The organism is Microbacterium sp. NPDC058345 (assembly GCF_042723855.1).
In the GTDB taxonomy this organism is placed as follows: domain Bacteria; phylum Actinomycetota; class Actinomycetes; order Actinomycetales; family Microbacteriaceae; genus Microbacterium.
This window is the reverse complement of record NZ_JBHXIG010000001.1, coordinates 332027-447369: the sequence shown is the minus strand read 5'-3', so window position 1 is coordinate 447369 and position 115343 is coordinate 332027. Positions and strand designations below refer to the sequence as shown.

The 115343-nt window shown below is 68.4% G+C and carries 99 protein-coding genes and 1 pseudogene (2 of these 100 running past the window's edge); 61 read left to right on the top strand and 39 right to left on the bottom strand.

Going from position 1 to position 115343, the window contains the following annotated elements; genetic code table 11:
• On the bottom strand, positions 1 to 951 hold the 5' portion of the coding sequence (locus ACFWH5_RS02245) for a heparan-alpha-glucosaminide N-acetyltransferase domain-containing protein (protein WP_378831285.1). 318 nt of this gene lie to the left of the window's left edge; 951 of the gene's 1269 nt are visible here — the first part of the coding sequence; the start codon lies at positions 949 to 951; its stop codon lies off the left edge, out of view.
• A 53-nt stretch (positions 952 to 1004) separates the two neighbouring features.
• A complete protein-coding gene (locus tag ACFWH5_RS02240) occupies positions 1005 to 2486 on the bottom strand; it encodes a sugar transferase (RefSeq protein WP_378831283.1) in 1482 nt (493 codons plus the stop codon).
• A gap of 348 nt (positions 2487 to 2834) precedes the next feature.
• Here ACFWH5_RS02240 and ACFWH5_RS02235 point away from each other — a divergent pair, with 348 nt between their 5' ends.
• Positions 2835 to 4223: an O-antigen ligase family protein gene (locus tag ACFWH5_RS02235; protein WP_378831280.1), complete on the top strand. Its 1389-nt coding sequence runs from the start codon at positions 2835 to 2837 to the stop codon at positions 4221 to 4223.
• Here the strand turns inward: ACFWH5_RS02235 and ACFWH5_RS02230 are convergent.
• Both ACFWH5_RS02230 and ACFWH5_RS02225 read right to left on the bottom strand, forming a co-directional pair.
• Positions 4130 to 5593, bottom strand: coding sequence for a lipopolysaccharide biosynthesis protein (locus ACFWH5_RS02230; protein WP_378831278.1), 1464 nt, complete (start codon positions 5591 to 5593; stop codon positions 4130 to 4132). The two genes, ACFWH5_RS02235 and ACFWH5_RS02230, sit on opposite strands and share 94 nt — an antisense overlap.
• Positions 5586 to 6806: a polysaccharide pyruvyl transferase family protein gene (locus tag ACFWH5_RS02225; protein ID WP_378831276.1), complete on the bottom strand. Its 1221-nt coding sequence runs from the start codon at positions 6804 to 6806 to the stop codon at positions 5586 to 5588. Before ACFWH5_RS02225 ends, ACFWH5_RS02230 begins: the two co-directional genes overlap by 8 nt.
• Before the next feature lie 102 nt (positions 6807 to 6908).
• On the opposite strand from ACFWH5_RS02225, the gene ACFWH5_RS02220 reads away from it, so the two are divergent.
• Positions 6909 to 7919 (top strand): Stealth CR1 domain-containing protein, encoded by a 1011-nt coding sequence (locus tag ACFWH5_RS02220; RefSeq protein WP_378831274.1) that lies wholly within the window; start codon positions 6909 to 6911, stop codon positions 7917 to 7919.
• A complete protein-coding gene (locus ACFWH5_RS02215; protein WP_378831271.1) occupies positions 7916 to 9043 on the top strand; it encodes a glycosyltransferase in 1128 nt (375 codons plus the stop codon). Before ACFWH5_RS02220 ends, ACFWH5_RS02215 begins: the two co-directional genes overlap by 4 nt.
• 45 nt (positions 9044 to 9088) lie before the next feature.
• Here ACFWH5_RS02215 and ACFWH5_RS02210 read toward each other — a convergent pair whose 3' ends face one another.
• From ACFWH5_RS02210 to lepB, 6 genes are all read right to left on the bottom strand, one after another.
• On the bottom strand, positions 9089 to 10273 hold the full coding sequence (locus tag ACFWH5_RS02210) for a glycosyltransferase (RefSeq protein ID WP_378831269.1): 1185 nt from the start codon (positions 10271 to 10273) through the stop codon (positions 9089 to 9091).
• A gap of 1038 nt (positions 10274 to 11311) precedes the next feature.
• Positions 11312 to 12439, bottom strand: a complete 1128-nt coding sequence (locus ACFWH5_RS02205; RefSeq protein ID WP_378831267.1) for a glycosyltransferase — start codon at positions 12437 to 12439, stop codon at positions 11312 to 11314.
• Positions 12439 to 13749 carry a UDP-glucose dehydrogenase family protein gene (locus tag ACFWH5_RS02200; RefSeq protein WP_378831265.1) on the bottom strand — a complete coding sequence of 437 codons (1311 nt, stop codon included), beginning with the start codon at positions 13747 to 13749 and terminating at the stop codon, positions 12439 to 12441. The genes ACFWH5_RS02205 and ACFWH5_RS02200 overlap by 1 nt, the downstream gene beginning before the upstream one ends.
• A 102-nt stretch (positions 13750 to 13851) precedes the next feature.
• Complete coding sequence (locus ACFWH5_RS02195) at positions 13852 to 14916, bottom strand: MauE/DoxX family redox-associated membrane protein (protein ID WP_378831263.1); 1065 nt, start codon at positions 14914 to 14916, stop codon at positions 13852 to 13854.
• A 15-nt stretch (positions 14917 to 14931) separates the two neighbouring features.
• Positions 14932 to 15654 carry a hypothetical protein gene (locus ACFWH5_RS02190; RefSeq protein ID WP_378831262.1) on the bottom strand — a complete coding sequence of 241 codons (723 nt, stop codon included), beginning with the start codon at positions 15652 to 15654 and terminating at the stop codon, positions 14932 to 14934.
• Between the two features lie 172 nt (positions 15655 to 15826).
• The gene (lepB, locus tag ACFWH5_RS02185) at positions 15827 to 16540 is read right to left on the bottom strand and encodes a signal peptidase I (protein ID WP_378831261.1); all 714 of its coding nucleotides are present in this window, start codon (positions 16538 to 16540) and stop codon (positions 15827 to 15829) included.
• Positions 16541 to 16637: 97 nt separating this feature from the next.
• Between lepB and ACFWH5_RS02180 the strand changes: the two genes are divergently transcribed.
• Positions 16638 to 18170 carry a polysaccharide biosynthesis tyrosine autokinase gene (locus ACFWH5_RS02180; protein WP_378831259.1) on the top strand — a complete coding sequence of 511 codons (1533 nt, stop codon included), beginning with the start codon at positions 16638 to 16640 and terminating at the stop codon, positions 18168 to 18170.
• Entirely contained in the window at positions 18167 to 19210 is a 1044-nt protein-coding gene (locus ACFWH5_RS02175) for a hypothetical protein (protein ID WP_378831256.1), read from the top strand. Before ACFWH5_RS02180 ends, ACFWH5_RS02175 begins: the two co-directional genes overlap by 4 nt.
• 11 nt (positions 19211 to 19221) lie before the next feature.
• Here ACFWH5_RS02175 and ACFWH5_RS02170 read toward each other — a convergent pair whose 3' ends face one another.
• Positions 19222 to 20118, bottom strand: a complete 897-nt coding sequence (locus ACFWH5_RS02170; RefSeq protein ID WP_378831254.1) for a helix-turn-helix domain-containing protein — start codon at positions 20116 to 20118, stop codon at positions 19222 to 19224.
• A 75-nt stretch (positions 20119 to 20193) separates the two neighbouring features.
• Here ACFWH5_RS02170 and ACFWH5_RS02165 point away from each other — a divergent pair, with 75 nt between their 5' ends.
• Positions 20194 to 20481 (top strand): PqqD family protein, encoded by a 288-nt coding sequence (locus tag ACFWH5_RS02165; RefSeq protein WP_378831251.1) that lies wholly within the window; start codon positions 20194 to 20196, stop codon positions 20479 to 20481.
• 71 nt (positions 20482 to 20552) lie between these two features.
• A complete protein-coding gene (locus tag ACFWH5_RS02160; protein WP_378831249.1) occupies positions 20553 to 21455 on the top strand; it encodes a hypothetical protein in 903 nt (300 codons plus the stop codon).
• An 18-nt stretch (positions 21456 to 21473) separates the two neighbouring features.
• On the opposite strand, the gene ACFWH5_RS02155 is transcribed toward ACFWH5_RS02160, so the two are convergent.
• From ACFWH5_RS02155 to ACFWH5_RS02135, 5 genes are read right to left on the bottom strand one after another with little or no spacing between them, the layout of a single operon-like run.
• Positions 21474 to 22247, bottom strand: coding sequence for a low molecular weight phosphatase family protein (locus ACFWH5_RS02155; RefSeq protein WP_378831247.1), 774 nt, complete (start codon positions 22245 to 22247; stop codon positions 21474 to 21476).
• 26 nt (positions 22248 to 22273) lie between these two features.
• Positions 22274 to 23296 carry a UDP-glucose 4-epimerase GalE gene (galE, locus tag ACFWH5_RS02150; RefSeq protein WP_378831244.1) on the bottom strand — a complete coding sequence of 341 codons (1023 nt, stop codon included), beginning with the start codon at positions 23294 to 23296 and terminating at the stop codon, positions 22274 to 22276.
• Positions 23297 to 23343: 47 nt separating this feature from the next.
• The gene (locus ACFWH5_RS02145) at positions 23344 to 25119 is read right to left on the bottom strand and encodes a DUF4012 domain-containing protein (protein ID WP_378831242.1); all 1776 of its coding nucleotides are present in this window, start codon (positions 25117 to 25119) and stop codon (positions 23344 to 23346) included.
• A complete protein-coding gene (locus ACFWH5_RS02140) occupies positions 25116 to 26015 on the bottom strand; it encodes a hypothetical protein (RefSeq protein ID WP_378831240.1) in 900 nt (299 codons plus the stop codon). The genes ACFWH5_RS02145 and ACFWH5_RS02140 overlap by 4 nt, the downstream gene beginning before the upstream one ends.
• A 6-nt stretch (positions 26016 to 26021) precedes the next feature.
• Entirely contained in the window at positions 26022 to 27446 is a 1425-nt protein-coding gene (locus ACFWH5_RS02135; protein WP_378831238.1) for a polysaccharide biosynthesis tyrosine autokinase, read from the bottom strand.
• 69 nt (positions 27447 to 27515) lie between these two features.
• On the opposite strand from ACFWH5_RS02135, the gene ACFWH5_RS02130 reads away from it, so the two are divergent.
• The 9 genes from ACFWH5_RS02130 (at position 27516) to ACFWH5_RS02090 (ending at position 36798) form a co-directional block, all read left to right on the top strand.
• A complete protein-coding gene (locus ACFWH5_RS02130) occupies positions 27516 to 28259 on the top strand; it encodes a type II CAAX prenyl endopeptidase Rce1 family protein (protein WP_378831236.1) in 744 nt (247 codons plus the stop codon).
• Positions 28260 to 28389: 130 nt separating this feature from the next.
• The gene (locus tag ACFWH5_RS02125; protein ID WP_378831235.1) at positions 28390 to 28950 is read left to right on the top strand and encodes a hypothetical protein; all 561 of its coding nucleotides are present in this window, start codon (positions 28390 to 28392) and stop codon (positions 28948 to 28950) included.
• A 205-nt stretch (positions 28951 to 29155) separates the two neighbouring features.
• Positions 29156 to 29689: a CPBP family intramembrane glutamic endopeptidase gene (locus ACFWH5_RS02120; protein ID WP_378831233.1), complete on the top strand. Its 534-nt coding sequence runs from the start codon at positions 29156 to 29158 to the stop codon at positions 29687 to 29689.
• Between the two features lie 148 nt (positions 29690 to 29837).
• Positions 29838 to 31682, top strand: coding sequence for a polysaccharide biosynthesis protein (locus ACFWH5_RS02115; protein WP_378831231.1), 1845 nt, complete (start codon positions 29838 to 29840; stop codon positions 31680 to 31682).
• The gene (locus ACFWH5_RS02110; protein ID WP_378831229.1) at positions 31679 to 32809 is read left to right on the top strand and encodes a DegT/DnrJ/EryC1/StrS family aminotransferase; all 1131 of its coding nucleotides are present in this window, start codon (positions 31679 to 31681) and stop codon (positions 32807 to 32809) included. The genes ACFWH5_RS02115 and ACFWH5_RS02110 overlap by 4 nt, the downstream gene beginning before the upstream one ends.
• A gap of 1 nt (position 32810) precedes the next feature.
• A complete protein-coding gene (locus ACFWH5_RS02105; RefSeq protein ID WP_378831227.1) occupies positions 32811 to 33431 on the top strand; it encodes a sugar transferase in 621 nt (206 codons plus the stop codon).
• Complete coding sequence (locus ACFWH5_RS02100; protein ID WP_378831224.1) at positions 33424 to 34095, top strand: acetyltransferase; 672 nt, start codon at positions 33424 to 33426, stop codon at positions 34093 to 34095. Before ACFWH5_RS02105 ends, ACFWH5_RS02100 begins: the two co-directional genes overlap by 8 nt.
• Entirely contained in the window at positions 34085 to 35272 is a 1188-nt protein-coding gene (locus tag ACFWH5_RS02095) for a glycosyltransferase family 4 protein (RefSeq protein ID WP_378831222.1), read from the top strand. Before ACFWH5_RS02100 ends, ACFWH5_RS02095 begins: the two co-directional genes overlap by 11 nt.
• A 203-nt stretch (positions 35273 to 35475) precedes the next feature.
• Positions 35476 to 36798 carry an O-antigen ligase family protein gene (locus tag ACFWH5_RS02090; protein WP_378831219.1) on the top strand — a complete coding sequence of 441 codons (1323 nt, stop codon included), beginning with the start codon at positions 35476 to 35478 and terminating at the stop codon, positions 36796 to 36798.
• A 399-nt stretch (positions 36799 to 37197) separates the two neighbouring features.
• Here the strand turns inward: ACFWH5_RS02090 and ACFWH5_RS02085 are convergent, their stop codons facing one another.
• Together ACFWH5_RS02085 and ACFWH5_RS02080 are read right to left on the bottom strand one after the other, a co-directional pair.
• Complete coding sequence (locus ACFWH5_RS02085) at positions 37198 to 37713, bottom strand: hypothetical protein (RefSeq protein ID WP_378831218.1); 516 nt, start codon at positions 37711 to 37713, stop codon at positions 37198 to 37200.
• A 668-nt stretch (positions 37714 to 38381) separates the two neighbouring features.
• The gene (locus tag ACFWH5_RS02080; protein WP_378831215.1) at positions 38382 to 39536 is read right to left on the bottom strand and encodes a glycosyltransferase; all 1155 of its coding nucleotides are present in this window, start codon (positions 39534 to 39536) and stop codon (positions 38382 to 38384) included.
• Between the two features lie 318 nt (positions 39537 to 39854).
• Here ACFWH5_RS02080 and ACFWH5_RS02075 point away from each other — a divergent pair, with 318 nt between their 5' ends.
• Positions 39855 to 41126 (top strand): oligosaccharide flippase family protein, encoded by a 1272-nt coding sequence (locus tag ACFWH5_RS02075; protein WP_378831213.1) that lies wholly within the window; start codon positions 39855 to 39857, stop codon positions 41124 to 41126.
• 196 nt (positions 41127 to 41322) lie between these two features.
• Here ACFWH5_RS02075 and ACFWH5_RS02070 read toward each other — a convergent pair whose 3' ends face one another.
• The 3 genes and pseudogenes from ACFWH5_RS02070 to ACFWH5_RS02060 all read right to left on the bottom strand — a co-directional run bounded on the left by ACFWH5_RS02070 (position 41323) and on the right by ACFWH5_RS02060 (position 43390).
• Entirely contained in the window at positions 41323 to 42021 is a 699-nt protein-coding gene (locus ACFWH5_RS02070; RefSeq protein ID WP_378831211.1) for a cell wall-binding repeat-containing protein, read from the bottom strand.
• A 411-nt stretch (positions 42022 to 42432) separates the two neighbouring features.
• Positions 42433 to 42810: pseudogene (locus ACFWH5_RS02065) on the bottom strand (low molecular weight phosphatase family protein); the annotation flags it as partial.
• 91 nt (positions 42811 to 42901) lie between these two features.
• On the bottom strand, positions 42902 to 43390 hold the full coding sequence (locus ACFWH5_RS02060) for a VanZ family protein (protein WP_378831210.1): 489 nt from the start codon (positions 43388 to 43390) through the stop codon (positions 42902 to 42904).
• A gap of 139 nt (positions 43391 to 43529) precedes the next feature.
• Here ACFWH5_RS02060 and ACFWH5_RS02055 point away from each other — a divergent pair, with 139 nt between their 5' ends.
• A complete protein-coding gene (locus ACFWH5_RS02055; protein WP_378831207.1) occupies positions 43530 to 44171 on the top strand; it encodes a response regulator in 642 nt (213 codons plus the stop codon).
• Positions 44168 to 45355 (top strand): sensor histidine kinase, encoded by a 1188-nt coding sequence (locus ACFWH5_RS02050; protein WP_378831204.1) that lies wholly within the window; start codon positions 44168 to 44170, stop codon positions 45353 to 45355. Before ACFWH5_RS02055 ends, ACFWH5_RS02050 begins: the two co-directional genes overlap by 4 nt.
• 113 nt (positions 45356 to 45468) lie before the next feature.
• Here the strand turns inward: ACFWH5_RS02050 and ACFWH5_RS02045 are convergent, their stop codons facing one another.
• The 3 genes from ACFWH5_RS02045 to ACFWH5_RS02035 are packed head-to-tail and all read right to left on the bottom strand — an operon-like array spanning position 45469 to position 47564.
• Positions 45469 to 46149 carry a low molecular weight phosphatase family protein gene (locus tag ACFWH5_RS02045; RefSeq protein WP_378831202.1) on the bottom strand — a complete coding sequence of 227 codons (681 nt, stop codon included), beginning with the start codon at positions 46147 to 46149 and terminating at the stop codon, positions 45469 to 45471.
• Positions 46146 to 46616 carry a VanZ family protein gene (locus ACFWH5_RS02040; protein ID WP_378831199.1) on the bottom strand — a complete coding sequence of 157 codons (471 nt, stop codon included), beginning with the start codon at positions 46614 to 46616 and terminating at the stop codon, positions 46146 to 46148. The genes ACFWH5_RS02045 and ACFWH5_RS02040 overlap by 4 nt, the downstream gene beginning before the upstream one ends.
• Before the next feature lie 9 nt (positions 46617 to 46625).
• Positions 46626 to 47564, bottom strand: a complete 939-nt coding sequence (locus tag ACFWH5_RS02035; RefSeq protein WP_378831198.1) for a Ppx/GppA phosphatase family protein — start codon at positions 47562 to 47564, stop codon at positions 46626 to 46628.
• 56 nt (positions 47565 to 47620) lie between these two features.
• Here ACFWH5_RS02035 and coaA point away from each other — a divergent pair, with 56 nt between their 5' ends.
• The 12 genes from coaA (at position 47621) to ACFWH5_RS01975 (ending at position 58498) form a co-directional block, all read left to right on the top strand.
• The gene (gene coaA, locus ACFWH5_RS02030; protein WP_378831196.1) at positions 47621 to 48562 is read left to right on the top strand and encodes a type I pantothenate kinase; all 942 of its coding nucleotides are present in this window, start codon (positions 47621 to 47623) and stop codon (positions 48560 to 48562) included.
• Between the two features lie 268 nt (positions 48563 to 48830).
• Positions 48831 to 50675, top strand: coding sequence for a glutamine--fructose-6-phosphate transaminase (isomerizing) (gene glmS, locus ACFWH5_RS02025; RefSeq protein WP_378831193.1), 1845 nt, complete (start codon positions 48831 to 48833; stop codon positions 50673 to 50675).
• Positions 50676 to 50835: 160 nt separating this feature from the next.
• Positions 50836 to 51201 carry a holo-ACP synthase gene (locus ACFWH5_RS02020; RefSeq protein WP_378831191.1) on the top strand — a complete coding sequence of 122 codons (366 nt, stop codon included), beginning with the start codon at positions 50836 to 50838 and terminating at the stop codon, positions 51199 to 51201.
• Positions 51198 to 52298 (top strand): alanine racemase, encoded by a 1101-nt coding sequence (alr, locus tag ACFWH5_RS02015; RefSeq protein WP_378831188.1) that lies wholly within the window; start codon positions 51198 to 51200, stop codon positions 52296 to 52298. The genes ACFWH5_RS02020 and alr overlap by 4 nt, the downstream gene beginning before the upstream one ends.
• Complete coding sequence (gene tsaE, locus ACFWH5_RS02010; RefSeq protein WP_378831186.1) at positions 52295 to 52774, top strand: tRNA (adenosine(37)-N6)-threonylcarbamoyltransferase complex ATPase subunit type 1 TsaE; 480 nt, start codon at positions 52295 to 52297, stop codon at positions 52772 to 52774. The genes alr and tsaE overlap by 4 nt, the downstream gene beginning before the upstream one ends.
• Positions 52775 to 52904: 130 nt before the next feature.
• A complete protein-coding gene (locus ACFWH5_RS02005; RefSeq protein WP_378831183.1) occupies positions 52905 to 53435 on the top strand; it encodes a hypothetical protein in 531 nt (176 codons plus the stop codon).
• 111 nt (positions 53436 to 53546) lie between these two features.
• Positions 53547 to 54134 (top strand): tRNA (adenosine(37)-N6)-threonylcarbamoyltransferase complex dimerization subunit type 1 TsaB, encoded by a 588-nt coding sequence (gene tsaB, locus ACFWH5_RS02000; RefSeq protein WP_378831182.1) that lies wholly within the window; start codon positions 53547 to 53549, stop codon positions 54132 to 54134.
• Positions 54131 to 54712: a ribosomal protein S18-alanine N-acetyltransferase gene (rimI, locus tag ACFWH5_RS01995; protein WP_378831181.1), complete on the top strand. Its 582-nt coding sequence runs from the start codon at positions 54131 to 54133 to the stop codon at positions 54710 to 54712. The genes tsaB and rimI overlap by 4 nt, the downstream gene beginning before the upstream one ends.
• The gene (tsaD, locus tag ACFWH5_RS01990) at positions 54709 to 55797 is read left to right on the top strand and encodes a tRNA (adenosine(37)-N6)-threonylcarbamoyltransferase complex transferase subunit TsaD (RefSeq protein ID WP_378831178.1); all 1089 of its coding nucleotides are present in this window, start codon (positions 54709 to 54711) and stop codon (positions 55795 to 55797) included. The genes rimI and tsaD overlap by 4 nt, the downstream gene beginning before the upstream one ends.
• A complete protein-coding gene (locus ACFWH5_RS01985) occupies positions 55794 to 56234 on the top strand; it encodes a hypothetical protein (RefSeq protein ID WP_378831175.1) in 441 nt (146 codons plus the stop codon). The genes tsaD and ACFWH5_RS01985 overlap by 4 nt, the downstream gene beginning before the upstream one ends.
• Positions 56235 to 56237: 3 nt before the next feature.
• A complete protein-coding gene (locus tag ACFWH5_RS01980; RefSeq protein WP_378831173.1) occupies positions 56238 to 57344 on the top strand; it encodes a hypothetical protein in 1107 nt (368 codons plus the stop codon).
• Between the two features lie 11 nt (positions 57345 to 57355).
• Positions 57356 to 58498 (top strand): hypothetical protein, encoded by a 1143-nt coding sequence (locus tag ACFWH5_RS01975; protein WP_378831170.1) that lies wholly within the window; start codon positions 57356 to 57358, stop codon positions 58496 to 58498.
• Here ACFWH5_RS01975 and ACFWH5_RS01970 read toward each other — a convergent pair whose 3' ends face one another.
• Positions 58499 to 59695 carry an SAM-dependent methyltransferase gene (locus tag ACFWH5_RS01970; protein ID WP_378831168.1) on the bottom strand — a complete coding sequence of 399 codons (1197 nt, stop codon included), beginning with the start codon at positions 59693 to 59695 and terminating at the stop codon, positions 58499 to 58501. It abuts the gene before it with no gap.
• A 227-nt stretch (positions 59696 to 59922) separates the two neighbouring features.
• Here ACFWH5_RS01970 and groES point away from each other — a divergent pair, with 227 nt between their 5' ends.
• From groES to ACFWH5_RS01945, 5 genes are all read left to right on the top strand, one after another.
• On the top strand, positions 59923 to 60219 hold the full coding sequence (gene groES, locus ACFWH5_RS01965) for a co-chaperone GroES (protein WP_378831166.1): 297 nt from the start codon (positions 59923 to 59925) through the stop codon (positions 60217 to 60219).
• Positions 60220 to 60426: 207 nt separating this feature from the next.
• Positions 60427 to 61545, top strand: a complete 1119-nt coding sequence (locus tag ACFWH5_RS01960) for a hypothetical protein (protein ID WP_378831163.1) — start codon at positions 60427 to 60429, stop codon at positions 61543 to 61545.
• A 94-nt stretch (positions 61546 to 61639) separates the two neighbouring features.
• The gene (locus tag ACFWH5_RS01955) at positions 61640 to 61867 is read left to right on the top strand and encodes a hypothetical protein (RefSeq protein WP_378831162.1); all 228 of its coding nucleotides are present in this window, start codon (positions 61640 to 61642) and stop codon (positions 61865 to 61867) included.
• A gap of 28 nt (positions 61868 to 61895) precedes the next feature.
• Positions 61896 to 63770, top strand: a complete 1875-nt coding sequence (locus ACFWH5_RS01950; RefSeq protein WP_378831159.1) for a dynamin family protein — start codon at positions 61896 to 61898, stop codon at positions 63768 to 63770.
• Complete coding sequence (locus ACFWH5_RS01945; RefSeq protein WP_378831157.1) at positions 63770 to 65395, top strand: dynamin family protein; 1626 nt, start codon at positions 63770 to 63772, stop codon at positions 65393 to 65395. Before ACFWH5_RS01950 ends, ACFWH5_RS01945 begins: the two co-directional genes overlap by 1 nt.
• Positions 65396 to 65858: 463 nt before the next feature.
• On the opposite strand, the gene ACFWH5_RS01940 is transcribed toward ACFWH5_RS01945, so the two are convergent.
• The 3 genes from ACFWH5_RS01940 to ACFWH5_RS01930 form a co-directional block, all read right to left on the bottom strand.
• Positions 65859 to 66725, bottom strand: coding sequence for an IniB N-terminal domain-containing protein (locus ACFWH5_RS01940; protein ID WP_378831155.1), 867 nt, complete (start codon positions 66723 to 66725; stop codon positions 65859 to 65861).
• Positions 66726 to 66855: 130 nt separating this feature from the next.
• Entirely contained in the window at positions 66856 to 69387 is a 2532-nt protein-coding gene (locus ACFWH5_RS01935) for a LuxR C-terminal-related transcriptional regulator (RefSeq protein WP_378831153.1), read from the bottom strand.
• A gap of 18 nt (positions 69388 to 69405) precedes the next feature.
• Entirely contained in the window at positions 69406 to 71337 is a 1932-nt protein-coding gene (locus ACFWH5_RS01930) for an Hsp70 family protein (RefSeq protein WP_378831151.1), read from the bottom strand.
• A 148-nt stretch (positions 71338 to 71485) separates the two neighbouring features.
• Between ACFWH5_RS01930 and rarD the strand changes: the two genes are divergently transcribed.
• Both rarD and ACFWH5_RS01920 read left to right on the top strand, forming a co-directional pair.
• Positions 71486 to 72442 (top strand): EamA family transporter RarD, encoded by a 957-nt coding sequence (gene rarD, locus ACFWH5_RS01925; protein WP_378831148.1) that lies wholly within the window; start codon positions 71486 to 71488, stop codon positions 72440 to 72442.
• Positions 72443 to 72604: 162 nt separating this feature from the next.
• Positions 72605 to 73861: an ABC transporter substrate-binding protein gene (locus ACFWH5_RS01920; RefSeq protein ID WP_378831146.1), complete on the top strand. Its 1257-nt coding sequence runs from the start codon at positions 72605 to 72607 to the stop codon at positions 73859 to 73861.
• Between the two features lie 260 nt (positions 73862 to 74121).
• Here ACFWH5_RS01920 and ACFWH5_RS01915 read toward each other — a convergent pair whose 3' ends face one another.
• Genes ACFWH5_RS01915 through ACFWH5_RS01900 form a run of 4 tightly spaced genes read right to left on the bottom strand, consistent with a single transcriptional unit; the run spans position 74122 to position 78171 of the window.
• Positions 74122 to 74865 (bottom strand): ABC transporter ATP-binding protein, encoded by a 744-nt coding sequence (locus tag ACFWH5_RS01915; RefSeq protein WP_378831143.1) that lies wholly within the window; start codon positions 74863 to 74865, stop codon positions 74122 to 74124.
• On the bottom strand, positions 74862 to 75833 hold the full coding sequence (locus ACFWH5_RS01910) for an ABC transporter ATP-binding protein (RefSeq protein ID WP_378831140.1): 972 nt from the start codon (positions 75831 to 75833) through the stop codon (positions 74862 to 74864). The genes ACFWH5_RS01915 and ACFWH5_RS01910 overlap by 4 nt, the downstream gene beginning before the upstream one ends.
• 10 nt (positions 75834 to 75843) lie before the next feature.
• Positions 75844 to 76821, bottom strand: coding sequence for a branched-chain amino acid ABC transporter permease (locus ACFWH5_RS01905; protein ID WP_378831138.1), 978 nt, complete (start codon positions 76819 to 76821; stop codon positions 75844 to 75846).
• A gap of 3 nt (positions 76822 to 76824) precedes the next feature.
• A complete protein-coding gene (locus ACFWH5_RS01900) occupies positions 76825 to 78171 on the bottom strand; it encodes a branched-chain amino acid ABC transporter permease (RefSeq protein ID WP_378831135.1) in 1347 nt (448 codons plus the stop codon).
• A 233-nt stretch (positions 78172 to 78404) separates the two neighbouring features.
• On the opposite strand from ACFWH5_RS01900, the gene guaB reads away from it, so the two are divergent.
• From guaB to ACFWH5_RS01860, 8 genes are all read left to right on the top strand, one after another.
• On the top strand, positions 78405 to 79907 hold the full coding sequence (gene guaB, locus ACFWH5_RS01895) for an IMP dehydrogenase (protein WP_378831133.1): 1503 nt from the start codon (positions 78405 to 78407) through the stop codon (positions 79905 to 79907).
• A 195-nt stretch (positions 79908 to 80102) separates the two neighbouring features.
• Complete coding sequence (locus ACFWH5_RS01890; protein ID WP_378831131.1) at positions 80103 to 80378, top strand: DUF2277 domain-containing protein; 276 nt, start codon at positions 80103 to 80105, stop codon at positions 80376 to 80378.
• 210 nt (positions 80379 to 80588) lie between these two features.
• Positions 80589 to 81959 carry an MFS transporter gene (locus ACFWH5_RS01885; RefSeq protein WP_378831129.1) on the top strand — a complete coding sequence of 457 codons (1371 nt, stop codon included), beginning with the start codon at positions 80589 to 80591 and terminating at the stop codon, positions 81957 to 81959.
• A complete protein-coding gene (locus ACFWH5_RS01880; RefSeq protein WP_378831127.1) occupies positions 81956 to 83413 on the top strand; it encodes a pyridoxal phosphate-dependent decarboxylase family protein in 1458 nt (485 codons plus the stop codon). Before ACFWH5_RS01885 ends, ACFWH5_RS01880 begins: the two co-directional genes overlap by 4 nt.
• A 125-nt stretch (positions 83414 to 83538) precedes the next feature.
• Positions 83539 to 85227: an ABC-F family ATP-binding cassette domain-containing protein gene (locus tag ACFWH5_RS01875; protein WP_378831125.1), complete on the top strand. Its 1689-nt coding sequence runs from the start codon at positions 83539 to 83541 to the stop codon at positions 85225 to 85227.
• Between the two features lie 52 nt (positions 85228 to 85279).
• On the top strand, positions 85280 to 86398 hold the full coding sequence (locus tag ACFWH5_RS01870) for a GuaB3 family IMP dehydrogenase-related protein (RefSeq protein ID WP_378833504.1): 1119 nt from the start codon (positions 85280 to 85282) through the stop codon (positions 86396 to 86398).
• Positions 86395 to 87195: an SURF1 family protein gene (locus ACFWH5_RS01865; protein ID WP_378831122.1), complete on the top strand. Its 801-nt coding sequence runs from the start codon at positions 86395 to 86397 to the stop codon at positions 87193 to 87195. The genes ACFWH5_RS01870 and ACFWH5_RS01865 overlap by 4 nt, the downstream gene beginning before the upstream one ends.
• Before the next feature lie 202 nt (positions 87196 to 87397).
• The gene (locus tag ACFWH5_RS01860; protein ID WP_378831120.1) at positions 87398 to 92065 is read left to right on the top strand and encodes an ExeM/NucH family extracellular endonuclease; all 4668 of its coding nucleotides are present in this window, start codon (positions 87398 to 87400) and stop codon (positions 92063 to 92065) included.
• A gap of 112 nt (positions 92066 to 92177) precedes the next feature.
• Here the strand turns inward: ACFWH5_RS01860 and ACFWH5_RS01855 are convergent, their stop codons facing one another.
• The gene (locus ACFWH5_RS01855; RefSeq protein ID WP_378831119.1) at positions 92178 to 92810 is read right to left on the bottom strand and encodes a glyoxalase; all 633 of its coding nucleotides are present in this window, start codon (positions 92808 to 92810) and stop codon (positions 92178 to 92180) included.
• A gap of 124 nt (positions 92811 to 92934) precedes the next feature.
• Here ACFWH5_RS01855 and ACFWH5_RS01850 point away from each other — a divergent pair, with 124 nt between their 5' ends.
• The 5 genes from ACFWH5_RS01850 (at position 92935) to ACFWH5_RS01830 (ending at position 98394) form a co-directional block, all read left to right on the top strand.
• Complete coding sequence (locus ACFWH5_RS01850; protein ID WP_378831116.1) at positions 92935 to 93429, top strand: DUF3817 domain-containing protein; 495 nt, start codon at positions 92935 to 92937, stop codon at positions 93427 to 93429.
• Complete coding sequence (guaA, locus tag ACFWH5_RS01845) at positions 93426 to 95012, top strand: glutamine-hydrolyzing GMP synthase (protein ID WP_378831115.1); 1587 nt, start codon at positions 93426 to 93428, stop codon at positions 95010 to 95012. The genes ACFWH5_RS01850 and guaA overlap by 4 nt, the downstream gene beginning before the upstream one ends.
• Positions 95003 to 96472 (top strand): glycosyltransferase, encoded by a 1470-nt coding sequence (locus ACFWH5_RS01840; RefSeq protein WP_378831113.1) that lies wholly within the window; start codon positions 95003 to 95005, stop codon positions 96470 to 96472. Before guaA ends, ACFWH5_RS01840 begins: the two co-directional genes overlap by 10 nt.
• Before the next feature lie 219 nt (positions 96473 to 96691).
• On the top strand, positions 96692 to 97117 hold the full coding sequence (locus ACFWH5_RS01835) for a YciI family protein (protein ID WP_378831110.1): 426 nt from the start codon (positions 96692 to 96694) through the stop codon (positions 97115 to 97117).
• Positions 97118 to 97119: 2 nt separating this feature from the next.
• The gene (locus ACFWH5_RS01830) at positions 97120 to 98394 is read left to right on the top strand and encodes an RNA polymerase sigma factor (protein WP_378831109.1); all 1275 of its coding nucleotides are present in this window, start codon (positions 97120 to 97122) and stop codon (positions 98392 to 98394) included.
• A gap of 70 nt (positions 98395 to 98464) precedes the next feature.
• Here the strand turns inward: ACFWH5_RS01830 and ACFWH5_RS01825 are convergent, their stop codons facing one another.
• Positions 98465 to 98737: a GlsB/YeaQ/YmgE family stress response membrane protein gene (locus ACFWH5_RS01825; protein WP_378744951.1), complete on the bottom strand. Its 273-nt coding sequence runs from the start codon at positions 98735 to 98737 to the stop codon at positions 98465 to 98467.
• Positions 98738 to 98916: 179 nt separating this feature from the next.
• Complete coding sequence (locus tag ACFWH5_RS01820; RefSeq protein ID WP_378831107.1) at positions 98917 to 99852, bottom strand: Bax inhibitor-1/YccA family protein; 936 nt, start codon at positions 99850 to 99852, stop codon at positions 98917 to 98919.
• Between the two features lie 87 nt (positions 99853 to 99939).
• Here ACFWH5_RS01820 and ACFWH5_RS01815 point away from each other — a divergent pair, with 87 nt between their 5' ends.
• Entirely contained in the window at positions 99940 to 100926 is a 987-nt protein-coding gene (locus tag ACFWH5_RS01815) for a glycerophosphodiester phosphodiesterase family protein (RefSeq protein ID WP_378831105.1), read from the top strand.
• Between the two features lie 107 nt (positions 100927 to 101033).
• Positions 101034 to 103928, top strand: coding sequence for a lamin tail domain-containing protein (locus ACFWH5_RS01810; protein ID WP_378831103.1), 2895 nt, complete (start codon positions 101034 to 101036; stop codon positions 103926 to 103928).
• A 56-nt stretch (positions 103929 to 103984) separates the two neighbouring features.
• Here ACFWH5_RS01810 and ACFWH5_RS01805 read toward each other — a convergent pair whose 3' ends face one another.
• A complete protein-coding gene (locus ACFWH5_RS01805) occupies positions 103985 to 104386 on the bottom strand; it encodes a pyridoxamine 5'-phosphate oxidase family protein (RefSeq protein ID WP_378831100.1) in 402 nt (133 codons plus the stop codon).
• A gap of 62 nt (positions 104387 to 104448) precedes the next feature.
• Positions 104449 to 104841 (bottom strand): YccF domain-containing protein, encoded by a 393-nt coding sequence (locus ACFWH5_RS01800; RefSeq protein ID WP_378831098.1) that lies wholly within the window; start codon positions 104839 to 104841, stop codon positions 104449 to 104451.
• 31 nt (positions 104842 to 104872) lie between these two features.
• Between ACFWH5_RS01800 and ACFWH5_RS01795 the strand changes: the two genes are divergently transcribed.
• The 5 genes from ACFWH5_RS01795 to ligD all read left to right on the top strand — a co-directional run bounded on the left by ACFWH5_RS01795 (position 104873) and on the right by ligD (position 111805).
• Positions 104873 to 105874, top strand: coding sequence for an ABC transporter ATP-binding protein (locus ACFWH5_RS01795; protein WP_378831096.1), 1002 nt, complete (start codon positions 104873 to 104875; stop codon positions 105872 to 105874).
• Positions 105871 to 106899, top strand: coding sequence for an ABC transporter permease (locus tag ACFWH5_RS01790; RefSeq protein WP_378831093.1), 1029 nt, complete (start codon positions 105871 to 105873; stop codon positions 106897 to 106899). Before ACFWH5_RS01795 ends, ACFWH5_RS01790 begins: the two co-directional genes overlap by 4 nt.
• 54 nt (positions 106900 to 106953) lie before the next feature.
• Positions 106954 to 109413: an ATP-dependent helicase gene (locus tag ACFWH5_RS01785; RefSeq protein WP_378831091.1), complete on the top strand. Its 2460-nt coding sequence runs from the start codon at positions 106954 to 106956 to the stop codon at positions 109411 to 109413.
• 79 nt (positions 109414 to 109492) lie between these two features.
• Positions 109493 to 110674: an SseB family protein gene (locus tag ACFWH5_RS01780; protein ID WP_378831088.1), complete on the top strand. Its 1182-nt coding sequence runs from the start codon at positions 109493 to 109495 to the stop codon at positions 110672 to 110674.
• 69 nt (positions 110675 to 110743) lie between these two features.
• Complete coding sequence (ligD, locus tag ACFWH5_RS01775) at positions 110744 to 111805, top strand: non-homologous end-joining DNA ligase (protein WP_378831087.1); 1062 nt, start codon at positions 110744 to 110746, stop codon at positions 111803 to 111805.
• 9 nt (positions 111806 to 111814) lie between these two features.
• Here ligD and ACFWH5_RS01770 read toward each other — a convergent pair whose 3' ends face one another.
• Positions 111815 to 112849: an ATP-dependent DNA ligase gene (locus tag ACFWH5_RS01770; RefSeq protein ID WP_378831085.1), complete on the bottom strand. Its 1035-nt coding sequence runs from the start codon at positions 112847 to 112849 to the stop codon at positions 111815 to 111817.
• A gap of 111 nt (positions 112850 to 112960) precedes the next feature.
• Between ACFWH5_RS01770 and arsB the strand changes: the two genes are divergently transcribed.
• From arsB to ACFWH5_RS01755, 3 genes are read left to right on the top strand one after another with little or no spacing between them, the layout of a single operon-like run.
• On the top strand, positions 112961 to 114058 hold the full coding sequence (arsB, locus tag ACFWH5_RS01765) for an ACR3 family arsenite efflux transporter (protein ID WP_378833502.1): 1098 nt from the start codon (positions 112961 to 112963) through the stop codon (positions 114056 to 114058).
• Positions 114055 to 114459 carry an arsenate reductase ArsC gene (locus tag ACFWH5_RS01760; RefSeq protein WP_378831082.1) on the top strand — a complete coding sequence of 135 codons (405 nt, stop codon included), beginning with the start codon at positions 114055 to 114057 and terminating at the stop codon, positions 114457 to 114459. Before arsB ends, ACFWH5_RS01760 begins: the two co-directional genes overlap by 4 nt.
• Before the next feature lie 57 nt (positions 114460 to 114516).
• Positions 114517 to 115008 carry a hypothetical protein gene (locus ACFWH5_RS01755; RefSeq protein ID WP_378831081.1) on the top strand — a complete coding sequence of 164 codons (492 nt, stop codon included), beginning with the start codon at positions 114517 to 114519 and terminating at the stop codon, positions 115006 to 115008.
• 34 nt (positions 115009 to 115042) lie between these two features.
• Here the strand turns inward: ACFWH5_RS01755 and ACFWH5_RS01750 are convergent, their stop codons facing one another.
• Positions 115043 to 115343, bottom strand: partial view of a CatB-related O-acetyltransferase gene (locus ACFWH5_RS01750; protein ID WP_378831079.1) — the end only. It continues 341 nt past the right edge of the window; 301 of the gene's 642 nt are visible here — the last part of the coding sequence; the start codon falls outside the window, past its right edge; its stop codon occupies positions 115043 to 115045.

Genomic DNA, 115343 nt, shown 5'->3' with positions numbered 1-115343 from the left:
CAGGCGATGCGGGCGCGTGTCGAACACTGCCACCAGCAATCCGATGACGAAGCACGCTCCGGCGATGGTGCGCAGCATGTCGGCGGGATTGCCGCTGTGCGGGGTGGGAACGAGCAGCATCCACAGGTCGGCGCCCAGAGGCGCCCCGAACCCTGAACTGAGCATGCGCTCGCCGACGTCCGGAAGCCCGAACCATCCCGGTCGCATGCGGACGATGCGTCCGCCGACGGTCACGAGCAGATAGACCGCGAGGCCGGCGACGGCGAGCCGGGTGCAGACCGATCGCAGTGTGCCATCGGCGCGTGCCTTGAGCAGCAGGCGCGCGATGAGGATGCCGGCGAGCATGTACGCCACCCAGGTGATCGCGGGGTAGTGGCCGGTGATGAGGAGGTCGCGCAGCCCCCGCGCGGCAGCGACCGCGGGATCGGTCGCCGGCAGCTGCGGCGTGGCGGCGAGGGTCGCGCGCAGGTGCGCATTGAGCGCGCCGCCGAACATCCAGAGTGCGCCCGCGATCGTCGCGACCGCCCATGACGGCAGCAGCAGCGCGGGGGCGGCGATGATCATCGCGACGCCATAGAACGTGAGGACGACGCTGATCGGCCCGTCGAGCGGAAGCAGCAGCGTGCCGATCAGCGAGATGAGGATGCCGCGGACGGCGATGCGCAACAGCATCCGTCTGGTCGACGTGTCGCGCATACTGCGGGTGAGCAGTACCAGGCTGACCCCGCCGAGCACCGCGAACGTCGTGGCCGAGGTGCTGCTGACGGTGGCGCCGACCAGTTTGCCGAGCAGCCTGTCGATCGTCGACGCGCTGGCGTCTGAGCCGAGCGGAACGATGAGGTGGGCGGCCATCATGCCGACGATCGCGACGAAGCGCGCGAGGTCGACGCCGACGATCCGCGATGTCATCGGCGGTGCAGCGCTCGACGGTGAGCGGTCCGGAGCGGTCATGGCCCCATCATTCCACGGCGGGGCGGATGCGCTGCGAAGCCGACGAAGCGTGATCAGTGGGCGCCCGATGGTTTGACGATCGCGGCCGCGGTGCGAGCGACGACCACGACGTCACTCGTGATCGACCAATTCTCCACGTAGTACAGGTCGAGGCGGATCGCATCCTCCCAGGAGAGGTCGGAACGCCCGCTCACCTGCCAGAGGCCGGTGATCCCCGGTTTCATGAACAGGCGCCGGTGCGCGTCGTCGTCATAGAGCGCGACCTCGGCGGCGCGCTGCGGACGCGGACCGACCAGGCTCATGGTGCCCATCAACGCGTTGAAGAACTGCGGCAGCTCATCGAGCGAGTACCGGCGGATGAACCGTCCCACCGGGGTGATGCGTGGGTCGTCGTTCACCTTGAAAAGCGGCTTGTCGGAGCTGCCCTGCTGGTCGAGCAGTGACTGCAGGTGGTCGTCGGCACCGACCACCATGGAGCGGAACTTGAACATCTTGAACGGCTTGCCGTGCAGGCCGATCCGCTCCTGACTGTAGAAGACCGGGCCCCTGCTCGTGCCCTTGACGGCGAGTGCCACCGCCAGCATGACGGGGGAGAAGAGGATGATCAGACCGAGTGAGCCGATGATGTCGAAAGCGCGCTTGGCGATGCGCTGGCGACCTTCGAACCGCGGATACTCCACGTGGATCAGCGGCAGCCCGGCGACCGGACGCGTGTGGATGCGGGGGCCGGCGATGTCGGTCAGCGCCGGCGCGACGATCAGTCCGATGCGCTTCTGGTCGAGCGCCCAGCCGAACTGCCGGGTGCGCTTCGGGGTGATCGCGTCGGACGTCGAGAGGATGACGGCGTCGACGTTGTGCGAGTCGATGATGTCGAGCACGTCGTCGAAGTCGCCGAGGACGGGCACGTCGTCGAGGATCGGATCCCGGCTGCCGTGGGTGGTGACCGCGCCGACGATGCGGATGCCGGACCGCGGTTCGCGGGTGATGTTGTCGACGATGTGCTCAGCCTTGTGGCGATCGCCGATGACGATCGCCCTCTGCAGGAAGCGGCCGGCCGTGCGCTGCTTCCGCAACCACCGGCGCCAGGCCCAGCGTGTGGCGACCAGTAGAGCGAGCCCGGTCGGCAGCGCGATGAGCAGGTAGAAGCGGCCGAACTGGATCTGGAACAGGAGCGCGAGGATGGCGAGAGTGCCGAAGACACGCATCGTCGCATCGAGGATGCGCCGGTACTCGGCCGTGCCGCCGTCGAGGACCGACGCGTCGCGGGTGCCGAAGATCTGCAGCGAGAACAGCCACCCGACGACGAAGAGGAGCGACGTGACGACGTACCCGATCTCGAAATCGAAGATGCGATCGCCGATGGTGAGCGGCTCGTTGTTGAACCCGTATCGCAGCAGGTGGGCGCCGAAGACCGCCGTGATGACGACCAGGGTATCTGTGATCGCGAGCCGTCGAGCGTATCGACGTCGGTGAACCTCGACCCGCGTGGTCGTCGGCGACGAGGGTATGCGCGTCCTACTCGCGTTCAGCACCATCCGGTCGCCGCCCTCCCAACGGCTGCCGACATCAACGTTGCAGAGGTACCGACCCGGCTCCCCCTCAGGACCGGGCACGGAATGACATCGACCGGGGAGTATCCGTCTCCTGTACTCCCACAACCTGGACATTCTCGCACGTGAACACGCCCCATACACGCATGACCGTTGCCATGGCGGCGGCACCGGTCAGAAACACTTCCGCCGGTATGCTGAGACGACTCCTGCGGACGCGGCCGCGGGACGTCTGATCGTCTTGCTGCACCGATTCCTCCGAAACTGCAATCCGCGCGATCGAGAGAGCGTTCTGAGGGGGACAGCAGTAATGAGTCCACGGGGGCAACCAGATTGACAGGGTTCTTCGCGATCTCGATATACGGCGTCCTCGGCGCGATCCCACTGATGTCGCCGGTTCGGCGGGCCCGGCAGATCACGGTCGTCTCGACGCTGCTCATCTTCCTGCTCGTACATACTGAGGTCGAGTACTCCGCCGCGGCACTCCTCATCGCATTCGCTGTGAACGCTTTACTGGCGATACGCCTGGGCGAGGTGGCGGCTGTACCCCTGTTCGTCGCAGCGGCCCTCGTCTGGACCGCGCTCAGACAGTGGTTCGCAGCACCGAGCGTCGATGAGCTCGGCGTGCAAATGGTCACGGTGGCCGTGATGCTGCTGCTGGCCGGGAATGTGCGCCGACTTGGCAAAGATGTGATCTGGAGCCTGCAGGTGACGGTCGCAGTGACCGTCGTATTGCAGCTGACCTTCGCTGTTGGTGAACGGTTCTTCGGCCTGAACGCGCCCTGGCCGCGACGCGACGGCGTCACCTTCAACATCGTCGGATCGAACAATCTTTGGGAGGGTCTGGGCGGCCGCGCCATGGGCTCGCTGGGATGGGCCATCACGCTGGGCCAGGTGGCCGCACTGTGCGCGATCCTGTCGGTCTGGTTCTTCGCGCGTTCGAAGCGGTGGTCGTGGATGGTCGCCGCATTCTCTGCGGTCTTCGTCGTGCTGCTCAGCGGCACACGCACCGGGCTGCTGATGATCGCTGCTGCTGGCGCGGTGGCGCTGGTCTCGCGACTGAAAAATCTGTGGATCACGGTACTGCTCACGCTGGCGACCCTCACTGTCGTTGCCGCGGGACCGCTGTTCTTTGGCGACGTTTTCGGTTTCGGAGCTGACAGCGAGGGCACTCGGTCTGTTGAGCATCGACGGCTGGTCTCAGGATCCATACCCGACCTGCTCACACAACCGTCGGGTGCTGTACTGTTCGGGCACGGCTACGACGAAGTGCCCTCGCTGCTCACGGAAGGCATCATCCAAGGGGCGCCGGGTGTCCCCGTCACCGACAATGAGATCATTCGTACGCTGGCCGGCTTAGGAATCGTGGGGGCGGCGCTTTGGGGGGCGGCATTCGTCGTCGCCTTCATCCGCGGACACGTCGTGGTTCGCGCCCTGGCCGTGGCGCTGCTCATCGGTGCTGCCTCATACGACTCTCTGACGTGGCGGTCGCTGCTGGCGCTCTCGGTCGTGATTCTCTCGATGAATGTGAGTGGCGCTTCGACTCGCGACGCTGAGGACGCGCGGGGTGCGGAGGTCGGCCAGTACGGACGGTCAGGCGAGGACGGGCGGCCAGGCGGGGAAGAGAATCAGGCCTTCCGTCCGCCACGCATGACCCCCAGCGCGTCTTCCGTCAGGGAGATGAACACGCGCGCGTGGACCACGCGCAGAACGATCAGGTAAACCCCGAGCAGCAGTGGTGCTCCGATCGCGAGCCGAACCCCGGGGTTCGCTGGGAGAAGGAAGAGCGCCGCGTATGCGGCTCCTCCCCACGCCGATGCATGTGCGGGCGCAGCGAGAGCCAGAAGCTGTGCCCGATAGCTGCTACCGGCGAGCGCCTTCTGGATCCAGAAGATGACAGGAGTCAGCACGATGCCCGCGATCGTGTATCCCAGAGCGACGCCGAAGGCGCCGAAGGACAGCCCCGCGATCATGCCGCCGACCTGCACCACTGCCGCGACGATCATGAAGCGGAGCTGCATGTCGGCCCGGCCGAATCCGAGCATCGTCGGGGCATTGAGCACGGTGATCGATTGCCGCGCGCCGGTTATCGCGAGTACGGCCATGATCGGCGCCGCCGGAAGCCATTCGGTTCCCAGTATGACGAGGATCGTGTCGTGAGAGCTCACCGCTATCAGCGTCATGAGCGGGAATGTGATGGCGGCAATCGCCCTGGTGCTCCGCAGGAGCACGGTCGAGACCCTCGCGGGGTCTTCGCGGTCGCGCGAGACCGAGGGGAAGATGACGCGGCTCACTGTCTGGCCGACCATCTGTACTGGCATCAGAAGGACGCGGTATGCGAGCGAGTAATGACCCACAGCGGTTTCGCCGAGGTATCTGGCGATCAGCACGGTGTCGATGTTCCGCGTTCCGAAACTGAGTATGGAGCCGGCGAAGACGCGAACACTGAATCCGATGATCTCCCGGAGCCGGGTGAACCGCGCGTTGGGGCGAGGAGGACGGGCTACGCACAGCAGCGATATCGACAGACAGACGTCCGTGACGAGGAGCTGTACCACGATCGCCCAGTAGTCGGCGCCGAGCACGGCGGCTACCACGCCGGCTATGCCGCCGAGCAGCGCGCTGCCCACCTCGATGAAGGCCAGGGCCCGGAAGTGGAATCGGCGGACCAGGAGCATGCGCGGAACGACCTGCATCCCCTTCAGCAGGAGACCCAGTCCGAGCACCGGAAGGACAAGCGTCAGCTCGCTCGTGTTCAGGAAGTCGGCCAGCGGGACCGCTACCGGCCATGTGGCGAGGGCAAGGCAGAGCGCGACCACGACGTTGAGAGTCATGGACGCACCCAAGAGGTCCCTGTCGACCCCTTTGCGGCTGATCAGAGACGCCGACACCCCTTGATCAAGGATGAGCGTGGTGAACGCGATGTACACGGTGGCCTGCGCGACGATGCCGTAGCTGTTCGGTCCGAGAAGCCTGGCCAGCACGAGCGAGAACAGAATGACGACGATCTGTTTGCCGGCGAGCGCGACCCCGTTCCACTTGACGTTGCTCAGGCCGTTCCCGGGAGAGCCGGCGTCATAGGTGTCAGACATCTGCGTGGTGCGCCAGGTGCAGGGCGGGCAGCAGCGCGGCATCTCGAGCGGCCTTGAGTCGGGGCTCATCGAGGGTCGCCCGTCCGGGGTCGGCCGTGATGTCGGCGACGGCCGCGGACATCCATGCAGACGTTGCGTCTTCGATCGGAACGACGAACCTGCCCAGCCCCAGACCGACGAAAAGTTCTTGCGTCTTGAACTCATAGGCCACCGCGATCACCGGCACACCGGTGAGGATGGCGAGGATCGCAAGATGCATCCGGGTTGTCACGACGAAGCGGCAACGGCGCAGCTCGGAAATCAGTTGTTCCGGTGTGTGGAACGCCGTGTCGACCCGCACCGGCAACCCATCGAAGACCTGCTGTGCGTAGTCGGAGTCGTCGACATAACCGGGAAGTCCCTGGCACGTGGAAAGAGCCACCACCTCATGCCCCGTGTTCGCGGCTGTCTGCGCGGCCGTTCGCATCGCGTCCACATAGCGGGATGGCTCATAAGGGCGGTCGTCAGCTCCTCGGTGCGGCCAATCGCGGACGGAAATGAGAACACGGCTGCGCGTGTGCGACGGAGTTTCGACGCCAGGATCGATCGCGAAAGCCACATCGGGTGCAGTGAATGAACGCTCGGCGTCTCCTCCCTGCCGCAACCAGGCGTCCCGGGATCGCTCGTCGCGGAAGTAGGCGGCTTCCACGGTCGGCACGATCCGGCGGATGGATCTCCGGGCGCGTTCGCTCTCGAACGGCCCCACGGATTGGGTCCACAGGATCACTTGCTTGCCCAGGCGCTTCGCGAGTTCCAGTTCGATCGCACGATGGGAAAAGTCGTAGTGATCGACGAGGTAGGTACCTCCGGTGCTGATCACCAGGTCGGCGTCACAGAGTGCTCGGTATGCCCGCGCCGCCTGGGTCCGGCGAAACAGAGGCAACTGCAACAGCGCTTCAGCGAAGGAGCCCTTCGCAAGTCGCTCGGCGAAACCCCTTCGGAGCCGCGAGAAGGCCCGGGAGATCTTCATGAAGCGACGCGGAGGGGCGACCGAAATCTGCTGAAGCACGTTCCAGTGCGGGTAGAGCGAAGCGGTCCGAGCGGCGTTGGAGTCAAGCAATGTGATGTCCACTGCGCGGGCGATGTCCTGGCGGGTGAGCGAGGCGTGGATGCCAGCGAATATCGCAGCGTCACCCGTGTTGGAGACGACAGCGTTCGTGACGACGACTTTCATGAGCCCACCGATCCGGGGTAGTGCTACGCGGGTAGTTGGAGCTCATCCGGCTCCTCTCGATCGTAACGGGCAACGGAAGGCACCGCGGTACAGTTGAGCCATATGAGCGAGCCGATCGATTTCGTCGTGACCTGGGTCAACGACCTCGATGCGGAATGGCAGCGCAGACGCTCGATCGCAAGCGGCAGCGCAAGCGCATCTGTTTCCGACAGCTCCGATATCCGATACCGCGACTGGGGATTGCTGCGCTATTGGTTCCGTTCGGTGGAGAAGTACTGCGCGTGGGTCCGCACGATTCATCTGGTCACGGACACTCGACTTCCGGAGTGGCTCGTGTCCGAACATCCGAAGCTGAATATCGTCGACGGTCGCGCTCTCAAGGGTCGGGACGTTGAGACCTTCAGTTCGAGGTCAATCGAATCGCAGCTTCACCGAATCGAAGGCCTGTCAGAGCAGTACGTCTACTTCAACGACGATTTCTTCATCGGGCGTCCGCTTTCGCCGGACTTCTTCTTCCGCCATGGCCTGCCGTACGGCGTGAACGCCCCGACGATCCTCGCCGACGGCGATCTCCGCGCCCATGCGATGCTCTATGCGTCGGGCCTCATCAATCGGCACTTCAGCCGCAAGCAGTACCTTCGCACGGCGCTGCGTCGATCCCTGCGCCCCGCTTCAGGCGCGATGCTGCTTCGCATGCCCCTCTTCTTCGCTTGCAGCAGCATTCCGCCGGTGACGGATACCCACGTGGGAATCCCTTTGTTGAAGTCTGTCGTGGAAGAAGCGTATGGAGCTGAACCTGCGGCGATCGAACAGGCGCGTCGCACAGTGTTCCGGTCGCGTGACGAGACCGCACCCATTTACTACGCGACAATGTGGCATCTCGCCTCGGGCAAGTACTTCGCCCGTTCCAAGAGCGCGATCGGAGCATACTACTCACTGGCGAGTTCCTCGTTGCCCGAGATCGTCGCCGCGATAGGCGGAGAGAGCCATGCGCAGTTCTGCTTGAACGACGGCGACGTCAGCGACGTCGATGAAACGCGTGCCGCGATCGTCGCGGCATTCGACGCCAAGCTGCCGAGTCCGAGCACGTTCGAGAAGGAGGCGGGCGAGTGACGACGGGCTCGCGCCGTGTGCTGGTCTGGAGATGGGGCTGGCTGGCACCCTCGGAGACATTCATCCGCAGTCAGTTCGACGCATATGCCTCTTGGACGCCCATCGCGCTCGGCGCGGAGCGGGTGGCGTCGGCTAGTGCGCGTCCTGAAGACCGCGTGCTGTTCGGCTCTTCCCCCGCTGACCGAGTACTCAAGGTCGTTTTCAGGCTGTGGGACTGGAGCCCACGCCTCAAGAGGGCGATCCGCTCGATCGACCCCGACCTCATCCATGCTCATTTCGGCGGCGACGCCTCGCGCGTTCGACGGGTCGCACGGCAGCTCCGTAAGCCGCTCATCGTCACCCTTCACGGCGCAGACGTGACAGCGAGGCCTAGCAAGCGCGGAATGCGGGGGATGCGGAATCGACATCGGTTGACGAAGGTCTTCCGAGATGCAGACCTGCTGATCGCCGTCTCCGAGCACATCGCCCAGGCGGCTCGAGAGCTGGGAGCTGACGGGAGGAAGCTGGTCGTCCTGCCCATCGGCGTGCCCTGGAGTCCAGCACCCTCCGTCGCGACACGAAGCGGCATTCTCTTCGTCGGACGTTTCGTCGAGAAGAAGGGGATTGCGGATCTCGTCGCGGCATACGCCAGACTTCCCGCGGACCTCAAGCGCGAGCATCCCCTCCGACTGGTGGGAGCAGGACCGCTCGAGGCTGAGATCGCAGAGCGGGCCCGCCACGACGACGTCGATATCGAGATGCCGGGGTTCGTTCCGCAGGAGGTGATCGCGACGCTTCTCGCCGAATCTGCGGTGTTGGCGGTTCCCTCCCACATGGCCGCGGACGGTGATACGGAAGGGCTTCCCACCGTCGTCTTCGAAGCTGCGCGCGCAAGCATCCCGATCGTGGGGTACGCTCACGCCGGCATTCCCGAAGCCGTTCAGCACGAGGTGACCGGCCTGTTGGCACCGGAGAGAGACGTGGCCACACTCGCCCGCTATCTGGAGCGGGTGCTCCGGGATCCTCAGTACGCATGCGCTCTCGGATCGGCGGGGAGGAAGAGGTTCGAGCGCGAATTCGTGGTGGACTCTCGCACGGCAGCTCTTGAGAAGCACTACGACGGCTTGATCATCCGAAACATTTGACGAGCACGTTCTCGGCTCGAGGGGTCACTTTCTCCGAGAGACTCCTCATGCCGAAGAAGGCCGGATCTCCGAATCCGGCGACGTCTGCCGCTGGTAGACGGCGTCCAAACGCTTCACGAACGTCTCGAAGCGGAAGGCCGAGGGGTCGCGAAGAGCATTAGGCTCCGCCGTGGCCAAAGCCCTTGACACGGCTCGCGTGACCGAAGACGGCTCGGCCGGGTCGTACAGCTCATGCTTCTCGGCAAGTTCCGCCATCTCGCGGGCGCCCCCCAGATGCGGAACGACGAGCGTCAATCCGAGAGCCGCTGCCTCAACCACGGCGAGCGGGGCATTCTCGAGCCACGTGGACGGATAGACGAGGGCTTGGTGCTTCCCCAGGACGTCGCCTATGTCCTGATGGCGCACGTGGCCATGAAGAGCGAGGTCAACGTATCGGCTCCTGCCGGCGAAGTCGACGAGCTCATTCCGCTGCGGGCCGTCGCCGTACACGTCGATGCGGCACTGGAACTCTCGGCGCTCGAGGAGTTGCACGAACGTCAACAGACCCTTCGCCGGAGTCAGCCGCCCCAGGAAGGCCAACCCGCTTCGTTGAACCGAGGTCGTTGTCGGGCTGACTGAGATCGGGTTCCGCAGTACATGGACGGGGATGACGATCCCTGCGTGACGAAAAGCGGTCGCAATCAGCTCGCTCGGAGAGATGATCGCATCGATGGCTCGCTCGAGGTGACGCACTCGATACGCGTACACGTGCTGCGCAAGCTTCAAGATCGAATGGGCCCACGAACGACGATCGAACTTGTGGAACCAGCGAAAGCGCGGTCGTTGGACGTCATACGAGATCGGCCGCGAACGCGCGAAATGCTGGAACCCGCTGTTCGGGCAGATGAGATGGAAATCATGCGCGGTGAACACGACTCGGGCTGAAGGATGCTCGCGCTTATGGTCCCTGATCGCCGCGAGCGCGCTCGGTGAAAGATAGTGGTAATAGTTCTGCAGGTGGATCAAGTGCGGCTGCGCACGGCGCAGTGCCTCCCGGATCTCGCGGTAGTTGCGGCGCGAGTAGACGTACGACAGCGGCGTGCGTCTGGGCGTGGCGGTCATCACGGTCACGTCGTGACCCAGCTGTCGTGCGGCCCGGACCGTCGCATCGAAAACGATCTCGGCGCCCCCGCCGTTCAAGGCCGTTCCGTCAGTGTCAGCCAGATGAAAGCTGCGCAGTGGTCCGGTCATGCGGAAGCGATGGCCGTTCGACGTTCGAGGAGCATGCGGACGACATCATCGTGCCATCGTCCCGCCCTGTGTTCGATCAATCGCACGCCCTCCAGGCATTCGTAGGAGAACCGCTCTTCGTCCATCTCCAGCGCTTCACGCGCCGCGAGGACGGCACCGGCCGTGTCGCCCCGGGGGAACGTACGCATGCCGACGCTGTCGGGGGAGAGGTAGGTCATCAGGCCGACACGACCGGCGACGCCGAACGCGCCGCGCGACAGCACCTCCTGAGCGAGCAGGCAGGCCGCCTCGCTTCGCGACGGAATCACGAAGACGTCTCCCGGTCCGATCCACGTGGAGTTCCGCGGGCCGTCGACAAGCCACGGTGCGAGGTCTCGTCGAAGCCGATTCTCGTAGCGGGTGTCCTCGCTGAAACCGCTGCCGATGGCCACTTCGCATTCGTAGCCGAGCTCGGTCAGCGGGCCGAAGATGTCGGGCAGAAGATCGAGACCTTTCTCGCGATCCGGCCTCCCGTAGGCCTTCACCTTCCGAGTGCGTCTGATGTGGCCGTCGGGGTAGTCGGCGAGCCGCGTCAGCGGAGCCTCCAAACTGAGCCAGCTGGGTGTGCGCGCGTCGGCCCTCAATGCGACCAGACCCGGCTCGACGACGATCGCTTCGTCGAAGCGACGCAAGAGCTGCTTCGTGGCCAAGGCGCGCACCGGGTCGGACGGGTAGTTGTGCACGATCGCCACGGTGCGGACGCGATGTCCGCGATCGCGAAGCATACGGCTCGTCCGAAGCGTAGCGGGCATGCCCGAGTTCGCGTTCGACACCATGACAACGGCCGATCGCGAAGGAATCGAGCGGACGAAGTGGTCAAGGTCCGGATGACGGACGACACCGCCCGGGATCTCGACCTTCCGCTGTCCCTCGGGGGGCATGACAAGGTGAATGTTCTCGTTGGACTGGACCCGGCGCAGCAGGTCTTCGAGTACCACCTGTCCGCCTCCACGCTCCCTCTTCGGGTCGAACAACAACAGCGCGGCGTCGGTCTGCGGCTCAACCACGGAGCACCTCCGTACGAAGCGACGATCCCAGAAAGTCGCTGATGCGCTCCGCGAAGTGTCTTTCGCTGAAGCGCGACGTTCGCAGTCGATCGAAGGCGGGGAGAGCGGCCGCACGCTCGATCGCGCCGGCGAGATCCGACACGGCGGTTGAATCTGCCGCGATTCCGCTCACGCCATCTTCGAAGGTTTCGATCTGGCCACCGATCGGACCGCTGACGACAGGAGTGCCCACCGCCTGCGCCTCCACGGGGACGATGCCGAAGTCCTCGACGGCGGGAAACACGAAAACCCTCGCCTGCTGCATCAAGGAATAGAGCATCTCATCGGACGGTGAGACGACGATATGGACCGGTACACTCGCTGTCTGCGCGATGGCGCGCAGTCGCTCCTCTTCCGGTCCGCGACCTGCGAGAACCACGGGAAGTCCCGCCGCCTCCCCTGCCGCTACGACCAGTTCGAGACGCTTATAGGGGATGAACCGCGAGGCCCCCAGTACGAAGAGTTTCGGCAGGCCGTCGAGAATGCGACGTTCGTCATCCCGGGTGACCAGCGTGCGCCAATCGCTCTGCGAGAGGATGCGATCCACGGCGACGGGAGGATGGATGACGGTGGCTTCGCGTTCCCAGGCGCGCTCCACCCGATCGCGCACGAATTCGCTGTTGACAGCGATGGCCGTCGCCTCCCGCGCTCGCTGACGGTCTATACGCCGAAACGCGGGTGAGATTGCGCGGACAGCAGCGCTAGCGCCACGCTCGTCGAGTTCCGGGTTCCAGATGTAGCGTGCGGGAGTGTGCGCGTAGACGAACTTCGGGACTTCGCGCGTGATCAGCGTCGCATGATGTGCGAAAAGGTGAGAACTGATCAGCATCCAGTCGTACTGCTGGGACGCTTGCAGCCGTCGCCATGCACTCACCATGAAGGGGAGCGCGAGCGCCTTGTGACGACGAAGTGGCGTGCGAGCGATCCAGGTCTCCCGAACCGGCCGCCCGGGAAAGCGGTGCGGCGCGTCATTCCAGAGACACTGGATGTCGGCGTCCGGGAATGTTCGCGCCATGGCTTCGAGAACGTTCTCAGACCCACCCGTCGGCGCGATCCACTCGTGGACGAGCAGACCGGCCATCAGGGGCGCCCCATCCCGACGTACTTCCACCCGGCGGCGCGCCAGGCGTCGGCGTCGAGCCCGTTCCGACCGTCGACGATGACGCGACCACGCGTGAGAGACGATGCGTGCTCGGGTGAGAGGTGGCGCCGATACTCGTCCCACTCTGTCACCATGACGATCGCATCCGCGTTGCGGATGGTCACGTCTCGATCCGCCTCATAGGTCAATTGGGGGTGGATGCGCCGCGCGTTCTCGATTGCCTGCGGGTCGGTCACAACCACGTCGGCACCCAGACCGTTCAGCTGCACGGCGACATCGAGCGCTGGGGAGTCACGCACGTCATCGCTGTGCGGTTTGAATGCGGCGCCGAGCATCGCGACCTTCTTGCCGAACACGCTGCCGCCGAGTCCGTCGACGACGAGCTGCACCGCGCGATCTCGTCGACGGAGATTGATCGCGTCGACTTCGCGCAGGAAGTTCACCGATTCGCGGCGGCCGAGTTCTTCGGCGCGGGCTGCGAACGCGCGGATGTCTTTGGGTAAGCAGCCGCCACCGAACCCGATCCCCGCGCCGAGGAACTTGCGGCCGATGCGCGCGTCGTGGCCGATCGCGTCGGCGAGCTGCGTGACGTCGGCGCCGGTGACTTCAGCGATCTCGGCCATCGCATTGATGAAGGAGATCTTCGTGGCGAGGAAGGCGTTCGCCGCCACCTTCACCAGTTCGGCCGTTGCGTAATCGGTGACGATGAACGGTGTTCTCTTGTCGACCGCGGGGCGGTACACCTCTCGCAGTATGTCAGCAGCGCGTTCGCCCTCGAGCCCGGCGGGAACACCGGCGACCAGGCGGTCGGGATCGATGGTGTCCTGCACCGCCCAGCCTTCGCGGAGGAACTCTGGGTTCCACACGAGAGTCGCGCCGGTCGCGGACACGCGCGGCGCGAGCTCTGCGGTAGTGCCGACGGGAACGGTCGACTTGCCAGCGACGACATCGCCGGGTGCGAGATACGGGAGGAGAGAGTCGACCGCCGTGTTGACGTAGGTGAGATCGGCAGCGTAGCCACCCGCTTGCTGCGGGGTGCCGACGCCGATGAAGTGCACGGCCGCGCCGGCCGCGGCCGCAATACTTGTTGTGAAGGTGAGTCGGCCCGACGCAAGGCCCTCGGAGAGCAAGTCCTGCAGGCCGGGTTCGAAGAAGGGCGCCTCACCCCGGGTGAGCGATGCGATCTTGCGCGGGTCGACGTCGATGCCGACGACCTCATGACCGATCGAGGCCATCGCCGCGGCGTGCACAGCCCCTAGATAGCCGCAGCCGACGACCGACAGACGCATACCTTTCCCTCCCCATGAACATGCTGACTCAATCATGGCCTATCGGCGTGACCCGTTTCGACGAGGCGGGTGTACGCGTTCGATGTTGGTGAAGTGCCGCCTTCAGCGGTGGGCGACGACGATACTCTGCACCAGTCCGGCTATCTCCTCGACGCCATACGCGATCGGTGAGGCGACTATCGGCTGCTGGTGACCACCGAGAAGCACCGCGGCGGGACTGCGCTGTACGCCGAGCGCCGAGAGTGCGGCTCGGGAGCCGAAGCGTGCAAGCGGCGCGAGGTGTGGGTAGGCCGCAGCGAGAGGGTCCGGGTCGGACGAGGTTGCGATTCGTATCTCGATGCCCGGGATGGCTCGCTGCCATGACGGCACGGCTTCGGCCACGGCTCGACAGTTCCCGCAGTCCACGCTGAGAAAGACGAGCAGGGTCGGGCGCCCGTTACCGAGATCCGAGAGCACGCGAGGCTGACCCAGATCGGTGACCAGCTCCGCCTGCGGAATCGGGTCTCCCAGCGACACCTCTCCGGGCCGGGCCGGGTCGATGCCCAGAGCGATCGACATCGGTGAGAGCGGTGCGGGGCGCGAGAGCGGGGTGGGCCGCGCTGGCCGGGGCATCGCGTGGGTACGGCGGGCGAGAATCAATGCCCGCACGAGCACGGCGATCGCGGTGAGAGACCAGGCGAGCGAGAGCGCCAAGAGGATCACGCCATCGAGCTGGACCAGGTGGACGATGAAAGGTGCAGAGCCGCTTGCAAGCAGTACGATCGAGACGGATGCAGCGAGCAGGATGATGTTCCGGAGCACAGACCAGTGCGTGACCCGGGTCTCAGCGGACAAGACCCCGAAGCAACCGCAGTCGACATCGTCGCCGCGCAATAGGGCGCCGATCAGCAGCACGGTGAAGGTGCCGAGCATGATCACCGTCAGCAAACCGGCTACTTGACGGGCGACACCGGGCAACACAATTAGACCGAGTGAAAGCGCCACCTCTGCACACGGTACGATCCGAGCGATCCCGAGGCGCAGGAACGGTGCGGGCACGCGCAGAGCGGCCATCGCCGCCAGCGTGTTCGACGAGTGACGGAACTTGCTGACCCCGGACAGCATGAGTGCGAACGCCACGAGCCCCGTCGAGAACGCGAGGGCGTACTCGACGGGGCTCGTAGTCATTGAAAGCGAACCAGCTTACGGCTGGGCAGGCAGGGTCTGACCCGGGCAGAGCTGCACGGTGATCTCGAGCGCGCTAACCAGCGGCGCGAGAATGATGCCGAGGTCACCGAGGTCGACGAGCGAGCCGAGGTTCGTGTCGACGGAAATCAGGTTGAGGTCAGCCGAGTTCGGAGCGCCTGCACCCGTGCTCGGGTTGTCCGACCCGTTCAGCGCGAGGGAAGCGGCACCCGTCACGCCGAGGTCGACGGCGTCCTGCGAAAGCTGAATCGTCGTGGACTGGCCGACGGTGAGCGGCTGCACCAGTTCGACGATGGCGGACGAGTTGCCGTTCACAGAAACGAGGCCGAGGACATCAGCGTCGATGACGTCGTCGAGGAGCGCGAGGTCGATGAGCCCCGGTGCCGTCGACAGGGTGAACTGCGTGCCCTGCGGAACCGTGCCCTCAACGGCAGTGATCGTGAAGCCGCGGCTCTCGAACGGCGTGAGTCCGATTCCGGCAAGCAGGGTCTGAACGGTGTTGGCCACGGCGCCGCCAACGCCGGGAACGCCGGCAATCAGGCCCAGCAGGCCGTCCAGGTCGTAGTTACCCACGCAGCTCGGAGCAACGCCGACGTCGAACTGGGTCGCGGTCGACGCAGCAGCCATCGGGGTCGCCGCGGCGACGGCGATGACGGGCAGCGACCAGGCGGCGCCCTTGACGAGCGTGCGGCGCGAAAGTTCGTTCTTTTCGATGGTCATGGTTCTCCTGGGGAGTTCGTGGCTTGCGCCGGCGAAGAAGAGGGGCGCTGCCTGGGGGCAGCGTGTCGGATGACATCTCTGAGATTGGCCGACCGGCCGCGCGTCGCACCGATCCGCGTCGTCAGGTGATCGAAGCGCGACGCGAAATGATCGATGGCGCGGCGACTCGGTCTCAGAGCCCCGTCCAGCGCCCGAGCGGCCAGAGGATCGCCGCGGCCTTGCCCACGATCTGGTCGCGCTTCACCCAGCGCCAGCATCCGCTCGTATCCGCTCCCTCCGAGCGGCACGCTACGGCGCCGTCGGCCGATGCAGAGCGGTGATCGCCCAGCACCAGATACGACCCCTCGGGAACCGTGACCTCGGGCAGGCAACGCGAAGAGGCCTGAGTGGTCGTGCAGTCGAGTATTCCTTCGGTGAACGGCAGATCCTCGAAGACGTAGGGCTCGTCGAGCGGCTGCCCGTCGACGAGCAGTCGGCCGTCGCTGGAACAGCATGAGACAGTCTGGCCGGGCCCGGCGATCACTCTCTTGATGAGCGTGTGCTGGCCGGAGGGCCCGAACCCGGTCACCTCGCCCAGCCAGCGGGCGGCGCTCTTCAGCGGTCCGTCGTCCTTCGATCCGTTCGGTCCCCACGTCTCGTCGGCGTCGAACACCACGATGTCGCCCGTCGCCGGCTGCGAGCCCACGTATGCGAGACGATTGACCAGCACGCGGTCACCCGGCTGCAGTGTCTGCTCCATCGATCCCGAGGGCACGTGGTAAGGCTTCGCGACGAACGAGAGCAGCAGCCCCACCACGACGAACGCCAACACGACGTGGAACCACGCGCTCCCGGTGATGCGCCGCCAGAGTGGACGCGGAGCGGCAACGGCATCTGCGGAGGTCACCGTTCCATCCTGCCTCACGGCTCCTCCCCGCTACGGCGCGGTCTGCGATCATCCGGCTGATAGATTCGGGGGATTGCTGCGGTGGCGAGACTGAGGGGTGCACACGCACATGGAGCTGAGGGACTATCTGCGCATCTTCCGTGCGCACTGGCTGGGCATGGCGCTCATCGTCGCGGGTGCCATCCTCGTCGCCTTCGGATGGACCCTCGTGCAGCCCAAGGTGTACACCGCCGATGCGACGGCGATCGTGCGGGCTGCGGGTACCGAGGATCTCGGCATGGTGTCTCTCGGCAACAACATCGCCAATCAGCGGGTGAAGACCTATGTAGAACTCGGTGAATCGCGGGCGGTCGCGAATCGGGTGATCACGGAGCTCGGTCTGAAGCAGTCGCCTGAGGCGCTGGTCGGACAGGTGTCCGTCACGAACCCGCTCGACACGACGTCGCTCCAGGTCACGGCCGATGCCGCCTCTCCCGAGCAGGCACGCGACATCGCCGAGGCCTGGGTGCGCGCCATCTCGGCAGAGGTGAATCTCATCGAGACCGACGACGCCGCGACGCCCGGGGCGGTGTTCCTGCGCCCCGTCGACTCCGCCCGACTGCCCGGCAGCCCGTCCTCGCCGAACACCCGGCTCGCGCTCGCGATCGGCGGCCTCGTCGGCTTCGCGCTCGCCATCGGATACGGCCTGCTGCGCTACACGCTCGACCGCCGCATCCGCTCCGTCGACTCCGTCGAGCGAGAGACCGGCGTCGCCGTCGTCGGCACCGTTCCCGAAGAGAAGACCTTCACCGCCGACAACAGGCTCATCCCGTTCGACGGCGGCAATTCGGCGAACAGCGTCAATGCTCATCTCTTCCCGATCGCCGAGGCGATGCGCGAGCTGCGCACGAACATCCAGTTCATGGACGTCGACAACCCGCCGCGGGTGCTGGTGGTCACCAGCCCCCTTCCCGGTGACGGCAAGTCGACCACCGCGTCGAACCTGGCCATCACGCTGGCCTCGAGCGGCCAGAAGGTGGCGCTCATCGACGGCGACCTGCGTCGGCCCATGGTCGACACCGTCTTCGGCCTGCCCAAGGGTGCCGGCCTGTCGGACGTGCTGGCCGGTCGGGCAGAGCTTGCCGATGTCGCGCACCGGGTAGGAGCCAACGGCCGGCTGCTCGTGATCGGCGCGGGCAAGATCCCGCCGAATCCCAGCGAGGTGCTCGGCTCCACGCGCATGAAGGAGCTGCTCGAGGCGATCTCCCGCGAAGCCATCGTCATCATCGACGCTCCGCCGCTGATCCCGGTGACCGACGCCGCCGTGCTCGCACACAGCACCGATGGCGCGATCGTCGTCGCGACGGTCGGCAAGACCACCTATGAGGTGCTCGGCAAGGCGCTCGGAAACCTCGATCGGGCAGGTGCCAGGGCGCTGGGCATCGTTCTCAACCGCGTACCGCGCCGCGGCAGCGGTGCCGCGTACTACGGCTACCAGTACCACGGCGACTACTACCGCGCTGAGGAGCCGGAGGAGGAGCAGGCGGCGTCCGCCGGGATCGCTGACTTCATGGGACGTCTGGCGAAGCACGAGGCGTCTGAGACCGACGAGAACCTTCCGCGACGCCGCACCACCCACCGATCGTCGTGACGGACTTCCTCGACGTCGACGTGCTCGGCCTGCGCACGCGAATCGAGTTCGGCGAAGACCTCGATGCGACGCAGCGCCGTCGAGCGCACGACGCCTGGTCTGGGGCACGGCGCCTCGACCACGGCATTCCCGACCTGACCCACCCGCTGACGGCGGGTGCCGACTTCGACCGCGCCATGGAACGACTGACGGTGGATGTCACGCTGTCCGCGCTGGAACGGCTGCGGGGCCGTGCGCTCATGTTCCACGCCGCCGGCGTCGCCGACCCGGCTGGACACGTGGCCGCCTTCGTCGGGCCGTCGGGGCGGGGGAAGACGACTCTCAGCCGCGAGCTCGGACGGCATGGCGCCTACGTCTCCGACGAGACGATCGCCGTCGATGACGAGCTGCGCGTGCAGCCCTACCGAAAGCCGCTGTCGGTCGTGCGCGAGGCACGGCCGAAGGAGCAGGTGTCGCCGATGGCGGCGGGCCTGCGCGACCTTCCGGATGCGGAGCTGTCGCTCACGGCTCTCATGCTGATGGACCGTGATGCGGCGCTGCCTGCGCCGGAGGTCGTGGACGTGCCGCTCGCAGAGGCCCTTCCCGAGCTCGTCGCGCAGATGAGCTACCTGCGCGACCAGGATCTGCCTTTGCAGACGCTCGCCGCGCTCTGCGACGCCGTGGGCGGGGTGCGCAGGCTGCGCTACGCCGACGCGTCGACGGTTGCCGCCCTTCTGCCACAGCTGTCCACGCCGCGCCCTTCCGTCAGCGAATGGGAGCCGGCACCCGAGGCGACGACGACCGGGCCGTACGACGTCTCGTGCGTTGACGACGCGATCGTCAGCGACCGATTCGTGATCGCGATGGCGCAGGCCACTCTGCATGTTCTCGACGGCATCGCACCGACCGTCTGGCTGGCAGCGGGGCAGGGCCGCGACCTCGACGGCATCGTCGACGCGGTCATCGACGAGTACGGCGAGCCGCCGCAGGGGAACGCGCGCGCACTCGTCGTCCAGGCGATCGACGAGCTGATCGCAGCCGGGGTGCTTCGACGGCGTTGAGTGCTCAGGCGTCACTCGGGTGCGCCGGCGGGCAGCTTGCGCAGTTCCCTCGGTGACGGCGACCCCTCCGCCTGCAGCGCTCGTCGCAGCTGCAGGGCGGACGTGAACCCGGCGTAGCGCGCCACCTCGTCGACCGTGAGACCGGCGTAGAGGGGATTGCGCAGCATCGATTCGGCTAGCTCGACGCGCATGCGGCGAAGCATGTCTGCGGGGGTGACTCCGGCGCGGGCGAAGGCGCGCTGCAGCTGGCGTGGCGAGATGTGCAGCTCCGCCGCGAGCTGCGTGGTCGAGAACCCTGGATCCTCTCGGCGCATCAGCATCACCGAGCGGGCGCGTTCGATCAGTGCGCTCGGTCGCTGAGCGGTCTCGACGGAGTGCTGCTCCACGAGCGAGCCGAAGGTCATCTCCGCCAGCAGCCGCTCGACGGCGTACCGCGACATGGACGAGCCCTCATCGCCGTGCCGCACCACCGCCTGCGCGAACGTGCGGAAGCCGACGGTCAGCGGCGAGGCGTACAGCACCGTGGCATCCGGCGTGCCGCCTTCGGTGAACTCCTGCAGCAGCAGTTCGGGCACCCACACGGCCAGTGCTTCCGCACCTGCTTCCCACTCGAGAGTGCGATCGGCGTGCGGGGGAAGGAAGAGACCCATCGGTGCAGCCTGGCCCGCGACGGCGGTCTCGGCGGTCGGCACCACACGCCCTTCGGCGGGGAAGACGACGACGGCGCTGTGCGATGTCGGCGACGGACGAGTGGTCGAAGCCTTCGGCGCCCAGCGCCACGAGGTGTCGCGAACACGGTGGTACGTCACGGTGATCGAGCGGAAGGAGCGCGTGGCGACGAGCCCTGCAACGTGGGTGGGGATGCCCAGGTGTGCAGAGAGCAGGGCGGTGACGCTCGAACGTGACATAGATGAAGGTGTGCGGGCGGTGGAACCGCGGCATCCGTCGCAGGCGGGCGGCGAATACTCGCTAGGCTACCAATCGTGAGTGGGTGGGGGAACACGGCTGTGCGCATCGCCGACGATGTCGCCTGGACCTCGGGTGGCTCCCGTGTGGTCGCGATGGATCTGGCGACACCGGGCGCGGCGCCCTTCGTGCTCGAGACCAGCGCCGCGGTCATCTGGGAGGAGATCGCCGCAGACGGACCGATCCGCACGCGTGAGCTGCTGGACAGGCTGTCGGCGGCGTTCGAGATCGATGAGGATGAGATTCGTGCTGATGTCGAGGCGCTGCTCTCGGATCTGGTCACCCGCGGGCTGCTGGCCGCATGAGGACCGCGCCTGTGGACGGCGGCGCGCCGTCGATGGCGTCGGCACGAGTATTCGCGCAAGGAGGGGATGCGGTGGAGAGTCGATCGGCGAAGTTCTCGCTCAGCGAGGCGAACGAGCTCGCGCACGCCCTGCTCGCGCAGATCGGCCGGGACACCGGCATCCGCACCCTTTCCATCAAGGGACTGGTCGCCGACCGGTACCGGCTGCGCCGGCCGCGCGTCGCCGCGGACGCCGACGTCATGGTCGACCCGGCCCGCTTCGATGAGTTCTGCGCCCTGCTGAACGAGCGGGGCTGGCACCTGCGCGTCGAGCGCGAGGTGCCGTCTCTTCTCGGGCCGCACTCGGTGACGTTCATCAGAGACGACTGGCCGAATGACATCGACGCGCATGTGCGCTTCCCCGGGTTCTTCGCCGATGATCAGGCGGTGTTCGACCGGCTCTGGCGCACACGCGGCGAGATGGAGGTTGCGCACGTGGAGGTGAACGTGCCTTCGCGTGGTGCGAGCGCCGTGATCGCCGCGCTGCACGCCGTGCGCTATTCGCGATCGCTGCGACACGCGGGCGAGTTCGAACAGGTCGCGCACCTGCTCGAGCATGACTTCTCCGCCGAGGACCGCGACGAGTTCGTGGACGTCGCCCGGGTGGGCCGCGCACAATGGGTGCTGCGCGAACTGTTCGAGCGGATCGGCCACCCGTTCGAGGTCGACGTCGACGCGCGCCGTCAGCGGCTGTGGAGCACCAATCGCGCCACCGTCGAAGACGGCGCGGCCGTCTCCTGGCTGAACTCGCTCGCCGCCGCCCCGTGGCACCGCAAGCCCGCCGTGCTCGTGCGCGCCGTGTGGATCTCGCGCGCGGAGATTCCCCGCAACGACGCCGAGCGGATGCCGACGGTCGGTGAGGCGTGGGCGCATCGGATGCTGCGCTGGCGGCGCGGCACCGTCTCGCTGATGCAGTACGCCCTTCGGAGGCGCTGACCGCGCGCGCTCGGGGTGTCAGCCCTGCAGCGCGATTCGCACCACACGCTCGACCTGCGCGAGCGCGGGGATCAGCTGCGCTTCCGACTGCGCGTAGACCTCGGCCGACCGACGATAAGGATCGATGACGTCCTCGTCGTCGACCGCTCGTGGAGCCACACCACGCTGGTCGGAGACGAGACGCACCAGCGCGCTGAACCGCGAGCGCGGATTGCCGGCGTCCTTCGCCGCCTCGTGCAGTGCGCCGTCATCGAGTGTGGCGGCGAGGCGAGCGAACTCGCGCAGGGTGAAGGTGCGGTGCAGGCGGCGGGGGACGAGCTGCACGGCCGTGGTGCTGTGCTGCGCGCTCATGGTCAGCACGAGGTCGGCGTCCTGCAGCAGCGACTCGGTGAGCAGGCGCGCCTTGTGGCCGCCCGCGCGTACCGGGGGAACGCCGTTGCGCTCGGCCAGCTCGCGCGCCAGGGTCGGCATGCCGTGCCCCACCAGCGCCTGCGTGCCGGCGCTGTGCACCCGCAGATCCAGGTCGGCGAGCCGCGTGGCGAGCACGGTCTCGGCGAGCGGTGAACGGCAGATGTTCCCGGTGCACACAGTGAGAATGTTCGGTTGCACGTCGGGCAGCTCTTCCGTGCTCTCGGCGAACAGTGAGCGGACCGAGAACGGTGAGGCGGAGGTCGACGTCTTCTCGGGTTCCGCCGGCGTCCGGTCGCCGAGGTCGTGCCCCGGTTGCGGGGATGCGACGTCGGTGTGCCGCTGCCGGCGCTCGCGGCGTGTCCGCGCGAGCGCAGCGTCCATCTCGATCCTCCCCAGCAACGCCGACCTCAGGCCCCGGCGAACCCGTTCGGGTTCTGCGACTGCCAGGTCCATGAGTCGCGGCAGGCGTCGTCCAGCGAGCGCGTGGTGCGCCAGTCCAGCCGCTCATTCGCCTTCGCGGGGTCGGCGACGAGGGTCGCGAGGTCGCCGGCGCGCGGGGCCACGATCTCGTACGGGATCTGCTTGCCGCTGGCGTCGGTGTACGCCTTGACCACCTCGAGCACGCTGTATCCCTCGCCCGATCCCAGGTTGTACGCCTCGACGCCGGGCTGCAGGTGGTGCAGGGCGGCGACATGTCCTTCGGCGAGATCCATCACGTGGATGTAGTCCCGCACGCCCGTACCGTCAGCGGTCGGGTACTGGTCGCCGAACACGGCGAGCTTCTCGCGACGGCCCACGGCCACCTGGGCGACGAAGGGCATGAGGTTGTTCGGGATGCCGGAGGGGTCCTCGCCGATCTCACCGGACGGATGCGCGCCCACCGGGTTGAAGTAACGCAGCAGCACGGCCTCCAGCTCGGGCCACGAGCGCTGCACGTCGGTGATGATCTGCTCGATCATCGCCTTCGTCCAGCCGTAGGGGTTGGTGACGCCGCATCCGACGGGCTGCGTCTCGTCCAGACGCTCGACGCCGGCCGCCGGCGTGCCGTACACGGTGGCCGACGAGCTGAAGACCAGCTTGCGCACGTCCTTGTCGCGCATGATGTCGAGCAGGTTCAGCGTCGAGTTGAGATTGGTGCGGTAGTACCGCGACGGCTGCGCCACCGACTCGCCGACGGCCTTGAGCCCGGCGAAGTGCACGACCGCGTCGAACTCGAGATCGGCGAGCGCAGCATCCGCCGCCGCACGATCGGCGAGGTCGGCTTCGACGACCTGCACGGTCTTGCCGGTGAGCTTCTCGACCCGCCGCAGCGCCTCAGGACTGCTGTTCGAGAAGTCGTCGAGCACGATGACGTCGTCACCGCGCTCCAGCAGCACGAGAGCGACATGGGACCCGATGTACCCGGCACCGCCGGTGAGAAGTACGCGCACGGTACGAGATTATCGGGACGAGTCTGGGAACGCGGCGAGGCGGGCCGTCACTGCTCGCAGGTCGCGACGACTGAGGTCTCGCCGAATGCCGGCGTCAGCTGAGCGATGACCTCTTCGGGGGTGGCGTTGGGCAGCGACACGGTGAGCGACGCGGTCGTCGCGTCGCCTGGCGCGAGATCGGTTGAGAAGCTGAGCACCCGGTAATCACCGTCACGCCCGCTGCCGAACCCGAGGTCGTTCGACAGCTCCGATTCCAGCAGGTTGGCGCCGACGGGCAGGTAGATGAAGGTCACGACGCGCAGGGTGGCGGCGGGCACGCCGTAGTTGCCGCCGACGATCGCGCCGGGCAGGCTCGTGGCGGCGTCTGCCGGGGCGTTGTTCTTCAGGGTCAGGGTGAGAGTGGCCTGCGATGTCACCTGATCGCGCCCGCAGCGGTTCCAGGTGAGCTGCGGGTCGACATCGAGGTAGTAGCCCAGCTTCGAACCCGTGCCGTCGTTGAGGTAGACGCCGAATCGGGCGGCCTCATCGTCTGTGACGGGCAACTGGCCCGCGAGGGTGGTCTCGGCGAGCACGCGCTGCTCGTCTTCGTGCGAGCTCCACATGAGCAGGCGGCGCTCGTCGGCGGCATGGCCGAGTGCGGCGAGCACGCTCGCGGGCGACGCTTGGCCGCTCATCAGCGTGTCGAAGACGGTGGCCGCGGCGAGAGCGAACACGGCGTTCTGCGCTTCGGGGTCGTCGTAGTTCAGATAGACATCGTTCAGCAGCACCTGCACGGCATTGTCTGAGGTCAAGGTCTCGCCGGTCGGCAGCCGGATCGGTCCGGTCGCGTCGAGCAGGTACGACAGCGCCACCGGATCGAGCGAGATCACGGCGTCGGCATCGGTGCCGTGCGCCAGCTCCCACATGTCGCGCGCCATCGGCGCAGCCTGGGTGAAGTCGGGCAGCACCGTAGTGCCTGAGAACCACACCGCCGGGCGGTCGCCGTAGAGAGCCTGCTTGTCGGGCTCGAGTTCCCGCACCGGAGTGGTGAACCGGCTGATCCCGGCTGTGCCCTGCTCGGCGAGGCTCACTTTGCCGTTCTCGGCGGTGAGCACGGCAGTGGCCCCCGGCATTCCGCCGAGGGAGCGCAGCTCTGCCGGGTTCTGGAACAGCAGCAGCCAGGTGCGCTTCTCTTCGCTGCCGAGCATGGTCGGCAGCAGCCGGGCAGTGCGCTGCAGGGTGTCGATGGCGCTCGCCGCCTCTTCGACCTGCTCGGTGGCGGGCTCGATGATCGCCCGCAGCGGCCGCAGCAGCACGGTCGTGTCGATGGCGTTCATAGCGGCGGATGCCGATGCCATGCCCGCGGCCGCTTGATCGGCAGCGGGCTGTATCGACGTGAACGCCGACAGATCGATGCCGCCGTCGGCGATCCGGAACGCGTTGAGATCCACGGTCGCGAGCACATCCGACAGGGGAGTCAGGGTCGTGGTGCTGATCTCGTCGAGCGTCTCGGTGAGCGTCGACACAGCGTCGAGCTGCGGTCCGATCCAGGGAAGTCGCGCTCCTGCCGACCAGATCGGATCACTGGTGATCTCGCGTGCCGCCTGTGCGTCCGCGCGAATCTCGCGGATCGCGACCGCTGCGGCATCGGGGTCGTCGATGGCCGACGCCAACAGGTCGATCTGTGCCCGGGCCGACTGCAGATAGCCGGCGACGTATGTGGCGCGGAAGACGATCCACATGGCGCCTGCGAGCGCGGCGATGAGGATCACGGCCAGCGTCCATCCGACGATGGTTCCGATCGTCCGGGCGCGCTGAGGTGAGATCGCAGTCGGCGAGATCACGGAGCGCTCACCTCGACGATGCTGTCGCCCGCCCACACGACGATGGCGCCCGCCGTCGGCGCCATCGCGATCGGCTGCGTGGCATCGACGTTCTCGGCGCATCCGAGGTCGCTGCTCTCACCCGACGAGAACCGGGTGACCGCGAGGCCCGCGCACTCGGCGGTGACGTGGCCGACGACCAGATCACCGGAATCGATCGTGAGCGCTCTGACCGCAGGGGTCGGCTGCACGGCCCACGTACTCTCGGTCAGCAGCCACGCCTGGTCGTCGCAGATGAGCGCGACGACATCACCTGACGCGCGCAGGCCGCGGGGGGTCGCGCAGGGCGCAGCGAGATCGCCGGCGCGGGTGTGCACGAGGGCCGGATCGTCGAGGGTGATGTAGCGTGAGCGCTCGAGGCTGCCGTCGTACGAGGTCCATTCCGCTCCCGCGCTGAAGGTGCGCAGCGACGCGGCGGTGCACTCGTCGTCCACGCTGGCGACCAGCTCGGCACCGTCGGGATACGCATCGACGGATGCGATCTGCCGCATCTCGACATCGCTCGGCACGACGTCGACCCAAGCGCCCTGAGCGTCGAGGCGCTGAAGCAGCGGAGCGTCGCCGCCGCATGATCCGGCGGTCGCACGCCAGCCGCTCGAGCCCGCGAATGACAGGAACCGCTCGGCCGCCCGATCCTGCACTGCCGGGGTCGCGGTCGCGGTCGGCGTCGGCTTCGGCGTGACGGTCGGGGTCACCGTCGTCTGCGGCGTGAGGCTGACGATCGGCTGCGGGGTCGAGGCTGACTGCGGGGCCCGTGAGCTCGTCAGCGCCATCACGCTCAGCGTCGCGACGACGACCGCGAGCACGACGATGACGACGGTGAGGGCGACCCTACGGCCGGTGCTGGTGGGCGGCATGCAGGGTCACGCCCTGCCCTCGACGTTCGCGCTGCGCCTGCGGCGACGCGGCTCTTCGTCGGGCTCGTCGCCGTATCGCTGCTCGCCGTAGCCGTATCCGTAGCCGTAGGTGGCCGCGTCGGCGCCGCGGGTGGGAACCTTGGTGATGACAATGCCGGCCTGCTTGGCGTCGACGTTCTCGAGGGCCGACATGGCGGCCGCCAGCTGCTGCTTCGTCGTCTCGCCTGCGGCGACGACGGTGATGACGCGGCTGGTCGCGCGCGACAGTACTGCGGCGTCGGTGACGGGCAGCAGCGGGGGCGAGTCGCAGATGACGACATCGAAATCACGCTCCAGCGCCGCGAGCAGCTGACTCATCTGCGGCGAACCCAGCAGCTCGCTCGGATTCGGCGGGATGCGGCCGGCGGCAAGCACGTACAGGCTGCGCTGACCCCAGGGCAGCATCACATCGCCGAGCCGCACGTTGCCGATCAGCACGTCCGACAGGCCGACGGCGCCGTCGATGCCGCAGTAGTCGGCCACCTTCGGTTTGCGCAGATCGGCGTCGAGCAGGGCGACCTTCTTGCCGGCATCGGCGAGCGCGATGGCGAGGTTGATGGCGGTGCTGCTCTTGCCCTCAGACGGCATGGATGAGGTGACGGTGAAGCTGTGCTTGCCGTCGAAGTCGACGAACTGCAGGTTCGTGCGCAGCGAGCGGAAGGCTTCGGCGCGCGGGCTGAGCGGGTCGACGTTGATGATCAGCGGCCGCTGCTTCCACTTGGCATCGAAGGGGATCGCACCGAGCACCGCGGTCTCGGTGATGTGCTCGACGTCGCGCTTGGTGCGCACCTTGGTGTCGAGCACCGTGAGCAGCATCGCGATGCCGATGCCGGCCGCGAGGCCGAGCAGCAATCCGAGCACGAGATTGATCGGCACGTTGGGGCTGGCGGCTTGCGACGGCGGCAGCGCGTTCTCGACCCGGGTCAGGCGCACCGGGCTGGTTTCCTGCCCCTCAAGCGTGTCGAGGCTTTCGACGGTCTCGGTGAGGCTGCCCGCGATGGCGTTCGAGATCTCGGCCGCCTGCGCGGGGTCGGGGTCGGTCACGGTGATCGTGATGAGGTTCGTGCCGGTCTCGACGGTGGCTTTGACCCTTGCCGCTTGCGAATCCGCGGTCGTGTCGAGACCGAGTTCGGTGATGATCGGATCGATGACCACCGGCGTGGTCGCGAGCGCGGCGTAGGTCGCGACGCGCGACTGGGTGAACGTCTGGCCCTGCTGCAGTTCGGCGACCGAGTCGCTGGACTGGGTCGACACGTACACGGTGCTCGAGGCGTTGTACAGCGGTGTGCGGGTGAGCGACCAGACGGCGGCAGCCCCGACGCCGACGAGAGTGGTGATCACGATGAGCACGGCATATTTGCGCAGAACGTGAAGGTAATCGCGAAGTTCCATGAGCTCCCTGTCGAGGTTCTCTCAATCCTGCCACACGGGCCGGTTCGCCCTTCGCGGTAGCGTGAAGGCGTGACAGCCGGCACCGTTCCCACCGATCAGCCGCCCCGTCGCGCTCGCCAGCGCCACGACTGGCGCGACGGTGGGCGCACCGTCAAAGCATGGGACGAATCGGTGCTCGCCATCGCACTCGTCTCGCTGGGCATCTCTCTTCTGGTCGCCGCGGCGATCCGCGCCTCCGACTCCGCATTGATCTCGGCGCTTGTGGCGGATGGAGTCGTGCTCATCGGAATGCTGACCGCCGTCGTCATCGCCTTCCTGCGTGCACGGCCGAAGCCGCTGCTGCGCATCCGCGGAGTCGACGTCGTCTACGGTCTCGGATTCGGGCTGATCCTGAGAATGGTGCAGGGCTGGCTGGAGGTCGCTGCCGGTGCCTCCGGAGCCCTTCCCGCTGCGCCGTATGAAGGCGCGTGGGCGTTCGCCGGCTTGGGAGCACTTTCCCTCGCAGGGCCGCTCATCGAAGAGGTCTTCCTTCGCGGCGTGCTGCTGGTGACCGCCTACTCGGTGGTGCGGCGCATGACGAGCGCGGCACCCGCCATGATCACCGCTCTGTTGCTCAGCGCCACGGCGTCAGCCGTCGTGCACGCCTGGACCGGTGGTACGGCATGGGAAGCCTGGCTGACGCCGTTGATCGTCGCGCTGTCGTGCGGTGCGCTGGTGATGATGACGGGGCGAATCTGGGGGGCAGTCTTCGTGCATCTTGTGTTCAGCGCGACCCACGCGGTACTCGCGTTCGCGGGAGCTCAGTGGGGTTGACAGTACGTGAATGTTGCTCGTGAGTCGCCTTCATGCGTCATCTGTGCAAGACTTTGAGCCAGACATGGGGGTGCGCGCGCGCTCGTTGGGGATCGGACACCGGGCGCTCGAGCCTCCCGGACTGTGAGGGATGAACGTGAAGAAGACAATGACGAGTCTTGCGCTCGCCGGCATTCTTGTGCTCGGCGGCGCTTCGGCAGCCATCGCTGACCCCAACTACCCCGTCGACGAGCCCGACATCGTGGCCAGCGACACCACTCCAGCTGTCGGCCAGCCGGTCACGCTCACCGTCACCGTTCCCGATGGCGTGACAGAGGTCACGTTCTCGATCACCGGTGCGCCGGCAGGCTCCACGCTCGCATCGACCGTGTTCGCCGCCGCTGGCACCGTTGACCTCTCGGTCGACAAGGCTGTCACCGACAACACCGCCTCGGCCGTGTTCACCCCCGCGGCTGCCGGCGAGTACCGCGTGGTCGTGACCGGCGAGGGTATGGATCCTCTTTACATCGACGTGGTCGTCGGCGCGACAAGCGGCGGCGGCACCCAGACCGATGACGACGGGCTCGCCGTGACCGGCGGCAACGTGCCCGTCGGCGTGATTTGGGCGGGCGTCGGCGCGATCGGCCTCGGCGGCATCGCCGTCGCGGCTGCCGCCGTACGCCGTCGCTCCAACAGCAGCAGCAACAACTGATCGCCGGGCGATCTCGCTGACGCAGAAGACGCCGCCTTTCCCGGAACATCCCCCGGGAAGGGCGGCGTCTTCTTTGCGTCTGCCGGGTGTGTACTCCAGGCCATGGACCGCCGTGCTGCTAGCTGCGGCGGCCGCTGTTGCGAGCGTGCTACTGGGAGGGCTTGCTTCCAGCGCAGCCGTTGACGGGATCGGCGGGGCCCTTCTCGTGGCGGTCGCAATCATCGCGCCGATGCTCGCCGCCGCGTTGATCATCCCCGCCATCGCGGGCTCAGCGCGATTGTTCGCCGCCCTCGGACTGGCACCCGTGCGAGTCCTCGACCTGCTCATCGGCACCTGCCTTGCTCTGGTGATGCGAGCTGCTGTGGAGCTCGTCGCCCCGACAGTTGCGACCGGAGCCGGGTGGCTCGCTGATGAAATGCTCGTCTCGCTCATCGTTGCCGTGCTCGTCTCTCCCGTCGTGGAAGAGCTGCTCTTCCGCGGCGTGCTGCAGCGCGCACTCGCCGACGGGCTGCGAAAATCAGGGCCGCTCGTGGCGGCGGTCGCATCGATCGTCGCGACGACCGCGGCTTTTACAGCTGCGCACGCGATGACGGGAACCGTTCAGTACGTGACGATCGTCGCAACAGTCGCCGTCGGCACAGGCTGCGGCATCATGACGGCATGGACCGGTCGGCTCGGCGCAGCGATCACAGCGCACCTGTTCTACAACGCGATCGGTGCAGCGTTGATGCTCGGATGACCGTACGTGTCGCTGACAGTCACTATGCTGGTGAATGATTTGCCTGGTATTTCAGCGTGCATGACGAGGGGTCAGCGCACGTCAGGGCGCGCCCCGAAGCGTGCCCGTGAGGGGGCACGCCACGGCGTGACCAGAGACGGTTGATGGTATGGAAGCAGAGCTGAGGCGCGAGAGACTGACTCCCGCGCAGTGGCGCGGGCGGGTGGCAGCGATCGCTGCCGACTGTGCGGCTTGGATCGTCGGGGTGGTTGCCGCGGTGCTGCTTCGATTCGAGTTCGTGTTGACGCCGCTCGGATGGGGTGCGACTCTGGCTCTCGCTCTCATTGCGGCGGGTCTGCAGACCGTGCTCGGCGCGCTCCTCGTTCGTCTGCGCGGGCGGCTGCGCTACGGATCGTTCGACGAGGTGCGCGATCTGACGCTGCTGGTGGTGATCGAGACCATTGTCCTCTCGGCATTCGTCGTGATTTTCGGACCGGTGTTCGGCGTTCCGCGCGGGACCATGTTCCTGGCGTTCCCCGTCGCCCTTCTAGTCATGTTCGGTGTGAGGTACACCTCGAGGTTGTTTCGCGACCGATCGGTCAAGCACCATCACACCGCGGCGCCAGCTCTGATCGTCGGTGCTGGTGCGCTCGGCGACATGGTGTTGCGCGCCATCTCCATCGATTCCGCCTCGCCGATCCGACCGGTCGGCGTCCTCGACGACGACCCGGCGAAGAAGAACCTGCGTCTTCGAGGGGTTCCGGTGCTCGGCAAGACCAGCCACATCGCCGATGTTGCTGCACGCACCGGTGCGAAGGTGCTGGTGATTGCGATCGCGCGTGCCGATGGTGCCCTGCTGCGCAGCCTGACCGACCGGGCACTGAAGGCGGGGCTTCGAGTGTCGGTGACGCCGTCGCTCGGCAGCCTGATGTCAGGCGAGCAGTCGGCCGCCGACCTGCGAGACATCAGCATCGAAGATCTGATCGGACGCACGCCGGTGGACACGAATGTCGAGCTCATCGCGGGCTACGTCACCGGCAAGCGAGTGCTGGTCACCGGTGCCGGCGGCTCGATCGGTTCAGAGCTCTGCCGGCAGCTGTCGAAGTTCGGGCCGAGCGAGCTGATCATGCTCGACCGCGACGAGACTGGCCTTCAGGCCGCGCAGCTGGGTACCGCCGGTCACGGCCTGCTGGACTCTCGAGACGTCGTGCTGGCTGACATCCGAGAGCCTGAAAGCCTGAACGCGATTTTCGCCGACCGCCGCCCCGAGGTCGTCTTCCACGCGGCAGCTCTCAAGCATTTGCCGATGCTCGAGCAGTATCCGGATGAGGCGTGGAAGACGAACGTTCTCGGCACGCTCAATGTGCTCAACGCAGCGCGTTCCGTGGGCGTAGAGACGTTCGTGAACATCTCGACCGACAAGGCGGCGAATCCGACGAGCGTGCTGGGTCACTCCAAGCGCGTTGCCGAAAAGCTCACCGCATGGGCGGGGGAGGAGACAGGAAAGCGCTACCTGTCGGTGCGGTTCGGGAACGTCATCGGCAGCCGTGGCTCGATGCTGCCGACCTTTAAGGCGCTGATCGAAGCGGGCGGCCCGGTCACAGTCACTCACCCCGAGGTGACCCGATACTTCATGACCATTCCCGAGGCATGCCAACTCGTCGTGCAGGCCGGCGGGATCGGGCGGCCGGGGGAGATCTTGATCCTCGACATGGGGCAGCCCGTGTCGATTCTGGATGTCGCCAAGCGGATGATTGCGATGTCGGGCAAGGCGATCGAGGTTGTGTTCACCGGCCTGCGCCCAGGCGAGAAACTGCACGAAGAACTCGTGGGCAGTCGAGAGCACCTCGAGAGACCGTTTCATCCGAAGGTGTCGCACACCCGCGCTGAATCGATTCCGCCAGAACGGCTCGACAAGGCGGGGTGGAAGGCACGCATGTTCGCCGAGCCCAGGAACAACGACACTGCGATCGTCGAACGGCTCGACCTTGGGAAGGCGGAGAATCCGCGGTGAGCGAACGCATCTACATGTCATCGCCCGATGTCGGGCAGCTGGAAGAGGAGGCGGTCGTCGCTGCCATGCGTTCGGGCTGGATCGCCCCGCTGGGCCCAGACGTCGACGCGTTCGAACGTGAGCTCGCGCAGCGGGTCGGAGTAGCGCACGGTGTGGCGCTGAGCTCCGGAACGGCGGCTCTGCACCTTGGATTGCTGACGTTGGGCGTCGGCCCGGGTGACGTGGTGATCACTTCGACGATGACGTTTGCGGCCACGGCGAACGCGATCACTTATACCGGTGCCGAGCCGTACTTCATCGATGCCGACATCGCCACCGGCAACATGGACCCGGCGTTGCTGCGTCAAGCCCTCGTGACCCTGCGCAAGGCGGGCGAGAAGGTTGCGGCGATCGTGCCCGTGGATCTGCTCGGCAAGGCCGTCGACTACACGAGCATCCTGGCCATCGCCGAAGAGTTCGGTGTGCCCGTGCTCGCCGATGCTGCGGAGTCGCTGGGGGCGACCCATAAGGGCAAGGCCACAGGCAGCTTCGGTCGCGCGTCGATCGTGTCGTTCAACGGCAACAAGATCATGACCACGTCGGGCGGCGGGATGCTGCTCACCGACGACGCCGATTTCGCAGCCCACGTGCGCTACCTGGCCACACAAGCCCGCCAACCTGTCGTTCACTACGAGCACACAGACATCGGCTACAACTACCGCATGAGCAACCTCCTAGCTGCGCTCGGCCGCGCGCAGCTCTCCCGGCTCGATGAGATGATCGCCCGGCGACGGGAGATGCGTGAGCTGTACAAGAACCTCTTCGCGGAGGTCGACGGAGTCCAGCTCTTTGGGGCCAACGGCGACGAACAGGACAACGTTTGGCTGACCTCTATCCTGGTGGATCCGTCTATCGCGGGATGGCGGACGCATGGACTCGCGGCGGCGCTGGCAGCACAGAATATCGAGAGCCGCCCATTGTGGAAGCCGATGCACAAACAGCCGGTCTTTGCTGGATACCGACGGATGGTCAACGGCGCTTCCGAGCGTCTGTTCAATTGGGGCCTTACTCTTCCCAGCGGGTCCGCGCTCAATGTTCATCAGCGCGAGCGCGTATCGCGGGCCATCCGCGAGTTCTTGAGTCGATAACATGACCCACGATTTTCGACCCTACGATGCGGTGAAGCGCGTGCTGGACATTGTCAGCGCGAGTGTGGCGCTCATCGTGTTTTCGCCTGTGATCGTGGGTGTTGGTCTACTCGTGCTCGTAAGGCTTGGTCGTCCCGTGGTGTTCTCGCAGCAGCGACCTGGTAAAGGTGGCCGCCTATTCACGCTGCGGAAGTTTCGAACGATGCGCGACGTCGATGAGGCGAGGGGTCGGGTGAGTGATGAACAGCGGCTGTCGCCATTCGGACGTGCGCTGAGATCGACCAGTCTCGATGAGCTCCCTTCGCTGTGGAATGTGCTTCGTGGCGACATGAGCATGATTGGACCGCGTCCGTTACTCGTTGAGTACCTCTCTCGTTACAGCTTGGAGCAGGCGCGCCGGCATGAGGTGCGGCCAGGCATAACCGGGCTTGCCCAGGCGAGCGGCCGTAACGCCCTCGGGTGGGACGACAAGTTCGAACTGGACGTGCGCTATGTCGACCAAAGAAGCCTGTTCCTTGATGCTCGCATCCTCCTGGCCACTGTGAAAGCGGTTTTCACGCGCGAGGGAATCTCTCACGGCGGCCACGCGACTATGCACAAATATGGTGAAGAGCGTGACTGACGAGATCGTAGTAGTGGGTGCTGGTGGGTTTGGGCGGGAGACGCTCGATGTCCTGCAGGCAGTTATTTCGGCGGGGGCGACGCACCGGTTACTGGGCGTGATCGACAACGGACCCCGGGATGTTGATCGTCAGCTCCTCGCCCAACGTGGGATCACTTACTTGGGCTCCGAGGAGCAGTGGATTCGTCAGGCCACAGGAACCGAGCGCTTCATCGTAGCAATCGGCGACCCCTGCGTGCGGGAGACTGTAGCGGGGCGCTTCATCACCGCCGGCTTGCGACCTATCTCGGTGGTGCATCCGCGCGCAAGTGTCGGATCGCAAGGGACTCACGGAGCAGGTCTTGTAGTTGCCGCCGGGGCCGTGATCTCAACGAACGTTACTCTCGGAGACCATGTCCACCTGAATCCAGGTTGCATCATCGGCCACGACGCCGCACTTGAGGATTTTGTCTCGGTCAATCCTGGAGCGATCGTCTCCGGCAATGTGACGATCGAGAAGGGTGCACTTGTCGGGGCCGGCTCGGTAGTGCTCCAAGGGCTTCGGATCGCGTCGCGCTCCACAATCGGTGCCTCCGCCTGCGTAACTAAGCACGTCGTCGAAGTCGGCTCGACCGTAGTCGGGATACCGGCCCGACGGCACGAGAAGGACTCGAGTGTCCAGTAGGGGTCATCGGGTCCGACTGTGCTTCGTCGTTACGAGCGATGTCACGGCGGGTGCGTTCCTACGCGGCTACGTGACCGAGCTCGTGCGCTCCGGCATCTCGGTGGATCTCGTGTGCTCACCCGGGCCCGGGCTGGATCAATTTCGAAACGTTTCGGGGGTGACGCTGCATCCGCGAAGTATGAACAGAGAGCCCTCGCCGATCTCTGATCTTCGGGCCTTTCTCGGGCTCGTTGTACTGTTCGTTCGACTCCGACCGCATGCGATTGTGTACGCAACGCCTAAGGCAAGTTTGTTGGCTTCGTGCGCTGGTTTCCTCGCGGGCATTCGCGTGCGAATCTACGAACTTTGGGGTCTTCGCCTGGAGACCGCCAAAGGTGTCCAGCGGCCGATTCTCTTTCTGCTTGAGCGATTAACGATGCGCCTCTCAACGAGTGTTGTCGCAAACAGCAAGAGCTTGCTCTACCGTGCCCGTGGATTGCGCCTCATGTCCGCTGAGGACGGAGAAGTTCTAGGCCCAGGCTCTTCGCACGGCATCGATACTGACTTCTTCTCCTCGTCGGCGTCCAGGCCGGGGGTGGACTCGGAAACGGCTAAGTTCCTCTCGTCTTCTCGCGGATTCACGATTGGATACGTTGGCCGACTGCATCCCGATAAGGGCGTCGACTTGCTCATCCAAGCGATAAGAACTGTGAAGGAACGCGGTGTCGCGATACGAGCACTTCTCGTTGGCGGCGATGAGGGCGCCCAACTGCCGGACTTATCTGGGCTCGATGTCCATCTGGTTGGGCAGGTGAGGGACGTCCGCCCTTATGTTGCGGAGATGGATCTCCTAGTCTTGATGAGCTTGCGCGAAGGGTTCCCAAACGTCGTCTTAGAAGCGGCGGGCATGGGGATTCCCGCCATCGTCGCGGACAGCACAGGCGCGAAGGATGCCGTCGTAGATGGGGTCACCGGCTATATCGTGCCAGCCGCCGGCCAGGCGGAGTTGGAGGATCGGATCATGCGCCTCGAGAACGATTCAGCCGAACTCGATCAGCTCGGAAAGCAAGCACGGATGCGCGCCGTCGAAGAGTTCTCCGCCTCGCATATCTGTCGGCTGCATGTCCAGCACTACCTGGCCCAGATATGCAGGTCCTCCCCGAACGCTGCTCGGAAAGCACTCTGGCACTCCGAGTGACCTGGCGGTGGTGTAAGCGTCGTTGAGCAGAACCGTGCGGGGTGCAGGGCCACGACGGTTCATGCGCGTAACGCTACGAGACGTCCTGGGCAACACTGCGTTGCTTGAGAGCCGGACGTGGAACCTAGCGGTCGCGCGTCAGAATGATGTGTTGCCCAGAGCCGGCAGAGGTCTGACCGATGATAAGACCGTAAGCTTGGAACATGCTCCTCAGCCGTTTGGCCGCCCTGCTGCTTGTGCTGAGCGTCTCCATCGGGCAACGCGTCCACTGGCTCGTCGATGGCAACCCTATCAACGTGTTTGCGATCGCTTTCGTAGCTGTAGCTGCGATTCTGTGGGCTCGTGATTCCTTCGTTCTGCACCCGGCCAAGCAATACCGGGCGGTCGCACTGAATACAGTAGGGCCACTCCTCGCGCTACTTATCGCGCTCCCCTTCTTCGGTGTAATGACAGGCTGGTACAACGTCACGATCCTGTATGGCTGGATGGTCGTGGCAGTGCCCCTTGCCATACTCTCTCTCGGCCGCGCAGCGCGTCTACACGGATTGCGCCTAGATCGCGTAGCTTTCGTGCTGATTCTTGCACACGGACTCTACGGATTGGGTCAGACCCTTGTCCGACTCGGCGTTGTCTCAGAGAGTGTGTGGCCCGCCCAGCAATGGGATATCGCGGCGCAGGCTGCCATCAATGAGGCGTATGTGGTCGTGGGGCGCTCGACAGGACTGTTCCTTAACGCGAACGCCTTTGGATTCTGGTCCTGCGGAGCGGTGCTGGTTGGCGCCGTTATGCTCGTTGGCTGGCGTCGAAGCTTGTCGGTGACGCTCGGCATTGTCGGGATCCTCGGTAGCCAGTCGCGCACGGCATGGGTATGTCTCGCGATGCTGCTCGTGATACTCGGGTTCGTGATGTTGCGTCACGCACGAGTCGGTCTTCGGGTGCTCTTTGCCGTCGTTTCGGGTGCGCCGATCGCTTTAGTGACGTGGATGTCGGGCGGTTTCGCAAATCTCTTCGAGACCAGCCTCGTCGAGCGGTTGGTCAGTGGGGTTGGCGTGCTTAGCGTCGGTGTCGAAGCCGACACGAATCTCGCGGCGAGGGTGGACTCATGGAGCGCAGCCGTTGAATTTGCTGGTCAGTACCCTCTGGGCACGCTCGGTCCTCCGCAAGCGCTTTTCGGGTATTCCTTGGATAACCAGTTTGTGAGCTTCTTTCTGCAGGGCGGTGTCCTATTAGTGGGTGCTTACGTACTTGCGTTGTTCTCACCTATCGTGCTGGCTCGACGGGGTGTCCCGCGTGCCGGAGCGCTGGGAGTCGCGGCCGCGCTCTTCGCTCTGACTTCTTTCACTATGTTGCCATTCGAGTCGTCCGCTTCGGCTGTCTTCTGGCTTCTCGCAGGGGCCGCGTTCTCGACAACGCCCGACGCCCAGACCGACCGCCACACAGCGGCGCCTTCGAACGGCGGGGTTCTGTCCGCTAACGCCCCCGCTGCGGGACGGAGTGGAACGCGCAAAGGTCTTCACGCCACATAGCTGGGCACGACACGCGGTGCTGCGTGTTAGGCGAGACACGAGCTGAGGACTGCTCCCACCACGTGGCGACGCGACCGCCGGCAGAATACCGAGCGCTTTGACTGGCTCACCACAGGTACAGCGTCGAGACTCTTGCTCGCGGTCTTGTGCCACATGGCTTGAGCGGGGACCGGAGATCGATGTTCAGTCCGCCGCGAGTGGGAATGACGAGGGCCTGCAACGACCCCGTAGACGAGTACGCTTTCAGGATTACCACGGCGCCGATGGCTCCAACGTGGAGTTGGTCAGGTGCTCTGTTCCCGCGCGCTTTTATGCCTGCCGTTGCGCGACCGCAGCGCCCGTCACTGACCTGGGGCCGTCTACCGAACCGAGGGTGACTCCCCGCTCCTAGTCGCCTAGCTACCGCGACTGTAGGAGGGAAACCAGCGCCGCGTGTGTGTCAACTAGGATCACTGACTTGGAGATTTGCGCCATGCTAAGGTCGCGTACTTCTTCTCGCGACGTCTCGCGCATGTCGTAGGCGTAGGTGATGATGTCGGCGAACCGAGCTGGTCCTTGTTTGTAATAGACGGAATCAGCCGGGAACCTGTCGGCGTGCCCGGAGTACGTGGCCAGGCCGGAGGCCAGGTATTCCCGAACTTTCAGCGAGCAGGCTTCTTTCATGCCCTTCCGATCAAGGGCGAACGACGCTAACCCAACCCAGGAACGGGCAACGAGTTCCGCGATGGCGTTCTGGTCTAAGTGTCCGTGGATTCTGATTCGGGGATCCTTGTTCGCCCGCTCGCGGTCCGGTTCGCCGACGTCCCCGACCAGGTGAAGGATGAAGTCGGCGTCGGTGGTCTGGGCGTCGTCCAGAAGGCGATCAAGTCCGTGCCAAGGGACGAAGGAGCTCGCGATGAAGATCAACTCAGGCACTGAGCCACGGTGATCAGCAGCGAGAGGATGTTGGGAGGGGTCGACCCCATTCGGAAAGGTTAGAGAGGGGATTTGTGCGCCAGTTCGCGCCAACTCGTATGTGCTTATCTCTGAAGTGACGCCAGCGAGGGCCGCTGCAGCGGGAATGTTTCGCCGAGCTGCCAGCCACTCGAAGAGGACGCGTAGTCGGCGTCGGTAACCTGCGTCGAGCATCAATTCAGGAATCTCGAATGTGTGGTGTACTGAAACGACTGGAGTTGAGATCTCTCGAAGTGTCTTTGCGCGCGCCAGGTCTGACGTTGTGTAGCGCAGTAGCACCGTGTCGTACTCCGAGTGATGGCGGCGAAGCCAGCGGTACAACGACCGTCGGTGGCCCATCTTATCCGCGACGTAACGAAACCAGCTTGTTTCTTCCGGGCTGCTATGTGCTCGCCCGGGCGATATGCGAAGTGGTTCTGCCTCAGGGGGCAAGGCGATGTCAGTAAATAGACGCACGTCCCAATCGAGGCCGGATTCCTTTGCGGCCCGATGTTCCGTAATCGCCTGCCGGACGATGCCGCTAGCGGGGATATGTAGCGGGATGAGGTGGAGGATTTTCATATTAGGTCCAAAGTTCGCCTCTGATTGCGAGGCGTGATCGCGACCGCGCTGGCCTCTATGTCGCTATCTTAGTCGCCCCAATGGGCGCGACGTTCTCCGATGTCCTTCGGTAGGGCCCGAAGTCGACGAGCGAAAGCACTCGCGAGTGTGTCGGCCGAGCAGTGAGCGGTCCAGTACGACATGCTGGCTGCGACATACCGCTGATACTCTTCGTCGTTCGTGTGGAGGAGGAGCGATAAGCGGTCTGCAAACTGTCGCGGTGTGTGTTGCGCGTCGAGCAGGCCAGCGAAGACATCCGGGTCGTGGCTGAGCGCGCTGACGCCGCCTACGGAAGTGGCGATGACCGGCAGTCCCTGGGCGAGGCCCTCCTGGATTGAAGCAGCCAGGCCACCTTCGGACTCCGAAACCTGTACGAATGCTGATGATGGATTTCTCGCATACCATTCCCGGAGTTCCCGGCTCTCCATGTGCCCGAGGAATCGGAATGACCCTGGCGACAGTCGCTGTGCTGCGTATGACATGATTTCTACCTCGTAGGCAGGGTCGCCCGAGCCGATATGTGTCCAAGTAATTGAGTCGGCTACGGATGTCTGAGCTTCAGCGACGTCATCAATCAGCATTTTTAGGCGCTTCACGGGGGCGATGTATGAGCAGGAAACAAGATGCATTGCGTCCCGATCGGCGTTGCCGGCGTTCACCGCGGGCGAGGTGCCGATACGGTCAGTGGTGAACTTTGAGGCATACGCGGGATAATGTTTGCGTAGATAATCCTCAGCGGAGGATGAGGCAGCGAATACGACATCGAGTTGGCTAAGGAGGAGTCGTCGCTGGGGCAGATAGCCGTCGGCGCGCCGTTCCACGTACAAATCGAACCCATTGGCGCGGCTGACTGCGGTAGCGGATGTTTGCCCAAGAGCGCTCCGCGTCTCGACCGCAGCGCGCGCTGGGACATGCAGCCAGAACGCATAAAACAGGATCTCTTCGATGTCACGGACCGCGGAAGCAATCTCGTCCTTAAGCATTTCGACGAGCGAAATCGAATACAGGTCGAACCGCAGGTCTGCTATGACGTGGCGGAGGCTGGGAAGAGCGCGTAGCGCACGGATAAACGAGCCGGCGGCTTTGAGCGGCTGTTTTGCGCAGAATGCTGCGACGGACGAAGCGCCGCGGACTGGCGCGCTGATTAGTACCGCGCCCTCGGGAAGCTGTCGTGTCTGAGGCATGGTGGGCCGATGGAGAGTGGGTATTACAACCACTCTGTCGAAGACGTCTAAGAGGCGGGGAATCTCGGCCTCCAAGAACTCTTCTCCTCTCCCGAGAGGATAGGTCTGGGTGAAGAGGACGAGGGCGGATCGGTCCGGTATGTGCTCCCGAGGGGCCTGCGGCATAGAAGTGACTATACGCGACCCATCGGACGCCAAGATGGCCAGGGCAGGGCCGGTTCGCGACGTCGTGCCGCTCGCGGTATTGTCGATCTGTGTCCGCCCGGTGAGCTTCACCTTCGCCGATTGACCATCTCATCGGCAAGTCAGGCGGCCCGCGTGAAGGGACTGGACAGCTTGGCGGGCGAACGATCTGACAGGGGTGTCGGCCGAAGCATATTGACGTTGATCACCGGATCGATGGCGGCTCAATTGGTCACCGTGGCCATACTTCCCATACTAACTCGACTATATAGCCCGTCTGCTTTCGGCTCGTTCGCGATCTTCTTGTCTGTCGTTACCCTGCTGTCGGTCGTTGGAACCATGCGATACGAGATGGCCATCGTGCTGCCGAAGGCGGCGAGCGAAGCGCGGGCAATTACTCGTATGGGTATATGCGTTCTAGCATTGGTGTCTCTCGTCGTCCTGATTTCGGGTGTGGCTGTCCTCGGGGTTTCTTATAGCTTTTCTGGCGCGTGGATGTGGTTCCTCATACTCGCGGGGCCGGGAGTGTTCCTGCTGGGGTACAACAGCTTTCTGAGCCAGTGGTTTACGCGGTCCCGATCCTATGGACGAATAAGCCGCAATAGGGTGGTGCAGAGCTTCGCAACGGCGGGCGCGCAGGTAGCGCTTGCGTTCGTTCTGCCTGGGGAAGGTGTTGGGCTGGTGTCAGGCCTGCTTATCGGACAACTGGTCGGCGCCATATTTCTGACTTTCGCGGATGGTGCTGGGGCAAGCATCTTTGCTCGGTCCGACTGGCAGCGACGGGGCTACCTGCGCCGCAAGTATTGGCGTCTTCCCCTGTTGCTGATGCCGCACACCCTCATCGATTCATTCCGCTTGAACGGCGTTAATCTCTTGATAGGGCATTTCTCGGTCTCTGTACTTGGGCAGTACTCGCAGGCTTGGCGACTCGTGCAAGTGCCAGCCGGGTTGATCGGCTCCGCGGTCAGCCAAGTTTACTTCCCTCGGCTTGCAGATGCGGCTCGCGCGACGTTGTTTCATACCGTTCGGAGCAGTGTAATTCGCACAGTCGTCCTCGGCGCTGTTCCATTCGCTGGGGTGTTTTTTCTTAGTCCCGCTGCCTTTCCACTCATTCTTGGTCCCGGCTGGACGGAAGCAGGCAAGTTCGCGCAGGCGCTCGTGCCCGCGCTCTACGCCAACCTGGTGGCATCACCACTGTCTACGATCTTCATCGTGTTGCGCAAGGAACACATTGGGTTGATGTACTCGCTGTTCTTCACGATGCTGTCGCTAGGAGCGCTGCTCCTGTTCCGCAGCGACCTTCTGCTTGGCGTGTGGATCATGAGCCTTTGTCAGGCGATCGCTTTTGTTGTATACGTCGGAATGGCGCTTTGGCTGGTGAGGCCCACAGCTCTGCAAGACGTTTGAACCGATGAAGCATGATCCGTGGCGCAGCCGCAGAAAACATCGCCGCGACCGCTAATCAGCGATTACACGGGTGTTCGATATGACATCGATCGTGACTGGCTGGCGCGCTGAGCGTGGTCGCGGTCACCCGCAGTCGAGGGTCTGCACGTCGGTGCTTGTCGGGCGCGCCATCGGCGTGTGTCGCAAATCGGGCGGGTCATACTCGCCTGCCGCGCCGCTGAAGTCGACCTCTACCTTGTGCGCCTGGCCGGGGGTCATAGACAGGAGCCGTGACCGTCGGGCGGCCGAGATTCGGCAGACATCTATGGTTTTCACGGTTGCTGTCGACCGTTACCGCCGCTGCGGTCGCTCCCACAGGTCCGTAGAGCATTAGATCGGTCGCAACTTGGCCTTGAAGAAGGGAGCGCAGGCGGGCGCGTCGGGCCTGACCGGGTTGGGGGCGCGTCGCGGTGAGCGCGCACGACCTGCGCCGAGAGCACCCCGGCGGCCTCGGTGGCGGCCAATGCGTCGGGGAAGCTCGCCCGGTGGCGATCAGCGCTTGCTCGGCCGAAGAGTAGGCGCGCTCGATGACGCGCTGACCCGTCTCATAACGCGATGGGCCGCCCAGGCGCTGAACCGAAGCGATCGCTGCGAACGACCGCCGCACCGAATCGCTTACGGCCGCCGAACCGTCGGTGATGAAGATCTGCTTCCGCTTGAGCCGCTTGATCTCGGCGAGCACCTTCGCGGGCATGCTCGATGCGGGCGTGAGTAGCAGCGGCCCGCCGAGGTGGGCGGCCGCTGCGGCCGGGAGCGCGTCGAGAAGTTCGCCCGGTGCGGCGACGAAGACGGCGGTTACTCGTGCGGAGTACTTCTTCGACACGGCGGTCGCCGTGTCGAAGCGGTCGGGCCGCACAGTCTCGACCTGCCTGCCGGGAATATGATGGTTTCCGGCGTCGGACTCGGCGCGTGCACCGCCACCACTGTCCGGAGGGTGATCTCAGTGGCTCCGCAGCCTCCGCTCAACGCGCCGCTGAACGCGGCCTGCTCGAAGCGTCGACGGTCAGCGACCAGCGATACTTGACCAGAGCCCACGATGTGACGTACTCGCACTTTGCCCTGGGCCATGTCCGAGTACAGCACGCTAACGAGTCCCGGCTGAAGCGTGCCGTCCGTCTCGGCTACTGATCTCGGTCGCCATGCTTGACGCCCAGTCGTGCTACCGCTGGGCAACACGTCACTGACCTCGGCGAGGACGACCCCACCCGTGTCACTCCAAGCCGGGGCGCTCGCCGAGTACCGCCGGCGTGTGAGCGCCGAGGCGTCGCTACGCCATTATGCTGGTCACCATCCGTTCGACATCCGCGAGCGCCGGCGCCAGTTGCGCGGCCGACTTCTCGTAGACGGTGCGTGCAGCGCGGTATGGGTCGATGATGTCGTCTTCGGGATTCCCCGCACCGGCCGTGCGCCGCCCCGCGACTTCGATCAAGGCGCGGCGGAACCGGGTGCGTGCGTCCGTTCCTGCAGCGCCGGTGCCTTCGGCATCCGCCTGCTGCGGCGACGACGCCCAACGGGCGAATTCGCGCACGGTGAACGCGCGTCGCACGATGCCGGGCACCATCCGCACCGCGTGTGCGCGGTGCTCTCGGGTCATGGTCAGGATCAGGTCGGCCTCATTGAGCATCGGCTCGGTCAGGTAGCGGGCGCGGTGTGCGGCGGCGAGCGTGGATCCGCGCCGAGGGCGACGGCGAGTTCTTGCGAGAGCGCGTCCATCTCGCGGTCCAGTTCCCGCCGGGTCAGCCCCTGCGGACGCAGATCGCTCGCACTCGCGACCCTACGAGCGGCCGCTCGGAACTGACTTCAGCGGGCGGCGCGGATGCACTCGATCGCGACAGCATCCGCACGGCGAGGCATCCGATGGCCATGCCGAGTGTGTTCGCGATGACGTCCGACAGGGTCGGGTAGCGGCTGGGCAGCAGGGTCTGCACGATTTCGATGCTCGCGCTCGCCGCGCACCCCAGCAGGATGATGAGCCAGGCGTTGATGCGCGGCCATGCCGTGGCTAGCAGCAGTCCGAACGGGATGAACAGGGCGATGTTCGCCAGAAACTCGAACAGGGCGTTGCTGATCGACAGCGAGACGCCCGAGACGTCGGAGAAGGAGCGGGCGACGAAGAATGCCAGCCCGGTCACCCGTGACGCGGCCACCGCCGGAAGCCACACGACCAGCGCGAGGGCGACGAGGTACGGCCCCCTCGCCGGGCGACATCTTGCCCCATGCGGCACAATGTCCCTTGTGGTAGATGCTTCCACGCCTGCGAAGGGCGCTCCGGTCGAGAAGAGGAGGGAACTCCTCTCTTCCCGCGACGAGGATCGAAGCAGCGTCACGCGCGGGGGCGGTCAGCGAGCCATCCGTGTCGCGATCGTGGAAGATCAGACCCTGTTCCGCTCGCTGCTTGCGTCGCTCATCGACGGCGCAGACGGCTTCACGGTCGCCGCGACATGCGCGAACGTGCAGGAGGCACGGGAGCACCTGACGACTTCGACGGCCGACGTGGTGCTGATGGACATCGGCCTGCCCGATGGCAACGGCTTCGGGCTGGCGCGATCGCTGCGCACACGTCGGCCCGACCTCGGCATCGTGCTGCTCTCCGCACACGACGTCATGGATCTGCTGCTGGCGCTGCCGACGAAGGACCGCACCGGCTGGAGCTACCTGTCCAAGACGTCGGCCACCTCGACCGCAGTGCTGCTCAACACCCTACGGATCACCGCCAACGGCGGCGGCGTGCTCGACCCCGAGCTGGTGCAGAAGCTCACACCACGCAAGAACTCACCGCTCTCGCGCCTGACCGGGCGGCAGTTCGACGCCCTGCGCCTGCTGGCCGCCGGCCGCTCGAACGCCGCCATCGCACGAGAGATGGAGATCACGCAGCACTCCGTCGACAACCTGCTGAACACCGTGTACAACGTGCTGGGCGTGCGGGGCGACTCCGAGGCGAACAGTCGCGTCTCGGCCGCCCTCATGGTGCTGCGCCACGGCGCCGCGCCAGAGGCTCCCGCATGACCGACCTCGATGTGGATCCCGCGAAGGACGCAGCCGACGACCTGCGCCGGCTGCTGACGACCTCGGGTGTGGTACTCGCCACCTTCAGCATCGGCGCGGCCACGCAGTCGGTCTTCGTCTATGCCGCACCATCGGTGTTCGACTCGACGCTCGACGGAGTGCAGTCGTTCATCGTGCGCACCATCGTCAATCTGCTGGCGTGCGCGGCCGCCCTGATGCTGTGCGCGTGGGTGCGTCTGCCCGCACTCTCGCCGGTCAAGCAGGTGCTCATGTCACTGGCGATCTCGGGCGGCGTCTCACTGGCGCGCTTCGGCGTGCAGCGGCTGGTCGGCATCTACCCGGATCCCTCGATGCAGACATCACTCGTCGAGATCGTCTCGGCCGCGGCAGTCGTGGCGCTGGCCATCGGGCTCGGCATGGCTCAGATGCTGTCACAGGCTCGACTGCGCACGCAGGAGCGCGCGGCGGCCGAGCAGCGGCTGCGCGCGACGACCGCGCTCGCCGCCCTCGCGGAAGAAGAGCTGCGCGTGCGCCGGTCCGTCGCCGAGGGGCTGCACGGCGGCCTGCAGGCGCGGCTCGTGATGGTGCGGGTGCAACTCGACAGCATCCTCGACCGCTGGGGTCACGGCAGGGTCGACGACGGCGACCGCGCCGTGCTCGAACAGGTGCGCGACGAGCTCGACACCCTGCGCGAAGACGAAGTGCGCCAGCTCAGCCATCTGCTGTATCCCGCGGGCGTCGACGTCGGACTGGCCCACGCTGTGCGGCGTCTGGTGCGACGGGTGCCGTCGCAGATCGAGACCGATGCAGACATCGACGAGGCGTTCGACGAGCCCGTCTTCACCGCCGACGAGCCCGGTGAAGCTATCGTCGTACGGCGGGTCGCCGTGCTGCGGGCCGCCGAGGAGGGCATCAACAACGCGCTGCTGCACGGCGGCGCCGACCGCATCGGCATCGGCCTGCACCTGCGCCACCACGACGACGGCGACCGCGTGCTGCTCACCGTCGACGACAACGGCTCCGGGATGCCGGCGGCGAACACCGGCCTGCGCGGCCTGGCACGCTCGGACGAGCGGCTGAGCAGGCTCGGCGGCAGCCAGCGGCTCGACGCCTCGCCGTGGGGCGGCGTGCGCCTGATCGTCGAACTTCCGGTGCACACGCGCCACCCGGCACCCGCCGAATAGAAGCTGACCCCACGCGGCGCCATGCCGCCGGGATGCCAAGCGCGCGAGACCGGCATAGCCGACCAGCCGAGGCGCTCGCCGAGTACCTCGGCGTCTGATCGCTGGAGGTGTCGCTACGCCACCGCGCTGGCGACGATCCGCTCGACATCCGTGAGCGCCGGCGCCAGTTGCGCGGCCGACTCCTCGTAGACGGTGCGTGCAGCGCGGTACGGGTCGATGATGTCGTCTTCGAGCGTCCCCGCACCGGCTGTGCGCCGACTCGCCACTTCCATCACGGTGTGGCGGAACCGAGAGCGTGTGTCCATCCCTGCAGTGCCGGTGCCATCCGCATCCGCCTGCTGCGGCGACGATGCCCAACGGGCGAACTCGCGCATCGTGAACGCGCGTCGTACGATGCCGGGCACCATCCGCACCGCATGTGCGCGGTGCTCTCGGGTCATGGCCAGGATCAGGTCGGCCTCATTGAGCATCGGCTCGGTCAGATAGCGAGCACGGTGCGCGGCGGCGAGTGCGGGATCCGCCCCGAGGGCGACGGTGAGTTCTTGCGAGAGCGCGTCCATCTCGCGATCCACCATCCCGTGCGTTCCCGCGCTGTGCACCCGCACGCCGAGGGGTTCAAGCCGGGTGCGAAGCAGGATCTCCGCCATGGGGGAGCGGCAGATGTTGCCGGTGCAGACGAACAAGATCGTCGGTGCCGCACCGTCCTGCGCCTGGTGCGTGACGGGCTGTCGCAGCGCCTCAGCCCGCCGGCGCAGTTCCCGACGGGTCAGCCCCTGCGGACGCGATTCGTTCACACTCGCGACCCTACGAGCGGCCGCTCGGAACCGACCTCAGCGGGCGGCGCAGACGCACTCGACCGCCACAGCATCCGCACGGAGAGGCATCCGATGGCCATGCCCAGTGTGTTCGCGATGACGTCCGACAGGGTCGGGTAGCGGCTGGGCAGCAGGGTCTGCACGACTTCGATGCTCACGCTCGCCGCGCACCCCAGCAGGATGATGAGCCAGGCGTTGATGCGCGGCCATGCCGTGGCCAGCAGCAGACCGAACGGGACGAACAGGGCGATGTTCGCCAGAAACTCGAACAGGGCGTTGCTGATCGACAACGAGACGCCCGACACGTCGGAGAAGGAGCGGGCGACGAAGAATGCCAGCCCGGTCACCCGTGACGCGGCCACCGCCGGAAGCCACACGACCAGCGCGAGGGCGACGAGGTACGGCCCCAGCAGCGATCGCGCGGCGATGACGAGGGGGCGGGGCATGCGTCAAGTCTACGAGCCGGCGCCGCTCACCGACTCGATGTACCGCAGCAGCACGCCCTCGCGCAGCGCCCACGGGCACACCTCCAGCTCGGCGATGTCGAGCACCTCCATCGCGGTGTGCAGGCAGACCGCGGCCGCAACGATCTGGAAGGTGCGGTCGGCGGTGATCCCGGGCAGCTCCTGCCGGGCGGATGCCGGGATGCGGGCGAGCCGGGGGATCCACGAGCCGAGCGCATCGCGGGGCAGCAGCATCCGGTCGGTACCCGACCAGCCCGGCGCCGGATACCCGGCCAGCCGGGCGAGGGAGCGGATGGCTTTGGAGGTCCCGACGACGTGGTCGGGGGAGGGCAGTGCGCGGAAGCGTGCGGCGATCGGAGCGAGGGTTGTCTCGGCGTGGGCGCGCAGCGGGGCGACGCGCTCCTCGCCGGGCGGGTCGTCGGTGAGGAACTCGATCGTCATGCGCCCGGCACCGAGCGGGGCGGATGCGGCGACCTCGGGCAGCTCGTCCGCCCCGGCGGCGAACTCGAAGGACCCGCCGCCGATGTCGAGCAGCATCAGGCGGCCGGCCGACCAGCCGAACCAGCGACGCACCGCGAGGAACGTCAGCTCCGCCTCCATCTCGCCCGTCAGCACCTGCAGCGGCTGACCGAGCCGCTGCTCGATGCGCGCGATCGCCTCGGCGCCGTTCGCGGCCTCCCGCACCGCGCTGGTGGCCGTGGCGATCAGGGTCTGCAGGTTCTCGGCATCCGCCACGCGCTTCGCCTGGTCCACGGCATCCGTGAGCGCCTGCAGCCCTTCGGGGCTGATCGCACCCTCTGGGGTGAGGTAGCGCATCAGGCGCAGCACGGTGCGATCGCTGCTCGTCGCCAGCGGGCGCCCGCCGGCACGGATGTCGGCCGCGAGCAGGTGCACGGTGTTGGATCCGATGTCGAGGACTCCGAGGCGCACGGGACGAGACTACCCGCGCGCCGGGCGTTCGCGACACGGCCGATACCATGTAGTCCGTGAGCGCCGCCCCGAACCTGCCGCTGTCTCCCTACCGCGCGATCGACCGCGCGGACTGGGCGCGTTTGGCCGCCGGGCTCGACCAGCCGCTCAGCGAGACCGAGATCGTCGAGGTGCGCGGCATCGGCGACCGACTCGACATCGCCGAGGTGCGTGAGGTGTACCTGCCGCTGAGCCGGCTGCTCAGCCTGTACGCGTCGTCGGCGAAGCGGCTCGGCGCCGCGACGAGCGAGTTCCTGCAGGAGGACGACACGACCACCCCGTTCGTGGTCGGCGTCGCCGGCTCGGTGGCGGTGGGCAAGTCGACCATCGCCCGATTGCTGCGCGAACTGATGAGCCGCTGGCCCGGCACCCCGCGGGTCGAGCTGGTGACGACCGACGGATTCCTCTACCCGAACGCCGAGCTCGAACGGCGCGGGCTGATGGATCGCAAGGGGTTCCCCGAGTCGTACGACCGCCGGGCGCTGCTGGAGTTCCTCACCGAGGTGAAGAGCGGCGCCGCCGAGGTGCGCGCCCCGTTCTACTCGCACATGCGTTACGACATCGTCCCCGATGCGACCGTGGTGGTGCGCCGCCCCGACGTCGTCATCGTCGAGGGTCTGAACGTGCTGCAGCCGCCGCCCGCTCCCAACGACGTCGCGGTCAGCGACCTGTTCGACTTCTCGATCTACGTCGACGCCGAGGTCGAGCACATCGCGAGCTGGTACATCGACCGGTTCCTCGCCCTGCGCCAGGGTGCCTTCAGCAACCCGTCGTCGTACTTCAACGTCTTCGCCCACCTCACCGACGAGGAGGCCGTGACGACCGCCCTCGGCTACTGGAACGACATCAACATGCCGAACCTCGTCGAGAACGTGCTGCCCACCAAGCACCGCGCCACCCTCGTGCTGCGCAAGGGCGCCGAGCACGCCGTCGAGAGCGTGCTGCTGCGCAAGGTCTGACGGGTCTCGCCCCGCGACATCCCGTCGGCGCACCCGCGTCGAGGTGTCTGCGTTCTTGAGGGGTCGCATATTGCCGCATCCGGCGTGTTCGAGGCGACCATCTGCGACCCCTCGGGGAAGCGGGGTCGGGCCCGTAGAAGTCGTCTGGCTTCGTGAGGGGTCGCATCGTGCCGCATCCGGCGTGTTCGAGGCGACCATCTGTGACCCCTCGGGGATCGGGAGAGTTCGTTCAGAACCCTCGCAAAATGCGCGGCTTATCCTTGAACCCATGTGTGGAATCGTCGGATACGTGGGCCCGCGCCCCAGCCAGGACATCCTTCTCGCGGGTCTCGCCCGCCTCGAATATCGCGGATACGACTCCGCCGGCATCGCGGTTATCGACCAGGACGGCACGCTCGGCATGCGCAAGAAGGCCGGGAAGCTCGCCATGCTGCGCGACTCGCTGTCGGATGCCGCGCTCGGCGACGGCACGACCGGAATCGGCCACACCCGCTGGGCGACGCACGGCGGACCGACCGACGTCAACGCGCACCCGCACCTCGCCGACGACGACAAGCTCGCCGTCATCCACAACGGCATCATCGAGAACTTCGCCGCACTGCGCGACGAGCTCACCGCCGAAGGCGTGACCTTCCGCAGTGAGACCGACACCGAGGTGGCCGCCGCGCTGCTCGGCCGCGAGTACGGCCGCACCGGCGACCTGCAGCAGGCGTTCCGCGACGTGGTCAACCGCCTCGAGGGCGCGTTCACGCTGCTCGCCATGCACGAGGACCAGCCCGGCCTGGTCGTCGGCGCCCGCCGCAACTCCCCGCTGGTCATCGGCCTGGGCGAGGGCGAGAACTTCCTCGGCTCCGACGTCGCCGCCTTCGTCGAGCACACCCGCAACGCGCTCGCCATCGGCCAGGACCAGATCGTCGCGATCACCCCCGACGCGGTGACGGTCACCGACTTCGACGGCAACGCCGTCGACGCGCAGCCGTTCGAGGTCTCGTGGGACGCCGCCGCGGCCGAGAAGGGCGGCTGGTCGTCGTTCATGGCCAAGGAGGTCGCCGAGCAGCCCGAGGCCGTCGCGAACACGATCCGTGGCCGTATCCAGGGCGGTGCCGTCGTCATCCCCGAGCTCGACGGACTCGATGAGCTCTTCACCGGCATCAACCGCGTGATCATCACCGCGTGCGGCACCGCCTCGTACGCGGCGCTGGTCGGCAAGTACGCCATCGAGCAGTGGGCCCGGGTGCCCGTCGACGTCGAGCTCGCGCACGAGTTCCGCTACCGCGACCCGGTGATCGGCGCCGACACCCTCGTCGTCTCGATCAGCCAGTCGGGCGAGACCATGGACACCCTGATGGCCGTCAAGTACGCGCGCGAGCGCGGCGCGAGGACGCTGTCGGTGTGCAACACCCAGGGCGCGACGATCCCGCGCGAGTCGGATGCGGTTGTCTACACGCACGCCGGCCCCGAGGTGGCCGTCGCCTCGACCAAGGCGTTCTCGGCGCAGATCACCGCGCTGCTGCTGCTCGGCCTGCACATGGGCCGCGTGCGCGGCACGGCATCCGACGCCTCGGGCGAGGTCGCCGAACTGCAGAGCCTGCCTGAGAAGGTCGCCCAGGTGCTCGCCGAGGAGAACGACCACGTCACCCAGCTCGCCGGCTGGATGGCCGACACCCGGTCGGTGCTGTTCCTCGGCCGCCACGTCGGGTACCCGATCGCTCTCGAGGGCGCGCTGAAGCTCAAGGAGATCTCGTACATCCACGCCGAGGGCTTCGCCGCCGGTGAGCTCAAGCACGGCCCGATCGCGCTGATCGAGCCCGGTCAGCCGGTGTTCGTGCTGGTGCCGTCGCCGCGGCACTCCGCGCTGATCCACTCGAAGGTCGTGTCGAACATCCAGGAGATCCGCGCCCGCGGGGCCCGGGTGATCGTCGTGGCGGAAGAGGGCGACGCCGCCGTGCTGCCCTACGCCGACGAGGTCATCCGCATCCCGCTCGCCGGCGCGCTGTTCGAGCCGATCCTCGCGGTCGTGCCGCTGCAGATCTTCGCCATGGCGCTCGCCACGGCCAAGGGACTCGACGTCGACCAGCCGCGCAACCTCGCGAAGTCTGTCACCGTCGAGTGATCTGATCTCTGCGAACCGCCCCGGAGCCGCGTGCTCCGGGGCGGTTCTGCGTGTGCGGCATCCGGAGCCGCGGTTCTCGATCGCGATGTCGGCGGCAGTGCTCCCGGTGAGCCGGAATCGGCGAATGCTGTGCCGGATCCCGCGCGAGTAGGCTGAACGGGTGATCATCGGCACCGGCATCGACCTCGTGGACGTCGCGCGATTCGAACGGTCGGTGACGCGCACCCCGCGCCTGCTCGAGCGCCTGTTCACCCCCGCCGAGCAGAGCCTGCGGCTGCGCTCGCTCGCCGCCCGCTACGCCGCGAAGGAGGCGCTGATCAAGGCGCTCGGCGGCAGTGACGGGGTGTACTGGCACGAGATCGAGATCGCCTCGGAGGCGTCGGGGCGCCCGCATTTCGTGCTCAGCGGTTCGACAGCGCAGGTCGTCGCCGACCGCGGCATCACGGCCCTGCACCTCTCGCTCACGCACGACGCCGGCCTGGCCGCCGCGTACGTCATCGCCGAACGCGAGGACTACCGCTCGTGAACCCTTTCCGCGAAGCCACCATCGACCTCGGGGCGATCTCCGACAACGTGCAGCATCTGCGCCGGCTCACCGCGACCGATGTGATCGCGGTGGTCAAGGCCAACGGGTACGGGCACGGCGCGGCCGAGGTCGCCATCGCGGCGCTCGCCGGGGGAGCGAGCCGCGTCGGCACCGCCACCCTGGAGGAGTCGTTCGCCCTGCGCCGCGCCGGGATCACCGCCCCGCTCATGGCGTGGCTGCACGAACCGGGCCGCCGTTTCGACGACGCCGTACAGGCCGGTATCGAGATCGGCGTCTCCTCGCTTGCACAGCTCGTCGCCGTATCCGAGGCGTCGCCGGCCCCGGCATCCGTGCACCTCAAGGTCGACACCGGCCTCTCACGCAACGGCATCGCGGCCGCGGAGCTCGAGCGGGTGCTCGCCGAGGCGGCGCGGCTCGAACGCATCGGCCGCATCCGCGTCGTCGGCATCTTCAGCCACCTGTCCGGCGCGAGCCCCGACGACGACCGGGCGCAGCTCGCCCGGTACGAGCAGATCCTGGCGCGGGCCGAGGCGCACGGCATCCGCCCCGAGATCCGTCATCTCGCCGCCACCGCCGGAGCCATCGCGCTTCCCGAGGCGCGGCTCGATGCGGTCCGCATCGGCATCGGCCTGTACGGACTCTCGCCGTTCGCCGGCCGCAGCTCGGCCGAGCTGGGGCTGCGCCCCGCGATGACCCTGCGCGCGGCGGTCGCCGCGGTGCGCCGGGTGCCGTCCGGCACGGGCGTCTCGTACGACTACGTGCACCGCACCGAGCGGGAGACCACGCTCGCGCTGGTACCGCTGGGCTACGCCGACGGCATCCCGCGGCAGGCATCCGACCGGGGACCGGTGCTGATCAACGGCCGGCCGCACACCGTGTGCGGGCGCATCGCGATGGATCAGTTCGTCGTCGACATGGGCGACGAGCCCGTCGCCGTCGGCGATGAAGTGGTCGTGTTCGGCGATCCGACGCTGGGCCACCCCTCCGCCACGGACTGGGCGGATGCCGCGGGCACCATCAACTATGAGATCGTCACCCGCATCGGGGCGCGCGTGCCGCGGCGGACGATGTCGTGAGCGCCCTCGACGAGCTGACCGGCCGGCACGAGATCGCCACCGCGGATGCCATGCAGCAGCTCGGGCATCGCATCGGCGCCGAGCTGCGCGCCGGCGATCTGCTCGTCCTGACCGGTCCGCTCGGTGCCGGCAAGACCACGTTCACGCGCGGCATCGCCGAGGGGCTGGGCGTACGCGGTCCGGTGCAGAGCCCGACGTTCGTGATCGCTCGCACGCACCCGTCGCTCGTGGGCGGCGCCCCCCTGGTGCACGTCGACGCGTACCGGCTCGGGTCGGCCGCCGAGCTCGACGATCTGGACATCGATTTCGCCCGTTCGGTGGTCGTGATCGAGTGGGGCAGGCCGATGGCGGATGCCGTCGCCGACGATTGGTGGGACATCGAGCTCGAACGCCCGGTCGGCGGCGCCGACGTGGCGGATGAGGACCTCGACGCCGACGCCCCGCGATTCGTGACCATCGCCCGCGTGCAGCGCTGAGAGCGCTCTGGGCGGTCCGTCGCCGGCCTCCGTCCGGTTTCGGGTGACGCAGATGATCAGTGCGGTGGGTGAATTTGTACCCCGTGACGCCACCGATAATCTGGTATCCCAAATCGCAGAGGAGCCCCCGATGGAGCAGGAACAGCAGTCACCCGGCATCAGCCGACGCACCTTCACCCGCGCAGCAGCTTGGAGTGTGCCCGTCGTCGCCGCGGCGACCGCCGTGCCTTTCGCCGCCGCATCGGTCACACCCCCGGTGGAAGGGCTGTGGTATTCGGTGACGCCAGGGGGCGAGGGGAACCCCGCGGGCACAGCCGGGTTCACGATCTTCAACAACGGCGATGCGGACTTCGACGGGACCGTCTCGATCCGCATCGCGCTCTGGCCCTACCCCTTCTCCTCGCTTCAGCCCATCGTCGTCAATGGCAGTGTGTACCGGGGTCAGCGAGCTCTGGAGAACAGAAGGATCCTCGGTCGCTACCTTGGCGTGCCGGTCACGGTGCCCGCCGGTTCCCAGCTCGACTTCCTGTTCGATTACACCGACACGACCGAGACCACGCAGGGCACGTCGGAGCTCATCTCCATCGTCGCCGACGACGGAACGCCGATGGTGCTGGCGGGTGAGCCGACGTTCTACACGCCGTACACGCCGGCCCCCTGAGACCGCATCGGCACGGGCGGTCGCTGACGGATCTCAGCCACCGCCCGCGTCGCGGCGTTTTCGCGTGAGCCCGACGCCGTCACCGCGACCGACCACGACTAACCTGGAGAGGTGATCCTCGCCGTCGACACCTCTCTGGGCACGGCCGTCGCCGTCATCGATGCCGACGGGCGCACGGTCGCGGAGGCGTCGACCCCCGACCCGCTCGGACATGCCGAGGTGATCGGCGATCTGCTCGCCCGCGTCGCACGCCCCGGCATCACCCATGTCGTTGCGGGCATGGGCCCTGGCCCGTTCACCGGCCTGCGGATCGGCATCTCTGCCGCCCGGGCCTTCGCGCTGGGCCGCGGCATCCCCGTGGTTCCCGTGCCGAGCCACTACGCGATCGCGTTCGACACGGCCGCACAGGGACCCTTCGCCGTCGTCACCGATGCGCGACGCCGCGAGATCGCGGTGAGCGTCTTCGACGGGACGGATGCCGACGGCATCCCGAATCTCATCGCACCCACCCGCCTCGAGAAGCACGGCGCCGAACTGGAGGCGCCCGTGATCGAGGCCGCCGAGCTGTCGGCCGCCGCGCTCGCTCGCGTCGGGCAGGCCGCGATCACCGCCGGCCGGGTGCTCGCGGATGCAGAACCGCTGTACCTGCGCTCGCCGGACGTCGTGCAGCCCGGGGCACCGAAGCGGGTGAGCGCATGAGCCTTCGCCCCGCGACCGTCGCCGACCTGCCGGCGATCATGGACCTCGAGCGTCGCAGCTTTCCCACCGACGCGTGGAGCGAGGCGACCATGGGCACCGAGCTCACCAGCGCCCACACGTTCTACCTGGTCGACGAGGACGACGACCGGATCGTCGGCTACGGCGGGCTGCGGGCGCTGCGCGGCGGGGCGGATGCCGACATCCAGACCATCGCCCTGGACGCCTCCTTCCGCGGCCGAGGCCGCGGCCGCGCGCTGCTGCGCGCGCTGATCGCCGAGGCCGTCGCCCGGAAAGCGAAGGAGCTGTTCCTCGAGGTGCGCGCCGACAACCCGGTCGCCGAGAGGCTGTACAACTCGGAGGGCTTCGCCGAGCTCGGCCGGCGCCCGCGCTACTACCAGCCCGACGACGTCGACGCGGTCGTGATGCGGCTCGACCTGCGCACCTGGAACGCCGGGAAGCCTCCCGCCGCGCAGGAGAATGCACGACCTGCAGGAGAGGATCCGCAGGTCGATCCTGCAGAGCGTGCGATCTCCGTCGAATCGCGCGAAGACGATGCCGCACGGGAGGGACGCACATGATCGGACCCCTGGTGCTCGGCATCGAGACGAGCTGCGACGAGACCGGCATCGGCATCGTGCGCGGCCGCACGCTGCTGTCGAACACGATCGCCTCGAGCATGGATGAGCACGCCCGCTACGGCGGCGTGGTCCCCGAGGTCGCGGCCCGTGCGCACCTCGAAGCGCTGCAGCCGTCGATCGACCGTGCCCTCGCCGAGGCCCGAGTCAGCCTGGACGAGCTGGACGCCGTGGCCGTGACGAGCGGTCCGGGGCTCGCCGGGGCCCTGATGGTCGGCGTCGGAGCGGCCAAGGGCCTGGCCGTCTCGCTGGGCAAGCCGCTGTACGCGGTGAACCATCTGGTCGGGCACATCGCCGCCGACATCCTCTCGATGCCGGATTCGCCCGCTGCGCCGGACCGGGCGGACGCCGGTCCGCTCGAGTATCCGACGATCGCGCTTCTGGTGAGCGGCGGTCACACCTCGCTGCTGCACGTGCGCGACCTCACCACCGACGTCGAGCTGCTCGGTGAGACGGTCGACGACGCGGCGGGGGAGGCCTTCGACAAGGTGGCGCGCATCCTCGGTCTGCCGTATCCCGGCGGGCCGCAGATCGACAGGGCGGCGATCGGGGGAGACCCGAAGGCGATCCGCTTTCCGCGCGGACTGTCGAAGGCCTCCGACATGGCCGCGCACCGCTACGACTTCTCGTTCTCGGGCCTGAAGACGGCGGTCGCCCGCTGGGTGGAGCGCGCCGAGGCGAACGGCGAGCAGATCCCCGTCGCCGACGTCGCGGCCGGTTTCCGGGAGGCGGTCGTCGACGTGCTGGTCACCAAGGCGCTCGCCGCCTGCGCCGACCGCGGCGTGCCCCGCCTGCTGCTCGGCGGCGGCGTCATCGCCAACCGACGGCTGCGCGAGGTGGCGACAGAGCGTGCTGCGGCCGCCGGCGTGACCGTCCGCATCCCGCCGCTGTCGCTGTGCACCGACAACGGTGCGATGATCGCCGGCCTCGCCGCGGAGCTGATCGCGAGCGGGCGCGCACCGTCGACGCTCGCCTTCGGCGCGGACTCGACGCTGCCGGTGACCGAGATCCAGGTGAGTCCGGCATGACCGACCCGCGCATCGAAGGTCCCACCCCCGAGGTCGAGAAGCCTCAGGGGTCGGCGTCGCTGCCCGGCGCCGCGAAGGGGTACGGCAAGCTTCCGACCGGGCCGGTCAGTGTGGAGCCGGTCGCCACCGGGCCGATCGCCGACGTCGATGCGTTCGCCGACACGGGGTGGGCGCCCGCGGTCCCCGAGCCGGCCGACGACGCCAAGCTCGCTCCCTGGGCCCTGTTCGCCGCGATCGTCGCGTTGGCCACCTCGATGTTCGTCGGGTGGGGCATCCCGGTGGCGATCGTCGCGGTCATCGCGGCGACCATGTCGCTGCGTCGCCCGGTGGAGAACCGTGAGGTGGCCATCTGGGCGCTGGTGCTGGGGATCGTGGCGACGCTGTTCAGTGCGGGGTGGCTGATCTGGGCCGCCATGCAGTTCGAGACCATGGGGTGACGGATGCTGGATGCCGCGGATGCCGCACGACGACGTGAGCTTCAGCGGCGGGCGTACGCGCCCGGCGGTGCTCTGACGCGGGCTGAAGCCGCTGAACTGCATGCGCTCGACAGCCGCAGCTTGGCGGTCGCCGCGGCCGAGGTGCGTGCGCCGGAGCCGGTCGCGCCGGTCGCGCCGGAAGTCGCACAGCCTGCGCCGGATGCCACCGCGGAATCCGCGCACGCGCGTGAGGAGCATCCGCTGCCCGCGCCGCCGCAGGTGACGACTGCTCCGCTCGCCGGAGCGCCGGCCGCGGACACCGCGGCGAGTGAGCACACGAACGCGCCGGCGACCGAGACCCCGGCGCCGTCCCGCCGCCGCTGGCTGCTGCCGCTCGTGGCTGCCCTGGCGATCCTGCTCGGCTTCGGCGGCGGATGGCTGGCGTTCGCGCGCGGCGACGGCGGGTCGGCGATGAGCGACGAGCAGCAGGACATCTGGGCGCGGATCGAGGCTTCGGGCACGTACGATCCCGGCTCGGTGCGGCTGCTCGGCGACAAGTACGGCGTGAACGTGTGGCAGGCGACGAAGGACGGCTCGACCACGGACTGCCTCATCCTCACCCACGACGAGGACGAGAAGACCGGATGCGTCCTGCCGGAGCAGATGGAAGAGGCCTATTACTACGGACCCCAGACGACCCTCTCGTACAACGACGGCGACGACGAGTACATGCTCTGGGCGACGTTCATCGAAGACGTGACCGGTGAGCGCCGGGTGATCGTGCAGCGTCAGAGCTCGGCGGACTCGTGGGACTGGCGGTCGCAGTACGACGAGCGCGAACTCGCGACGGCCGAGATGTTCGTCGAATCCGGCTTCGACGGTCAATTCCTGCAGATCGTGGGCTACGACGGCGACATCCCCGTCTGGCTGTACGAGGCCGACCGCACCTGCCTGCTCGTGGAGCAGACGGACGGGTTCGCCGAGCACTGCGGCGCGCTGATGTACGCCTCGGAGCCGACCCTCGAGCTCGAGATGCCCGATGTGACGTACAGCGTGCATGCCTCGCCGACCCGCGGGTACGATCTGACGATCGTCCGTCACGCCGAGGGCGGCACGACAGCCGTGCAGTGAGGGGGTGACGGATGCTGGACGAGACGGATGCCGCGCGACGGCGCGAGCTGCAGCGCCGCGCCTTCGCGCCCGGTGACGCGCTGACGGCGGCAGAGGTCGCCGAGCTGCGTGAGCTCGACGCGCGCCGCCACGCGCCGGCCGCGCCGCCGGACTCGCGGCGGCAGAGCGAGCCGCCGCATCCGGCGTACAACCCGGATCCGGTGTACAGCCCGGAACCGGAGGCGGAGCCCGCGCGGAAGGAAGCGGCTCTCGGACCGGCGCTCGAGCCGATCCCCGAGCCGGCCCTCGAACCGGCCAAGGAGCCGGCCCTCGAACCGACCATCACCCGGCAGACGGGCGACTCGCGCGGCGGACGTCGCGGCCGGTTGCTGCTGACCCTCGCCGTGGTGGCGGCCGCCCTCCTCGGCTTCGCCGGCGGCTGGCTGCTGCCGATCCGCCCGGCCGATGCGGCGCCGGCGATGACGGCCGAGCAGCGGGAGCAGTTCACCCAGATCGAGACATCCGGCGAGTACGACCCCGGGTCGGTGCGGTTCGCCGGTGCGAAGCACGGGGCGTCGGTCTGGTCGGCGACGCGCGACGATGGCGCCCGCGAGTGCATCGTGCTGCGCTTCGGCGAGAAGTCCGCAGGCGACTGCTACACGCGCGAGCAGATCGAGAGCTGGGGTGGCGGAGCGGGCGCGCAGATGCAGGTGTCGGTCGACGGCGAACTGGTGTACCTCACCGCATCCGTGCTTCAGGGCATCTCGGGCGAGCCGGTCACCGTCATCCAGCGGATGGCGTCCGACGGCAGCTGGCGGGACCGATTCTCCGAAGGCGAGGTGGTGCTGGCGGAGGTGCTCGTCGACGCCGGCGTCGACGCGAATCAGCTGCAGATCGTCGGCTACGACGACGACACCCCGGTGTGGCTGACCGCGGATGGCGACGCCTGCCTGCTGGTGGTCGACCCGGTGACCCACGACACCGCGCGCGGGTGCGGCGGGCTCGATGCGCAGGATCCCTTGGTGCTGGCCCTGCCCGAGGTCAGCTACAGCCTGCGGTGGCACTCGCCGCGCGGCCCGCTGCTGACGGTCATCCGCCAGGCGGCCTCGATCACCTGCGACGTCGACACGGGATACTGCGCCACGGTCGACGACACCACCGGTGAGATCGGCTGATCAGACCCGATCGGCGAGGATCGCCACCCTGCCCGCCGCGGTGCGGGCGAGGATCAGGGTCGCCTGGGCGGATCCGCGCAGGTTCAGCTTCTTGCGGAAGGCGGCGGGGTCGACGTCCATACCGCGCTTCTTGATCTCCAGCCGGCCGACGTCGTTCGCGCGCAGTGCGGCGTTGATCGTCTTCACATGCGCGGGCATCGTCTCACGCACCCGGAACGACTGCACGAACGGACTCGTCACGGCGTTGTCTCCGGTGAGGTACGCGATCTGCGGGTCGAGCATCCCGGCATCCAGCATCCGCCCCGCCTCGCCGATCAACCGGGCGCGAATCACCGCGCCGTCGGGTTCGTGCAGGAACGCACCCAGTTCACGCACCGGCGCATCTTCGGCATCCGCCGGCGCCGTCAGCTCGTGGGAATCGCCGTCGCGCATCACCAGTGCCGCGCGCCGCACGCCCTCGCGCGCCAGCGCCCCGCTCCACAGCACGAGTTCGACGACGCTGCCGTCGACGCTCACCCACTGCGCCTCGACGTCGCCGGGGATCAGGTCGCGATCCAGTCCCGGTCCCAGCTTGATGCCCGCAGGGTGCCGGCGGGCGGCCTCGAAGCTCCAGTCCAGAGACGGCGACCAGTCGGATGCCGCGGTGCGGCGCGTCTCGCTGTGCCCGGCGGTGCGCCGGGCCGGGTCGAGCCAGATCGCATGGGTGTCGCCGCGGTGCACGGGAAGGGAGTCCTCCGCCCGCCCCTGTCGCACGGATGCGCTGTCGCCGAACGGCGCCAGGTTGTAGGCGGCGATCGCGGCCGTCACCTCATCGGCGTCGACAGCCTCTACCTCGAGCCCCGCGCCGGCGAAGGCCAGGCTGTCGCCAGCGATGCCGCAGCCCAGGTCTGAGACGGCGGTCATCCCGGCCTGCCGCATCCGCACGGCGTGCAGTGTGGCGACGCTCAGCCGGGTGGCCTGTTCGAGACCGGCGCGGGTGAACAGCATCCGCTGCGCGAAGTCGCCGAACTTGGCTTCGGCCCGCGCTCTCAGGCTCGCCTGTCCGACCACGGCCGAGACGAGGTCGGGCGAATGGCCGGCGGCGCGCAGCCGGGACACGGTGCGAGCGACCTCGGCGGGGGATGCGACGGTTCCGACCTCGTCGAGCAGCGCCAGACCCTCACGGGTGAGCAGCGCGGCGAGCTCGGAGATCTCCATCGCACCAGCCTATGCGCGGGTTCGGCGGCATCCGATGCGCTGGGGAGGCGCGATTCGCCGCATCCGCCTTCGCGAGGCGACCAGCGGCGCCACCCGAGCGCCGCCACGCGCGGAGCTGGCACTCGCATTGCGTGAGTGCCAGCGGTCGGCATAGACTGGAGTTAGCACCCTCGGCATGAGAGTGCTAACCAGTCTTCTGATCTCCGTCAAGAAAGAAGAGGTACACCGTGTCGGTTTCCATCAAGCCGCTCGAGGACCGCATCGTCATCCAGCAGGTCGAGGCCGAGCAGACCACCGCCAGCGGTCTGGTCATCCCGGACACCGCGAAGGAGAAGCCCCAGGAGGGCGAGGTCGTGGCCGTGGGCCCCGGCCGCATCGACGACAACGGCAACCGCGTTCCGCTCGACGTCGCCGTCGGCGACCGCGTGCTCTACAGCAAGTACGGCGGCACCGAGGTGAAGTTCGGCGCCGAGGAGTACCTCGTGCTGTCGGCTCGCGACGTCCTCGCGGTCGTCGTCCGCTGACGCTCTGACGCCAGGTCCTCGAAGGGTCCGGATGCTGCGGCATCCGGGCCCTTCGTCGTGTCGCCCCCTATCGGATTCCAGCCCCCACCCCCAGAACCCCCCGACCGGCCCCGCAACCCTCGGGGTGCCCCCCGATGCCGGCGGGGACGGCAGGAAGCACACTCGTCTTAGGCGCCACTCGGCACTCATGACGAAGGGAAACGGATCATGGCTCTTGACGACAACGTCAATGTCCTCGGTGCTCAGTGGAATCTGGGGATCGCGAACTCGGGCAACGACAGCTCGGACAACTCGGACAACTCCGACAACTCGGACAACTCCGACAACTCGGACAACTCCGACAACTCGATGACGGACAACTCCGACAACTCGGACAACTCCGACAACTCGGACAACTCCGACAACTCGGACAACTCCGACAACTCGGACAACTCGGACAACTCCGACAACTCGGACAACTCCGACAACTCCGACAACTCGGACAACTCCGACAACTCGGACAACTCCGACAACTCGGACAACTCCGACAACTCGACGAACGACTCGTACAACGACAACTCCGACAACTCGGACAACTCCACCAACGACTCGAACAACGACAACTCGGACAACTCCGACCACTCCTGGCGGGACAACTCCGACCACTCGGTGACCGACTCGTACAACACGTTGTACGACAACTCGGTGACCACCGGCGTGCGTCAGTACAACTCCGGGTTCGGCGACATGAACCTCGGCTCGGGCGGCGGTGGCATGGCGGCCATGGCCGGCGCAGGCACCTTCCACATCGACGCGCGCACCACGCTGAACGATCAGTCGGTGAACCAGACCATCTCCACCGGGTCCTCCTCCGGGTCGAACGGCGGGGACGGGTCGGGTGGCGCCGTGACGGGCGGAGACGTGACCCAGGGCTTCGCCCAGAGCAGCAACATCGCCTCGGGAGACAGCTCCATCGCTGCCGGTCGCGACGTCTCGATCGACAACACCTCGACGACCGTCACGGTCGGAGACGTCTCCATCGGAAACACCTGGAACACTGACTCGTTCAACGAGGACTTCTCGGACAACTGGTCGATCAACGACTCGTTCCAGGACAACTCGGACAACTCCGACAACTCGGACAACTCCGACAACTCGATGACCGACTACTCGGACAACTGGTCGGTGAACGACTCCTTCCAGGACAACTCGATGACGGACAACTCGGACAACTGGTCGGTGGATGACTCCTTCCAGGACAACTCGAGCAACCCCGACCTCGATGTCGACGTCGACAACTCCAACGTCGGCAGCCCCTTCGGGGACGCCAACGAGCTCGACTTCTGAGCCGCTGAGAAGTCGCTGACCCGCCCGGTCGTCCGCCTCTGGTGGACGACCGGGCGCACCACTAGACTCCTGAGCACCTCTGGGAGGTGACGCGATGTCCGAGGACTGGGAAACCCGACCGGGCGGTGACGAGCTCGATCCTGCGATCTGGGGAGACGCGGGGCTCATCGACCCGTTCACCACCGACGCGTTCACTCAGGAGATCGCCGACATCGATGAATCGGACTGGAACCTGGACGTGGATGCGATCTGGGGAGGCGATGTCCAGGCGAACGATGCATCGCCCGGCGACCTGCCCAGCGGCCCTGAGTTGTTCGGCTGATCCGGTCCGAGACGGAAGAAGGGGATCCGTGCAGGAACATCGCACCACGGGGGAGGCGAAGATCGTCGACGTCATTCATGACGTCGGCGATCTCGCCGCGTCCGCCGGCAGGAACGACCTGGCCACTCGCCTCGCCTCCACTCGGGAGAGGCTGATCGACCCCGCGGTGCGGGTGATCGTCGTCGGGGAGTTCAAGCAGGGCAAGAGCAAGCTCATCAACGCGCTCGTCAACGCGCCGGCGTGCCCCGTCGACGACGACGTGGCGACGAGCGTCGCCACCACCGTCGGCTATGCCGAGCAGCCCTCCGCCTGGGTGCTGGAGCGGGTTCCCGGTGCCGCCGAACCGCAGCGGCGCCAGATCCCCCTCGAGAACCTGGCCGACTACGTCTCCGAGCGCGGCAACCCCGGTAACGAGCGCGGCATCCTCTCCGCCGAGGTGCTGCTGCCTCGGGAGATCCTCCGCGGCGGACTGAAGCTCATCGATTCGCCCGGCGTCGGCGGGCTGGAGTCGTCGAACTCGCTGGCCACGCTGGCCGCGCTCTCCTCGGCGCACGCGGTGCTGCTGGTCTCGGATGCGTCCCAGGAGTACACGGAGCCCGAGGTGCAGTTCCTGCGGCACGCGATGCGCATCTCGCCGAACGTCGCCGCCGTGCTCGCCAAGACCGATCTCTATCCCGAATGGCGTCGCATCGAGGAGATCGACCGCGCCCACCTCGGCGACGCCGACGATGTGCCCATCTTCTCGGTGTCGAGTGACCTGCGCCTGCTCGCCGCGGAAGTGCAGGACCGCACCCTCAACGACGAGTCCGGCTTTCCGGCGCTCGTCGCGCACCTGCGCCGCGAGGTGCTGGGCCGCGCGGAGATCATCCATGAACGCGGTGCCGTGCACGAACTGACCTCCGTCGTCGACCAGCTGGAGATGTCGCTGCGCGCCGAACTGAACGCACTGCTGAACCCGTCGGACACGCCGCGCATGATCGCGGAGCTCGAGGCGGCCAAGGCCAAGGCGGATGAGTTCCGCGGACGCTCCGCGCGGTGGCAGGTCACCCTCACCGACGGCATCGCGGATCTCGTCGCCGACATGGAGTACGACGTGCGTGACCGGCTCCGCAAGGTGCAGCGCGAAGCCGAACGGGCGATCGACGACGGCGACCCGGGGCCGATCTGGGATCAGTTCCGGGAGTGGCTGGACCAGCGCGTCACCGCGGCCGTCTCAGAGACCTTCGTGTGGACCGACGAACGCTCGCGCTGGCTGTCGGAGGAGGTGGCCGACCTGTTCAGCCAGGACGAGTCGGAGATCCCAGTCGTCGACGTCTCGGACATCCGCGGCGTGCTCGATCCGATCGACGAGATCGCCGGCCTGGACGACGGTCAGCTCGGCGCCGCCGAGAAGATCTACATCGGAGTGCGCGGGTCGTACGGAGGCGTGCTCATGGTGGGTCTCGCGACCGGGCTGATCGGCCTGGCGCTGGTCAACCCGCTCTCGCTGCTGGCGGGCGTGCTGGTGGGACGCCGGGCCTACCGCGAGGACATGGGCAACAGGCTGAACCGCCGCCAGCAGGAGGCGAAGATCATCGTGCGACGCTACATCGACGAGGTCACCTTCCAGGTCGGCAAGCAGCTCAAGGACCGGCTCCGCGTGGTGCAGCGCTCCGCAAGAGACCACTTCGGCTCGCTCGCCGAGGAGCTGCACAGCTCACTGTCCGAGGCGCTGCAGCGTGCCAGGCAGGCGGCGACCGGTTTCACCGCCACACGCGACCAGCGCGTCGTCGTGCTGAAGCAGAGGATCGACGAGCTCGAACGGGTGCGCCGGGCGATTCCGCCGCTGCCGCCCGCGCCGTCGCGCACCCTCGGCGCGGGAGCACCGCCGGTGCCCGCGATCGGCGAGCGGGCGGTTCGCTGATGTCGGTGCTCTCCGACACCGAGGATCTGCTGCGCACGACCCGCACCGTGTACGCCGACGATCGAGAGGCGATCGCCCTGATCGATCAGCTCGACGTGCGCCTGCATGAGCCCCTCCGGCTCGCTATCGCAGGAATGGTGAAGGCGGGCAAGTCGACGCTGCTGAATGCGCTGCTCGGCGAGCGGATCGCCGCGACGGACACTGCCGAGTGCACCCGCATCGTCACCTGGTACCGCTACTCGCCGACGCCGCGCATCACCATGCATCTGCGCGACGGTGGCGTGGCACGGATGCCGATCCGGCGCGACACCGGGCTGCTCGTGTTCGACCTCGGCGGGCGCACGGCCGAGGAGATCGAGTGGATCGACGTGGAATGGCCGCTGGACGGGCTGTCGTCGCTCATCCTCATCGACACCCCGGGGATCGCGTCGATCTCGGCCGACACCTCGGCCGCCACGACGCGGTTCCTCACCCCGGAGGACGCGCCGTCCTCGGCGGACGCCGTGGTGTACCTGATGCGTCATCTGCACGGGTCGGATGTGAAATTCCTCGAGGCGTTCCGCGACACCGCCGCCGGCGTCGCGCAGAGCATCTGCGCTGTCGCGGTGCTCTCCCGATCCGACGAGGTCGGCTCCGGGCGCATCGACTCGCTGCTCTCCGCCCGGCGGGTGGCGCAGCGCTACGAACGCGACGGGGATCTGGCGACGCTGGCCCTGGGCGTCGTGCCGGTCGCCGGACTGCTCGCCGAGGGCGCGCGCACCCTGCGCGAGAGCGAGTACATCGCGTTCCGTGAGCTGGCGGGGATCGAGCGCGCGGAACGGGAGAGGCTTCTGGTCTCGGCCGACCGGTTCACCCGGGACAGCGCCGTCACCGGTCTCAGCGTCGCCGTCCGTGAGGCACTGCTCGCCCGGTTCGGCATCTTCGGCGTGCGTCTGGCGACCGCGCTCATCCGCGACGGCGTGGCGAGCTCCTCGGAGCTGTCCGAAGCGCTGGTGCAGCAGAGCGGGCTGATCCAGCTGCAGGAGTTCGTGCAGGCCCAGTTCCAGCCGCGCGCCGAGATCCTGAAGGCGCGCGGTGTCGTGCTGCAGGTGCAGCGGCTGCTGCGCGACCGTCCGCGGGACGGGACCGACCGCATCCGTGCCGGCATCGAGCGCTTCGCCGCATCCGCCCACATGCTCCGTGAGCTGTCGCTGCTCGCCGAGGCGCGCGCGCACGGGCTTCCGGTCGCCGCGGATGATGCCGTCGACGCCGCGCGGATCCTCGGCGCGTCGGGCATCGAGCCGACCGCCCGGCTGGGCCTTCCGGCCGCTGCCGCCGGCAGCGACGTGGCCGAACGGGTGACCACCGAGATCGATCGCTGGCGTGCGCTCAGCGCATCGCCGGTCGCGGAGCGGGCGGCTCTCGCCGTCTATCAGGCGGTGCTGCGCAGCCTCGCCGAGATCGCCTCAGAAGTCGGAGCCACCCGACCCCTGCGGTCCGCGCCGCACGTCGAAGCGCCGGGCGGACCAGGCGATGGCCTTGGGCAGGATGCTGCAGAGCAGGGCGAGGAGCACCAGCCCGGCCTGCACAGCAAGAAGCGGCTGCAGTGGCGCGCCGCTCGCGCCCAGCGCCACCCATTCCGGTGAGAGCACGACCAGCACCGCGAGGATGCCGAGGGTGAGCAGCTGCCACCACCGGATCTGAGGTCGCCTGCCCATGAACGACACGAGCAGCGCGATCTGGATGAACAGCACCGCCACCACGGTCGCGAACACGACCCAGAAGACGATGTCCGCCGCCGATTCGTACACCTCGTCGCTGCGCCCCTCGGCCACCGTCTTCGCGACGTCGGTGATCAGTGGCAGCAGCTCCTGACGGATCACGAACAGGTACACCGTCGTGAAGCCGCCGACCGCGAAGCTGACGATCCACAGGAACTGGGCCATGCGGATCGAGAACGGAGGAGTCGCCTTCACCAGCACCGGAGCTGCGTTCGGGTTCACCAGCGGCGGCCGTGCGGGCAGCTCGCGTGCGCCGTACGGTGGAACCGACCCGCCGGTCCCATCAGATGAGGGGGGCGGGACCGGCGGGTGCGTGTGGCGCGGCGTGTCAGTCATCCTCGAGCGGCACGTCGAGCGGCTGGTCGTCCATGGCGGCGCTCGACGCGTCGGCCTCGTACGAATCGCCTCCGCCCGAGGTCATGTCGCCCTCGAGCAGATCGGCGGGCTCCGGGACATCGGCGGGTGCCGGGGGAGCCGAGGCCGGCGCGGGCTGAGCGGCCCCCGCCGCCGTGTCGACCACCTGGTCGAGAGCGGCGGTCGCCGTGTCGGCGGCCTCTGCGGGCGTCTCGTCCGAGACGGCATCGCCGGCCCCTTCGGTGGCATCCGCCGTCTGACCGTCTGTCTCGGCGTCGTCGGCGGACTCGATCTCGTCGGTGTCCTCGCCGTCCTGGTTGAAGCTGCCGTCGCCGGTCTGGTTGAAGCTGCCGTCGTTGGTCTCGTTGCCGATCGCGACGTCGCCGATCGTGACATCCACATCGGAGTCCACCACCGCGGCATCGTCGCCTGCGGCGAGCGAGCCGTCGCCGGACGCGACGACGGCGTCCTGGTCGAAGAGCTGGGTGACGTCCCCGCCCTCCGTCCAGATGTTCTGATTGACGGACTGGTCGAGGATCGTCGAACGGGCATCCACGGTGGTGTACTGCTGGATCATCCGGACGATCTCCCTGACGGCACCGTCGTCGCCGTCGTCGCCGGGAGGGGGCGGCGGCGGGTTGTCGTGACGCACCACCGTCGGGTGGTCCACGAGGACGGGTCTGATCGACGCGACGTCGGCCATGCACACGCCCTCCAAGCCGTTGGCGGCGAGCATGCCCTGCGGTGCGGAGGCGAAATCCTCCGCGGCATCGGGATCCCTCAGGAGACTCAGAATGAACGCGATCAGCGCATCCGCGATGGTCTCAACCGGTGATGTCATCAGAAGTCCCCTTCAACTCCTCGGTAACCCGGCGACACTGCCCCAGCAGCCGGGAGAACCGCTGTATCGGATCGTAACCGCGACGCTCGCGCGAGGGCATCGGGGGATTGCCCGATACCGCATAGGGGGTTCACGGGGATTCCTCCGGACCCCCCGTGCTCACCCCGTTCTCACCGAGCAGAAGCCGAAGCCGGGCGAGCACCTCGGAGCGCGAGGTGGCACCGAGGCGGCGCCGGATGTGCGCGATGTGATGCTCCGCCGTGCGCGGTGAGATGAAGATCGACTGGCCGATCTCGGCGTACGTCTTGCCCTGCAGCACGAGGCGCGCCACCTCGATCTCACGCTCGCTGAGCACCTCCTGCGGCGGTGCCTGGGTCGCGTGCTGCACGTCCTCGTCGGTGGCGGGAGCCGGCCGGCGCGTACCGTCATTGGGGTGCAGCTCGCGGGCGCAGGCGAGAAGCTGAGCAGCCACCCGCCGGTCGTCCGTGCGGGCGGCGCCGTGACCGGCCAGCCGCGCGGCATCCCACATCAGGCCGACGGTGGCGAGACCGGCGGCCGCGCCCATGATGGCGTCAGCGTCGACCGACCCGGCCAGCACATCGGTCCACACGCGCCCGGCTTTCGCCATCATGGCGGCGACGCGGCTGCGCGGAGCGATGGCGACGAGCGCCTTCGCGTGCGGGGCGAGCCGGTCGGGCCGGCTCAGCAGGATGCCCTGCTGGATGCCCGCCCAGTGCATGTGCGCCGCCCAGACCGGAGGGTCTCCGAGGGCCTCGACGATCTCGAGAGCGCGGGTGAGATGCGTCTCGACGCGCGCCGCGTCGCCGACCCGGGTCGCGGCGCTGATCAGCTCGGTCAGCGGATGCAGCAGATACAGATCGATCTCCGCGCGCAGCAGGCATCCGCGCGCCTCACGCCAGGCGGATTCCAGTCCGGAGGCGTCCTCATAGCGTCGAGCGATCGCCACCCGGACCGCATGCATCAGCAGCTCGTCCCGTACGGGCAGTGCCGGCGACGTGGTGGCCGATGCGCGTCGAAGCAGGTCCCGCGCCTCGATCGGATGGGCGCGCTGCACGGCGATCCATGCCCGCCACAGCAGCAGGCGCCTGGCCGCCCATGAGCCGCGGTGCTCGCGCGCGATCGCATCGTCGAGAACGGACTGCGCTGTGGCCAGCCGACCGAGGTTCAGCGCCACGATCGCGGCGATGACCGCCGGCAGCTCGCACAGCGCCTCGTCGTGCCGCGCGCCCGCGTACATCTCGCACGAGCGCACCAGCAGGGGCAGCGACGCCTCCCCGTTCTCGGAGCCGTTGACGGTCGTCTCGAGGCCGCTGCGCAGCAGGGCCATCGACACCCCGAGCGGAGAGGGGAGCCGGTCCGCCGGCGGCGGCGCGGCCGGCGGCGTCACCGCACCCACTCCGAACGCCGCGATCGTGGCATTCGCGAGCGCTGTCGCGTCCCGCGGGGGGACGAGCCGGTAGACCTCGTCGGCCTGGGTCATCATCGCCCTGGCCGACCACATCGCGGCGGACACGGCGGTCGTCGTGGCGTCGACGACGCCCGGCGCCGTCGCGATCGTCTCCTCGACGAGCGCGGTCGCCCGATCGAGATCGCCGGCCGACCAGGTGGCGTACGCCCGGCGTGCCGACACGGCATCCGCGTCCGCACCGCACTCGATCGAGGCGTCGTAGAGCTCGGCGGCGCGAGCGGGCTGCGCGGACAGCAGGCGATCGGCGTGAGCGATCAGAGCGTCGGCGACCCGAGGATCACGGAGCGGGCGCAGTCCCTCGCGATGCTCCAGCGCCCGCGGGAATCGCGTGAAGAGCTCCACGAGCCGTCGAGCGGGCAGGCTCTGGCGCACGGCCAGCCGCACGATCGGCGCGGTGTCGCCGCCGCGCAGCAGCAGGCCCTGCGCGTAGCCCTGCAGAACCCAGGCGTCGTCTGCGGAGCCCATGACCACATGCGCATCCGGCGGTGCCGCCACGCACGCCTCCTCGACCGCGCGACGGAGGTCGTCATCGACCATGTCGAGGCGATGGACGATCAGCTCGGCGAGAGACCGGTCCAGCTCGGTGTGCGCGCCGTCGTGCGCGCAGTCACGCGCGTCATGGTGCTGCACCGCCGCCGCGACAAGCCAGGCGATCCCTCGCGTGGCGCCCAGGATGTGGTCGAGGCAGGTGTCGTGCAGCGTCAGCTCGTGACGGGCGAGGTGGTCGAGCAGGTCGGAGCGCGAGATGTGCCCGAGGACGATCGCGGGAACGTGATCCTCGAGTCGACGTGCGATCTCGCGGACGGCGGGCCGTGCCGGCCACGGCCGTCGGGCGATGATCAGGGATGCCGACGGATCCTCGGTGCGTCGGCTGAGGTGGCGCAGGTGGGTGTCGGGCAGCAGGTGCAGGTCGTCGACCAGCAGCACCTGCTCGTGCGGGATGTCCTCGAGGTCGACGGTGTCGGCGCGCACGAGGCGTGCGTCGCGCGCCCGGCTGCGGAACATCTGGTGCAGGTGCTGCAGACTCGCCGACTTGCCCGACCCGGCGGTGCCGACCAGGGCGGCACGCGGTGCGCGTTCATCGATGGCCGCCAGGGCCGGGCGCATCTGCCGCTCCCAGGCGAGCGGGATGTTCGTCGGGCGCTCGGTGAGCGCGGCGGGGGAGGTGGGCATGGTGACGGTCCGCCCTGGTCACAGAGTGCCGTCGCCGACCGGTTCAGGTTCCAATGGCGGGTCCGGTGCCGGTTCCGGCGCCTGCGTCGGCTCCGGGGCGGGTTCTGTCGTCGGCTCCGGCGCGGGTTCTGGCGTCGGCTCGGGTGCCGGGTCCGTCGTCGGCTCGGGCACGGGGCCCTGGGTCGGCTCCGGCGTCGGATCGGTCGTCGGCTCGGGGGTCGGCGTCGGATCGGGCGTCGGGTCGGTGGTGGGCTCCGGCGTCGGGTCGGTGGTGGGTTCCGGCGTCGGTGTCGGCGTCGGGTCGGTCGTCGGTGTGGGATCGGATGCCGGCTGGGGCGGATCCGCCTTCGACGGCGCGGGGGCGGCCGGGGCCGGCGTGGTGCCCGGCGTGGAGCCGGTTCCGAGGTCCTGGTCGGGCGCTTGGACCGTCCGGCCGCCGCCCCGGCCACTCCGCGGTGCCGTCGACTCCGAGGAGCCGGGTCGCTGCGGCGTGCGAGGCGACGACTCGGCGTCGTCGCGGTCCGGTTCGGCCCCGGCCCCAGGGTCGGACGTCGGCCGATCCGGGGACGTCGCCTCGCCGACCGTGTACTCCGAGGCGTGGCGCGACAGCGACAGCAGACCCGGTGACGACACCTCCCCATCGCCGGAGGCCCCGACCGCCGTGTCCCTGCCCAACGGCGTCGTCGACGCGAACACGATCCCCGCCGCGACGAGGATCGCGCTGGCCGCCAGCGCGGCCGCGGCGCTGTAGGGGATGCTGTTCCTGGCGCCGGTGAGTCTCAGCACCAGCGGTCCGATCCGGCGCGAGAGCGCGGGGGCGGCCGTGCGCTGCGGCACGTGCTCGATCTCGGTCCGCGCGGGCGCCGGCTCGATGGCCGTCCGGGCCTCGGACAGCTGCGCCCACGCGGCCTTCGCCGCGCTGACGGCGGCGGCCGACTGCGGCGCCTCGGGCACCGTGAGCGGGCGATCCAGCCGATCGGAGAGCAGCTGTGCGATCAGCGGGATGCGCGCGGAGCCGCCGACGACGATGATCTCGTCCACGTCGGAGGCGTCCAGCTGCGCGGCGTCCAGCGTCTGTTCGAGCGCATCGATGGTTCGGGTGATCGCCGGGGCGGTCATCGCCTCCAGCTCGGATCGCGTGACGCGCACGCTCGACGTGCTTCCGCGAAGCTCGACCGGCACCGACGCGTCGGATCGGAACGACAGCGCCTCCTTCGCAGCGGTGACCGCGCGACGGGTCCGCAGAAGCTCCGCACGTGAGCCGTCCGGCCGCGCATCGCCCGATTCCGGGGACCCGGTCAGCGCCAGCACGTGGCGCAGCAGCGCGGCGTCCACATCGGAGCCGCCGACGTCGACAGCCTGCGGCTCGTGCAGCATCCGGCCGCCGCGCAGCGCCGTGACCTCGAAGATGCTGCCGCCCAGGTCGTAGACCGCCACGGTGTGGCCGCGGGCCGCCGATGAGGCGTACTGCTGGGCGATGACGACCGCGGAGGGCATCAGCACGACCCGGTCGAGGCCGAGCTCCGCCAGGCGGGCGCGCACTGCACCGGCCCGGTGGCCCGACCAGCCGGTCGGATGCGCGATCGCCACCATTCCCGGCGCGGCGCCTCGCTCGGTGGCGGCCGCCGAGACGATCCAGAGCACCATCCGGGCGAACAGGTCTTCGGCGCTGACGGCGAACCCGCCCACCACGATCGGCACGTGGTCGCCGACGGCGCCGGTGAATTCGCGCACCAGCCGTTCGGGGCGCTCGAGCCCCAGCTGCACCGCCTCCTCGCCGAAGCGCACGTCACCCTCATCGGTGACGAACGCGAGCGCGGCGATATCGCCCCACTCGCGTCCTACCGCAAGCGGAAAGATCTCAACCCCATCTCGCGCCCCAGCACCGGCAATGACCGTCGTGATGTTGGTCATGCCTGCGTCGAGCGCGAGTACAAACGACTCGCCCATGACATCCGCCGTCTTCCCCAGTACCCAGTTCTCGGATGGGGCAACTATAGGCCTTAACCGATGACAGCGGAAGAGCCGTCTACCCGTGTAGCACCGTTGTGCCCCGCTGCGACCCTGAGGCCGTGCAGCGCGCGTTAGGGTTCTGTGAGTGACCTCTGATCCTGTCGTGCACGACGGCCGCGCGTCGAGCGCCTCGGGCGCATCGCGCAGCGGAATCGCGTACACGGTCGGCGCGTACCTCATCTGGGGCGTGCTGCCGCTGTACTTCATCGCTCTGGCGCCGACGGGGCCGTGGGAGGTCGTTGCCTGGCGGGTGCTGCTGTCGTTCGTGTTCTGCCTGCTCCTGCTCACGGTGATGCGCGGCTGGCCGGCGTTCCTCGCGATCGTGCGGCAGCCGCGCCTGCTGGGCTGGACGGCGCTGGCGGGGCTGCTGATCTACATCAACTGGCAGGTCTTCCTGCTGGGCACCCTCGATGACAAGGTGATCGAGACCAGCCTCGGCTACTTCATCAATCCGATCTTCACCGTGCTGCTCGGCGTCTTCGTGCTGCGCGAGCGGATCCGACGCCTGCAGTGGGCGGCGATCGGCATCGCGGCCGTCGCCGTCGTCGTCATCATCGTCGCCTACGGCTCGTTCCCCTGGGTGGCCCTGTCGCTGACCGCGTCGTTCGGCATGTACGGGCTGGTGAAGAAGAAGATCGGCCCGGCGGTGGATGCGGTGAGCGGTCTCACCCTCGAGTCGTTCTGGCTCATTCCCATCGCCGTGGTCACCCTGATCGTGGTCGGTCAGACCGACCGGATCACGTTCGGCGCGGAGGGCGCGTGGCACACCGCCCTCGTCGCGTTCGCCGGCATCGCCACCGCCGTGCCGCTGCTGCTGTTCGCCGCCGGCACCCGCCGGGTCGATCTCAGCCTGGTGGGGATGATCCAGTTCATCACCCCCGTGATGCAGTTCGTCGTCGGCTGGGCGCTGCTCGGCGAGCCCATGCCGCCGGAGCGCTGGGCCGGCTTCATCATCGTCTGGATCGCGATCGCCGTGTTCATCGTCGACCTGGTGCTCGCCGCTCGTCGCGGTCGGCGTGAGAGGCCGATCGTCCTCGTCTGAGAGACCGCACGCACTGTTCTGATCGCGGTGATGCGGCCCCTCGCTCGAGCGCCGGCGAACCCGCGGATCGTTAGGCGACCGAGACAGAAGCGCCGCATCCGATCGCATAGGGTGAAAGCACCCGACCGTGGTGAAACACGTTCAGTTAAGCAAGGGAGCAACATGAACGCATTGAAGGGCTCGCGCACAGCGAGGGTCTTCGCGGCGGCTGCGATGATCAGCGCCTCCGCACTCGTGATCGCCGGCTGCAGCAGCACGCCCGCGGAATCGCCCAGCGAGGGCTCCGAGCAGCCTCGCGAGGCGGTCGACCTCACTCTCAAGCTCGGATCGCTGCTGCCGGCGACCGGCACGCTCGCGTTCCTCGGAGCCCCGATGGAAGCCGGTGTGCAGCTGGCCGTCTCGCAGGTCAACGACGCCGCCGCAGGCGTCACCATCGATCTCACCACCGCCGACGAGGGCGACCTCGATAACAAGGCCTACGAGACCTCGATCGCCAAGCTGCAGAGCGAGGACATCACCGCGATGATCGGTGCGGCCTCGTCGAGCGTCACCAAGCTGATCCTCGACGGCAACGTCGGTGCCGGCATCGTCACCGTCTCGCCGTCGAACACCTCAGCCGAGTTCACCGGGCTCGACCCGCTGTACTTCCGCACCGCGCCCAGCGACAACCTGCAGGGTGAGGTGCTGGGCAATCAGATCGCCGAGGACGGCAACACGACGCTGGGGATCATCTACCAGAACGACCCCTACGGCAAGGGCCTGTTCCAGTCGATCAAGGACACCTTCGAGGGCGCCGGCGGCGAGGTCGTCGAGGAGGCCTCGTACAACCAGGGCGACGGCCAGTTCAACGCCCAGGTGCAGACCATCGCCGCTGCGAAGCCGGATGCGGTCGCGATCGTGTCGTACGACCAGTTCGCCACCATCGCCCCGCTGCTCGGCAACGCCGGCATCGACACCGGCAAGCTGTACCTCGTCGACGGCAACCTGAAGGACTGGCCCGACCTGTCGGCCGACCTGACCGGTTCGAAGGGCACTCGCGCCGGCGCCGAGCTGCCCGACGACTTCATCGACCAGCTCAACGAGATCTGGACGGCTGAGGGCAACGAGCCGATCGACGCCGTCACCTACTCGGCCGAGGCGTATGACGCGGTCATCCTCATCGCGCTGGCGGCCCTGAAGGCCCAGTCGGTCGAGGGCGCGGACATCGCGTCCGAGATGCGCTCGGTCTCGGGCGGTGAGGGTGAAGGCGAGAAGTGCTCCACCTTCGCCGAGTGCGCCGAGATCATCAACGGCGGAGGCGAGGCCGACTACGACGGACTCTCCGGCGAGGTCACCTTCAACGAGGACAACGACCCCGAGGGCGCGGCCATCGGCGTGTACGAGTACGGCGAGGGCAACACCCACACCCGCATCAAGTAAGACGCGATGAAGACCCCGGATGCTGCGGCATCCGGGGTCTTCTGCGTCCGCGTGGCATGTCCGAGCAGTGGCGGGTGTCGATGACCCCGACCCACCCCTTCTCGGACATGCGTACGTCCCGTGTCGGAGAACCGGCGGTTGCCTGCGGCTCCGACCCGCACCTTCCCGGACCCGCCGCCGCTCCAGACCGCACCACCGAGAGGCCGCGACAGACGGAGGAGGGGGCGGATGCCGCGAAGCGTCCGCCCCCTCCGCGTCTGTCAGGCGGCGTCGGTGCCCAGCGTTCCGAGGTACAGGCCGATCACCTTCGGGTCGTTCAGCAGATCGCGGCCGGTGCCCTCGTGCGCGTCTCTGCCCTGGTCGAGCACGTAGCCGCGATCGCAGATCTGCAGGCAGCGGCGGGCGTTCTGCTCGACCATGATGGTCGTCACCCCCGCCTTGTTGATGTCGGAGACGCGGATGAACGCGTCATCCTGACGGACCGGGCTGAGCCCGGCCGACGGCTCGTCGAGCAGCAGCACAGACGGATCCATCATCAGCGCGCGCGACATCGCCACCATCTGGCGCTCACCGCCCGACAGCGAGCCGGCGCGCTGCTTGAGGCGCTTGCCCAGCTCGTCGAAGATGCCGGTGACGAACTCCAGCCGCTCGGCGTAGATCTTCGGGTTCTGGTACAGGCCCATCTGCAGGTTCTCGGCGATGGTCAGCGAGGGGAACACGTTGTTGGTCTGCGGCACGAACGCCACCCCGCGGGCGACGAGCTTGTCGGCCTTCAGGCCCAGGATGCTCGACCCGTTCACCGTGATGTCGCCGTCACGCACCTGCACCAAGCCGAAGATCGCCTTGAGCAGCGTCGACTTGCCCGCGCCGTTGGGGCCGATGATGCCGACCAGCTCGCCCTTGCGGGCGATGAGGTTCGCGCCGTTGAGGATGTTCACCCCCGGCAGATACCCCGCGTGCACGTCGGTCAACTCGACGACGACATCGTCTGCAGCATCCGTCACGACTGCTCCTCCTCTTCGAGCTCCGCCTCGGCCTCGGCCTCGATCGTCCGCCGCAACCGGGTGGCGTCGGCATCCGGCAGCGTCGGGACGCGCCCGGTGACCACACCGAGGTCGACATCCTGGTGCGCACCGAGGTACGCGTCGACGACGGCCTTGTCCTCCATCACCGCTTCCGGCGGGCCCTCGGCGACCACCCGTCCCTCGGCCATCACGACGACCCAGTCGGCGATATGGCGCACCATGTGCATGTCGTGCTCGACGAACAGCACGGTCATGCCCCGGTCCTTCAGGCTGAGGATGTGCTCGAGCAGCGACTGGGTGAGCGCGGGGTTCACGCCCGCCATCGGCTCGTCGAGCATCACGAGGTTCGGGTCGCTCATCAGCGCCCGCGCCATCTCGAGCAGCTTGCGCTGGCCACCGGAGAGGGCGGCGGCGAAGTCCTTCTCCTTCGCATCGAGCTTGAACCGCACGAGCAGGTCGCGCGCCTTCTCCTCGATCTCGGCCTCCTTCTTCCGCCACAGCGCGGGGAAGAGGCTCGGCCAGAACCGCTCGCCCGGCTGATCGGGGGACCCGAGCTTCATGTTCTCGAGGACGGTCAGCAGCGACAGCGCCTTGGTGAGCTGGAACGTGCGGACCTGGCCCATCCGGGCGACCTTGAACGACGGGATGCCGGCGAGGTTCCTGCCGTTGTAGACCCACGATCCGCTGTTCGGCTTGTCGAAGCCGCAGAGCAGGTTGAACAGCGTGGTCTTGCCCGCGCCGTTCGGACCGATCAGGGCGGTGATGGCGCCGCGCGGGATCTCGAGATGGTCGACGTTCACCGCGGTGAGGCCGCCGAAGTGGCGCTCCACGCCGTCGATGACGAGGATCGGATCGACCTTCGCGACGCCGGGGACCGCCGGTCCCTCGGCGAGGCCCGTCGACTTCTCACGCCGGCCTGCGGCGGGCGCTGCGCCCGCCGCATCCATGGGCTCGTTCTCACTTGACAAAGGTCATCTCCCTCTTGTCTCCGAGGATGCCCTGCGGGCGGAAGACCACGATGAGCATCAGCACCACGCCGGCGAGGATCCATCGCACGATCTCGGCCTGGGCGCTCGACATCGGCAGGATGCCGGCGCTCGCCATCTGCGGCAGCAGGTTGCCCAGGAAGGCGAACAGCACCCAGAACAGCAGGGCGCCGAGCGTCGGGCCGAACACGGTGGCGGCGCCACCGAGGAGCAGCACCGTCCACAGGAAGAACGTCAGCGACGTCGAGTAGCTGCCCGGCACCACGGCCGACGGCAGTACGAACACGATGCCGCCGGCTGCGCCGATCACGCCGCCGATCACCAGCGACTGCATCTTGTACGCGAAGACGTTCTTGCCCAGCGAGCGCACGGCGTCCTCGTCCTCGCGGATGCCCTTGAGCACGCGTCCCCATGGGCTGCGCATGAGCGCCCACACCAGCAGCACGGCGATGATGAGCAGGATCAGGCCGAACACCCGGTCCCAGAGCTGGGTGGCGCTGTACGTCCACGGTCCGAACCCGTAGGTGCCGGGCGGGAACGGGTTGATGTCGCGGAAGCCGCTGTGATAGCCGGTGAGGCCGCCCGACGAGTTGGTGTACTCGGCGAACAGCTCGGTCAGGAACAGCAGGCGCACCACCTCGGCCGTCGCGATGGTCGCGATCGCCAGGTAGTCGGCGCGCAGCCGCAGCGTCGGGATGCCGAGCACCAGAGCGAACACCGCTCCGGAGAGCAGGCCGATCAGCATGCCCAGCCACCAGGGCAGGCCGAAGCTGAGCACAGGGATGGCGTAGCCGTAGGCGCCGACCGCCATGAACGCCGCCATGCCGAAGTTCAGCAGACCGGCGTAGCCGAAGTGCACGGCGAGTCCGGTGGCCGCCAGGGCGTAGGCGATGGTGACGGGGCTGAAGAGGTAGGCGAGCGAGTTGCCGAAGATCGATCCGAAGTCCATGCGTCAGCCCAGCCTTTCCTTGCGTCCCAGCAGACCCTGCGGACGGAAGAGCAGGATCAGGATCAGCGCGAGCAGGGCGCTGCCGTACTTGAGGTCGGACGGGATCCACAGCGTCGACACTTCGACCGCGAGGCCGACGATGATCGAGCCGATCAGGGCGCCGACCGCCGAACCCAGCCCGCCGAGGGTGATCGCGGCGAACATCAGCAGCAGCATCTGCATGCCCATGTCCCACTTCACGCCGGGGCGGAAGTACGCCCAGAGGATGCCGGAGATCGCGGCCAGCACGCCGGCCAGGATCCAGACGATCCGGATCACCCTGTCGACGTCGATGCCGGATGCGGCGGCGAGCTGCGGGTTGTCGGAGATCGCCCTGGTCGCCTTGCCGATCCGCGTGCGGGTGAGGAAGAACGCCATGCCGATGATAACGATCAGGCTGACGCCCATGCCGATCAGGTCGATGTACGACAGCGCCACCGGCCCGAAACGGATCGGAGTCGGGCTCGCCCCGGGCAACTGCAGGGTGCCGCCGCCGATCATGTACTGCAGCACGTAGCGCATCGCGAGCGACAGGCCGATGCTGACGATCATCAGCTGCACGATGCCGAGCCCGCGCCGGCGCAGCGGGCGCCACAGCCCGGCGTCCATCGCCCAGCCGAGCAGGCCCCCGGCGAGCACGGCGACGACGATGCCCAGCCAGAGCGGCAGCTGCCAGAACCCGGCGACGAGCACGACGACGACGCCGCCCCAGGTGACCATCTCGCCGTGCGCGAAGTTCGACAGGCGGGTGGTGCCGTAAATCAGCGCGGCCCCCATCGAGGCCAGGCCCAGCAGCAGACCGAAGTTGAGGCCGCCGACCGCGCGGGAGACGATCTGATCGAGCATCGACACCGACACCCGCTCGCCCTCGCCGAGGAAGAGGTTCACGATCTTCGTGCCGGTCAGGCCGAACTCCGCCTCGAACGAGCCGCTGGTGCCGTCGACCGGGCTCACGCCCTCGGGCAGCTGATCGGTGTCGACGATGACGCCCTCGGGCAGCGTGTCCTCATCGACCGAGATGGTGTACTTGTCCCTCTCCGGGACGTACAGTCGCCATTTCCCTTCGGCATCCGTCTCGGTCTCGGCGTCGAAACCGCCGCCCTCCACCGTCAGCGTCACGCCTTCGATGGGCTCGCCCTCGAAGGTGATGTTGCCGCCGAAGTAGAAGTCGGTGATCTCCTGGCCGTCGTCTGTGGTGTCGGCGTGCGCGCTCACCGGTGCACCGAGCACCAGGACAGCCGCCGCCAACGACACGAACAGGGCGAAGAGCCAGCTTCGGGATCGCCGAAGAGCCGTTGATCTGAGTCCCACGCATCCTCCACATCGAGTGCATACCGGACGGCCAGGGTGTGCCGGTCGGGTGACGGACGTCGCACTGAGCGTAACGTGCCGGAGCGCACGCCCGCACATTCCGTGTCCTGATCGGAATACCGGGCGCGTCTCGGCGTTTAGAATCAGTACACGACGGACGCTCACCGTCCCCCGGCCGCCGTCGCCCCCTCCGCATCCCCATCGACCGCGCGCAGGCGCAGAGGAGCCCCCCTATGGAGCAGCACGACCCGTTCGGTTTCATCGGACTCACCTACGATGACGTGCTTCTCCTTCCCGGGCACACCGATGTCATCCCCAGCGACGCCGACACGTCGTCTCGGGTGACGCGCCGCATCTCGGTCGCCACGCCCCTGCTGTCCAGCGCCATGGACACCGTCACCGAGGCGCGCATGGCCATCGCCATGGCGCGCGAGGGCGGCCTCGGCATCCTGCACCGCAACCTGTCGATCGCCGACCAGGCCGCGCAGGTCGACCGCGTGAAGCGCAGCGAGTCGGGCATGATCACCGACCCGATCACCACCACTCCCGACGCCACGGTCGAAGAGGTCGACGCGCTGTGCGCGCAGTACCGCATCTCGGGCCTGCCCGTCGTCGACGCCGACGGACGTCTGGTCGGCATCATCACCAACCGCGACATGCGCTTCGTCTCGGGCTTCGAGCGCCAGTCGACCCTTGTCAAGGACGTGATGACCAGCGAGGGGCTGATCACCGCGAAGGTGGGGGTCGCCGCGGGCGAGGTCATCTCGCTGTTCGCGAAGCACCGTGTCGAGAAGCTGCCCCTGATCGATGCGGACGGCAAGCTCGCCGGCCTCATCACCATCAAGGACTTCGACAAGAGCGAGAAGTACCCGCTCGCCACCAAGGACGAGCACGGCCGCCTGCGGGTCGGCGCCGCCATCGGCTTCTTCGGCGACGCGTGGGAGCGCGCCGAGGCGCTGCGCGACGCGGGTGTCGACGTGCTCGTGGTCGACACGGCCAACGGCCAGTCGCAGGGCGTCATCGACCTGGTCAAGCGGCTGAAGGCCGACCCGACGTTCGACGCCATCGACATCATCGGCGGCAATGTGGCGACCCGCGAGGGCGCGCAGGCGCTGGTCGACGCCGGTGTCGACGCGGTCAAGGTGGGCGTCGGTCCCGGCTCGATCTGCACCACCCGCGTCGTCGCCGGCGTGGGCGTGCCGCAGGTAACCGCCGTGTACGAGGCGTCGCTGGCCGCGAAGCCCGCCGGCGTGCCGGTCATCGCCGACGGTGGTCTGCAGTACTCGGGCGACATCGCCAAGGCGCTCGTCGCCGGTGCGGACGCCGTGATGCTGGGTTCGCTGCTCGCCGGCACCGACGAGTCGCCGGGCGAGATCGTGTTCCAGTCGGGCAAGCAGTTCAAGCAGTACCGCGGCATGGGCTCGCTCGGCGCCATGCAGACCCGCGGCAAGCAGACCTCCTACTCGAAGGACCGCTACTTCCAGGCGGATGTGCCCAGCGATGACAAGCTCATCCCCGAGGGCATCGAGGGCCAGGTGCCGTACCGCGGCCCGCTCTCGGCCGTGGCTTACCAGCTGGTCGGCGGCCTGCGTCAGTCGATGTTCTACGTCGGCGCTCGCACGATCGACGAGCTCAAGGCGCGGGGCCGGTTCGTGCGCATCACCTCGGCGGGACTCAAGGAGTCGCACCCGCACGACGTGCAGATCGTCGTGGAGGCGCCCAACTACAAGAAGTGACCGGCCCGGGGCGCCGCGCCGTTCCGCCGTTCACCCGTTCGGCGTTCGGCGTTCAGCGTTCGGCGTTCAGCGATCCGCCGCCCCCGGATGTCACACTTTTCAGCAGATGGCACGTCGATAGGTGTGACAGTCGACGAAAAGTGTGACAGGGGCGCGGGGGTTTCGGATGCCGGATGCGCGGCGTAGCGTGCCGGTATGTGCCGAAGCATCCACACCCTTCACAACTTCGAGCCGGCCGCGACCTCTGACGAGGTGCACGCCGCCGCCCTGCAGTACGTGCGCAAGATCGCCGGGACGACGAAGCCCTCGAAGGCGAACCAGGAGGCCTTCGATCGCGCGGTCGCCGAGATCGCGCATGCGACGCAGCACCTGCTGAACGACCTGGTGGCCACACGCCCGCCGAAGAACCGCGAGGAGGAGGCGGCGAAGGGCCGCGCCCGCGCGGTGGCGGCCGGCCGCTACGCCGCCTGACCGCGCGCTGCGTTCCCTTTCCGCTGAGGGGTCACAAACCGTCGCGTCGACGCCCCCCGACCCGGCGTTTCGTGGCCCTTCACGAAGACTCCTTCCGCTGAGGGGTCACAGACCGTCGCGTCGATGCCCGCCGACCCGGCGTTTCGTGGCCCCTCAGCGCCGCTCGCGCGCGGACGAGGTCGGATCGGATGCCGCGGCTAGAGTGAGCCCATGGATTCAGGGTCGAATCAGATCACCGGCACCCGGCTCACGCGGGGCCAGATCTCGCGGTACGCGATCGGGTCGCTCGGCACCGGCGGGTTCGCCACGCTGCCGGGGCTGGTGCTCGTCTACTACCTGACCGACTCGCTCGGCGTCACGGCGCTGGCCGCCGGCGCGATCGTGACCGCCGCCAAGATCTGGGACGTGCTGATCGATCCGGTCATCGGCGGTCTCAGCGACCGATCGCTCGCGCACACGGGCACGCGCGGGCGCACCATGCTCATCGGCGCCATCGGGCTGCCGCTCGCCTTCGTGCTGACGTTCGCGGTGCCGGCGGGACTCGGCCCGGTGCCGGCCGCGATCTGGGTGCTGATCGCGTTCATGGCTGCGGCCACCTGCTTCAGCCTGTTCCAGGTGCCGTACATCGCCCTGCCCGCGGAGCTCACCGACGACTACCGCGAGCGCACCCGCCTGCTCAGCTGGCGCGTGGTGCTGCTGACCGTCGCGATCCTGCTGTTCGGTGCCGGCGGCCCCGAACTGCGCGCGCTGTTCCCCGACGACCCGCTGCTCGGCTACCTCGTGATGGCCGCCGTCGCCGCCGTCGTGCTGGGCGTCGCGATGTCGGTCTCGGCGAGCGTCGCGCCGCGGCGTCCGCTGCTGCCGGTGCGCCCGGGAGCATCCATCGCCGAGCACTACCGCGGCGGCATCGCCGTGCTGCGGCAGAGTCAGCCGTTCCGGGTGCTGCTGGTCACCTTCATGCTGCAGGGTCTGGCGACCGGCCTGATGCTCGCGGCCGCGCAGTACGTCGCCCGCTGGGTGCTCGACGACGAGACGGCGGTGACGCAGCTGTTCGTCGCGCTGATCGCGCCCGCACTGCTCATGGCGCCGGTGTGGAAGATGATCGCCGACCGGATCGGCAAGGAGCGCGCGTTCCGGCTCGCCAGCGCGGTGTTCCTGCTCGCCACGCTGATCCTGGCCGCCATGGTGTGGCTGCCCGGCTGGTGGATCCTCGCGCCGGTCGGACTGGCCGGTGCGGCCTACGCCGGGATGCAGACCCTGCCGATGGCGATGCTGCCCGACGTGATCGCCCACGATCGCAGCCGCAGCGGCGGTGGGAACCGCGCCGGCGTCTTCGGCGGCGTGTGGACCGCGGGGGAGACCACAGGGATGGCGCTCGGCGGCACCGTGCTCGCGCTCGTGCTGGCGGCCACCGGATACCTCGAGACCACGGCGGGCGAGGAGGTCGTGCAGCCGGATGCCGCGGTGGCGGGCATCGCGGTGTCGTTCAGCATCCTGCCTGCCGTGCTCATGGCGGCCAGCCTGGTCGTCGTCACCCGCTATCGGCTGCGGGAACAGGACATCCTGGGAACGTCGGCATGACCGAAGCGGCCGAGGTGCTCGAGCGCCTGCAGACCCTGCGGGCCGCCGACGCGCCGACCCACGGCGGCCGGGTGCTGTCGTACGTGTACGACTCGGGGCGCGACGACCTCGATGAGCTGGCGGATGCCGCGGCCACACTCGCCCGCCCGCTGAACGGGCTCGACCCCACGGTGTTCCCGTCGATCGCCGCGATGGAGCGCGATCTCGTCGGCTTCGCCCGGCGGATGCTGCACGGCGGCCGCTCGGTCGTGGGATCGGTCACCGGCGGCGGCACCGAGAGCTGCCTGCTGGCGGTGAAGACCGCCAGGGACCTGTGGCGTGCGCAGCATCCGGGGGCGACGGCGCGACCGCGCCTGGTGACCGCGAGCAGCGCGCACGCCGCATTCCAGAAGGCGGCCGGCCTGTTCGATCTGGAGTGGGATGCGGTGCCGTGCGCGCCCGACGGCACCGTGCGCGCGACGGAGCTGATCGGCCGGCTCGGAGACGATGCCGCCCTCGTCGTCGTCTCTGCTCCGGCGTATCCGACCGGGGCGCTCGATCCGATCGCGGAGGTCGCCGCGGCGGCGGCCGACCGGGGCATGTCCTGCCACGTGGACGCCTGCTTCGGAGGGTTCGTGCTGCCGTGGTGGCCCGGGGTTCCGGCATGGGACTTCCGGGTGCGCGGGGTGACGAGCATCTCCGCCGATCTGCACAAGTTCGGCTACGCGCCCAAGGGCGTCTCGGTGCTGCTGCATCGGGGCCGCCGCCGTCATCGTGCGCAGTTCTTCGCCACGACGCGCTGGCCCGGCTATCCGGTGGTGAACCCGACGCTGCTCGGCTCGCGCTCGGCTTCGCCTCTCGCGGCCGCTTGGGCGATCACCCAGCGGCTCGGTGATCCCGGCTACGCGGAACTGACCGCGTCCATCGCGCGCGTGGCCGCCGAGGTCAGAAGCCTCGTGGACGGCATCCGGGGCCTTACGGTGATGGGAGACCCGGCAGGACCGGCCATCGCGGTCGTCGCCGACGAGAGCGTGCCGCCGCGCGAACGCGTCGATCCGCACCGGCTGGCCGACGCCCTGATGGCGCACGGGTGGAAGATCCAGCATCAGCCGGGCTTCAGGCAGGCCGACGGCACCCGCATCCCGCACAGCGCGCATCTGACGCTCACGCCCGTGCTCGAGAGGGGGATGCCGGAACTCGGCGCGGCGCTGCGGGCGGCATCCGATTCCGTCCGCGGAGCGCCACCCGCCGACCCGCGGATGCTCCTCGCCGCGCTGCGTGCGCTCGGCTACGGCGACGGCGGTCGCGTGCCAGGACCGGCCGCCGCGTGGCGCCTGCTGCGCCTGGCGGGCGCCGGCCGGGTGTCGGCGACCCAGCCGATGGCGCTGCTCATGGCGCTCATCGAGCGGCTTCCCGCGCCGGTCGCCGAAGCTCTGCTCACCGAACTGCTCGCCCGGCTGTCCGAGCCGCGCTGACGCGTCCCCCGCCCGCCTGCCGTGACGCGGCCGCCTCGTCGCGGCGTACTCCCGCCGAACGCCCGAGCCTGATAGCCTGGTCGGCTCGCTGCACGACGGACGCACGGCGGGCGGAAGGATTCGCCGTGGGCTACATCGACGTCAGTGCGGTCTCGCTGGCCCTCCCGGACGGTCGGCCGCTTCTGGACGAGGCCTCGTTCCGGGTGGGCGCGGGCTCGACGAGCGCCCTGATCGGCCCGAACGGCGCCGGCAAGTCGACCCTGCTGCGCATCATCCGCGGCGATGTCGCGCCGGATGCCGGCGTGGTGACGATCGACGGGTCGCTCGGTGTGATGGACCAGTTCATCGGACACGGCGAGGCGGGAACCACCGTGCACCATCTGCTCGTCCGGGTCGCGCCCGCACGCATCCGCGGGGCGGCCGAGGCGCTCGAGTCCGCCGAGAACGCGCTCATCGAAGACGACACCGAGCGCACTCAGATGCGGTACGCCACCGCGCTCGCCGACTATGCGGATGCGGGCGGCTACGAGCACGAGACCGTGTGGGACCAGTGCACCATCGCCGCCCTCGGGGTGCCGTTCGAGCGCGTCCGCTTCCGCGACCTCGACACGCTCTCCGGCGGCGAGCAGAAGCGGCTCGCGCTCGAAGCGCTGCTGCGCGGACCCGACGACGTGCTGCTGCTCGACGAGCCCGACAACTACCTCGACGTGCCCGGCAAACGCTGGCTCGAGGAGCGGCTGCGCGAGACCCCCAAGACGGTGCTGCTCGTCTCGCACGACCGTGAGCTGCTCGCCCGCGCCGCCGACCGCATCGTGACGCTCGAACCCGGGGGAGCGGGCGCGACCGCCTGGGTGCACGGCGGCGGCTTCGCCACCTACCATCAGGCTCGGGAAGACCGCATGGACCGGCTCGATGAGCTGCGCCGGCGGTGGGACGAGCAGCACGAGAAGCTGAAGACCCTCGTCGCGACGCTGAAGGTCAAGGCGGCCGCGAACGACGGCTTCGCGTCGCGGTACCGCGCCGCGCAGACCAGGCTGCGCTGGTTCGAGGAGGCCGGACCGCCCGAGGAGCGCCCGCCCGCGCAGGACTTCGACATGCGGCTGCGCGGTGCCCGCACCGGCAAGCGGGCGATCGTCTGCACCCGCCTGGAGCTGACCGGACTCATGCGGCCGTTCGACGCCGAGATCTGGTTCGGCGACCGGGTCGCCGTGCTCGGCTCCAACGGCTCGGGCAAATCGCACTTCCTGCGGCTGCTCGCACGCGGAGGGAGCGACCCCGATCCGACCCTCGGGCACCTCGTCGACGCGTCCGAGACGCTCGATCGGGTCGCCCACACCGGCACGGCCGTGCTCGGCGCGCGCGTCGTCCCGGGTCTGTTCGCGCAGACGCACGCGCACCCGGAGTTCGCCGGGCGCACGCTGCTCGAAATCCTGCATCGCGGCGACGACCGCCGATCCGGGATGCCGAGGGATGCCGCGAGCTCAGCGCTCGACCGCTACGGACTGGTGCGGCAGGCGCAACAGGCCTTCGAACAGCTGTCGGGCGGACAGCAGGCACGGTTCCAGGTGCTGCTGCTTGAGCTGAGCGGCGCCACGCTGCTGCTGCTCGACGAGCCGACAGACAACCTGGACCTGGAATCGGCCGAGGCGCTCGAGCAGGCCATCGCCCGCTTCGAGGGCACGGTCGTCGCGGTCACGCACGACCGCTGGTTCGCGCGCTCCTTCGACCGGTTCCTCGTGTTCGGCGAGGACGGCGCGGTCTACGAGTCGGATGCGCCGGTGTGGGACGAGCGCCGGGTGGCTCGTGCACGGTGACGGCGCACGCGGGGGCGCCGTGGGCGGTGCCGGGTAGGCTGGGGTCGTGAGTATGGACATCGAGATCGGCCGAGGCAAGCGCGCACGCCGCGCGTACACGTTCGACGACATCGCGGTCGTGCCGTCCCGGCGCACGCGCAACCCGGAGGACGTCTCCACCGCGTGGACGATCGACGCGTTCCCGTTCGACGTCCCCGTGCTCGGCGCCCCCATGGACTCCGTGGTCAGCCCGAAGACGGCCATCATGCTGGGTCAGCTGGGCGGCCTCGGCGTGCTCGACCTCGAAGGTCTGTGGACCCGCTACGACGACCCGGAGCCGCTGCTCGACGAGATCGCCGCGCTGCCTGCCGAGCGCGCGACGGTGCGGATGCAGCAGCTGTACTCCGAGCCGATCCGGCCCGAGCTCATCACGCAGCGCCTGGCCGAGATCCGCGAGGGCGGGGTCACGGTCGCGGCTTCGCTCACCCCCCAGCGCACCCAGGAGCTGTACGACACCGTCGCCGCCGCCGGCGTCGACCTGTTCGTCATCCGGGGCACCACCGTCTCGGCCGAGCACGTCTCGAGCGTGGCCGAGCCGCTGAACCTGAAGAAGTTCATCTACGACCTCGACGTGCCGGTGATCGTCGGCGGCGCCGGCACCTACACCGCCGCGCTGCACCTCATGCGCACGGGCGCGGCCGGCGTGCTGGTCGGCTTCGGCGGGGGAGCGGCATCGACCACGCGGGCGACGCTCGGCATCCACGCGCCGATGGCGACGGCCGTCTCCGACGTCGCCGCCGCGCGCCGCGACTACCTCGACGAGTCGGGCGGACGCTACGTGCACGTCATCGCCGACGGCGGCGTCGGCACCTCAGGCGACATCGTCAAGGCGCTCGCGATGGGTGCGGATGCGGTCATGCTGGGCGTCGCGCTGGCACGGGCGACGGATGCGCCAGGTCGCGGCTTCCACTGGGGCGCCGAGGCGCACCACCCCCAGCTGCCCCGCGGACGCCGCGTGCCCGTGGAGGGCATCGCGACGCTCGAGGAGATCCTGTACGGCCCGGCCCCGATCGCCGACGGCACCGCCAACCTGATCGGTGCCCTCCGCAAATCGATGGCCACGACCGGTTACTCCGACCTCAAGGAGTTCCAGCGGGTCGAGGTCGTGCTGGCGCCGTACGAGCTGGGATGACCTCCGCCGATCCCGACGTGCCGCAGCAGTTCCCGCCGACGCTGCGGGAGGTGATGCTGCGCGGGCGCTGGATCGGCACCCTGCTGCTGTGCCTGGTCGTGGCAGGCGTGTTCGCGTGGCTCGGCCAGTGGCAGCTCGCGCGCGCCATCGACACCGATCCCCCCGAGCCTGGCGCGACCGAGAACGTGCGTCCGCTCGATGAGGTCGTCGAGCCGGGACAGTACCTGCCGGAGCCTCTCGGCGGGCAGCGGGTCGAGACCAGCGGCACCTGGGTGCCGGACGACTTCATCGTGGTGTCGTCGAGGTTCAACGACGGCGCCGAGGGGTACTGGGTCACCGGTCAGCTGCGGATCGCGGAGCGCACCTCGATCGCGGTCGCGCTCGGATGGGCCGAGACCCGGGAGCAGGCGGATGCCGCGGTATCCGACCTCGCCGCCGCCGGTGCGGCGGAGGCGTCGATCACGGGCCGGGTGATCGACGACGAGGGCGTCGAGCTGCCGCCACGCAGCGACCCGCATCGGCTGACCCGGATGTCGACGGCGGCGCTGCTCAGCCGCTGGCACGACACCGAGCAGCTCGACGTGTACCGGCCGTATCTCGCCTCGGCCGAGGCTCCGGCCGGACTGGTCGACATCGCCTCGCCGCCTCCGGCGGAGAAGTCGCCCGTCAACTGGCTGAACGTCTTCTACGCCGCCGAATGGGCGGTCTTCGCCGGATTCGCCTTCTACCTCTGGTACCGGCTCGCGCGTGACGCGTGGGAGCGCGAAGTCGAGGAGTTCGAGGAGTCCGCCGCCTGACGCAGCGCCCGAACGCGGCGAGGCGACGATTCGGTGACCAGCAGGTGACCTGTCGTCGAACATGCTTGCCCCGTGTCGGCGATCGGATCTAGGGTCGCTCTCGTGCGCATGCGCGCGCACGGCGGCGGATTCACGAGACCCGGCGTCCGATCCGATCGAGGAGACAGCATTGATGATGTCCGCCCCCGCTGAAGGAAGCCCCATGGTTTCCATCAGGCAGCACAGAAGCAGGGGGCGTACCTGCGCCCTCGCCATGGCCACCGCCGCAGGACTGGGCTTCGGCTCGCTCGTCGCGGCACCCGCTTTCGCGAATCCCGCGGGCACGGGTGTGGTCATCAACGAGGCGTACCTGTCCGGCGGCAGCGCCGGCGCCGCGTTCACGAACAAGTTCGTCGAGCTGTACAACCCCACGTCCGTCGACGTCACGCTCGACGGCATGACGCTGCAGTACCGCTCCGCGAAGGGCGAGGGCGCCTCATCCGGCGTCGTCGCGCTCTCGGGCACGATTCCCGCCGGCGGCTACTTCCTGGTGCAGGGTGGCAGCAACGGTGGTGCCGGTGAGGCGCTTCCCACTCCGGACGCCACGAGCGGTGGACTCAACGTGAGCGGATCGGCGGGCACGATCGCCCTCGTCGAGGGAGAGGCGGCCGTCACGCTGCCGACCGGCGACACGGCGGGCGCCGAGGGAGTCGTGGACCTGCTCGGCTACGGCACCTCCAACACCTTCGAGGGCGAGGCCGCCGCAGCTCCGGCGGGCAACACCGACGTGAAGTCGCTGAACCGCACAGAGGGCGGCGACAGCGACCGCAACGCCGCCGACTTCTCGCTCTCCGCCGACATCACCCCGCAGAACTCCGGCGGCGACACCGACCCGGGCGGCGATCCCGACCCGGGCGGCGATCCGGACCCGGGCGCCGAGCCGACCGAGGCGAGCATCGCCGAGGTGCAGGGCAGCGGCGGAAGCTCCCCGCTGGACGGCGAGACCGTGACCGTCGAGGGCGTCATCACCGCGGACTACCGCAGCGGCGGCTACGACGGCATCGTGATCCAGACCGCGGGCTCCGGCGGCGAGCAGGACGCCACGCCGGGAGCATCCGACGGCGTCTTCGTCTACCTGAACGGCAAGGACGTCGCCGGAGAGATCGGAGACCTCGTGTCGGTCACCGGTTCGGTCGGCGAGCACTTCGGGCAGACCCAGATCACTCCGGCATCCGCCGATGATGTGTCGGTCGTCACCCCGGATGCGGGCGTTCCCGCCACGACCCCGCTGCCGACCACGGTCGTCGGCGCAGACCGCGAGGCGTACGAGAGCATGCTCGTGACGCCGACCGGCGACTACGCCGTGGCATCCAGTCACCAGCTCTACAACTACGGCACGCTCTGGCTCAACCCGGGCGAGCTGAATGTGAAGAGCACCGAGGTCGAACGACCCGGCGCCGACGCCGACGCGATCGCTCAGGCGAACCGCGCCGACCGCATCCTGCTGGACGACGGATACTCGATCCAGGTGGGCAACGCCGCGCACGAGGGCGACCAGCCGTACTTCACCGAGGATGTCGTGGTGCGCAACGGCGACGTCGTCGACTTCGGCGGCAACGGCTTCGTGCTGCAGTACGGCTTCGACGACTGGCGCCTGCAGCCGGTGACGCCGCTGTCCAGCGAGTCGCCGGACGACGAGAAGGTGTCGTTCACGACCCGGAATCCCCGCCCCGAGGTTCCCTCGGTGGGCGGCGACGTGCAGGTCGCGTCGTTCAACGTGTACAACTACTTCACGACCCTGAAGTCCGAGGACTCGAGCGCCCGCGGCGCGGCCGACGCCGCGCAGTTCGCGATCCAGAAGTCGAAGATCGTCGCGGCGATCAACGACCTCGATGCCGAGATCGTCGCCCTGATGGAGATCGAGAACTCCGTCAAGTTCGGCGAGCCGGTCGACACCGCCCTCGCCGACCTGGTCGACGGGCTGAACGCGGCCGCCGGCGCCGAGGTGTGGGCCTACGTGCCGACCCCCGAGGCGCTGACGGATGCGGCGACCACCGACTTCATCACGAACGCGATCATCTACAAGAAGGGTGCGGTGACGCCGGAGGGCGACAGCGCGACCATCAGCGACGAGACGGTCTGGGGCAATGCTCGGGAGCCGATCGCGCAGGCGTTCGACATCGACGGCCGCACCGTCACGGTGGTGGCGAACCACTTCAAGTCCAAGGGCGGCGACGGCGCAGAGCCGTCGGACGGGCAGGGCCACTTCAACGCGGACCGCGTGGCGCAGGCCGAGTCGCTGCTGGACTTCACGGCCGAGCTGGGCGACACCGCGGGCAGCGAGGACATGCTGCTGATCGGCGACTTCAACGCGTACAGCGAAGAGGACCCGATCGACGTCTTCACGTCCGAGGGATGGAGCGACCTGGTCGCCGATCGGACCGACGGGCAGTACACCTACACGTTCGACGGCGAGCTCGGCTCGCTGGATCACGTGATCGCCTCGCCCTCGCTGGCGGCGTCGATCACCGGCGCGGGGGTGTGGACGATCAACTCGCCGGAGTGGAGCGACCGGGGCTACGCGTTCGGCGCCACCGAGTCGGGAACGCCGTTCCGCTCCAGTGATCACGATCCGATCGTCGTCGGCGTCTCCGCCGACGAGCCGCCGGTCAGCATCGACATCGCCACGATCAACGACTTCCACGGTCGCATCGAGGCCGACAACGCCAGCGCCGGTGCCGCCGTGCTGGCCGGTGCGGTGCAGCAGGTGCGCGACGAGAACCCGAACACGATCTTCGCCGCGGCGGGCGATCTGATCGGCGCCTCGACGTTCACCTCGTTCATCCAGGACGACAACCCGACGATCGACGCGCTCAACCTCGCGGGGCTCGACGTGAGCGCGGCGGGCAACCACGAGTTCGACAAGGGCTGGGCGGACCTGCGCGACCGCGTGCAGGACCGCGCCGACTGGGAGTACATCTCCTCGAACGTGTTCCTCACCGAGACCGGTGAGCCCGCGCTCGCCCCCGCCTGGGTGAAGGAGCTCGACGGCGTGCGCGTCGGATTCGTGGGGGCGGTCACCGAGGATCTTCCCTCGCTGGTCTCGCCCGAGGGCATCAAGGATCTCGAGGTGCGCAGCATCGTCGACTCGGTGAACGCCGTGGCAGACGACCTGCGCGACGGCGACGCCGCGAACGGCGAGGCCGACGTCGTGATCCTGCTCGTGCACGAGGGCGCATCGACGACGAAGGTCGACAGCATCACGCCCGATTCCCCGCTCGGCGAGGTCGTCTACGGCGTGGACGGCGACGTGGATGCGATCGTCTCGGCGCACACGCACCTCGCCTACAACCACGTCATCGACGGGCGACCCGTCGTGTCGGCGGGACAGTACGGCGAGAACCTCGGCGTGATGAACGTCAAGGTCGACCGTGAGACCAAGGAGCTGATCTCGATCGTCAACGAGATCCGCCCGCTCATGAAGGAGGTCGGCGACGACTGGGTCGCGCAGTACCCGGCTGTGCCCGAGGTGCAGGCGATCGTCGACGCCGCCAAGAAGGAGGCCGACGTTCTCGGCGCTGTCAAGGTCGGCGAGGTCACCGCCGACTTCAACCGGGCGCGTCAGAGCGACGGCGAGTCCGAGAACCGCGGTGGGGAGTCGACCATCGGCAACTTCGTGGCCGACGTGCAGAAGTGGGCGACAGGAGCGGACATCGCGCTGATGAACCCGGGCGGCATCCGGGCTGACCTCAGCTATGCTGCCACCGCGGAAAGCGACCCCGCGGGCAACGTCACCTACCGCGAGGCGGCCACCGTGCAGCCGTTCGCGAACACGCTGGTCACGCTGCAGCTCACCGGCGCGCAGCTGAAATCCGTGCTCGAAGAGCAGTGGCAGCCCGCGGAAGCGAGCCGCCCGTTCCTGAAGCTCGGCGTCTCGGAGGGCCTGGTGTACACCTACGACCCGACGGCGGCGCAGGGCTCGCGGATCACCTCGATCACGCTGGACGGCACGGCGATCGACGCGGCCGCGTCGTACACGGTCGCGGCGAACTCGTTCCTCGCCGGCGGTGGTGACAACTTCTTCACCTTCGCCGACGGGACCGACAAGAAGGACACCGGCAAGATCGACCTGCAGTCGATGGTGGACTGGTTCGCGGCGAACAAGACGGCGACGCCGGACCTCGCGCAGCGCGCGGTCGGCGCGGTCGTGTCGCCCAGCGGGGCGGCCGCCGGCGAGCAGGTGACGGTCGACCTCTCGTCGCTCGCGTTCAGCGCCGGTGAGGAGGCGCCGACCTCGGTGTCGATCTCGCTGCAGGGAGCGGAGCTGGCCACCGCGGCCATCGATCCGACGGTGATCGAGGCGTCCGACGAAGTGGGCCGCGCGACTCTGTCGTTCGACGTCCCGGAGGGCGTGTACGGCGAGCAGATGCTCAGCGTCGCGGTCGCCGGCACCGGCACGACGGCCGAGGTTCCGGTGCAATTCGCCGCCGCCCCGGCCGCCGAGGGCACCATCTCGCTCGACAAGCTGTCGGTCGCGGCCGGCGGCACGGTGACGATCACCGGTGAGGGATTCCCCTCCGGTGACGAGCTGCGCATCGAGCTGCGGTCCACGCCGGTCACCCTCGGCGACGCCGTGGTGGCGGCAGACGGCACCTTCTCGGCGACCGTCCGCATCCCGACGAGCACCGCCGCAGGGCAGCACACCATCGCGGTGATCCAGGGCGACGGCGCCGAGGCGACCGCCGCGCTGACGGTCACCGCGGCGGGCACCGGTGACGGCGATCTCGCCATCACGGGTGCGGACTCGATGCCGTACCTCGTGCTGGGCGTGCTGCTGCTGATGCTCGGCCTCGCGCTGGTGGCGGTTCGCCGCCGGGCGAAGCGCTCGTGACGCCGGTCGCGCGCTGAGATCACGTCGGCGCCCGTCACCCCGAGGGGTGGCGGGCGCCGACGTCGTGGAATCCGCCGGTCGTGGAACCGGCCGGTGACAGCGCGGAGCGCGCTCAGGCCCGCTCGGCGTGCGCGTCGGCCGGCGCCCACACGAAGCCGTCCGGATCGACGGCGGCGCCGATGACCCCGTTCACCACGAGCCGGTGCGAACCGGAACCGGTGGCCGGTACCCCTGCGTCCTTGGCGAGCGATGCGTGGCGGTACAGGCCGAGACCGATCGGGCTCGAGCCGGTGTCGAACTGCACGTAGCTGCGTCCGAAGCTCTTCGCGACCGCGATGCCCCGCCCCGCGTAGAAGGCCCGCGATGCCACGACGTCCTCGGCGCCGAGGAGGAGGATGATCTCGTCGACGGCTCGGCTCGGCGCGGCGGTGTCCTTCTTGGCGGAGGTCGCGACCTTCCAGATCGCACCGTCCGGAGCCTGGACCGTGCCGCCCACGCCCCAGAGGGACTTCGTCACGGGCTTGATGACGGACGCCCCGGCCTCGACCGCCGCGTCGATGAGGGCGTGCACGTTCGCGGGCTGCGAGACCACGAGCGAGAGCGTGTAGCCGCGGAATCCCGAGGTCTCGGCATCCGCAAGGCGGAACCGCAGGCGCTCGTCGAGTCCGAAGGCGCGGTCGTAGAAGGTCTGCGCCGCGGTGATGTCGGTGACGTCGAGGGTGATGGAGTCGATGGTGTTGTTCATGACTCCGACGCTACGGAGGGCGTCTTCCGGCCCGCTTCTCGATTCCTGACCGATCGCGCTCCCGCCCGAAACAGCGCATACCCGCGCGGAATCCCGGCGGAGGGACCCCGACTAGAATGGACCCATGCCCGAACCGAAAGCGGCCAGCTTCCCTGCCATCCGCGGCGCGCTGAAGTTCTACCAGATCGCGTCGATCATCACCGGAGTCATGCTGCTCCTGCTCGTCGCCGAGATGGTGCTGAAGTACACACCGATCCACCTCGAGCTGTTCGCCGGCGGTTCCGGCGGGCTGCTCTGGTTCGCCGACGTCGTCGAAGGGCCCGAGGGACTCGAGTCCACCGGAGACGGCCTGAACCTGTCGCTCGGCATCCTCATCGCGCACGGCTGGTTCTACGTCGTGTACCTCTTCGCGTGCTTCCGGATGTGGAGCCTGATGCGCTGGCCGTTCGTGCGCTTCATCCTGCTCGCCCTCGGCGGCGTGATCCCGCTGCTGTCCTTCTTCATGGAGGTCAGAGTCGCGCGCGACGTGAAGGCGTATCTCGCCACCCGCGAGGCCGTCGGCGCATCGACGGGCTCCGTGACCCCCGCCTCGACCTCTGCCCCGGAAGGTGTCCGTTGACCGAACAGACCGAGACCCAGCAGCGCCCCGCGCTCGTCGTCGACTTCGGCGCGCAGTACGCGCAGCTGATCGCCCGACGCGTGCGCGAGGCGGGGGTGTACAGCGAGATCGTGCCGCATACCGCGACGGCCGCCGAGATCGCCGCGAAGAACCCCGTCGCCCTCATCCTCTCCGGCGGTCCGTCGTCGGTGTACGAGGACGGCGCTCCGCAGCTCGATCCGGCCGTGTTCGACCTCGGGGTCCCCACGCTCGGCATCTGCTACGGATTCCAGTACATGGCCCAGAGCCTCGGCGGCGAGGTCGCCAACACCGGCCTGCGCGAGTACGGCGCGACCGACGCGCACATCCCTCAGAACGGGAGCACCCTGCTGTCGGGTCAGCCCGCCGAGCAGAACGTGTGGATGAGCCACGGCGATCAGGTCGCCCGCGCCCCCGAGGGCTTCGAGGTGCTCGCCACCACGAACGCCACGAAGGTCGCCGCGTTCGGCAACGAGGAGCGCCGGCTGTACGGCGTGCAGTGGCACCCCGAGGTGAAGCACTCCGACCACGGCCAGGCGATCATCGAGAACTTCCTGCACAAGGGAGCAGGCCTGCCGGCCGACTGGAACAGCGACAACGTCATCGCCGAGCAGATCGAGCGCATCCGCGAGCAGGTCGGCGACGCCCGCGTCATCTCCGCCCTCTCCGGAGGCGTCGATTCCGCGGTCTCGACCGCGCTGGTGCACAAGGCGATCGGCGACCAGCTCACCGCGGTCTTCGTCGACCACGGCCTGCTGCGCAAGGGTGAGCGCGAGCAGGTCGAGAAGGACTACGTCGAGTCCACCGGCGTGCGCCTGATCACGGTCGACGCCGCCGACACGTTCCTGGGTCACCTGGCCGGGGTCACCGACCCCGAGACCAAGCGCAAGATCATCGGCCGCGAGTTCATCCGCGCGTTCGAGCAGGTGCAGCTCGACCTGGTCGAAGAGGCCAAGGCGTCGGGCGGGGCCCCCGTGAAGTTCCTCGTGCAGGGCACGCTGTACCCCGACGTGGTCGAGTCGGGCGGCGGCGCGGGCACCGCGAACATCAAGTCGCACCACAACGTGGGCGGGCTTCCCGAAGACCTGGACTTCGAGCTCGTCGAGCCGCTGCGCGCCCTGTTCAAGGACGAGGTGCGCGCGATCGGCCGTGAACTCGGCATCCCCGAGGCGATCGTCGGCCGCCAGCCGTTCCCCGGGCCGGGCCTCGGCATCCGCATCATCGGCGAGGTGACCCGCGAGCGCCTCGAGGTGCTGCGTGAGGCGGACGCCATCGCCCGCGAGGAGCTCACCAGGGCCGGCCTCGACGAGGCCATCTGGCAGTGCCCGGTCGTGCTGCTGGCCGATGTGCGCTCGGTGGGTGTGCAGGGCGACGGCCGCACCTACGGCCACCCCATCGTGCTGCGTCCCGTCTCGAGCGAAGACGCCATGACCGCCGACTGGACCCGACTGCCATACGACGTGCTGGCCCGGATCTCGAACCGCATCACCAACGAGGTCCGCGAGGTCAACCGCGTCGTGCTCGACGTCACCTCGAAGCCGCCGGCGACCATCGAGTGGGAGTAGACCGCAGGAGCGACGCCGCGCCGGGGGAGCCGCTCTTCCCCGACGCGGCGTATCTCGTGCTGTCGAGCCGGCTGATTCCCGGACTCGACGGCGGCTACACGATCTCGACGGCGGCACGGGCGAGGCAGATGGCCGAGCGCGGCGCGGACGTGCAGGTGCTCACGGTGGATCCCGGGGATGCCGCCGCGCACGCGACGCACCGGGCGGAGTTCGACCGGCTCGGGATGCTGCCCCGGAGCATTCCGCTGCGCAACCTCTTCGACGAGGCGAGCGACTCGGCAGGCGGCGCGGCGCCCTGGCTGCGCCACGCCGCATCCGCGTCGCCGTCACGCCGAGTGCACCGGATGTCGTCGAGTGCACCGGATACCGACGCAGAGAAGCGGTTCGCTCGACGGGACGTGGTGCACTCGGCGACCGCCGACGAGTACCGTGAGCTGACGGATGCCGCGGGGCGGCGCTTCGCGGCACTGCCCGTGATCCAGGGCGATCCCGACTGGCACCTCAGCACGGCGCCCGTCTTCGTGTACGGCGAGCACGGCGAGACGATCGGCACGCTGCCCGGGTTCGGCGGGCTCTACCGCGCCTGGCTGGACCGGCTCGTCGACGAGACCGATCGCCCGGTCGTGGTGATCTGCGAGTCGCGCCAGCTCGGCGAACTGCTCGCCGGGTGGCGGCACCCTCGCGTGCGCATCGTGCACACGATCCACACCATGCATCTCGAGCCGCCTTTCACGCCGGATGCGTCGCTGAACGCCCTGTGGACGCGGTGGTTCGCGATCAGTGACCGCTTCGACGCGGTGATCTGGCCGACGCAGGCGCAGCGCGACGATGTCGTGCAGCGCTTCGGCGGCGACGCCGTGCACCTCGTCGCGCCGCACGGCATCCCGCTGCGCCCGATCAGCGACGACGAGCGCGTGACCGGTCTCGTGGTGAGTATGTCCCGTCTCGCACCGGGCAAGCGCATCGACCATCTCGTGCGAGCCTTCCTCGCCGCCGATGTGTCGGACACGCACCTGGAGATCTGGGGAGACGGCCCGGCCGCAGCATCCCTCACGGCGCTGATCGACGGCCTCGGCGCCGGCGACCGCGTGCGCCTGATGGGGCGCACCGACGACCCGGACGCGGTGCTGCGTCGCGCGTCGCTGATGGTGACCGCGACCGCCTTCGAAGGGCAGGGCCTGTCGATCGTCGAGGCGCTCGCCGCCGGCTGCCCGGTGATCTCCTACGACGTCCGCTACGGCCCCGGTGACGTGCTGCGCCGGGGCGGCGGGATGCTGGTCCCCTCCGGCGACGAGCACGCACTCGCGGAAGCCGTCCGGCGGGTGCTCACGGATGCCGCGCTGCTCGCGCGCCTGGCCGCGCAGGCGCCGGTCGCGGCGTCCGCCTGGAGCGAGGATGCCGCGATGACGGCCCTCGCGGGCGCGGTGCGCGTCGCTCTGTCCGGTGGGCCGCGCCGCTGACGGCACGTGGCGGATGCGGTCCGAACCGGCTCAGCGTCGGGCGTGTCGGGGAAGTGTCGGCGTGCTGCCCTGGCAGTCACATCTTCTCGGACACGGATGCGGAGAATGTCGGAGAAGAGAATCTGCGAAAAAGTTCGCGGCGATGTCGATCCGCCGTCTTCTCGTTCGACGTCTTCAGTGAGAGGGTCGAGAGACGGCCCCTCGACAAGGAGACACATCATGAAGTTCATGCTGATCATGCGCGCGACCGACGAGGCTGTGAAGGCGTACGAGGAGACGCCCTTCGAGCAGGTCATCGAGGCCATGGGCAAGTACAACGAGTCGATGATGAAGGCCGGTGTGCTGCTGGCCGGCGAAGGCCTGACCGACGCGGCGGAAGGCTTCGTGGTCGACTTCAGCGCCGAGCAGCCGCTGGTCACCGACGGCCCCTACGGCGAGACCAAGGAGCTGTTCAACGGCTTCTGGATCATCGAGGTCGCCACCCGCGAGGAGGCCGCCGAATGGGCGGGACGTGCCCCGCTCGGACCCGGGTCGTTCCTCGAGGTGCGACGCGTCACCGAGATGTCGGACTTCCCGGACGACAACGAGTGGATCGAGAAGGAAGCGGGCTGGCGTGAAGAGCAGGCGCAGCGCGCCCAGAGCTGACCATGGACACCGCTGAGGTGACGGCGCACCCCGCGGCGACCGCGGGGCGCGCCGTCGCCGCGGTCTGGCGCATCGAGTCGGCGAAGATCGTCGCGACCCTCACGCGGATGGTCGGCGATTTCGCCCTCGCCGAGGACCTCGCGCAGGACGCTCTCGCGGAGGCGCTCGAGCAGTGGCCGGAGTCGGGCGTACCGCGCAACCCTGCGGCCTGGCTCACGGCGGTGGCGAAACGACGAGCGATCGACGGGTGGCGACGCAGGGAGCGCTACGACGAGCGCATCGCCGCGATCGCCCACCACCTCGAGCGTGAGCAGGACGAGGCGGCCGATGCGCTGCCCTGGGACCCCGACGCCATCGACGACGACGTGCTGCGCCTCATCTTCATCGCCTGCCACCCCGTGCTCTCCCGCGAGGCGCAGGTCGCCCTCACGCTGAAGGTGGTGGGCGGCCTCGGCAGCGAGGAGATCGCCCGCGCGTTCCTCGTGCCGGTGGCGACCGTGCAGCAGCGCATCGTACGGGCGAAGAAGACCCTCGGCGCGGCGAACACGCCCTTCGAGCTGCCTCCGCGCGAGGAGTTCCGCGAGCGGCTCGGTGCGGTGCTCGGCGTGCTCTACCTGATCTTCAACGAGGCGCACACGGCCAGTGCGGGCGAGGACTGGATGCGCCCTGACCTGGGCCGCGAGGCGACGCGGCTCGCGCGCATCCTCGCCGGACTCGTGCCCCGCGAACCGGACGTGCATGGACTGCTGGCCCTGATGGAGCTCACCGCCGCGCGTTTCCCTGCGCGGGTGGGTGCCGACGGCGAGCCCGTGCTGCTCGCCGACCAGGACCGCACCCGGTGGGACCGTGCCGCCATCACCCGCGGGCGAGCCGCACTGGCACGGGTGGACGCACTGGGTCGCGGCCGCGGCGGCTATGCGCTGCAGGCGGCGATCGCCGAGTGCCACGCCGTGGCGGCGTCCGTCGACGACACCGACTGGGACCGCATCGTCCTGCTCTACGAGGCACTCGGCCGGCTGACGCCGTCGCCCGTGATCGAGCTGAACCGGGCCGCCGCAGTGGCGATGGCCACCGGTCCGGCGTCGGCCCTGCGCATCATCGATGCGCTGGTCGCCCGAGGCGAGCTGAAGGGCTATCACCTGCTTCCCGCCACGCGCGGCGAGCTGCTGCTGCGCCTGGGCCGCCGGGAGGAGGCACGGGCGGAGTTCGCCGTCGCCGCCCGGCTGGCGGGGAACGACCGCGAGCGGGCGGTGCTCGAGCAGAAGTCCCGGGGGTGAGCCGCTCCGCGCGAACGCGAAGAAGGCAGGTCCCTGATGGGACCTGCCTTCTTCGGCGTAAGGGCGGAGATCAGGCCCTGCTGCGATCTCCTCGACCCACGATGAGGCCGTAGATCAGCAGAACGATGATGGACCCGCCGATGGCGAGCAGCCAGGTGCCGAGGTCGAAGAACTCCTCAAGTCCGCGGCCGAAGATCATGCCGCCGATCCATCCGCCGAGGAGCGCGCCGACGATGCCGAGCAGCAGTGTGACGATCCAGCCGCCGCCCTGCTTGCCGGGCAGGATCAGCTTGGCGATCGCGCCGGCGATGAGACCGAGAAGAAGGAATCCGAGGAAGCCCATGTGAGTCTCCGTTCTTTGGGTGCCACGACGGGTTGCCGTGTGTGCACCCAACAATGCCCGATCCGGGGCGAAGAGGTGAACCCCTTGTGGTCGCATCCCGAAATGGGCTATGAGTCTCCCGTGCAGCGAAGAAGGCCGCGCTCCCGAGGGAGTGCGGCCTTCTTCAGGGACGTGAGTCGTCAGTCGCTTCCGCGCAGGATCGCCAGGATGCGGAGGATCTCGACGTACAGCCAGACGACGGTGACCATGATGCCGAAGGCGCCCAGCCAGCCGTACTTGCGGGGTGCGCCGTTGCGCACGCCCTGCTGGATCTGGTCGAAGTCCAGCACCAGCGAGTACGCGGCCATGAACACGACGAGAACGCCGATGATGACGCCGAGCGGGATGCCGAGGATCACGATGTCGCCCCGCAGACCCCAGGGGTTGTCGCTGACGCCGGTCCACATCAAAACGAGGTTCAGTACCGAGAAGACGAGGTAGCCGAGCATCGCGATCATGAAGATCTTGGTCATCTTCGCGCTGGCGCGCACCTTGCCGCTGGCGAAGAGGGCGAGGGTGACGCCGACGACGGCGAGGGTCGCGAGCGTGGCCTGCATGACGATGCCGGGCCAGAGGATCTCGAAGAAGGCCGAGATGCCGCCGATGAAGAGGCCCTCGAAGGCGGCGTACGCCCAGATGAGCGCGGGGCGGATCTTCTTGCGCGAGGTGAAGGTGATCACCATCGCCAGGACGAAACCGCCGAGCGTACCGACGATCCACGGCACCATGTCCGGCTGACCGGTGTTGGCGAAGCTCGTGGCGGTCCAGACCCAGCCGACCACCGCGGTGACCAGCAGGATGCCGAACAGGCCGGCCGTCTTCCACACCGTGTCCTCGACCGACATGCGGTCGGTCTCGAGTGCGCCCGCCGGGGGTGCGGCGTACATGCCCTCGAGGTGCGCGTTCGCGGCGGCATCCGTGCCCGCGTGCGCGAACGACGCGGTCTGAGCGGCGGCGCCCGGCGCGGGCGGAGGCGCGTACTGCCCCTGAGCGGCCTGTCGGCCCCCGGGATACGTCGCGACGTTGCGTGGGTCCTGCTGCTGGAACGCCGGATTGTTGAATGCGAAATTGCTCATGATGGCCTCTGCTCCCGAGGGATCGGTCAACGCTTTCTCAAACAATACCGGCGGGAGGCTATGAGCGGGGTGCTTTACGCTGTGAGCGTGCCCAGGAAATCGCCGCTCGTGATCGGGCATCGCGGCGCCCCCGGCTACCGTCCCGAGCACAGCCGTTCCTCCTACGAGCTCGCCCTCGCAATGGGCGTCGACGCCGTCGAACCCGACATCGTGGCGACCAGGGACGGTGTGCTCGTGCTGCGGCACGAGAACGAGATCTCCGGAACGACGGATGTGTCCCAGCATCCGGAGTTCGCGTCGCGCCGCACCACGAAGAAGGTCGACGGCGTCTCGCTGACCGGATGGTTCACCGAGGACTTCACCTGGGCCGAGCTCGCCACGCTGCGCACGCGGGAGCGGTTGCCCAGGGTGCGCCGTTCCAGCGCCAGCTTCGACGACGCACAGCCCATCCTGCGCCTCACCGATCTGCTGCAGATGATCAGCTCGGCATCGGACGAGTACGGTCGTGAGATCGGCATCGTCCTCGAGGTCAAGCACGCCACGTACTTCGAGAGCATCGGGCTCGACCTCGTTCCGCTCATCGTTCGCGACCTGCGCCAGGAAGGGTGGGCCGACGGCGCGCTGCCGCTGGTGATCGAGGCGTTCGAGCAGACGGTGCTCTGCCGGCTGCGTGCGGCCGGTATCGCGGCATCCTACGTGTACCTCATCGAGGCGTCCGGGAAGCCCTTCGATCTCGTCGCGGCGATGGGAAAGGCCGCCCCGACGTACCGCTCGGCGGTCACTCCGGCGGGACTCGATCGGCTGGCCGGCGCCGTCGACGGCATCAGCGTCAGCAAGAGCATGCTGCTCGAGCCGTCAGCCACGATCGTGGCCGACGCGCACGCCCGCGGCCTGAAGGTCTTCACCTGGACGTGCCGCCCCGAGAACGCCTTCCTCGCCGCGCTGTACCGCGCCGGCGGCGGCAAAGCGGCGTTCGGCGACTACGAGGCCGAGTGGCGGGTCATCGCCGACACCGGCGTCGACGGGGTCTTCGTCGACCATCCCGACCTCGGAGTGGGGTTCTTCCGCGACTGACCGGATCGGTCACGCCGAGTTCACCGGGCGGACACTGCCCGGCTCCCCGGTGGTAAGCCGCACCCGGTGATCTGAGTCGGACCCGTCCGATTCCACCCTGGAGCCTCATGTCCCGCACGCATCGCGGGCTCGCGACGATGGCGGTGGGCGCGCTGAGCGCCACTGCCCTGCTCGCTGCGCCCACCGCCGTCCACGCCGCCGACCCCGGCGCCGTCGCCGACCTCGGCATCCGCATCAGCGAAGTCGTCTCGAACGGCGGGAGTCCCGACGACTGGATCGAGTTCCACAACCCCACCGATCACGCGGTCGACCTCAGCGGCTACATCGTGCAGGACGAGAGCCCGAAGAACCCGTACACCTTCCCGGCCGACACGATCATCGCCCCCGGCGCATATCTCGTGATCGACACGATCGACGATGCCGGGCAGGGGGACTTCGACTTCGGCCTGGGCAAGGGTGACAGCGTCCGCGTCTTCGCACCCGGCGATGCCGACGGCGCGAGCCCGCTGCTGCAGACGACCTGGCCGGCCGGCACGCACGCCCTGCCGAGCTGGGGTGTGCGCGATGTCGACGGCGTGCCGGTCTGGGCCATGACCGCCGAGTCGACCAAGGGCGGTCCGAACCTGTTCGATGCCGAGGCGCCGCCTGCCGCCGGAGCGCTCGTGATCAATGAGGTCGACTCACAGCCGGCCGATTGGGTGGAGTTCCACAACCCGGGCGACTCGGCCCTCGACATCTCGGGCTACGAGATCCGCGACAACTCCGTCGATCACAGCTGGCGATTCCCGCCCGGGGCCGCGATCGAGCCGGGCGGATTCCTGGTCGTCGACGAGGCCACGCTCGGGCGCGTGGGCGGATCGGAGGCCGCGTTCCGCGACGCGATCGGCATCGGCAGCGCCGACCGCATCCAGCTCTTCGACCCCGCCGGGACGCTCATCGACGACACGCAGCCCTGGACCGAGCACGCGTCGATCGACGGCGACTTCGCCGCCGCGACGCTCGCCCGCTGCCCCGACGGAAAGGGCGCCTTCCTGCTCGCGCACCCGACTGCCGGGGCGTCGAACTCGTGCGTGATGCCGGACGTGTCGATCAACGAGATCGAGTCGAACGGCGACGACACCGACTGGGTCGAGGTGATCAACACGGGCACGACCGCGGTCGACATGTCGGGTTGGTCCGTGATGGACGGCGACCCGGTCGGGCACGCCGGGGAGACCACGCCGCTCGTCAGCGGCACGATCCTCGAGCCGGGCGCGGTCTTCGTGTTCGACCAGCCGGGTGACTTCGTCTTCGGACTGGGCGGCGGCGACACGGTCACGCTCCGTGACGCGACCGGAAGCACGGTCGACGAGCACGTCTACGCAGCACACGCCGGCGGTGTCTGGGCGCGTTGCCCCGATGGCACGGGCGATTTCGTCGATCTCGCGGACGCGACCAAGGGTGAGCGCAACGCGTGCGGGAATCCCGTTCGCATCAACGAGGTGGAGTCCGACGGCGGCTCGCCCGACGACTGGATCGAACTGGTGAACCCGACCTCTGCGCCGCTCGACGTCTCGGGCGTCGTGGTGAAGGACGACGACGATGCCCATGAGTACCGCATCCCGGACGGCACGTCGATCGCGCCGGGCGGACACGTGGTCGTGGAACGCGATCAGCTCGGCTTCGGGCTCGGCAGCGCGGACGCCGTGCGGCTGTTCGACGGGAAGCTGCTCATCGACGAGACGTCCTGGGGATCCGACCACGCGGCGAGCACCTGGGGGCGCTGCCCCGAAGCCACCGGTGCCTTCGCGGTGACCGCCGGATCCACGAAGGGGGCGGCGAACACCTGCGCGAGGGAGATCGCGGTGTCGCCGTGGCCCGGATCGCCAGAGGTGCGCGCGCTGGACACGACCCCGACGTTCCTCGAGGACAGCTCTGGCCTGGACGTGCAGCAGACCGCAGACGGTGCGTTCCTGTGGGGCATCGACAACGGCGAGGGCCGGCTCTGGAAGCTGAAGGCGTCATCCGACGGCGCCGTCGAGCAGCTCGCCGGCTGGGAGCACGGCAAACGCATCCGCTTCCAGAAGGATGCCGGTGACCCCGGCGCCGCCGGGCCGGACACCGAGGGCGTGACAGTGGACGACGACGGCGCCGTCTACGTGGCCGCCGAGCGTGACAACAGTGCGAAGGGCGTCAACCGCAACGTCGTGCTGAAGGTGGACCCGGATGCCGCGGCCGGCGACCTGATCGCCGAGCAGGAGTGGGATCTCACCGATCTGCTGCCCGCGGTGGGCGCGAACCTCGGCATCGAGGCCGTCGAGTGGGTTCCGGACGACGTTCTCGCCGGCGCGCTGTTCGACCAGACCAGGAACGCGGCCTACCGCCCCGCGGACCACCCCGGCCACGGGGACGGGCTGTTCTTCGTCGCCGTGGAAGATGGCGGACACGTGTTCGCGTTCGCCCTCGGCGCGGACGGCTCGGCGACTCAGGTCGCCGAGATCGCTCCCGGACTCGCGGGGGTGATGGGCCTGGACTACGACTCGGTGCTCGATGTGCTGTGGGCGGTGTGCGACGACGGATGCCAGGGCCGGTCGGCGCAGATCACGCTGAACGGCGCGGCGGCGCCCGGGATCGCGCATTTCGCCCGTCCGACGGGGATGCCGGACGTCAACAACGAGGGGTTCGCGACGGCGCCGGCTTCGCTGTCGCAGGACGGCGCACGGCCGGTGTGGTGGTTCGCCGACGGGTTCGCATCCGAGGCGCTCAGGGCGGGCACGCTGCCGTCCGCGACCGGCGAGCAGCCCGGTGGTGAGCAGCCCGGTGGTGAGCAGCCCGGTGGCGAGCAGCCCGGTGGCGAGCAGCCCGGCAATGACGATCCGGCGCGGCCCGGCGCCGAGCGGCCGGATGCGGCGGGCGGATCGCTTGCCGCGACCGGATCGGCCCTTCCGTATGCTGCGGTCGTGTCGGCGCTGCTGCTCTTGGGCGCCGGCGCCTTCGCCGTGGCCAGACGCCGCAGGGCCTGACCCGCAGCCGCCTCACCCCGTGGAGCTCTGCGGACTCCACGAGGTGGGGTCTTCGGTCAGCCCGACTGCGGCCGTCGCACGCGCCGGCCGGAGATGCGGTCGGCGACGTACCGCAGCCACAGCGTCCGCTCGCCGCCCGCCCAGGACCGCACCCGTTCCGCCGCGGGAAGGGCCTCCACCTCCTCGACCGGCATGACTTCCACGTGGCCGCTGAGCAGCACGTTCCAGGCCGTGCCACCCAGATCGTCGTGGTGATCGACCTCGAACGCCACGTCCGGCTCGTCGGGCAGCCCGGCGAGCACGCCGTCCGCGCGGGTGCGCAGCAGCACGTCGTGCTCGTGCATCCGATAGTTCACCGGGATGATCTCGATGCGTCCCTGATTCACGAAGCCGATGCGGCCGACCGTCGTGGTCTGCAGCAGCGCGAAGCACTCGTCCTCGTCGATGATGGTGATCATGGCGTCCACCTCCCCGACGGCCGGGGGAGGGGCCGCCGTGCGACGATCGTACCCTCGACGGCTCAGCGGGCGAAGGGGCCCGTCCTGGTCGACACGATCTCCTTGCCCAGCGGCATGAGCGAGACCGGCACCATCTTGAAGTCGGCGATCCCCATCGGGATGCCGATGATCGTGACGCACAGCGCGATGCCCGACAGGATGTGGCCGATGGCGAGCCACCAGCCGGCGAGCACGACCCAGACGACGTTGCCGAGGAGCGACCCGATGCCCGGTCTCGACCTGTCGACGATCTGCCGTCCGAACGGCCAGATCGCATAGCGTGCGATGCGGAACGAGGCGATCGCCCACGGGATGGTGACGATCGGGACGCACAGCAGCACGCCGGCGACCACGTACCCCAGGAACAGGGCCCAGCCGGCGAAGATGACCCAGATGATGTTGAGGATCGTGCGCATGCCCTTGATTGTCGCATCGGTCGCCTAGGGTGTGGCCATGAGTGGAATCGTCGTGCAGGGCGTGAGACGGTCGTTCGGCAGGGTGCAGGCCGTGCGCGACGCGACGTTCGAAGCGAGGCCGGGACGGGTGACAGGGCTGGTCGGTCCCAACGGTGCAGGCAAGACCACTCTGCTGCTGATGCTCGCCTCGCTGCTCGCCCCCGACGCCGGCACGATCCGCATCGGCGGGATCGATCCGGTGACCGACCCGTCGTCGGCACGCCGGATGCTCGGGTGGATGCCGGACGCCCTGGGCGCGTGGCCGTCGCTCACCGCTCGCGAGAGCATCATCACCACCGCGCGACTGCATGACCTCACCGCCGACGACGCCGCCCGCCGCGCCGACGACCTGCTGCAGATGGTCGGCCTCGCTGCGCACTCCGCATCGCCGGCGCGGGTGCTCTCTCGCGGCCAAAAGCAGAAGCTCGGACTGGCGCGGTCTCTGGTGCACGGGCCGGCGGTGCTGCTGCTCGACGAACCGGCGTCGGGTCTCGATCCCGAGGCCCGGGTGCAGCTGCGGATGCTGCTGCGTCACCTTGCAGCCCAGGGCACGACGGTGCTGATCTCGAGCCACGTGCTCTCGGAGCTCGAGGAGGTCATCGACGACGCGGTGTTCCTGGTCGCCGGATCGGTGGTCGACCCCGGCGTCGCGCCGGCCGCACGCACGTATCGGGTGCGCCTGGCCGCCCAGGACGCGGTGGTGGCCGTCGCGGAAGCGCTCGGGCTGCCCGCCGATGCCGTGGCGGACGACCGAGGCGATGCCGTGCTCGCGTTCCCCGACGAGCCGGCCGCGGTGGAGGGGCTGCGCCGTCTCGTGTCGGCGGGCCTGCCGGTGCTGGAGTTCGCGCTCGCGCAGAGCTCGCTGGAGACCGCCTTCCTCGCACTGCAGCATCCACTCGGCCCGTCGACGCCGCCGCAGCCACCGGCTCCCGCAGCGCCGCCGGCTCCGCCTGCGCCGCCGGTCGCACCCTCGGCGGAAGGAGCGGGCGCATGAGCGTCGCACGCATCGTGACCATCGCCCGGCTGGAGCTCACGCAGCGCCTGCGCAGCGTCGGCTGGTACGTGCTGCTGGGCATCTTCGCGCTGCTGCTGCTGGGCATCACGGGGCTCTCGTTCGCCGTGTTCTCGTTCCAGCAGGCGCCGAGCGCGGGGGTCTATTCGATCGTCGTGAACTTCGTGCTGCTGCTTGTCGTGCTCGTCTCACCGACGCTGAGCGGCAACGCGATCAACGGCGACCGCGACGCCGCGACACTGGCGCCGGTCCAGGTGACGCTCGCCACCACCGGCGACATCATGCTCGGCAAACTGCTGGCGGCGGTCGCCACGGGTGCGGCCTTCCTGCTCGTCGCCCTGCCCTTCCTGGCGTTCTCGCTGCTCGGCGGCGGCGTCAGCCCCGGTATGTTCGCCGTGTCGATCCTGGTGCTGCTCGCAGAGATCATCGTCATCGCGACGATCGGCGTCGGCCTGAGCGGACTGATCGCCCGCCCGCTGTTCTCGATCGCCACCACCTACCTCGCCGTGGCCGCGCTGGTGGTCGGCACCCTCATCGTGTTCGCCCTCGCCGGATCGGCCATCCGCACCGAGGCGGTGAGCCAGCAGCGGCCGTGGAACGATCAGACCGGTGAGCCGTACTGCGATCGCTGGGAGGCGTACGCGTACGAGACCCCGCGATTCGACCTGGTGTGGGGCGTGCTGGCGGCGAATCCCTTCGTGGTGCTGGCCGACGCGACGCCGGTGGAGTTCCGCGAGGGATACCCGCAGGATCTGTTCGGGCAGATCAAGGTGGGCGTGCGATCGGCGCAGCATGCGCCGGCATCGGAGCACTGGGATCCGTGCGACCGCGGTTTCGAGATGCAGCAGCTGGGCCCCACACCCGAGGAGCTCGTCGCACGCAGCGTGCCGAGCTGGTTCGTCGGTCTCGGCGTGCAGGTGCTGATCGCCGGCGGGCTGTTCGCCGGCGCCTGGGCGCGCACGCGCACGCCCGCCCGCCGGCTGCCGCCGGGCACGCGCATCGCCTGAGCGGCGGCACTCGTGCAGCCCGGTGTCCGTGGCCGCGCCTAGACTCGTAAGGCCATGACCGACGCCCCTCTCATCGTGCCCCCCTCGTCCGCATCCGGCCCCTCCGGGCGAACGGATGACGCTCTGCTCGCGGGGCTGAACCCGCCGCAGCTCGAGGCGGTCACGCATCGTGGCCCCGCCCTGCTCATCATCGCCGGCGCCGGTTCGGGCAAGACGAGCGTGCTCACCCGCCGCATCGCCCTGCTGCTGCGCGAGCGCGAAGCCTGGCCCAGTCAGATCCTCGCGATCACCTTCACCAACAAGGCGGCCGGAGAGATGCGCGAGCGCGTCGAGGCGCTCGTCGGCCAGGCGGCGCGCGGCATGTGGATCTCGACGTTCCACTCCGCGTGCGTGCGCATCCTGCGCCGCGAGGCCGAGCAGTTCGGCTTCACGAGGTCGTTCACCATCTACGACTCGGGTGACTCGCGCGCGCTGCTCAAGCGGCTCGTCAAGGAGCACGAGGCCGACGCGTACGGTCTCACCCCCGGGGCCGCGCAATCACGCATCTCGAAGCTGAAGAACGAGCTGACGGATGCCGAGGGCTTCGCCCGCCAGGCGAATTTGTCGGATCCGGCGGAACGCAAGTTCGCCGACATCTTCACCGACTACCAGCGGGCGCTGCAGAAGGCGAACGCCTTCGACTTCGACGACCTCATCGCGCAGACCGTCTTCCTGTTCCGCGCGTTCCCGCAGGTCGCCGACACGTACCGGCGCCGATTCCGGCACATCCTCGTCGACGAGTATCAGGACACCAACCACGCTCAGTACGCGCTGATCCACGAGCTCACCCGCCCCGTGTCGGCCTCGGCTCCGGAACCGTATGCCTCGAACGGCATGATGATCTTCGAGCCCGAACCCGAGACGCCGGGCGACGCCGATGCCGGCGGCGCCTCGCTCACGGTCGTCGGCGACTCGGATCAGTCCATCTACGCCTTCCGCGGCGCCGACATCCGCAACATCAGCGAGTTCGAACGCGACTTCCCCGGGGCGAAGGTCGTGCTGCTCGAGCAGAACTACCGCTCGACGCAGAACATCCTGTCGGCGGCGAACGCGGTCATCGGCAACAACTTCGACCGCAAGGCCAAGAACCTCTGGAGCGACAAGGGCCCCGGCGACAAGATCGTCGGCTTCACCGGGTACTCGCAGCACGATGAGGCGCAGTTCGTGGCCGACGAGATCGACGCGCTGCGGCGATCGGGCATCCCGTACTCGGGTATGGCGGTGTTCTACCGTACGAACTCGCAGTCCCGCGCGCTCGAGGAGATCTTCATCCGCTCGGCCGTGCCGTACAAGATCATGGGCGGCACGAAGTTCTACGAGCGTGCCGAGATCAAGGACGCCCTCGCCTACCTCGTCGCGGTGGCGAACCCGGCCGATGAGATGGCGGTGCGCCGCATCCTGAACAAGCCGCGCCGCGGCATCGGCGACGTCACCGAGACCGCCATCGCCCGCTTCGCCGACGAGAGAGGCATCAGCTTCCGCGAGGCGCTGCGCCACCCGCGCGAACTCGGCGTCGGCCCCAAGCTGCAGAGTGCCATCGCCCAGCTCGACGCGGTGCTCGACGAGGCGACCGCGATCGTGCTGCCGGCATCCGGCGAGCTGCCTCCGGCCACCTCGGTCGCCGAGGGACTGACCGTGCTGCTCAACCGCAGCGGCTACTTCGACGCGCTGCGTGCCAGCCGCGACCCGCAGGACGAGGCGCGCCTCGAGAACCTCGACGAGTTCGTCGCCGTCGCACGCGACTTCGCGCGGAACAACCCCGACGGTACGATCGTGGACTTCCTCACCGAGGTCGCGCTGGTCTCGGACGCCGACGACCTCGACGACGAGTCCGGTGCCGTCTCGCTGATGACAATGCACACCGCGAAGGGACTCGAGTACGACGCGGTGTTCGTCACCGGCGTAGAGGAGGACCTCATCCCGCACCGCATCTCGGCCGGCGAGCCGGGCGGGCCGCAGGAGGAGCGCCGGCTGTTCTACGTGGGGATCACCCGGGCGCGCAAGCGCCTGCACCTCTCGCTGGCGATGACGCGTGCGCAGTTCGGTGAGGTGTCCGTCGCGATGCCCAGCCGCTTCCTGCAGGAGATCCCCGCCGAGCTCATCGACTGGCGGCAGTCGCCGGGCGATGTGAACTCGCGCGGCGGTATGCAGTCCAGGGCGTTGAACGCGCGCCCCGGCGGACGCGACCGGTTCGGCGGAGGCGACCGCTTCGGCGTCAGCCCGCTGCCCAAGCGCGATCAGCTGAAGCCGCTGTCCACCGCGATGGACCGGTTCCCGAACAAGGTCACCGGCAAGGTGCGCGACAACGGCGAGCTCGAACTGGCGGCGGGCGACCGCATCCGGCACGACGACTTCGGCGAGGGACGCATCGAGGCGGTCACGGGGGAGGGGGCGAAGCGCATCGCCCACGTGCGCTTCGATTCGGCCGGGCAGAAGAAGCTGCTCATCAAGATCGCGCCGATCACGAAGCTCTGAGGATCTGCCGTCGTCGGGCCGCCGAACGCCGTGCTCGCCCGGCGGAACCGGCTCGCGACGTGCGGTTAGGCTGGCAGATATGGCCCTCTTCTCCCGCCGCAAGAAGTCCGTCGACCCGCAGGATGCCGGTCGATCCGTCGACCAGCAGCCCGCGGAGGACGCGGTCGAGCAGCCGGCCGCCGTGACGGGGGTGCCCGCGGAGCCTGCAGAGCCGGCGCCGAATGTCGGCATCTCGGTGCAGGCGTTCCGCGGCGTCGGCGCCGAGGCCGGCCCCGAGGTGAGCCTGCCCGTCGAGCCCTCGCAGAACGACCCCGCGGCTCCATCGCGGCCGGTCGCGCGCGCCACGCCGACGACTCCCAGCGCGCCCGCCGACCCGGCTGCCGCGCCGGCGAGCGTGCCCGCCGAGCCCGCCGCCGCGCCCCGGCTGCCGCTCGCCGCGGCCCTGCCGCCCGAGCAGACCCACTCGGTCGAGGGGCTCGACGACAACGTGCTGCTGCGCGAGGCGCTCGCGCAGCTCGAAGACGGCGCGACCAACGAGCAGCTGCTCGGCGTGATGCGCCAGTCGCTGCAGGGGCACCTGTATCTGCGCGTGCACGGCGACGCGCGCGAGCAGATCACCGAGGGCAAGCCCCTGTCGGTCGGCGTCATCCGCGACGGCGACCGCTCCTTCATGCTCGCCTACAGCTCGGGGGCCGCACTGCGCGCCTCGGTGCACGGCCAAGACGACGCGGCGGCGACCTCGGCCATCGCGCAGCCGGTTGCCTCGGTGTACCGCCAGGTCGTCTCGGGCGGCTTCACCGGCATCGTCATCGACAACGCCTCGAGCCCGCACCGCGCCGTGTTCCCTGCCGAGCTGCTGCAGAAGGCGCTCGAGCAGGGTGACGACGACACACAGCTCAAGGGGCTCCTCGCCGCTCCCCGCGACGAGGCGACACCCGCGCGCGTGGCCGAGGTGCTCGCCAAGAAGCGCACCTGGGTCGCCGTGAACGACGCGGGTAACGGCCAGCCGGTCGGCATCGCCGAGGCGCGCAGCGCCGACGGGCGCCGGTACCTGCAGCTGTTCTCGCACCCGCTCGAGGTGGTCGTGCTCGGACGCAAGGACCAGCCGATGCCCTTCCCTCCCGAACAGCTCGCCAAGGTGCTGCGCAGCCATCCCGACATCGCCGGCGTGCTGATCGACGTCGCCGGCCCGTCGATCGCGGTCGAACGCGAGGCGCTCACACCGGTCATGGTACTGGCGGTCGACCTCGACGCCGAGTAGCGCGGCGCTCTTCCCCCGAACGTCTTTGGACCCTTTCCGGGCGTGAGCCCCAGCGCATAGGGTCGGAGCATGGCCTCTGAGCGCGTGACACTGACCGTCGCCGACCCTGAAGGAGATCGCGACGTCGATCTGTCGAGCCCGAACCGGGCCGTCTGGCCCGACGCCGACGGCGGGCCGATCACCAAGGCGGAGCTGGCGGAGTACGCGCAGCGGGTGGCCGGCCCCTTCCTCAACGCGAACGGCAATCGACCCGTCTCGCTGCAGAGGTTCCGCGGAGGCATCGGCGGCGAGGAGTTCTTCTCGAAGAACCCGCCGAAGGGAACGCCGGATTACGTGGACGCCGTCACGGTGACCTACAACAGCGGCCGAAGGCATCCGCAGATCGTCCTCAACCGGCCGAGCGCGATCGTCTGGGCCGTGCAGATGAACACCGTCGTGTTCCACCCCTGGTCGTCGCTCGCGACCGACACCGACAACCCGATCGAACTGCGCATCGACCTCGACCCGCAGCCCGGCACCGGCTTCGCGGAGGCCGTCGTCGCCGCGCACGGACTGCGCGAGGTGCTTCGCGAAGCGGGACTCGAGCCGTTCATCAAGACCAGCGGCAACCGGGGACTGCACGTGTTCTGCCCCATCGAACCGACGCACGAGTTCCTCGACGTGCGTCACGCGGTGATCGCCGCCGGCCGCGAACTCGAACGGAGGATGCCGGAGCAGGTCACCACCCGCTGGTGGAAGGAGGAGCGCGGAGAGCGCATCTTCGTCGACTTCAATCAGGCGAACCGCGACCGCACCATGGCGGGCGCCTACAGTCCGCGCGCGCTGCCGAATGCCCCCGTGGCCACGCCGCTGCTCTGGGACGAGCTCGACGACGTCGATCCGGCGGCGTTCACCGTGCGCACCATCCCGAAGCGACTCGAAGAGATCGGCGATCCGTGGGACGGGATCCAGGCGAACCCGGGGCGCATCGACACCTTGCTTCAGTGGTGGGAGCGAGACCTCGAGAACGGACTGGGGGAGATGCCGTTCCCTCCGGAGTTCCCGAAGATGCCGGGCGAGCCGCCCCGGGTGCAGCCCAGCAAGAAGGTCGCCGCGAACTGGGACGACGAGGGCAACCGCATCGACGACTGACCTGCCGGTTCAGGTCAGCACATCGCCGAGATCGTAGCCGGCGACGGTGTCGAGCTGCGCGTAGGTGCAGGAGGCGGCATCCCGATCGGGTCGCCAGCGTTCGAACTGCACCGTGTGCCGGAAGCGGGCGCCTTCGAGCTGGTCGTAGCGCACCTCGAGCACCCGCTCCGGGCGCAGCCGGACGAACGACACGTCCTTCGCGCCGGAGAACCGCGAGCGCTCACTCTCGCCGGTGACGGCCTCGCCCGACTCGTCGCGTTCGACCAGCGGTGCAAGCTCGTCCACGAGCTTCTGCCGCATGGCGTCACTCCAGGCGGCCACGCCGCCGACCTGACGCAGCACTCCGGAATCGTCGTACAGTCCGACCAGCAGCGATCCCACCCCCGAGCCGCTCTTGTGCACCCGGTAGCCGACCGCCACGACATCCGCCGTGCGGGCGTGCTTCACCTTGATGAGGGTCCGCTTGCCGGGAGCGTACGGATCGTCGAGAGGCTTGGCCACGACGCCGTCGAGGCCCGCACCCTCGAACTCGGCCAGCCAGCGACGGGCGAGATCCGCATCCTCGGTGGTGCGCGTGAGGTGCAGCGGATGCCGCGCATCCGCGAGCATCCGCTCGAGTCGCGACCGGCGCTCGCGGAACGGATGCTGCTGCAGGTCGTCGTCGCCTTCGGCCAGCAGATCGAAGGCGATGAACATGGCCGGGGTCTCGACGGCGAGCTTCGCGACTCGGGATGCGGCCGGGTGAATGCGCTGACTGAGCGCCTCCCAATCCAGGCGCTGCGCGCCCTGCGGCCCGGTGGCCACGACGATCTCACCGTCCAGCAGGCACGGGCCAGGGAGGATGGCGGGAAGCTGTTCGACCAGTTCGGGAAAGTACCGGGTCAGCGGCTTCGCTCCGCGAGATCCGATCTCGAGCGTCTGACCATCCCAGGCGATCAGGCCGCGGAAGCCGTCCCACTTCGGCTCGTACAGCATCGGTTTGTCGGCCGGAGCCGGCACGCTCGCGGCGGCTTTGGCGAGCATCGGCGCGGGAATCGTGTACATGGCGTCCATCCTGCCCCGATTCCGGCGCCACGCCCATCCCCGCCCTTGTCACCGGGAGCCGTCCGTTTCGCGTCAGGCGACGTCGAGGAATGTCACTATTGAGTCATGTCGATGCAGCACGTGGAAGCGGTGAGCGACGTCTCCGCGACCCCGCGCTTGTCGACCCTGGATCGTTGGCTGCCCGTCTGGATCGGGCTCGCCATGATCGGCGGTCTGCTGCTCGGACGGTTCGTTCCGGGAGTCGCCGATCTTCTCGCCGGTCTCGAGGTCGGCGGAATCTCCGTCCCGATCGCCCTCGGCCTGCTGGTGATGATGTACCCGGTTCTCGCCAAGGTCCGCTACGACAAAGTCACCGCGGTCACCGGTGACAAGAGACTGCTGATCTCATCACTGGTGCTGAACTGGCTGGTGGGACCTGCGTTGATGTTCGTTCTCGCCTGGACGTTCCTGCCGGATCTGCCCGAGTACCGCACCGGGCTCATTCTGGTCGGGCTCGCGCGCTGCATCGCCATGGTGGTGATCTGGAACGATCTCGCCTGCGGCGATCGCGAGGCGGCCGCAGTGCTCGTCGCGATCAACTCCGTCTTTCAGGTGGTCGCGTTCTCGCTGCTCGGCTGGTTCTACCTCACGGTGCTGCCTGGCTGGCTGGGACTGCACACCGAGGGACTCGAGATCTCCGTCTGGCAGATCACGCTCAACGTGTTGATCTTCCTCGGCGTCCCGCTGGCCGCGGGGTTCGCGTCCCGTCACCTCGGGGAGCGGCGCAGGGGAAGGGTGTGGTACGAGGCGGAGTTCCTTCCGCGCGTCGGTCCATGGGCACTGTACGGTCTGCTCTTCACGATCGTGCTGCTGTTCGCGCTGCAGGGCGATCAGATCGCGCAGCATCCGTGGGATGTCGTCCGCATCGCGGTGCCGCTGCTGGTGTACTTCGCGATCATGTGGTGCACGGGGCTGCTGGCGGGCAGGGCGCTCGGGCTGAACTATGCGCGATCGACGACCCTGGCCTTCACCGCGGCGGGCAACAACTTCGAACTCGCGATCGCCGTGGCGATCGGCACGTTCGGCGCGGCATCCGGGCAAGCTCTCGCCGGTGTCGTCGGACCTCTCATCGAGGTTCCCGTGCTCGTCGGACTGGTCTACGTCTCGCTCTGGGCGGCGCGTCGCTGGTTCGGCACTGATCCGCGTGCCGCGGGAAGGATGTCACCATGACCGAGACTGCCAAGCCCTCCGTGCTCTTCGTCTGCGTGCACAACGCGGGCCGCTCGCAGATGGCCGCCGGATACCTTCGCAGCATCGCCGGCGAGCGCATCGAGGTCCGCTCCGCGGGGTCCATGCCCGCCGACCGGATCAACCCCGTGGCCGTCGAGGCGATGGCCGAGGTGGGGATCGACATCACCGCCGAGCAGCCCAAGGTGCTCACGGCGGACGCCGTGCAGGCGTCTGACGTCGTCATCACGATGGGCTGCGGCGACGCCTGTCCGTTCTACCCCGGGAAGCGTTACGAGGACTGGAAGCTCGACGATCCCGCCGGTCAGGGCATCGACGCGGTGCGCCCGATCCGCGACGACATCCGCGCCCGCGTCGAGCGACTGGTGAGCGATCTGCTCTGAGCCCCGCCGGCGGAGATCGTGCGCCGTGCGGCGGCCGGGCGTGGGATCCTTGAAGGGATGAACGAAGTCCAGGGGCCGACCCCCGCAGGAACCTCCCGCCCGTACCGATCCCTCGCCGAAGCGCTGCGCGCGCACCGCATCGCCGAGGAGAACCACGCCTTCATCTCCGCGATCGTCGATGCCGTCGGTGTCTCCGCCTTCATCGACCGCGGCCGCTACATCGAGGCCCTGCGCCGTGGCGACGGCGCGCCACTGCACATCGGCCGCACCTACACGAACGGGTTCACCGAGGACGAGCAGATCGTGCTGCCCTCGGGGCCGCTTCGGCTGAAGCCCAGCGAGGGCCGTGCACCGTACTTCTACGTCACGCACCCCAGCGAGCTGCCCGGAGTGGCCGCGGTGAAGCGCTCGGCGAACAGCCGCACCTCGACGAAGCCGAAGGCCGAGCCGCGCACGCCACGCGTCACCAAAGTCGCCGAGCGCGATTACGGCGTCTGCGACGTGTGCTTCATGGTGCGGGGTCCCTCGGGCGCCTGCGGCTGCGACTGATCGCGCGTAGCGCCCTTCACGACCGCAGGCGCATTCAGGCGATTCGTTCCAGCTCGTCGGGCGTTCCCGACATGATGACCGCGGCGTGTTCGGTGATCTTCTCGACCGGCCAGTCCCACCAGCGCACGTCGAGTAGACGCCGCACGTCCTCGTCTTCGAACCGCCTGCGCACCTGCCTCGTGGGGTTTCCGGCGACGATCTCGTACGGTCCCACGTCTTTGGTGACGACGGAGCCGGCGCCGACCACGGCCCCGTCCCCGATCCGCACTCCGGGCAGGATGGTCGCCTCCCGCCCGATCCACACGTCGTTGCCCACGATGGTGTCGCCGGGCTGT

Bases quoted from the DNA above. Each gene is read 5' to 3' on its own strand.
- guaB (WP_378831133.1), top strand. From the start codon at position 78,405: ATGGAGCAGCACGACCCGTTCGGTTTCATCGGACTCACCTACGATGAC.
- ACFWH5_RS01835 (WP_378831110.1), top strand. From the start codon at position 96,692: ATGAAGTTCATGCTGATCATGCGCGCGACCGACGAGGCTGTGAAGGCG.
- ACFWH5_RS02050 (WP_378831204.1), top strand. From the start codon at position 44,168: ATGACCGACCTCGATGTGGATCCCGCGAAGGACGCAGCCGACGACCTG.
- ACFWH5_RS01860 (WP_378831120.1), top strand. From the start codon at position 87,398: ATGGTTTCCATCAGGCAGCACAGAAGCAGGGGGCGTACCTGCGCCCTC.
- ACFWH5_RS01975 (WP_378831170.1), top strand. From the start codon at position 57,356: ATGCTGGACGAGACGGATGCCGCGCGACGGCGCGAGCTGCAGCGCCGC.
- ACFWH5_RS01865 (WP_378831122.1), top strand. From the start codon at position 86,395: ATGACCTCCGCCGATCCCGACGTGCCGCAGCAGTTCCCGCCGACGCTG.
- ACFWH5_RS02195 (WP_378831263.1), bottom strand. From the start codon at position 14,916: ATGACTACGAGCCCCGTCGAGTACGCCCTCGCGTTCTCGACGGGGCTC.
- ACFWH5_RS01760 (WP_378831082.1), top strand. From the start codon at position 114,055: ATGACCGAGACTGCCAAGCCCTCCGTGCTCTTCGTCTGCGTGCACAAC.
- ACFWH5_RS02105 (WP_378831227.1), top strand. From the start codon at position 32,811: ATGACCCACGATTTTCGACCCTACGATGCGGTGAAGCGCGTGCTGGAC.
- ACFWH5_RS01945 (WP_378831157.1), top strand. From the start codon at position 63,770: ATGTCGGTGCTCTCCGACACCGAGGATCTGCTGCGCACGACCCGCACC.
- ACFWH5_RS02200 (WP_378831265.1), bottom strand. From the start codon at position 13,749: ATGCGTCTGTCGGTCGTCGGCTGCGGCTATCTAGGGGCTGTGCACGCC.
- arsB (WP_378833502.1), top strand. From the start codon at position 112,961: ATGCAGCACGTGGAAGCGGTGAGCGACGTCTCCGCGACCCCGCGCTTG.
- ACFWH5_RS02080 (WP_378831215.1), bottom strand. From the start codon at position 39,536: ATGCCTCAGACACGACAGCTTCCCGAGGGCGCGGTACTAATCAGCGCG.
- ACFWH5_RS01830 (WP_378831109.1), top strand. From the start codon at position 97,120: ATGGACACCGCTGAGGTGACGGCGCACCCCGCGGCGACCGCGGGGCGC.
- ACFWH5_RS02135 (WP_378831238.1), bottom strand. From the start codon at position 27,446: ATGGAACTTCGCGATTACCTTCACGTTCTGCGCAAATATGCCGTGCTC.
- ACFWH5_RS01890 (WP_378831131.1), top strand. From the start codon at position 80,103: ATGTGCCGAAGCATCCACACCCTTCACAACTTCGAGCCGGCCGCGACC.
- ACFWH5_RS02125 (WP_378831235.1), top strand. From the start codon at position 28,390: ATGAACGTGAAGAAGACAATGACGAGTCTTGCGCTCGCCGGCATTCTT.
- ACFWH5_RS02090 (WP_378831219.1), top strand. From the start codon at position 35,476: ATGCTCCTCAGCCGTTTGGCCGCCCTGCTGCTTGTGCTGAGCGTCTCC.
- ACFWH5_RS02190 (WP_378831262.1), bottom strand. From the start codon at position 15,654: ATGACCATCGAAAAGAACGAACTTTCGCGCCGCACGCTCGTCAAGGGC.
- ACFWH5_RS01905 (WP_378831138.1), bottom strand. From the start codon at position 76,821: ATGGACTTCGGATCGATCTTCGGCAACTCGCTCGCCTACCTCTTCAGC.
- ACFWH5_RS01780 (WP_378831088.1), top strand. From the start codon at position 109,493: ATGGCCCTCTTCTCCCGCCGCAAGAAGTCCGTCGACCCGCAGGATGCC.
- ACFWH5_RS01870 (WP_378833504.1), top strand. From the start codon at position 85,280: ATGGACATCGAGATCGGCCGAGGCAAGCGCGCACGCCGCGCGTACACG.
- ACFWH5_RS01790 (WP_378831093.1), top strand. From the start codon at position 105,871: ATGAGCGTCGCACGCATCGTGACCATCGCCCGGCTGGAGCTCACGCAG.
- ACFWH5_RS02140 (WP_378831240.1), bottom strand. From the start codon at position 26,015: ATGCCGCCCACCAGCACCGGCCGTAGGGTCGCCCTCACCGTCGTCATC.
- ACFWH5_RS01755 (WP_378831081.1), top strand. From the start codon at position 114,517: ATGAACGAAGTCCAGGGGCCGACCCCCGCAGGAACCTCCCGCCCGTAC.
- ACFWH5_RS01985 (WP_378831175.1), top strand. From the start codon at position 55,794: ATGACCGACCCGCGCATCGAAGGTCCCACCCCCGAGGTCGAGAAGCCT.
- ACFWH5_RS01810 (WP_378831103.1), top strand. From the start codon at position 101,034: ATGTCCCGCACGCATCGCGGGCTCGCGACGATGGCGGTGGGCGCGCTG.
- ACFWH5_RS01850 (WP_378831116.1), top strand. From the start codon at position 92,935: ATGCCCGAACCGAAAGCGGCCAGCTTCCCTGCCATCCGCGGCGCGCTG.
- ACFWH5_RS02155 (WP_378831247.1), bottom strand. From the start codon at position 22,247: ATGGACGCTGCGCTCGCGCGGACACGCCGCGAGCGCCGGCAGCGGCAC.
- ACFWH5_RS02040 (WP_378831199.1), bottom strand. From the start codon at position 46,616: ATGCCCCGCCCCCTCGTCATCGCCGCGCGATCGCTGCTGGGGCCGTAC.
- ACFWH5_RS01960 (WP_378831163.1), top strand. From the start codon at position 60,427: ATGGCTCTTGACGACAACGTCAATGTCCTCGGTGCTCAGTGGAATCTG.
- ACFWH5_RS02225 (WP_378831276.1), bottom strand. From the start codon at position 6,806: ATGAAAGTCGTCGTCACGAACGCTGTCGTCTCCAACACGGGTGACGCT.
- rimI (WP_378831181.1), top strand. From the start codon at position 54,131: ATGAGCCTTCGCCCCGCGACCGTCGCCGACCTGCCGGCGATCATGGAC.
- ACFWH5_RS01885 (WP_378831129.1), top strand. From the start codon at position 80,589: ATGGATTCAGGGTCGAATCAGATCACCGGCACCCGGCTCACGCGGGGC.
- ACFWH5_RS01935 (WP_378831153.1), bottom strand. From the start codon at position 69,387: ATGCCCACCTCCCCCGCCGCGCTCACCGAGCGCCCGACGAACATCCCG.
- tsaD (WP_378831178.1), top strand. From the start codon at position 54,709: ATGATCGGACCCCTGGTGCTCGGCATCGAGACGAGCTGCGACGAGACC.
- glmS (WP_378831193.1), top strand. From the start codon at position 48,831: ATGTGTGGAATCGTCGGATACGTGGGCCCGCGCCCCAGCCAGGACATC.
- ACFWH5_RS02210 (WP_378831269.1), bottom strand. From the start codon at position 10,273: ATGACCGGACCACTGCGCAGCTTTCATCTGGCTGACACTGACGGAACG.
- ACFWH5_RS01880 (WP_378831127.1), top strand. From the start codon at position 81,956: ATGACCGAAGCGGCCGAGGTGCTCGAGCGCCTGCAGACCCTGCGGGCC.
- ACFWH5_RS01855 (WP_378831119.1), bottom strand. From the start codon at position 92,810: ATGAACAACACCATCGACTCCATCACCCTCGACGTCACCGACATCACC.
- ACFWH5_RS01940 (WP_378831155.1), bottom strand. From the start codon at position 66,725: ATGACATCACCGGTTGAGACCATCGCGGATGCGCTGATCGCGTTCATT.
- ligD (WP_378831087.1), top strand. From the start codon at position 110,744: ATGGCCTCTGAGCGCGTGACACTGACCGTCGCCGACCCTGAAGGAGAT.
- ACFWH5_RS01825 (WP_378744951.1), bottom strand. From the start codon at position 98,737: ATGGGCTTCCTCGGATTCCTTCTTCTCGGTCTCATCGCCGGCGCGATC.
- ACFWH5_RS01805 (WP_378831100.1), bottom strand. From the start codon at position 104,386: ATGATCACCATCATCGACGAGGACGAGTGCTTCGCGCTGCTGCAGACC.
- ACFWH5_RS02005 (WP_378831183.1), top strand. From the start codon at position 52,905: ATGGAGCAGGAACAGCAGTCACCCGGCATCAGCCGACGCACCTTCACC.
- ACFWH5_RS01770 (WP_378831085.1), bottom strand. From the start codon at position 112,849: ATGTACACGATTCCCGCGCCGATGCTCGCCAAAGCCGCCGCGAGCGTG.
- ACFWH5_RS01785 (WP_378831091.1), top strand. From the start codon at position 106,954: ATGACCGACGCCCCTCTCATCGTGCCCCCCTCGTCCGCATCCGGCCCC.
- ACFWH5_RS01930 (WP_378831151.1), bottom strand. From the start codon at position 71,337: ATGGGCGAGTCGTTTGTACTCGCGCTCGACGCAGGCATGACCAACATC.
- ACFWH5_RS01970 (WP_378831168.1), bottom strand. From the start codon at position 59,695: ATGGAGATCTCCGAGCTCGCCGCGCTGCTCACCCGTGAGGGTCTGGCG.
- ACFWH5_RS02240 (WP_378831283.1), bottom strand. From the start codon at position 2,486: ATGGTGCTGAACGCGAGTAGGACGCGCATACCCTCGTCGCCGACGACC.
- ACFWH5_RS02220 (WP_378831274.1), top strand. From the start codon at position 6,909: ATGAGCGAGCCGATCGATTTCGTCGTGACCTGGGTCAACGACCTCGAT.
- ACFWH5_RS01820 (WP_378831107.1), bottom strand. From the start codon at position 99,852: ATGAGCAATTTCGCATTCAACAATCCGGCGTTCCAGCAGCAGGACCCA.
- ACFWH5_RS01955 (WP_378831162.1), top strand. From the start codon at position 61,640: ATGTCCGAGGACTGGGAAACCCGACCGGGCGGTGACGAGCTCGATCCT.
- ACFWH5_RS02115 (WP_378831231.1), top strand. From the start codon at position 29,838: ATGGAAGCAGAGCTGAGGCGCGAGAGACTGACTCCCGCGCAGTGGCGC.
- ACFWH5_RS02170 (WP_378831254.1), bottom strand. From the start codon at position 20,118: ATGTCACGTTCGAGCGTCACCGCCCTGCTCTCTGCACACCTGGGCATC.
- ACFWH5_RS01910 (WP_378831140.1), bottom strand. From the start codon at position 75,833: ATGGATGCGGCGGGCGCAGCGCCCGCCGCAGGCCGGCGTGAGAAGTCG.
- ACFWH5_RS02205 (WP_378831267.1), bottom strand. From the start codon at position 12,439: ATGGCCGGTCTGCTCGTCCACGAGTGGATCGCGCCGACGGGTGGGTCT.
- ACFWH5_RS01920 (WP_378831146.1), top strand. From the start codon at position 72,605: ATGAACGCATTGAAGGGCTCGCGCACAGCGAGGGTCTTCGCGGCGGCT.
- ACFWH5_RS01800 (WP_378831098.1), bottom strand. From the start codon at position 104,841: ATGCGCACGATCCTCAACATCATCTGGGTCATCTTCGCCGGCTGGGCC.
- ACFWH5_RS02230 (WP_378831278.1), bottom strand. From the start codon at position 5,593: ATGTCTGACACCTATGACGCCGGCTCTCCCGGGAACGGCCTGAGCAAC.
- ACFWH5_RS01980 (WP_378831173.1), top strand. From the start codon at position 56,238: ATGCTGGATGCCGCGGATGCCGCACGACGACGTGAGCTTCAGCGGCGG.